Origin of the sequence: Kitasatospora cinereorecta, from assembly GCF_024172095.1 — a bacterium.
GTDB lineage: Bacteria > Actinomycetota > Actinomycetes > Streptomycetales > Streptomycetaceae > Kitasatospora > Kitasatospora cinereorecta.
In genome coordinates, this window is record NZ_JAMZDX010000005.1 from 171,102 (window position 1) to 286,048 (window position 114,947).

Annotated in this window: 96 protein-coding genes, 3 rRNA genes, 1 pseudogene and 2 riboswitches (2 of these 102 cut by a window edge); of the genes and pseudogenes, 39 read left to right on the plus strand and 61 right to left on the minus strand. The window is 73.1% G+C overall.

Going from position 1 to position 114,947, the window contains the following annotated elements; translation table 11 throughout:
• The 3 genes from FHR36_RS26440 to FHR36_RS26450 all read left to right on the plus strand — a co-directional run.
• Window positions 1-450: the 3' portion of an MFS transporter gene (locus FHR36_RS26440; protein WP_253801016.1), read on the plus strand. It extends 819 nt beyond the left edge of the window; the window shows 450 of its 1,269 coding nt (coding positions 820-1,269); its start codon lies off the left edge, out of view; the stop codon is at window positions 448-450.
• 81 nt (window positions 451-531) lie between these two features.
• Window positions 532-1,101 (plus strand): HAD domain-containing protein, encoded by a 570-nt coding sequence (locus tag FHR36_RS26445; RefSeq protein ID WP_253801017.1) that lies wholly within the window; start codon window positions 532-534, stop codon window positions 1,099-1,101.
• 87 nt (window positions 1,102-1,188) lie between these two features.
• A complete protein-coding gene (locus FHR36_RS26450) occupies window positions 1,189-2,001 on the plus strand; it encodes a PhzF family phenazine biosynthesis protein (protein ID WP_253801018.1) in 813 nt (270 codons plus the stop codon).
• Between the two features lie 20 nt (window positions 2,002-2,021).
• On the opposite strand, the gene FHR36_RS26455 is transcribed toward FHR36_RS26450, so the two are convergent.
• The 3 genes from FHR36_RS26455 to FHR36_RS26465 form a co-directional block, all read right to left on the minus strand.
• The gene (locus FHR36_RS26455; RefSeq protein WP_253801019.1) at window positions 2,022-3,428 is read right to left on the minus strand and encodes a S28 family serine protease; all 1,407 of its coding nucleotides are present in this window, start codon (window positions 3,426-3,428) and stop codon (window positions 2,022-2,024) included.
• Window positions 3,429-3,571: 143 nt separating this feature from the next.
• A complete protein-coding gene (locus tag FHR36_RS26460; protein WP_253801021.1) occupies window positions 3,572-4,360 on the minus strand; it encodes a CPBP family intramembrane glutamic endopeptidase in 789 nt (262 codons plus the stop codon).
• A gap of 118 nt (window positions 4,361-4,478) precedes the next feature.
• A complete protein-coding gene (locus FHR36_RS26465; RefSeq protein ID WP_253801023.1) occupies window positions 4,479-5,981 on the minus strand; it encodes a glutamate-cysteine ligase family protein in 1,503 nt (500 codons plus the stop codon).
• Window positions 5,982-6,334: 353 nt separating this feature from the next.
• On the opposite strand from FHR36_RS26465, the gene FHR36_RS26470 reads away from it, so the two are divergent.
• Window positions 6,335-6,952, plus strand: a complete 618-nt coding sequence (locus FHR36_RS26470) for a hypothetical protein (protein ID WP_253801025.1) — start codon at window positions 6,335-6,337, stop codon at window positions 6,950-6,952.
• Window positions 6,953-7,227: 275 nt separating this feature from the next.
• Entirely contained in the window at window positions 7,228-7,419 is a 192-nt protein-coding gene (locus tag FHR36_RS26475) for a DUF5999 family protein (protein WP_253801027.1), read from the plus strand.
• Window positions 7,420-7,516: 97 nt separating this feature from the next.
• Here FHR36_RS26475 and gcvP read toward each other — a convergent pair whose 3' ends face one another.
• The gene (gcvP, locus tag FHR36_RS26480; protein WP_253801029.1) at window positions 7,517-10,387 is read right to left on the minus strand and encodes an aminomethyl-transferring glycine dehydrogenase; all 2,871 of its coding nucleotides are present in this window, start codon (window positions 10,385-10,387) and stop codon (window positions 7,517-7,519) included.
• A 94-nt stretch (window positions 10,388-10,481) separates the two neighbouring features.
• Window positions 10,482-10,614: riboswitch (glycine riboswitch) on the minus strand.
• 2 nt (window positions 10,615-10,616) lie between these two features.
• Window positions 10,617-10,721, minus strand: a riboswitch (glycine riboswitch).
• Between the two features lie 190 nt (window positions 10,722-10,911).
• On the opposite strand from gcvP, the gene FHR36_RS26485 reads away from it, so the two are divergent.
• Window positions 10,912-12,120 carry a DUF2382 domain-containing protein gene (locus FHR36_RS26485; protein WP_253801031.1) on the plus strand — a complete coding sequence of 403 codons (1,209 nt, stop codon included), beginning with the start codon at window positions 10,912-10,914 and terminating at the stop codon, window positions 12,118-12,120.
• Window positions 12,121-12,280: 160 nt separating this feature from the next.
• A complete protein-coding gene (locus FHR36_RS26490; RefSeq protein ID WP_253801033.1) occupies window positions 12,281-13,753 on the plus strand; it encodes an MFS transporter in 1,473 nt (490 codons plus the stop codon).
• Between the two features lie 162 nt (window positions 13,754-13,915).
• On the opposite strand, the gene FHR36_RS26495 is transcribed toward FHR36_RS26490, so the two are convergent.
• Complete coding sequence (locus FHR36_RS26495) at window positions 13,916-15,307, minus strand: DNA polymerase IV (RefSeq protein ID WP_253801034.1); 1,392 nt, start codon at window positions 15,305-15,307, stop codon at window positions 13,916-13,918.
• A 109-nt stretch (window positions 15,308-15,416) separates the two neighbouring features.
• Entirely contained in the window at window positions 15,417-16,835 is a 1,419-nt protein-coding gene (locus FHR36_RS26500; RefSeq protein WP_253801035.1) for an MFS transporter, read from the minus strand.
• Window positions 16,836-16,951: 116 nt separating this feature from the next.
• Between FHR36_RS26500 and FHR36_RS26505 the strand changes: the two genes are divergently transcribed.
• On the plus strand, window positions 16,952-17,953 hold the full coding sequence (locus FHR36_RS26505; RefSeq protein ID WP_253801036.1) for an Lrp/AsnC family transcriptional regulator: 1,002 nt from the start codon (window positions 16,952-16,954) through the stop codon (window positions 17,951-17,953).
• A gap of 16 nt (window positions 17,954-17,969) precedes the next feature.
• Here the strand turns inward: FHR36_RS26505 and FHR36_RS26510 are convergent, their stop codons facing one another.
• The 5 genes from FHR36_RS26510 to FHR36_RS26530 form a co-directional block, all read right to left on the minus strand.
• On the minus strand, window positions 17,970-18,653 hold the full coding sequence (locus tag FHR36_RS26510; RefSeq protein ID WP_253801915.1) for a SanA/YdcF family protein: 684 nt from the start codon (window positions 18,651-18,653) through the stop codon (window positions 17,970-17,972).
• Between the two features lie 182 nt (window positions 18,654-18,835).
• Entirely contained in the window at window positions 18,836-19,516 is a 681-nt protein-coding gene (locus tag FHR36_RS26515; protein ID WP_253801037.1) for a MerR family transcriptional regulator, read from the minus strand.
• 216 nt (window positions 19,517-19,732) lie between these two features.
• Window positions 19,733-20,206 (minus strand): bifunctional nuclease family protein, encoded by a 474-nt coding sequence (locus FHR36_RS26520; RefSeq protein WP_253801038.1) that lies wholly within the window; start codon window positions 20,204-20,206, stop codon window positions 19,733-19,735.
• A 68-nt stretch (window positions 20,207-20,274) separates the two neighbouring features.
• On the minus strand, window positions 20,275-21,018 hold the full coding sequence (ftsR, locus tag FHR36_RS26525) for a transcriptional regulator FtsR (protein ID WP_253801917.1): 744 nt from the start codon (window positions 21,016-21,018) through the stop codon (window positions 20,275-20,277).
• Window positions 21,019-21,081: 63 nt separating this feature from the next.
• Window positions 21,082-21,621, minus strand: a complete 540-nt coding sequence (locus FHR36_RS26530; RefSeq protein ID WP_380232406.1) for a zinc-ribbon and FHA domain-containing protein — start codon at window positions 21,619-21,621, stop codon at window positions 21,082-21,084.
• A 100-nt stretch (window positions 21,622-21,721) separates the two neighbouring features.
• Here FHR36_RS26530 and FHR36_RS40385 point away from each other — a divergent pair, with 100 nt between their 5' ends.
• Entirely contained in the window at window positions 21,722-21,985 is a 264-nt protein-coding gene (locus FHR36_RS40385) for a hypothetical protein (protein WP_407660861.1), read from the plus strand.
• A gap of 159 nt (window positions 21,986-22,144) precedes the next feature.
• Here FHR36_RS40385 and FHR36_RS26535 read toward each other — a convergent pair whose 3' ends face one another.
• The 8 genes from FHR36_RS26535 to FHR36_RS26570 all read right to left on the minus strand — a co-directional run bounded on the left by FHR36_RS26535 (window position 22,145) and on the right by FHR36_RS26570 (window position 33,034).
• Window positions 22,145-23,074, minus strand: a complete 930-nt coding sequence (locus FHR36_RS26535; protein WP_301330784.1) for a DUF881 domain-containing protein — start codon at window positions 23,072-23,074, stop codon at window positions 22,145-22,147.
• Window positions 23,075-23,112: 38 nt separating this feature from the next.
• Window positions 23,113-23,445: a small basic family protein gene (locus tag FHR36_RS26540; protein WP_253801040.1), complete on the minus strand. Its 333-nt coding sequence runs from the start codon at window positions 23,443-23,445 to the stop codon at window positions 23,113-23,115.
• On the minus strand, window positions 23,442-24,452 hold the full coding sequence (locus tag FHR36_RS26545; protein WP_253801041.1) for a DUF881 domain-containing protein: 1,011 nt from the start codon (window positions 24,450-24,452) through the stop codon (window positions 23,442-23,444). The genes FHR36_RS26540 and FHR36_RS26545 overlap by 4 nt, the downstream gene beginning before the upstream one ends.
• A 188-nt stretch (window positions 24,453-24,640) precedes the next feature.
• Window positions 24,641-27,136: a mannose-1-phosphate guanyltransferase gene (locus FHR36_RS26550; RefSeq protein ID WP_253801043.1), complete on the minus strand. Its 2,496-nt coding sequence runs from the start codon at window positions 27,134-27,136 to the stop codon at window positions 24,641-24,643.
• A gap of 124 nt (window positions 27,137-27,260) precedes the next feature.
• A complete protein-coding gene (locus FHR36_RS26555; RefSeq protein ID WP_253801045.1) occupies window positions 27,261-27,872 on the minus strand; it encodes a cardiolipin synthase ClsA in 612 nt (203 codons plus the stop codon).
• A gap of 97 nt (window positions 27,873-27,969) precedes the next feature.
• Window positions 27,970-28,086 (minus strand): 5S ribosomal RNA (gene rrf / locus FHR36_RS26560).
• A 71-nt stretch (window positions 28,087-28,157) separates the two neighbouring features.
• A 23S ribosomal RNA gene (locus FHR36_RS26565) occupies window positions 28,158-31,264 on the minus strand.
• A gap of 253 nt (window positions 31,265-31,517) precedes the next feature.
• Window positions 31,518-33,034: ribosomal RNA gene (locus FHR36_RS26570) — 16S ribosomal RNA — on the minus strand.
• Together the 16S, 23S and 5S rRNA genes form the textbook arrangement of a ribosomal RNA operon.
• Before the next feature lie 689 nt (window positions 33,035-33,723).
• On the opposite strand from FHR36_RS26570, the gene FHR36_RS26575 reads away from it, so the two are divergent.
• Together FHR36_RS26575 and ptsP are read left to right on the plus strand one after the other, a co-directional pair.
• Entirely contained in the window at window positions 33,724-34,173 is a 450-nt protein-coding gene (locus FHR36_RS26575; RefSeq protein ID WP_253801047.1) for a PTS sugar transporter subunit IIA, read from the plus strand.
• Between the two features lie 65 nt (window positions 34,174-34,238).
• Entirely contained in the window at window positions 34,239-35,909 is a 1,671-nt protein-coding gene (gene ptsP / locus FHR36_RS26580; protein ID WP_253801050.1) for a phosphoenolpyruvate--protein phosphotransferase, read from the plus strand.
• Between the two features lie 108 nt (window positions 35,910-36,017).
• Here ptsP and FHR36_RS26585 read toward each other — a convergent pair whose 3' ends face one another.
• Window positions 36,018-38,069 (minus strand): acetoacetate--CoA ligase, encoded by a 2,052-nt coding sequence (locus FHR36_RS26585; protein ID WP_253801052.1) that lies wholly within the window; start codon window positions 38,067-38,069, stop codon window positions 36,018-36,020.
• 242 nt (window positions 38,070-38,311) lie between these two features.
• Here FHR36_RS26585 and FHR36_RS26590 point away from each other — a divergent pair, with 242 nt between their 5' ends.
• A complete protein-coding gene (locus FHR36_RS26590; protein ID WP_253801054.1) occupies window positions 38,312-39,868 on the plus strand; it encodes a phytoene desaturase family protein in 1,557 nt (518 codons plus the stop codon).
• Window positions 39,869-39,909: 41 nt separating this feature from the next.
• Here FHR36_RS26590 and FHR36_RS26595 read toward each other — a convergent pair whose 3' ends face one another.
• The 3 genes from FHR36_RS26595 to FHR36_RS26605 form a co-directional block, all read right to left on the minus strand.
• Window positions 39,910-40,320, minus strand: coding sequence for a RidA family protein (locus FHR36_RS26595; RefSeq protein WP_253801057.1), 411 nt, complete (start codon window positions 40,318-40,320; stop codon window positions 39,910-39,912).
• A gap of 41 nt (window positions 40,321-40,361) precedes the next feature.
• Window positions 40,362-40,910: an NUDIX domain-containing protein gene (locus FHR36_RS26600; protein WP_253801059.1), complete on the minus strand. Its 549-nt coding sequence runs from the start codon at window positions 40,908-40,910 to the stop codon at window positions 40,362-40,364.
• Window positions 40,911-40,995: 85 nt separating this feature from the next.
• Window positions 40,996-41,757 (minus strand): NUDIX hydrolase, encoded by a 762-nt coding sequence (locus FHR36_RS26605; RefSeq protein WP_253801061.1) that lies wholly within the window; start codon window positions 41,755-41,757, stop codon window positions 40,996-40,998.
• 185 nt (window positions 41,758-41,942) lie between these two features.
• Between FHR36_RS26605 and mmuM the strand changes: the two genes are divergently transcribed.
• The 5 genes from mmuM (at window position 41,943) to FHR36_RS26630 (ending at window position 48,193) form a co-directional block, all read left to right on the plus strand.
• A complete protein-coding gene (gene mmuM / locus FHR36_RS26610; protein ID WP_253801063.1) occupies window positions 41,943-42,878 on the plus strand; it encodes a homocysteine S-methyltransferase in 936 nt (311 codons plus the stop codon).
• A 112-nt stretch (window positions 42,879-42,990) separates the two neighbouring features.
• The gene (locus FHR36_RS26615) at window positions 42,991-43,755 is read left to right on the plus strand and encodes an IclR family transcriptional regulator (protein ID WP_253801065.1); all 765 of its coding nucleotides are present in this window, start codon (window positions 42,991-42,993) and stop codon (window positions 43,753-43,755) included.
• A gap of 316 nt (window positions 43,756-44,071) precedes the next feature.
• Window positions 44,072-44,791, plus strand: coding sequence for an MIP/aquaporin family protein (locus FHR36_RS26620; protein WP_253801067.1), 720 nt, complete (start codon window positions 44,072-44,074; stop codon window positions 44,789-44,791).
• 163 nt (window positions 44,792-44,954) lie between these two features.
• Window positions 44,955-46,469 (plus strand): glycerol kinase GlpK, encoded by a 1,515-nt coding sequence (gene glpK, locus FHR36_RS26625; protein ID WP_253801069.1) that lies wholly within the window; start codon window positions 44,955-44,957, stop codon window positions 46,467-46,469.
• A 131-nt stretch (window positions 46,470-46,600) separates the two neighbouring features.
• Window positions 46,601-48,193: a glycerol-3-phosphate dehydrogenase/oxidase gene (locus tag FHR36_RS26630; RefSeq protein WP_253801071.1), complete on the plus strand. Its 1,593-nt coding sequence runs from the start codon at window positions 46,601-46,603 to the stop codon at window positions 48,191-48,193.
• A 118-nt stretch (window positions 48,194-48,311) separates the two neighbouring features.
• On the opposite strand, the gene FHR36_RS26635 is transcribed toward FHR36_RS26630, so the two are convergent.
• A complete protein-coding gene (locus tag FHR36_RS26635) occupies window positions 48,312-48,617 on the minus strand; it encodes a hypothetical protein (protein ID WP_253802016.1) in 306 nt (101 codons plus the stop codon).
• 68 nt (window positions 48,618-48,685) lie between these two features.
• Window positions 48,686-49,663: a helix-turn-helix transcriptional regulator gene (locus tag FHR36_RS26640; RefSeq protein ID WP_301330740.1), complete on the minus strand. Its 978-nt coding sequence runs from the start codon at window positions 49,661-49,663 to the stop codon at window positions 48,686-48,688.
• Between the two features lie 71 nt (window positions 49,664-49,734).
• Between FHR36_RS26640 and FHR36_RS26650 the strand changes: the two genes are divergently transcribed.
• Window positions 49,735-50,304 (plus strand): DinB family protein, encoded by a 570-nt coding sequence (locus tag FHR36_RS26650; RefSeq protein ID WP_253801073.1) that lies wholly within the window; start codon window positions 49,735-49,737, stop codon window positions 50,302-50,304.
• 13 nt (window positions 50,305-50,317) lie between these two features.
• On the opposite strand, the gene FHR36_RS26655 is transcribed toward FHR36_RS26650, so the two are convergent.
• The 7 genes from FHR36_RS26655 to FHR36_RS26685 all read right to left on the minus strand — a co-directional run bounded on the left by FHR36_RS26655 (window position 50,318) and on the right by FHR36_RS26685 (window position 58,978).
• Window positions 50,318-51,739, minus strand: coding sequence for an RtcB family protein (locus FHR36_RS26655; protein ID WP_253801075.1), 1,422 nt, complete (start codon window positions 51,737-51,739; stop codon window positions 50,318-50,320).
• Between the two features lie 7 nt (window positions 51,740-51,746).
• On the minus strand, window positions 51,747-52,196 hold the full coding sequence (locus tag FHR36_RS26660; protein WP_253801079.1) for an archease: 450 nt from the start codon (window positions 52,194-52,196) through the stop codon (window positions 51,747-51,749).
• 83 nt (window positions 52,197-52,279) lie between these two features.
• A complete protein-coding gene (locus FHR36_RS26665) occupies window positions 52,280-52,759 on the minus strand; it encodes a gluconokinase (RefSeq protein WP_253801923.1) in 480 nt (159 codons plus the stop codon).
• 161 nt (window positions 52,760-52,920) lie between these two features.
• Entirely contained in the window at window positions 52,921-53,532 is a 612-nt protein-coding gene (locus FHR36_RS26670; RefSeq protein WP_253801082.1) for a LysE family translocator, read from the minus strand.
• The gene (locus FHR36_RS26675) at window positions 53,526-54,266 is read right to left on the minus strand and encodes a thioesterase II family protein (protein WP_253801084.1); all 741 of its coding nucleotides are present in this window, start codon (window positions 54,264-54,266) and stop codon (window positions 53,526-53,528) included. The genes FHR36_RS26670 and FHR36_RS26675 overlap by 7 nt, the downstream gene beginning before the upstream one ends.
• A 3-nt stretch (window positions 54,267-54,269) precedes the next feature.
• A complete protein-coding gene (locus FHR36_RS26680; protein ID WP_253801086.1) occupies window positions 54,270-54,521 on the minus strand; it encodes an acyl carrier protein in 252 nt (83 codons plus the stop codon).
• Window positions 54,518-58,978: a non-ribosomal peptide synthetase gene (locus tag FHR36_RS26685; RefSeq protein ID WP_253801088.1), complete on the minus strand. Its 4,461-nt coding sequence runs from the start codon at window positions 58,976-58,978 to the stop codon at window positions 54,518-54,520. The genes FHR36_RS26680 and FHR36_RS26685 overlap by 4 nt, the downstream gene beginning before the upstream one ends.
• A 270-nt stretch (window positions 58,979-59,248) precedes the next feature.
• Between FHR36_RS26685 and FHR36_RS26690 the strand changes: the two genes are divergently transcribed.
• Both FHR36_RS26690 and FHR36_RS26695 read left to right on the plus strand, forming a co-directional pair.
• Window positions 59,249-60,184, plus strand: coding sequence for a phospholipase D-like domain-containing protein (locus tag FHR36_RS26690; RefSeq protein WP_253801090.1), 936 nt, complete (start codon window positions 59,249-59,251; stop codon window positions 60,182-60,184).
• A 107-nt stretch (window positions 60,185-60,291) separates the two neighbouring features.
• Window positions 60,292-60,603, plus strand: a complete 312-nt coding sequence (locus FHR36_RS26695) for a hypothetical protein (protein WP_253801091.1) — start codon at window positions 60,292-60,294, stop codon at window positions 60,601-60,603.
• Window positions 60,604-60,715: 112 nt separating this feature from the next.
• On the opposite strand, the gene FHR36_RS26700 is transcribed toward FHR36_RS26695, so the two are convergent.
• On the minus strand, window positions 60,716-61,810 hold the full coding sequence (locus FHR36_RS26700; RefSeq protein WP_253801092.1) for an NADH:flavin oxidoreductase/NADH oxidase: 1,095 nt from the start codon (window positions 61,808-61,810) through the stop codon (window positions 60,716-60,718).
• A 102-nt stretch (window positions 61,811-61,912) separates the two neighbouring features.
• Between FHR36_RS26700 and FHR36_RS26705 the strand changes: the two genes are divergently transcribed.
• A complete protein-coding gene (locus FHR36_RS26705; protein ID WP_253801093.1) occupies window positions 61,913-62,248 on the plus strand; it encodes an ArsR/SmtB family transcription factor in 336 nt (111 codons plus the stop codon).
• Between the two features lie 27 nt (window positions 62,249-62,275).
• On the opposite strand, the gene FHR36_RS26710 is transcribed toward FHR36_RS26705, so the two are convergent.
• A complete protein-coding gene (locus FHR36_RS26710) occupies window positions 62,276-62,467 on the minus strand; it encodes a hypothetical protein (RefSeq protein ID WP_253801094.1) in 192 nt (63 codons plus the stop codon).
• A 202-nt stretch (window positions 62,468-62,669) separates the two neighbouring features.
• Between FHR36_RS26710 and FHR36_RS26715 the strand changes: the two genes are divergently transcribed.
• Together FHR36_RS26715 and FHR36_RS26720 are read left to right on the plus strand one after the other, a co-directional pair.
• Window positions 62,670-64,388: a glycosyltransferase family 2 protein gene (locus tag FHR36_RS26715; RefSeq protein WP_253801095.1), complete on the plus strand. Its 1,719-nt coding sequence runs from the start codon at window positions 62,670-62,672 to the stop codon at window positions 64,386-64,388.
• Window positions 64,389-64,403: 15 nt separating this feature from the next.
• On the plus strand, window positions 64,404-67,307 hold the full coding sequence (locus tag FHR36_RS26720) for an SGNH hydrolase domain-containing protein (protein WP_253801096.1): 2,904 nt from the start codon (window positions 64,404-64,406) through the stop codon (window positions 67,305-67,307).
• A gap of 26 nt (window positions 67,308-67,333) precedes the next feature.
• On the opposite strand, the gene FHR36_RS26725 is transcribed toward FHR36_RS26720, so the two are convergent.
• The 3 genes from FHR36_RS26725 to FHR36_RS26735 form a co-directional block, all read right to left on the minus strand.
• Window positions 67,334-71,893 carry a hypothetical protein gene (locus tag FHR36_RS26725; RefSeq protein ID WP_253801098.1) on the minus strand — a complete coding sequence of 1,520 codons (4,560 nt, stop codon included), beginning with the start codon at window positions 71,891-71,893 and terminating at the stop codon, window positions 67,334-67,336.
• 43 nt (window positions 71,894-71,936) lie between these two features.
• Complete coding sequence (locus FHR36_RS26730) at window positions 71,937-72,815, minus strand: hypothetical protein (protein ID WP_407660862.1); 879 nt, start codon at window positions 72,813-72,815, stop codon at window positions 71,937-71,939.
• A gap of 170 nt (window positions 72,816-72,985) precedes the next feature.
• Window positions 72,986-74,485: a hypothetical protein gene (locus FHR36_RS26735; RefSeq protein WP_253801100.1), complete on the minus strand. Its 1,500-nt coding sequence runs from the start codon at window positions 74,483-74,485 to the stop codon at window positions 72,986-72,988.
• A gap of 161 nt (window positions 74,486-74,646) precedes the next feature.
• Between FHR36_RS26735 and FHR36_RS26740 the strand changes: the two genes are divergently transcribed.
• Together FHR36_RS26740 and FHR36_RS26745 are read left to right on the plus strand one after the other, a co-directional pair.
• Entirely contained in the window at window positions 74,647-75,222 is a 576-nt protein-coding gene (locus FHR36_RS26740; protein ID WP_253801102.1) for a hypothetical protein, read from the plus strand.
• Between the two features lie 126 nt (window positions 75,223-75,348).
• Window positions 75,349-76,077, plus strand: a complete 729-nt coding sequence (locus FHR36_RS26745) for a ferritin-like domain-containing protein (protein WP_253801104.1) — start codon at window positions 75,349-75,351, stop codon at window positions 76,075-76,077.
• A gap of 11 nt (window positions 76,078-76,088) precedes the next feature.
• Here the strand turns inward: FHR36_RS26745 and FHR36_RS26750 are convergent.
• A pseudogene (locus FHR36_RS26750) lies at window positions 76,089-76,328 on the minus strand (SAM-dependent methyltransferase); the annotation flags it as partial.
• Window positions 76,329-76,564: 236 nt separating this feature from the next.
• On the opposite strand from FHR36_RS26750, the gene FHR36_RS26755 reads away from it, so the two are divergent.
• From FHR36_RS26755 to FHR36_RS26765, 3 genes are read left to right on the plus strand one after another with little or no spacing between them, the layout of a single operon-like run.
• Window positions 76,565-77,359, plus strand: a complete 795-nt coding sequence (locus FHR36_RS26755) for a LamB/YcsF family protein (RefSeq protein ID WP_253801107.1) — start codon at window positions 76,565-76,567, stop codon at window positions 77,357-77,359.
• A complete protein-coding gene (pxpB, locus tag FHR36_RS26760; RefSeq protein ID WP_253801109.1) occupies window positions 77,359-78,021 on the plus strand; it encodes a 5-oxoprolinase subunit PxpB in 663 nt (220 codons plus the stop codon). Before FHR36_RS26755 ends, pxpB begins: the two co-directional genes overlap by 1 nt.
• Entirely contained in the window at window positions 78,014-78,919 is a 906-nt protein-coding gene (locus tag FHR36_RS26765; protein ID WP_253801111.1) for a 5-oxoprolinase subunit C family protein, read from the plus strand. Before pxpB ends, FHR36_RS26765 begins: the two co-directional genes overlap by 8 nt.
• A 23-nt stretch (window positions 78,920-78,942) precedes the next feature.
• Here the strand turns inward: FHR36_RS26765 and FHR36_RS26770 are convergent, their stop codons facing one another.
• The 3 genes from FHR36_RS26770 to FHR36_RS26780 all read right to left on the minus strand — a co-directional run bounded on the left by FHR36_RS26770 (window position 78,943) and on the right by FHR36_RS26780 (window position 84,993).
• Window positions 78,943-79,299 (minus strand): VOC family protein, encoded by a 357-nt coding sequence (locus tag FHR36_RS26770; protein ID WP_253801113.1) that lies wholly within the window; start codon window positions 79,297-79,299, stop codon window positions 78,943-78,945.
• A 163-nt stretch (window positions 79,300-79,462) separates the two neighbouring features.
• Window positions 79,463-83,077, minus strand: coding sequence for an NACHT domain-containing protein (locus FHR36_RS26775; protein ID WP_253801115.1), 3,615 nt, complete (start codon window positions 83,075-83,077; stop codon window positions 79,463-79,465).
• Window positions 83,078-83,277: 200 nt separating this feature from the next.
• Window positions 83,278-84,993 carry a glycerol-3-phosphate dehydrogenase/oxidase gene (locus tag FHR36_RS26780; RefSeq protein ID WP_380231302.1) on the minus strand — a complete coding sequence of 572 codons (1,716 nt, stop codon included), beginning with the start codon at window positions 84,991-84,993 and terminating at the stop codon, window positions 83,278-83,280.
• 255 nt (window positions 84,994-85,248) lie between these two features.
• On the opposite strand from FHR36_RS26780, the gene FHR36_RS26785 reads away from it, so the two are divergent.
• Complete coding sequence (locus FHR36_RS26785; RefSeq protein ID WP_253801117.1) at window positions 85,249-85,821, plus strand: GNAT family N-acetyltransferase; 573 nt, start codon at window positions 85,249-85,251, stop codon at window positions 85,819-85,821.
• A gap of 64 nt (window positions 85,822-85,885) precedes the next feature.
• Window positions 85,886-86,224 carry a hypothetical protein gene (locus FHR36_RS26790; protein WP_253801119.1) on the plus strand — a complete coding sequence of 113 codons (339 nt, stop codon included), beginning with the start codon at window positions 85,886-85,888 and terminating at the stop codon, window positions 86,222-86,224.
• A 14-nt stretch (window positions 86,225-86,238) separates the two neighbouring features.
• Here the strand turns inward: FHR36_RS26790 and FHR36_RS26795 are convergent, their stop codons facing one another.
• Window positions 86,239-86,997, minus strand: a complete 759-nt coding sequence (locus FHR36_RS26795) for an SDR family NAD(P)-dependent oxidoreductase (RefSeq protein ID WP_253801121.1) — start codon at window positions 86,995-86,997, stop codon at window positions 86,239-86,241.
• Between the two features lie 206 nt (window positions 86,998-87,203).
• On the opposite strand from FHR36_RS26795, the gene FHR36_RS26800 reads away from it, so the two are divergent.
• The 3 genes from FHR36_RS26800 to FHR36_RS26810 all read left to right on the plus strand — a co-directional run bounded on the left by FHR36_RS26800 (window position 87,204) and on the right by FHR36_RS26810 (window position 90,425).
• Window positions 87,204-88,010, plus strand: a complete 807-nt coding sequence (locus FHR36_RS26800) for a thioesterase family protein (RefSeq protein WP_253801123.1) — start codon at window positions 87,204-87,206, stop codon at window positions 88,008-88,010.
• A gap of 137 nt (window positions 88,011-88,147) precedes the next feature.
• On the plus strand, window positions 88,148-89,371 hold the full coding sequence (locus tag FHR36_RS26805) for a serine hydrolase domain-containing protein (RefSeq protein ID WP_253801125.1): 1,224 nt from the start codon (window positions 88,148-88,150) through the stop codon (window positions 89,369-89,371).
• Window positions 89,372-89,582: 211 nt separating this feature from the next.
• The gene (locus tag FHR36_RS26810; RefSeq protein WP_253801928.1) at window positions 89,583-90,425 is read left to right on the plus strand and encodes an undecaprenyl-diphosphate phosphatase; all 843 of its coding nucleotides are present in this window, start codon (window positions 89,583-89,585) and stop codon (window positions 90,423-90,425) included.
• A 70-nt stretch (window positions 90,426-90,495) separates the two neighbouring features.
• On the opposite strand, the gene FHR36_RS26815 is transcribed toward FHR36_RS26810, so the two are convergent.
• From FHR36_RS26815 to FHR36_RS26825, 3 genes are all read right to left on the minus strand, one after another.
• Complete coding sequence (locus FHR36_RS26815; RefSeq protein WP_253801127.1) at window positions 90,496-91,197, minus strand: DUF1775 domain-containing protein; 702 nt, start codon at window positions 91,195-91,197, stop codon at window positions 90,496-90,498.
• A 32-nt stretch (window positions 91,198-91,229) separates the two neighbouring features.
• A complete protein-coding gene (locus FHR36_RS26820) occupies window positions 91,230-92,669 on the minus strand; it encodes a HEAT repeat domain-containing protein (RefSeq protein WP_253801129.1) in 1,440 nt (479 codons plus the stop codon).
• 265 nt (window positions 92,670-92,934) lie between these two features.
• Window positions 92,935-94,410, minus strand: a complete 1,476-nt coding sequence (locus tag FHR36_RS26825) for a DNA-binding protein NsdB (protein ID WP_253801132.1) — start codon at window positions 94,408-94,410, stop codon at window positions 92,935-92,937.
• Between the two features lie 615 nt (window positions 94,411-95,025).
• Between FHR36_RS26825 and FHR36_RS26830 the strand changes: the two genes are divergently transcribed.
• Window positions 95,026-96,012: an aminoglycoside phosphotransferase family protein gene (locus FHR36_RS26830; protein WP_380231305.1), complete on the plus strand. Its 987-nt coding sequence runs from the start codon at window positions 95,026-95,028 to the stop codon at window positions 96,010-96,012.
• Window positions 96,013-96,057: 45 nt separating this feature from the next.
• Here the strand turns inward: FHR36_RS26830 and FHR36_RS26835 are convergent, their stop codons facing one another.
• The 3 genes from FHR36_RS26835 to FHR36_RS26845 form a co-directional block, all read right to left on the minus strand.
• The gene (locus FHR36_RS26835) at window positions 96,058-97,167 is read right to left on the minus strand and encodes an acyl-CoA dehydrogenase family protein (RefSeq protein WP_253801136.1); all 1,110 of its coding nucleotides are present in this window, start codon (window positions 97,165-97,167) and stop codon (window positions 96,058-96,060) included.
• A 174-nt stretch (window positions 97,168-97,341) separates the two neighbouring features.
• Window positions 97,342-97,836, minus strand: a complete 495-nt coding sequence (locus FHR36_RS26840) for a hypothetical protein (protein WP_253801138.1) — start codon at window positions 97,834-97,836, stop codon at window positions 97,342-97,344.
• A 594-nt stretch (window positions 97,837-98,430) separates the two neighbouring features.
• Entirely contained in the window at window positions 98,431-98,655 is a 225-nt protein-coding gene (locus FHR36_RS26845) for a DUF397 domain-containing protein (RefSeq protein ID WP_253801139.1), read from the minus strand.
• A 221-nt stretch (window positions 98,656-98,876) separates the two neighbouring features.
• Here FHR36_RS26845 and FHR36_RS26850 point away from each other — a divergent pair, with 221 nt between their 5' ends.
• On the plus strand, window positions 98,877-99,386 hold the full coding sequence (locus FHR36_RS26850; protein ID WP_253801140.1) for a PTS-dependent dihydroxyacetone kinase phosphotransferase subunit DhaM: 510 nt from the start codon (window positions 98,877-98,879) through the stop codon (window positions 99,384-99,386).
• A 131-nt stretch (window positions 99,387-99,517) separates the two neighbouring features.
• On the plus strand, window positions 99,518-100,459 hold the full coding sequence (locus FHR36_RS26855; RefSeq protein ID WP_253801142.1) for an NAD-dependent epimerase/dehydratase family protein: 942 nt from the start codon (window positions 99,518-99,520) through the stop codon (window positions 100,457-100,459).
• Here FHR36_RS26855 and FHR36_RS26860 read toward each other — a convergent pair.
• The 6 genes from FHR36_RS26860 to FHR36_RS26885 form a co-directional block, all read right to left on the minus strand.
• The gene (locus FHR36_RS26860) at window positions 100,456-100,947 is read right to left on the minus strand and encodes an NUDIX hydrolase (protein WP_253801144.1); all 492 of its coding nucleotides are present in this window, start codon (window positions 100,945-100,947) and stop codon (window positions 100,456-100,458) included. The genes FHR36_RS26855 and FHR36_RS26860 overlap by 4 nt on opposite strands.
• 77 nt (window positions 100,948-101,024) lie before the next feature.
• On the minus strand, window positions 101,025-101,630 hold the full coding sequence (locus tag FHR36_RS26865; RefSeq protein WP_253801146.1) for an acetyltransferase: 606 nt from the start codon (window positions 101,628-101,630) through the stop codon (window positions 101,025-101,027).
• Window positions 101,631-101,787: 157 nt separating this feature from the next.
• Complete coding sequence (locus tag FHR36_RS26870) at window positions 101,788-102,462, minus strand: sugar transferase (RefSeq protein ID WP_253801148.1); 675 nt, start codon at window positions 102,460-102,462, stop codon at window positions 101,788-101,790.
• Window positions 102,463-102,502: 40 nt separating this feature from the next.
• The gene (locus tag FHR36_RS26875) at window positions 102,503-103,666 is read right to left on the minus strand and encodes a glycosyltransferase family 4 protein (protein WP_253801151.1); all 1,164 of its coding nucleotides are present in this window, start codon (window positions 103,664-103,666) and stop codon (window positions 102,503-102,505) included.
• The gene (locus FHR36_RS26880) at window positions 103,659-104,483 is read right to left on the minus strand and encodes a polysaccharide deacetylase family protein (RefSeq protein WP_253801153.1); all 825 of its coding nucleotides are present in this window, start codon (window positions 104,481-104,483) and stop codon (window positions 103,659-103,661) included. Before FHR36_RS26880 ends, FHR36_RS26875 begins: the two co-directional genes overlap by 8 nt.
• Before the next feature lie 203 nt (window positions 104,484-104,686).
• A complete protein-coding gene (locus FHR36_RS26885) occupies window positions 104,687-104,947 on the minus strand; it encodes a hypothetical protein (protein ID WP_253801155.1) in 261 nt (86 codons plus the stop codon).
• Window positions 104,948-105,254: 307 nt separating this feature from the next.
• Here FHR36_RS26885 and FHR36_RS26890 point away from each other — a divergent pair, with 307 nt between their 5' ends.
• On the plus strand, window positions 105,255-106,235 hold the full coding sequence (locus FHR36_RS26890; RefSeq protein WP_253801157.1) for a polysaccharide deacetylase family protein: 981 nt from the start codon (window positions 105,255-105,257) through the stop codon (window positions 106,233-106,235).
• An 8-nt stretch (window positions 106,236-106,243) separates the two neighbouring features.
• Here FHR36_RS26890 and FHR36_RS26895 read toward each other — a convergent pair whose 3' ends face one another.
• Together FHR36_RS26895 and FHR36_RS26900 are read right to left on the minus strand one after the other, a co-directional pair.
• Entirely contained in the window at window positions 106,244-106,972 is a 729-nt protein-coding gene (locus tag FHR36_RS26895; RefSeq protein WP_253801930.1) for a tyrosine-protein phosphatase, read from the minus strand.
• Window positions 106,973-107,284: 312 nt separating this feature from the next.
• A complete protein-coding gene (locus FHR36_RS26900; protein WP_253801159.1) occupies window positions 107,285-108,067 on the minus strand; it encodes a glutamate racemase in 783 nt (260 codons plus the stop codon).
• Between the two features lie 65 nt (window positions 108,068-108,132).
• Here FHR36_RS26900 and FHR36_RS26905 point away from each other — a divergent pair, with 65 nt between their 5' ends.
• Together FHR36_RS26905 and FHR36_RS26910 are read left to right on the plus strand one after the other, a co-directional pair.
• On the plus strand, window positions 108,133-109,317 hold the full coding sequence (locus FHR36_RS26905) for a glycosyltransferase (RefSeq protein ID WP_253801161.1): 1,185 nt from the start codon (window positions 108,133-108,135) through the stop codon (window positions 109,315-109,317).
• 28 nt (window positions 109,318-109,345) lie between these two features.
• Window positions 109,346-110,086, plus strand: coding sequence for an SAM-dependent methyltransferase (locus FHR36_RS26910; RefSeq protein WP_253801163.1), 741 nt, complete (start codon window positions 109,346-109,348; stop codon window positions 110,084-110,086).
• 55 nt (window positions 110,087-110,141) lie between these two features.
• Here the strand turns inward: FHR36_RS26910 and FHR36_RS26915 are convergent, their stop codons facing one another.
• The 5 genes from FHR36_RS26915 to FHR36_RS26935 all read right to left on the minus strand — a co-directional run.
• Window positions 110,142-111,341 (minus strand): glycosyltransferase, encoded by a 1,200-nt coding sequence (locus tag FHR36_RS26915; protein ID WP_253801165.1) that lies wholly within the window; start codon window positions 111,339-111,341, stop codon window positions 110,142-110,144.
• Window positions 111,342-111,345: 4 nt separating this feature from the next.
• A complete protein-coding gene (locus tag FHR36_RS26920; protein ID WP_253801167.1) occupies window positions 111,346-112,539 on the minus strand; it encodes an ABC transporter ATP-binding protein in 1,194 nt (397 codons plus the stop codon).
• Window positions 112,529-113,335 carry an ABC transporter permease gene (locus tag FHR36_RS26925; protein ID WP_253801169.1) on the minus strand — a complete coding sequence of 269 codons (807 nt, stop codon included), beginning with the start codon at window positions 113,333-113,335 and terminating at the stop codon, window positions 112,529-112,531. The genes FHR36_RS26920 and FHR36_RS26925 overlap by 11 nt, the downstream gene beginning before the upstream one ends.
• Window positions 113,336-113,608: 273 nt before the next feature.
• On the minus strand, window positions 113,609-114,256 hold the full coding sequence (locus FHR36_RS26930; protein WP_253801171.1) for a thiol:disulfide interchange protein DsbA/DsbL: 648 nt from the start codon (window positions 114,254-114,256) through the stop codon (window positions 113,609-113,611).
• Window positions 114,257-114,427: 171 nt separating this feature from the next.
• A protein-coding gene (locus FHR36_RS26935; protein ID WP_253801173.1) for a glycosyltransferase crosses the window boundary here: on the minus strand, window positions 114,428-114,947 show its final stretch. Its footprint extends 566 nt past the window's final position; only the last 520 of its 1,086 coding nucleotides appear in the window; its start codon lies off the right edge, out of view; the stop codon is at window positions 114,428-114,430.

Sequence of the window (114,947 nt, forward strand, 5' to 3'; positions counted from 1 at the left end):
CTGATGGCCCGCTGGCAGCCGCGCCGGGTGCTGCTGGTCGGCAACGGCGGCGTGTTCCTCTTCGGCCTGCCCGCGCTCGTCCTGGCACTGGCCGCGCCCACCCCGCTGGTGGTCGCGGCGATGTTCCTCTCCGGCGTCGGGGTGACCGTCTTCTCGGTGGGCTGGATGGTGACGCTGCACCAGGAGATCCCCACCGAACTGCTCTCCCGGATCTCCGCTTACGACTCGCTGGGCTCCTTCGCCCTGCTGCCGGTGGGGACGGCGCTCGCCGGCCCGGCCGCAGGCGCCTTCGGGCTCGGCGGCGCGCTGTGGGGCTGTGCGGCGATCACCTTCGCACTGGCCGCGGCCGTTCTGGTCGTCCCCGAGGTCCGCCGGCTCACCCGCACCGCCGGGCAGCCGCACCACGACCCGGCCCCCGTACCGGAACCGGAGTTCCTCACGTCCGGTTGAGTTCCCGGTCACCTCGGGCAACCGACCCGGCCGATCGATCGTCAGACCGGATGACAAGGCCGCCGCCCGGGGGGAGACCCGATGCCCGCACCGCTGCTCTTCCTGGACGTCGACGGAGTGCTCAACCCGGTGTGCCCGCACCCCGACGCCGGCTTCGACAGTCACACCCTGCTCGGCTACACCGTGCTGCTCTCCGCCGAGCACGGCGCCTGGCTGCGCGAACTCGCCGGCACCTACGAGCTGGTGTGGGCCACCACCTGGGAGGACGAGGCCAACGTCCACATCGCCCCGCGGCTCGGCCTGCCGGAGCTGCCGGTGGTCCGCTTCAACGGGTACGTCCCGCAGCCGGGCGACCCCCGGGTGCCGCTGATGGAACTGTTCTCGGCCCGCAAGTGGGCGCCGCTGCTGCGCTACGCGGCCGGGCGGCCGTTCGCCTGGCTCGACGACTGCATCCCGCCCCGGCTGGTGCGCAACACGCTGCTGCGCAGCGCCCTGCTGCGCCGCGACCGGCTGCTGCTGCGGGTGGACCCCGGGCAGGGTCTGGACCGCGGCCACGTCGACCGGCTGCTGCACCGGCCGCCGACCACCGGCTTCCTCCGCCGCACCGGTGACCCGCACCCACCGGCCCGCATCGGTGACCCGCACCGGTGACCCGCGCCGGTGATCCACACCGGTGTGGATCACCGGTGGTCCCACCCGCGCGAAGGGACGAACCGGACGCCGGGATAGATTCGAGTCATGCGCATCCGGATCATCGACGCCTTCACCGACCGGCCGTTCGCGGGCAACCCCGCCGCCGTCTGCCTGCTGGACGGGCCCGAGTGGCCCGAGGAGCGCTGGCTGCGCCGGGTCGCGGCCGAGATGAACCTCCCCGAGACGGCCTTCGCCCTGCCGGCCGGCGAACAGCGCTGGGGCCTGCGCTGGTTCACCCCCACCGAGGAGGTGAACCTCTGCGGCCACGCCACCCTGGCCACCGTGCACGCGCTGCGCTCGGACGACCTGCTCGGCGAGGGCTGGGTGCGATTCGAGACCCGCGGCGGCGAGCTGAGCGCCCGCCCGGAGCCGGACGGCTCGATCACCCTGGACTTCCCCGCCAACCCGACCGAGCCCACCGAGCCGCCGGCCGGCCTGGCGGAGGCGCTCGGCCGGCCGGTGCCGGCCGCGTACACCACCGGCGCGCTGGGCGAGCTGATGGTCACCCTGCCCAGCGAGCACGCGGTCCGCGCCCTGGCGCCGGACCTCGGCGCCCTGACCCTGCTGCCCCTTCCCGCGGTGATCGTCACCGCCCCGGCCGACGACCCGACCGCGCCGTACGACTTCGTGTCGCGCAACTTCGCACCGGCGCTGGGCATCCCGGAGGACCCGGTGACCGGCAGCGCGCACACCGCGCTGGCCCCGTTCTGGGCCGCCAGGCTCGGCCGGACCACGGTGACCGGCTACCAGGCCTCGGTCCGCGGCGGCCTGGTGGTGTGCGAGGTGACGGGCGACCGGGTCCTGCTCTCCGGCCGCGCCGTCACCGTGCTGGACGGCACCCTGCACAGCACGCCCTGACCCTCAGGGCTCGGGTCGGCTCAGAGCCGGTGGCGCTCCAGCCGGAGCCCTTCCTCGTCCAGCGGCCCGAACGGCGGGACGGCGGCCGCCAGGGTTCCCGCGGCCGGCACGCCCGCCCAGCGCTGGAGGGTGGCGGTGGCCTCGGCGGCCTCGTCCGGACTCAGCGAGCCGATCTTGGCGCCGTGGTTGGCCCCCGGAGCGGTGTAGACGTGGCTGTCCCGGCTGCCGCGGCCGAGGCCGAAGCGTTCGGCGCCCCACGGGTCGTTCTGGCCGTAGACGAAGATGATCCGCTCGCCGGAGTGCCGCACCCAGCGGTCGATGTCGCGCATCGCCCCGGGGTCGAAGCGCATCGGGATCGAGCGGGGCACGAAACTGCGCGGCGCGTACAGCTGCCGGTAGTCGTAGTGCAGCAGCCCGGCCAGGTGCGAGACGTCGAACGAGGGCGAGCCGAGTTCGGTGCCGGCCTGGTAGTAGTACGCGGTGTAGCCGGCGAGGTCGGCGTCGCTGTTGGCGGTGACGCCGGAGTGCGCGTCCAGCCAGCCGTAGAGCTGGTCGTCGGTGGCGGTGGCGGCGGGGACGACGGCGCAGTCGGCGGCGGTGCTGTACTGCCAGAAGGCCCAGACCACGTCCAGGACGGAGACCTCGTAGCCGCGGTCGGCGCCGCCGATGGTCTCGAAGGTGTTGCCGAGCGCGGCGTTGGCGGCGGCGTAGCGCGGCTCCAGCCGGTCGCGGCGCACCAGGAGTTCGCGCTGGGCGCTCTTCAGGGCGTCCCGGCACTCGGGGGTGCCGACCCGGTCGAAGAAGGCGGTGTAGGCGGAGTCCTCGCGGTCGTCGGCGTCGTCGGGGGCGACGTAGGCGACGGTGCCGTCCACGTCGTGCGGGTAGAAGCGGCGGTGGTAGACCGAGGACATGCCGCCCTTGCTGGCGCCGGTGGAGATCCAGCTGCCGGGGTAGATCCGCTTGAGCGCGGTGATCACCCGGTGGGCGTCGGCGGCGGCCTGCCGGATGCCGGCCTTGGTCCAGTCCGCCGGTTCGGGCCGCGAGGGCGTGAAGTAGCGGTACTCGATGGACACCTGGTTGCCGTCGAGCAGCCGGGTGGGCTCGGTCCGCGAGGGGGTGGTGCCCAGGGTGTAGCCGTTGGTGTAGAAGACGGTCGGGCGGTCCTCGGCCCGGTGCAGCACGCTGATCCGCTGCTGGAAGGTGCCCCGCCAGGGCCGGTCGTGGTCGACGGGCTGGGTGTAGGTCAGCAGGAAGTAGCGGTGCCCGGTGGTGGTGGGTTTCTCCTCGGTGACGGTCATGCCGGGGATCGCGGCCAGCCGCTCCCGGATGTCGGGTCGCTCGGCGGCGGCGGCCGACGGGGCCGGGCCGAGGGCGAGGGCGGGGATCAGCAGGACGGCCGCGAGCAGCGCGCGCAGCAGTGGACGCATCGGCTCTCCCAGTGGACGGGTCGGACAGTGCGACCACCTTGTCGTGGACATGACGCACCGTCAAGCGGCCGTCCGGGTCCACCGTCCGAATCAGCCGGAGCGACCGGATCCGCCGGACGGTGCGTCACCCGGGAGGGCGGACCTCAGGGCGTGGGCAGCCAGCTGACGTGCCCGGCCAGCAGCGCGTACCCGACGAACGCCACCGTGTCGATCAGCCCGTGCGCCGCGACCAGCGGCATCACCCGCCCCCAGCGGCGGTAGAGCAGGCAGAACACCACGCCCATCACCATGTTGCCGACCAGCCCGCCGACCCCCTGGTAGAGGTGGTACGAGCCGCGCAGCACCGAGCTGGCGGCGATCGCCGCCGGCCAGCCCCAGCCGAGCTGGCGCACCCGGCGCAGCAGGTAGCCGAGGACGACGACCTCCTCCAGCACCGCGTTCTGCCAGGCGGAGAGGATCAGGACCGGGATCCGCCACCAGACGTCCGGCAGCCCGGAGGGCGCCACGGTCAGGTTGGCTCCGCCGGCCTGCGCCGCCAGGTAGAGGACGAGGCCGGAGCCGCCGATCGCGGCCGCGACCAGGGCGCCGCGGCCGAGGTCGGAGAGCTTGCGGGTGAGGTCGAAGCCGAGCACCCGCAGCGACGTTCCCTCGCGCACCAGCAGGTAGCCGACCAGCGCCACCGGCATCAGCCCGCGGGCGATGTAGTACAGCTGCCAGGCGAGGTCCAGCCAGGGCCGGCCGGGCGCGGCCGAGGCGTTGAGGCTGGCGACCTGCTTGCCGAGCGCGACCGGCGCGGTGAGCGAGCCGGCGAAGCTGATCAGCGCGGCGACGCCGCTGGCGCCGAGCGACAGCCCGAGCACGACGAGCAGTTCGACGCCGAGCAGCCGGCGGGACAGGGTCGGGGCGGAGGGCTCGGTCGAAGCGGTCGTCACCTGGTCTCCAGCGCGCTGATCGGCCCGGCGACCGTCAGGGCCGCCGGGCCGATCATCCTTTCACAGCACGCCCCGGGCGGCGATCACCCCGCCCGCCGCACCGCCGCCCTGCCGGGAGTCACCCCACCGGCCAGGTGTGCACCGGCTCCCCGGTGCGCATGTACTCCGCGTACCGGCGGGTCATCGCGGCGATGGCCGCCTGCGGGTCCATGCCGAAGTTCTCCCGCAGCCGGTGCACGGTGGCGGCCTGCCAGGCGGCGCCGTTGGTGCGGCGCAGGCAGCGCTGCTCGATGATGCCGAGGTAGCGGTCGCGGTCGGCCGGCTCGACGCCCCATTCGTCCAGGCCCTGGTGCGCCATCGGCAGCAGCTCGTTCAGGACCAGGTCGGTGGCGGCGACCGGGCCGAGTCCGCCGCGCCCGGCCCGCCCGGAGCGCGGCCACTGCAGGACCGCCTCGATCCCGTACCGGGCGCCGGCCTGGAAGTTCTCGTCGGCCCGCTCGAACGGCATCCTGGTCCAGATCGGCCGGGACTGCTCGGCGAGCACCCGGACCAGCCCGTAGTAGAAGGCGGCGTTGGCCAGGGTGTCGGCGACCGTCGGGCCGGCCGGCAGGCAGCGGTTCTCCACCCGCAGGTGGGCCACGCCGTCGGCGACGTCGTACACCGGGCGGTTCCAGCGGTAGATGGTGCCGTTGTGCAGCCGCATCTCGCCCAGCTTGGGGACGCCGCCGGACGCCAGCACCTTGGCCGGGTCCTCGTCGTCGCAGATCGGCAGCAGCGCCGGGAAGTACCGCAGGTTCTCCGCGAACAGGTCGTACGCGGAGTCCACCCAGCGCTCCCCGAACCAGGTGATGGGGCGCACCCCCTGCGCCTTGAGCTCCGCCGAACGGGTGTCACAGGCTTGCTGGAAGAGTACGGGGCGCGTCTCGCGCCACAGCTCGCGCCCGAACAGGAAGGGCGAGTTGGCACCCAGCGCCAGTTGCACGCCGGAGATCGCCTGGGCGGCGTTCCACACCGAGGCGAAGCGCTCCGGGGTGACCTGGAGGTGCAGCTGGAGCGAGGTGGCGGCGGCCTCGGCGACCATCGAGACCGACTCCACCGCCAGGTGCTCCACGCCCTGGATGTCGATCGCGATGTCCTCCCCGCGGGCGGCCATGATCTGGTCGCTGAGCAGGGTGTACCGGTCGTTGTGGCTCATCGCGTCCAGACCGGTGTGGTCCAGGTCGAGGGTCGGCAGGATGCCCACCATCACGATCCGCGCGCCGACCTCGGCGGCCTTGCGGTCGGCGTACTTCAGGCAGATGTCGATCTCCTCGCGCAGCTCCTCCAGCACATGGCCGCCGAGCCGCCGCGGGGCGACGTTGACCTCGATGTTGAACTGCCCCAGTTCGGTCTGGAAGTCGGCCGACGCGATCGACCCCAGGACCTGCGCGTTGCCGAGGACCGGCATACCCTGCTCGTCCGCGAGGTTGAGCTCGATCTCCAGGCCCATCATCGCCTTGGGCCGGTCGAAGCGTTCCTCGCGCAGCATTCTCTCCAGCACGTCCAGACAGAGCTGCAGCTTGCGGCGGTAGAGCTGCCGGTCGGACAGTTCCGCCCGGGTCGCCACGACCTTCTCGCCCACGGGTGTGCTCCTCCCCCTCGGTCGACGGTGCCAGTCATCATGCCCATCCGGAAGATCGATAGCCCGCCCGTTCGAACGCAGTGGCGGCACAGGGTTTCTGACGGTCTTTCAGTTCCGTCCCAACTTGCGCCATGAAACCCAACGTGATAAGAAGGTCACCCTGCGCACCTGTTCGAGTAGAATTCGCACTGCGCCCCGGCCCGGCTCGAGCCGTCCGAAGACCTCGTCGACGACCCGCTCCGCGCCCGCCCAGCGATCATGCCCAACCGGACACGGCCCAGGTCCTCATCAACCCGACGCCATGCCGGTATGCCGCACTCGCACGCCGATCTCGCACGGAGAGGCGACTCCACATGACCCTGCACACGCTCCAGCCACCCCCCGGCGCACTGCGCGCAGTCCTCGCCGCGCTCGGCTCCGAGACGGCGCTGCGCCAGCCGGCCGCCGCCGTCCTGCGCCATAGCCCCGGCCCGCTGCTGCCCGCGCACCCGCTGGCGGTGTACGTGCTGGACGGCCCGGCCGACCGGCTGACGGCCGCCCGGCGCACCGGCTGGCGCTTCCTGGTGCGGCACACCACGGCCAAGTCCGCCGACGCGCCGCTGGCGGACGCGCTGGGGCCGGACGGGCCGGGCGAGGTCATGGCCGCCGCCGAGGTGGTGGAGAGCGTGGAGGGCCACGTCTTCTCGCATTTCACCGCCGGGCCGTACCTGGACTCCACCGTCCGCGCGCTGCGCCAGGCCTGGCAGCTCTCGCAGGCCGCGTACGCCCGCCTCCAGCCCCGCCTGCTGTCGCTGCCCGGCCACTACGCCACCGCGCTGTGGCTGCACGGCGCCGCCCCGGGCGAGGACCTGCTGATCCCGCTCGCCCCGGCGCCGCTCGGCGTCACCGCCCACCAGGTCTACCCGGCGGCCGAGCTGCTCGCCCGCCTCGTGCCCGCGCCGGTCGCCGCGCCGACCGCGCTGATCGGCTGAGCCGGCCGGCATCACGTCGGACGACATCACCCTGACGGGCCATCGCCCACTGATCCATCCGGGTCAGTGGGCGATGGCCCGTTGGTGCGTCATTCCCGCGGTGCGCCATCCGGCCGGGTGATCTCTGGTCTCGATCTGTGGCGTGTGTCACCAAATGGCTGCGCGGAGGCAACGGGACGCCGACACTGGGAACCAGCGGCGAGGGACGGTCAGTCCTACCCACCGTGGAGCCGGTTCACACCCGAACCGGTCGGCGAACCTAGCGAGGTACGACGATGTGCCAGCACCGACCCGAGTGCCCTTCGGCGGAATCCCCCGACCGTGAGGCGGCCGCCGTGGCCGCCTCCCACCCCGACCAGGGGTGGAGCCTCCTCTGCAACGGCGTCCTGATCTTCGAGGACACCGGCGAGCTCCTGCCCGACGGCCGCGTCGTGGCCCCCCGCCGGCCCGTCACCGTCGCCGCCTGACTCAAGAAACAGAAGGGGCGCGGGAGCTGCGCGCCCGACCAGGCACCTCCTGGGTGCCCGGCCGGTCGCGCAGCTCCCGCGCCCCTGTCATTCCGGGTTACGCGTCGTACTCGTCCAGCGGCGGGCACGAGCAGACCAGGTTGCGGTCACCGTACGCACCGTCGATGCGGCGCACCGGCGGCCAGTACTTGTCCGCCGGGTTGACGCCGGCCGGGAAGACGGCCTCGTGGCGGGAGTAGGCGTGCTCCCACTCGCCGGCCAGGGCCGACGCGGTGTGCGGGGCCTGGGCCAGCGGGTTGTCGTCCTTCGGCCACTCGCCCGAGCCGACCTTGTCGATCTCGTTGCGGATCGCGATCATCGCCTCGCAGAAGCGGTCGATCTCGTGCAGGTCCTCGGACTCGGTGGGCTCGATCATCAGCGTGCCGGCCACCGGGAAGGACATGGTCGGGGCGTGGAAGCCGTAGTCGATCAGGCGCTTGGCGATGTCGTCCACGCTCACCCCCGTCTCCTTGGTGAGCGGGCGGATGTCGATGATGCACTCGTGCGCGACCAGGCCGCCGGGGCCGGTGTAGAGCACCGGGAAGTGCGGGGCCAGGCGCTTGGCGATGTAGTTGGCGTTCAGCACGGCCACCTGGGTGGCGCGCTTGAGGCCCTCGCCGCCCATCAGGCGCACGTACGCCCAGGAGATCGGCAGGATCGCGGCCGAGCCCCACGGGGCGGCCGAGATCGGGCCGACGCCGGTGGCCGGTCCGGCCTCCGCCTGCAGCGGGTGGTTGGGCAGGTACGGCGCGAGGTGCGCGCGGACCGCGACCGGGCCGACGCCGGGGCCGCCACCGCCGTGCGGGATGCAGAAGGTCTTGTGCAGGTTCAGGTGCGAGACGTCCGCGCCGAACTTGCCCGGCTTGGCGAGGCCGACCAGGGCGTTGAGGTTGGCGCCGTCGACGTACACCTGGCCGCCGGCCTCGTGCACCATGGCGCAGATCTGGGTGATCTCGGTCTCGTACACGCCGTGGGTGGACGGGTAGGTGACCATCAGCACCGAGAGCTGGTCGCGGTGGAGTTCGATCTTGGCCTTGAGGTCCTCGACGTCCACGTCGCCGTCGACCAGGGTCTTGACCACGACGACGCGCATGCCGGCCATCGCGGCGGAGGCGGCGTTGGTGCCGTGCGCCGAGGAGGGGATCAGGCAGACGTCGCGCTGGGTGTCGCCGTTGGCCAGGTGGTAGGCGCGGACGGCCAGCAGGCCGGCCAGCTCGCCCTGGGAGCCGGCGTTCGGCTGGATGGAGACCGCGTCGTAGCCGGTCACCTCGACCAGCTGCTGCTCCAGCTCGCGGATCAGGGTGAGGAAGCCCGCCGCCTGGTCGACCGGGGCGAACGGGTGCAGCTGGCCGAACTCGGGCCAGGTCACCGGCTCCATCTCGGTGGTCGCGTTGAGCTTCATGGTGCAGGAGCCCAGCGGGATCATGCCGCGGTCCAGCGCGTAGTCGCGGTCCGACAGACGGCGCAGGTAGCGCAGCATGGCGGTCTCGGAGCGGTGGCTGTGGAAGACCGGGTGGGTCAGGTACTCGTCGCTGCGCAGCAGCGCGGCCGGCAGCGCGTCGGCGGCCTCGGCCACCTCGGCGCCCACGCCGAAGGCGGCGAAGACGGCGGCCAGGTGCGAGCGGGTGGTGGTCTCGTCGCAGGAGATCGAGACGGTGTCCTCGTCGACCTGGAAGAGGTTGACGCCCTCGGCGAGCGCGGCGTTGACCACGGCGGAGGCGCGGCCCGGCACCTTGGCGGTGACGGTGTCGAAGAACGCGTCGTGGGCGAGCTCCACACCGCCGGCGCGCAGGCCCTCGGCGAGGGCGGCGGCGTAGCGGTGGGTGCGGCGGGCGATGTCGGCGAGGCCGTCCGGGCCGTGGTAGACGGCGTACATGGACGCCATCACGGCCAGCAGCACCTGGGCGGTGCAGATGTTGGAGGTGGCCTTCTCGCGGCGGATGTGCTGCTCGCGGGTCTGCAGCGCCAGGCGGTAGGCGCGGTTGCCGTCGGCGTCGACGGAGACGCCGACCAGGCGGCCGGGCAGGTTGCGGGCGTACGCGGCACGGACGGCCAGGTAGCCGGCGTGCGGGCCGCCGAAGCCCATCGGGACGCCGAAGCGCTGGGAGGTGCCGCAGGCGATGTCGGCGCCGAGCTCGCCCGGGGACTTCAGCAGGGTCAGGGCCAGCAGGTCGGCGGCGACCGCGACGATCGCGCCGAGGCCGTGGGCCTGCTCGATCAGCGGGGTGAGGTCGCGGACCGCGCCGGAGGCGCCCGGGTACTGGACCAGCAGGCCGAAGACGCCGCGCTCGGCGATCTCGGCCGGGATGCCGTCCGACAGGTCGGCGACGACCACCTCGACGCCGGTCGGCTCGGCGCGGGTCTCGATCACCGCGACGGTCTGCGGCAGGGTGTCGGCATCGACCAGGAAGACACCGCCCTTGACCTTGGTGACGCGGCGGGCCAGCGCCATCGCCTCGGCGGCCGCAGTGGACTCGTCGAGCAGCGAGGAGCCGGAGGTGTCCAGGCCGGTCAGGTCGGAGACCAGGGTCTGGAAGTTGAGCAGCGCCTCCAGGCGGCCCTGGGAGATCTCCGGCTGGTACGGGGTGTACGCGGTGTACCAGGAGGGGTTCTCCAGCACGTTGCGCAGGATCACCGGCGGGGTGAAGGTGCCGTAGTAGCCCAGGCCGATCATCGACTGCACGACGGTGTTGCGGCCGGCCAGCTCGCGCAGCTCGGCCAGCACCTCGGCCTCGCTGCGGCCGGCCGGCAGGCCCAGTGCGGTGAGGCTGCGGATCGCCTCGGGGACGGCGGCGTCGGAGAGCTCGTCGAGCGAGCCGTACCCGACGTGGGCCAGCATCTTGTCCTGCGCGGAGGCGTCGGGACCGATGTGGCGGTTCTGGAACGGGCTCGCCTGCTCGAGGTCGCTGAGTGTCGGCTGGGCGTTCATGGGGGTCGAGGCCTCCTGGTCACGGACCGGCGGGGGAACGCACGCCGGCCGGCCGCCGCGAGGGAGCCGGAATACCGTACGAACCCGTCAGGCCTCCCCCTCTGTCATCGGTACCTGAGAGCTTCGCCGTGCCGGCGCCCGGAGGCGTCCCGTCGACTTGCACCGTCGGTGAGGGTGGTGTCCGCCGGCTCCTGTTGCCGACAGCCCTGCCCTGCTTTCCAGAGTGACCTGATCTCGCTCGGTACGGATGCCTGAGAGATTCCGGGGAGGAGTTGCTCCTTCGGCGCCCCACAGCCCGAAAGCCTCGGGGCGGGGACTCTCCCGAGCGGGCTCGGCGGTCGCCGCCCAGGGTACCAGCGGATACGCCCCCGACCACGGGTGCCAGGGGTGTGATCTGCCCCGGACGGCCGCGCTCGGCTCGCCACTGTCCGATACATGCCGTTTCGTGTGAAGAGGTGGGCGGTCAGCTCCTCCGTCCACCCCCTCTGACGGCCCCTCAAGGAGCAGCAGGACTGGAGGACAGCGTGCAGACCGATATCGATCCGCGCGACCTGATCGGGCACAAGGCGGTCGACCGGAACGGTGACAAGATCGGCACGGTCGACGAGGTGTATCTGGACGACGCCACCGGAGAGCCGGAGTGGGCCGCGGTGCGTACCGGCATCTTCGGCCGGGACGCCTTCGTCCCGCTGACCACCAGCGAGTTCTCGGGGGACGAGCTGCGCGTCCCGTACGACAAGTCGCTGATCAAGGAGTCCCCCGATTTTGGGGTCGGCCAGCACCTCTCCCCCGCGCAGGAGCTGCAGCTCTACCGCTACTACGGCCTGGACGCGAGCGGCGGACAGCCTCCGCCGAGCGCGACCAATGGCTCGGTGCCGGCCGACCGGGCCGACCACGACTTCGGGACGGTGGCCGCCGCGGCGGCCACCGCCCACCCGCATCCGACCGCGGCCCACCAGGCTCCGGACACCGCGAGGGCCGACGGCAAGCCCGCCGGCCACCAGCCCGCCCCCCACCACCCCTCTCCGGAGAGCAACGTCCGAATGAGCGCCCCCACCATGCAGCGGCCCACCGCCGTCCAGATGCCGGCCGTCGACCCGACCGCCCCGTCCACCCCGTCCGTCGCCGCCGCCGCACCCACCCCCGAGCCCACCCCGGTCCCCGAGGCGCCCAGCGGGCCGGTGGAGATCACCTGCCGCGAGGAGCGGCTGGACATCACCACCGAGTGGCACGTGCTCGGCACGGCCAAGCTCCGCAAGTACGTGACCACCGAGCCGGTCGAGCGCCGGGTGCCGGTGGTCCGCGAGCGGGTGCGGGTCGAGCGGGTGCCGGTCACCGAGCAGGAGCGGGCGGCGCTCAGCGAGCTGGAGATCGCCGAGGCGACGGAGGAGGTGACCCTGCGCGAGGAGCGGCCGGTGGTGCACAAGTACCTGGCGCCGATCGAACGGGTGCGCCTGGTGGTGGAGCGGTACACCGAGGAGGAGGTGGTCCGCGAGGAGCTGCGCCGCGAGCAGGTGGAGGTGCAGGACGGCACCGTGGAGGCCTCCCAGGACCACGCCGGTCCGCACGAGGGCGAGGGCCGCGCCGCGGCGCCGCACCCGACGGCCGGGCACCAGCCGCCGGCGCACCCGCAGGCGCCGTCCGGGCCGAACGGCGGGCACATGCAGACCCTCCACCCGGCGGACCTGGCGACCGCCGCGTACCTGCGCCCGGAGCCGCTGCGCCCCTCCTGAACTGCACGGCAGGACACCGGCCCCGGTCCGCCCTCCCGGCGGGCCGGGGCTACGCCCTGCCGAAGCTTCACTCGCGGCGATATTTGACAGACTGAAGTATCTACGGGCATGGTTCTTTCAGTTGATTCACTATCGCCTGTCTGAAGAATGAGGACGTACCGTGAGTGAGGCCTCCCAGCCCATCGCCACGGCCGACAAGCCGACCAGCGCCCGGGTGCTGCCCGCCCTGATCGTGGCCATGCTGGCCTTCACCGTGGTGCAGACGGCGGTCGTGCCGATCCTGCCGTCGCTGGCCAAGGAACTGGACGTCAACGGCTCCAGCATCACCTGGCTGATGACCGCCAACCTGCTGTCCGCCGCCGTGCTGACCCCGCTGCTCGGCCGCTTCGGCGACCTGCGCGGCCGCAAGCCCATGCTGCTGGTCTCGCTGGCCGGCCTGGTCGCCGGATCCGCGCTCGCGGTCTCCACCCACTCCTTCACCTGGCTGATCGTCGCCCGCGTCCTCCAGGGCGCCGGCGGTGGCGTCCTGCCGCTGGCCATCAGCATCGTCCGCGACGAGCTGCCCCGCGAGAAGGTCACCGGCGGCGTCGCCGCGATCAGCGCCTCGATGGGCGTCGGCAGCGGCCTCGGCCTGGTCGCCACCGGCCTGCTGCTGGAGCACTGGAACTACAAGTCCATCTTCTGGATGGGCCTGGCCTTCGGCCTGATCGCGGTCGCCCTGGTCGCCCTGCGCGTCCCGAAGGACCCGGTGGTCGACAAGGCCGGCGGCGCCGACCCGCTCGGCGCGCTCACCCTGGCCGGCTGGCTCTCCGCCCTGCTGATCGCCGTCAGCCAGGGCAACCACTGGGGCTGGACCTCCACCAAGACCCTTGGCCTGTTCGCCGTCGCCGCCGTGGTCGCCCTGATCTGGATCGCCATCGAGGTCAAGGTCGCCCACCCGCTGGTCGACATGAAGATGCTCTCCCGCCCCGCGGTCGCCTTCACCAACATCTCCGGCCTGCTGATCGGCTTCGGGATGTACGGCTCCTTCCTGCTCATCAGCAACTTCGCCCAGACCCCGGAGAAGCTGACCCACTACGGCTTCACCGCCACCGTGCTGCACGCCGGCATCATGCTGCTGCCCTCCGCCGTCGGCTCGATGGTCGCCGCCCCGGTCGGCGCGCTGCTGATCGCCCGCCGCGGCCCGCGCCTGCCGCTGGTCCTCGGCGGCCTGCTCGGCTCCGCCGCGATGGCCTACCTGGCCCTGCGCCACGGCCACGAGATGGACATCTACCTCTCCTCGGCGATCTTCGGCCTCGGCGTCGGCCTCGCCTACGCCGCGATGCCGGCCTACATCAACGGCGCCGTCCCGGCCGAGCAGAGCGGCATCGCCAACGGCATGAACGCCGTGCTGCGCACCGTCGGTGGCGCGATCGGCACCGCCGTGATGGGCGCGATCCTCACCGGCGACACCATGAAGCTGCCGATCCCGGTCCAGCTGCCCACCCTGGACGCGTACAAGCACTCGTTCTGGGTCGCCGCGGTGATGTGCCTGGTCGCCGCCGTGGTTCCGTTCGCCATCCGGCGGATCAAGCCGGCCACCGCCGCCGCCACCGAGCAGGCCGCCCCGGAGCTCGCCAAGACCGACGCCTGACGGCGTCCACCCTCGCCGCCCGGGACAGGCGGCGAGGGGCCCGGGCCCGTACGGAGCAGAGGGCATCGAGACCGTACGACGAAGCGCCCGGCCGACAACCGGCCCCGCACCCCTGGACAAGGTGCGGGGCCGTTGCCATTCCCCCGCCCGCGCCGCCGCCCTTCAGCCGCCGTCCGGATCCGGCTCGCGCAGCGGCAGCGGCCCCGACGGCTCCAGGTCCTCGTCGTCGATCGGAAAGGTCCGCACCCGGCCGGGCCCGCTGTACGGCGTCTCGAAACGGACCGTCACCCGGCCGACCCCGCTGCCCTGCACCCAGCCCGGCCCGAACTCCGCGTGCGTGACGTCCTGCCCCGGCCACCAGCGCCGCACCGCGGGCACGTCCGCCACCGCCGGGGCCGGCTCCTCGCCGCCCTCCGCCTGCTCGGCGCGCTCCGCCTGCTCGGCCCGCTCGGCCCGCTCCAGCTGGGCGAACAGGTCCTCCTGGGTGAAGTCGGCGAGCTGGGAGACGCCGACACCGAGCAACCGCACCCCGCCGGTGACGTCGACCTGCAGGGCCAGGCGCCGCGCGGTCGCGGCGATCACCTCCTGGTCGTCCGTCGGACCGCGCAGCGTCTCCGAACGGGTCAGCGTCGAGAAGTCGAACCGCCGCACCTTCAGCACCACGGTCCGGCCCGAACGGCCGGTGGCGTGCAGGCGGCGCACGCACCGGGCGGACAGCACGTCGATCTCGCGCAGGATCCGGTCCCGGTCGGCGAGGTCCACCTCGAAGGTGTCCTCCACCGACACCGACTTGGCATCCCGCTCGGGCACCACCGGCCGGTCGTCCAACCCCAGCGACATCGCGTACACCCCGGCGCCGTGCGCCCGGCCGAGCAGCTGCACCAGCTCCTCCGGCCCGGCGGCGGCCAGGTCGGCGACCGTGGTCAGCCCGGCGCGGCGCAGCGCCTGCTCGGTGGCCGGCCCGATGCCGGGCAGCGCCCGCACCGGCATCGGGGCGAGCACGGTGCGCTCCATCCCGACCTCGACCAGCACCAGCCCGTCCGGCTTGGCCCGCTCGGAGGCGATCTTCGCCATCAGCTTGGAGCCCGCCGCCCCGACCGACGCGGTCAGCCCGGTCCGCTCCCGGATGTCGGCCCGCAGGTCCTCGGCGACGGCCAGCACCAGCTGGGCGCCCTCGGCCGGACCGACCGCGGTGAGCGCCGGCCCGTACGGGCCCGCCTCCAGGTCGACGAAGGCCTCGTCCAGGCTGAGCGGCTCGACCAGCGGGGAGCGCTCGCGCAGCAGCTCCATCACGATCTCGCTGTTCTGCCGGTACGCCTCGAAACGGCCGGTCAGGAAGGCCGCGTTGGGGCACAGCCGGCGGGCCTGCGCGGTGGGCATCGCCGAGTGCACGCCGAACTTCCGCGCCTCGTACGAAGCGGTGGCCACCACCCCGCGCCCGCCGACGCCGCCCACCACCACCGGTTTGCCGCGCAGGCTCGGCTTGGCCGCCTGCTCCACCGCGGCGAAGAAGGCGTCCATGTCGAGGTGGATGATGCTCGGCACAGTCCGCACCAGCCGATCATCCCCCAGGGGTACGACAACCCGGCCCCGGCGCGTCGTCCACCGGGCCGGGCGGTCGGGACGAGGCCGTCGGCACGGCGTTGTCCGGACCGGCCGCCGACTACCCGCCGACGCGGGCGTCCTCCCGCGGCGCCGGAGCGGCCGGGGCCGGGGCCGCGGGACGGACCAGGGCCAGCACCAGCAGCCCCGCCGCCAGGCCGGTGCAGCCCGCCGCCAGGTAGACGTCGTCCAGGCCCGCGGCGAAGGCCGCGGGCAGGTCGGCCGGTCCGGCCGCGTCCTTCACCCGGTCCTGGAACACCGTGCCGAGCAGCGCGATGCCGAGCGCGTAACCCAACTGCCGGGCGGTGTTGACGGTGCCGCTCGCCATACCGGCCCGCCGAGGCTCCACCGCGGCCAGGGCGGTGGACATCAGGACGGGCGTCGACAGGCCCACGCCGACGCCGGTGACCAGCAGACCGGGCAGCAGCGCCGTCCAGGTCGAACCCGCCGACACCAGGCGCAGCAGCAGCGTGCCGCCGCCGATCAGCAGCAGCCCGATGCCGATCGGCAGCCGCGGCTGCACCCGGTGCAGCACCCGGCCGCCCACCAGCGCCACCACGAACGCCGACACCGCCAGCGGGCACACCGCCAGCCCGGCGGCCAGCGGGCCGAGGTGCAGCACCTGCTGCAGCCACAGCGAGGTGTAGGTGAGCTGGGCGAACGCCCCGGCGGTGAGCAGCAGTCCGGCCAGGGTCAGCCCGAGGAAGGCCCGGTTGCGCAGCAGCGCGAGGTCCAGCAGCGGATGCTCCGCCCGCAGCTCGGCCGGGACGAAGGCGGCCCCGGCCAGCACGGCGACGGCCAGCGCGCCGAGCACCACCGGGCTGTCCCAGCCGCGGTCGCCGCTCTCGATCAGACCGTACGTCAGGGCAGTGGCGAAGACGGTGAAGGCGAGCGCGCCGGGCACGTCCGGGCGGCCGCGCACCGCCCCCGCGCCCGGGCGGACTGCGGCCAGGGTGAGGACCAGCGCCAGCGCGGCGACCGGCAGGTTGACCACGAAGATCGCCCGCCAGCCGGACCAGTCGGTCAGCAGCCCGCCGAGCACCGGACCGACCGCCGCCGCGGCGCCGTTGACCGCGCCCCACACGCCGAACGCCACCGCGCGCTCCCGGCCCCGGTAGGCGCCGGCCAGCAGCGCGGTAGTGGAGGTCATCATCGCGGCGCCGCCGACACCCTGCACCGCCCGGGCGGCGATCAGCGTTCCGGCGTCCGGGGCGAGGGCGCAGCCCGCCGAGGCGGCGGCGAACACGGCCAGGCCCCACAGGTAGAGCCGCCGGTGGCCGACCCGGTCGCCCAGCGACCCGAAGGCCATCAGCAGGGCGGCCAGCATCAGCGCGTAACTGTCCACCACCCACTGCAGGGAGGTGAACGAGGAGTGCAGGTCGGCGGCCATCGGCGGCAGCGCCACGTTCACGATGCTGACGTCGACGAGCAGCATGAACGCGCCGAGGCAGATCGCCGCCAGCGGTATCCACTTGCGCACGGTCGGGCTCCGTTCGAGGAGAGGGATGAACGCTCCACACCATGGCCGCGCCCCGGCGGATTCTCCGCGCCAGCACCGCGATCCCGCCGATTTTCGACATCTCCTAGGCTGGGGTGATGGGATCCCACAGCTTCGACCTGCTGGACCGGCAACTGGTCACCGCCCTGCAGCTGAACGCCCGCGCCCCGTTCAGCCGGATCGCCGCCGTCCTGGGCGTCTCCGACCAGACGGTGGCCCGCCGGTACGCCCGGCTGCGCGGCGAGGGCTCCGCCCGGGTCCTCGGCCTGTCCGAACCGTTGGCGCTGGGCGAGGTCCGCTGGCACATCCGGGTGCAGTGCGTCCCGGACGCCGCGGGCGCCCTCGCCGAGGCCCTGGCCCGGCGCGAGGACACCACCTGGGTGGGCCTGGACTCCGGCGGCACCGGCCTCAGCTGCGTCGCCCGCTCCCACCCCGAGCAGCCCGAGGACTCGCTGCTGCTGCAGCGGCTGCCGCGCACCCCCAGCGTGGTCACGGTCAACGCCCACTGTGTGATCCATACCTTCTTCGGCGGCGCCCGGAGCATGGCCGTCAAGTCCGGCTCGCTGACCGCCGAACAGGTCCGCCTGCTGCGCGAGGAGCGGCCCGTGCGCGAACCCGCGGCGCCGCCCGTGCTGGACGCCGGCGACCGGCGGCTGCTGGAGGCGCTCGCCGCCGACGGCCGCGCCGGCCTGGCCGAACTGGCCGCCGCCACCGGCTGGTCGGCGAGCACCGTCCGCCGCCGGATGGACGAGCTGCAGGACCTCGGCGTGCTCTACTTCGACCTGGACCTGGACTGGCGGATCTTCGGGGTGACCGCCCCCACCCTGCTCTGGCTCTCCGTCGCCCCGGCCGAACTCGCCGCCACCGGGCAGGCGCTGGCCGAACACCCCGAGATCGGGTACGCCGCCGCGACCACCGGCCCGACCAACCTGCACGCCGTCCTGCTCGCCACCGACGTCCAGGCCGTCTACACCTACCTGACCACCCGGATCGCCGCCCTGCCCGCCGTCCGCCAGGTGGAGACCGCGCCCATCATGCGCACCGTCAAGGGCCCGGGCCCGTACCTGCGTCCGCCCACCCGCGCCCGCCGGACCACCTGAGGCCGAACGGGCGGGCTCAGTCCCGAAGTGCCCGGCTGATGCCGTCCTCGTGCGGGCCCAGGAACTGCGGATCGCTCCGCAGGAGCGTGTTCAGCACGGCCTTGCCCGCGCCGGGTATCTCCCGCAGCCCGCCGTAGTACCAGGTCGCGTTGGGGTCCTCGGGCACGCCGACCGCGTACGAGTCGATGCCGGCCGCCCGGCACAGCGCCAGCGCCCGGCGGACGTGGAAGGTCTGGCTGACCAGCACCGCGTGGTCGACGCCGAAGATCCGGCGCGCCCGGGTGCAGGAGTCCCAGGTGTCGAAGCCCGCGTAGTCGCCGACCACCCGCACCTCCGGCACTCCGCGGCGGACCAGGTACGCGCGCATCGCGTCGGTCTCGTCGTAGTCGGTCCGGCTGTTGTCGCCGGTCACCAGGATCGCCCGGACCTTCTGGCGCTGGTAGAGCTCCAGCGCGGCGTCCAGACGGTGCGCCAGGTACGGGGACGGCTCGCCGTCGAACAGCCCGGCGCCGAAGACCACCGCGACGGGGGCGCCGGGCGCGCTGTCCACCGTGCCGACCCGGCCGTCCGCGCTGATCCACAGCCAGGCGCTCGGCGCGAGGGCCAGCGAGGAGCACACCACCACGGCCTGGAACCAGCGCCGCCGGCCCCGCCGGATCCCCCACCCGGGCAGCGGCCGGAGCCGCTCCGGCGCGCGCACCAGCGCCGCCGCCAGCCGGCGCGGCCGGGCGGCCAGCCCCCGGGACACCGCCGCACCGCGGCGCAGCCCGCTCGCGGCCTTCCAGCGCACGTCCTTGATCGTCACACCCGTCCCGACGACGCAGCGGCCCGGACGGTTCCCCGTCCGGGCCGCTGCCGACGTCTAATCCTGGAGGCCAGCCGCTACCCGGCGCGGTTGCGGCGCTGGGCCAGCTCGTCGGCGGGGTTGTGGCCGACCATGGTCTCGCCGGTGTCGGTGCGCTCGGCGTGCAGCCGGCTCAGCGCCGCCTCCAGCTCCTGCCACACCGCGCCGACCGCGATGCCGAACATGCCCTGGCCGCCGCCGAGCAGGTCGACCACCTGCTGCGGGGAGGTGCACTCGTAGACCGTGGCGCCGTCGCTCATCAGCGTCAGCCCGGTCAGGTCGGCCCGGTCGGCGGACTGCAGGTGGGTGACGGCCACCCGGATGTTCTGCAACGACACCCCGGCGTCCAGCAGCCGCTTGACGATCTTGAGCATCAGGATGTCGCGGAAGCTGTACAGCCGGTGCGTCCCGGCCGCGTAGGCCGAGCGCACGCTGGGCTCCAGCAGCCCCGTCCGCGCCCAGTAGTCCAGCTGGCGGTAGGTGATGCCGGCCGCCGCACAGGCCGTCGGGCCGCGGTAGCCGAGCAGCTCCGAGGTCGGCTCCAGGCGCTCGATCGCGGGCTGGCCCGCCTGCACGGCAGGGAAGCGGCCCTTGCGCGGCGGCTCCACCTGCTCACCGGCGCCAGGGCCCCACGGCCGCCCGATCAGGCCCCGTCCGGCGCGCGGCACGTGCACGGCGCACAGGCCCCCTGAGGCCTTCTCATCGCCGCTGCCGATCATGCCGCCCTCCGTCCACGTCCCCTGCGAGCACGAGCCCCGGGTGGCCCACGCCTGCCGGAGCCATCACCTGACGGTAGGCAGTCACCCGAGGACCGTCAACGATCGCCACGCCGAGCCAAGCCGACAATGTCACTCGGACGAGTGGTTTTTCGTGCCCCAAGTGTGGGTAGCGGAAGGAGTTTTTGCCAAATGCGACGCGCCGTCCCCCGAACCGGGCTACTGCGCGCCGCCCCCGAAGTCCTCGGGCGAGACCTGGTCGAGGAACTCGCGGAACTTCTCCACCTCGTCCTCCTGCTCGTCCGGGATCGAGATGCCGGCCTCCGCCAGCACCTCCTCAGTGCCGTAGATCGGCGTACCGGTCCGCAGCGCCAGCGCTATGGCGTCCGACGGCCGGGCACTGACCTCCACACCCCCCGCGAAGACCAGTTCGGCGTAGAAAACCCCCTCCCGCAGGTCGTTGATCCTGACCTCGGTGAGCTGGTGGCCCAGCGCATCCAGCACGTCCTTGAAGAGGTCATGCGTCAGCGGCCGCACCGGAGTCATGCCCTGCTGGGCGAAGGCGATCGCAGTCGCCTCGCCAGGACCGATCCAGATCGGCAGGTACCGATCGCCCCCGACCTCCCGCAGCAGCACGATCGGCTGGTTGGAAGGCATCTCAACCCGTACACCCACGACGTCGAGCTCATTCACAATCGCAACCCTATGGCTCCCACGGCCGATAGGAAAGCGCAGCCGGTCGTCGCCGCCGCGTTCCGGCCTCAGGACCGCACCCGCAGCCCCGCCTGGACCATCGCCGCGTGCAACCGCACCGACAGGGTGGCCAGCTCCCGGGCCGTCGCCTCGGCGTGCGCCCGGGTCTGCGGGTTGCGGTGCCGCCGCAGCGGCGCCACCACCTGCTCGACCAGCGCCACCTCGCGCTCGGCCGCCGCCTTCACCGCCCGCAGGTGCCGCGGCTCCAGGCCGAACCGGCCCAGCTCCGCCACCAGCCGCGCGATCTGCAGCGCCTCGCCGTCGTACCCGCCGTCCGGCCCCGGCGCCACCAGCCCGTACGACTCCCACTCGACGAGCTCGGCCTCCTGCGCCTCGGCCGCCGCGATCAGCTCCGCCCGGCCCAGCCGGACCCCCGACGGCGCCCCCGAGGCCGCCACCAGCTCCCGGTCCGCCTCCTCCAGCGGCCCCGGCCGATTGTCCGGCGCGGGCAGCGCCGGCGGAGCCTCGCCCCGCTCGATCGCGTCCAGGTGCTCGCGGATCACCCGCAGCGGCAGGTAGTGGTCACGCTGCATCCGCAGCACGTACGCCAGCCGCTCCACGTCGGCCGGCGCGAACTTCCGGTAGCCCGAGGGCGTGCGCTGCGGCTCGACCAGCCCCTCCGCCTCCAGGAAGCGAATCTTCGAGATGGTCACCTCCGGGAAGTCGTCCCGCAGGAAGGTCAGCACCGCGCCGATGCTCAGCAGCTCGTCACCCCGCCGCCGCGCCTCGCCCGTGCGGCGCGAGGCCGGCACGGACGAGGAGCCGAGCGGGGTGGGTGTCTGTGGGGTCACTCGGGCTCCCGCCGAAGTCGTGGACTAGTACCCCCGGTAGTGGCCGGCGAAGTACACCAGGCGGTACTTGCCGATCTGCACCTCGTCGCCGTTGTTCAGCAGCACCTCGTCGATCCGCTCCCGGTTGACGTACGTGCCGTTCAGGCTGCCCACGTCGGCGACCGAGAAGCCGCCGCCGGCCTGCCGGCGGAACTCCACGTGCCGGCGGGAGACGGTGACGTCGTCCAGGAAGATGTCACCCTGCGGGTGGCGACCCGCGGTGGTCAGGTCCGAGTCCAGCAGGAACCGGCTGCCCGAGTTCGGGCCGCGCTGCACGATCAGCAGGGCCGAGCCCGGCGGCAGCGCGTCGATCGCCGCCATGACCTCGGCCGACAGGGCCGGGGTCGCACCGGTCGCGGTCGCGTTCGGGTCGTAGGACTCGATGCCGGAGATCGAGATGGTCGAGGTGGTCTCGGCCGCGCCCTCCGGCACACCGGCCCGCAGCGCCGTACCGCAGTTGGAGCAGAATCGGGCCGTAGCCGGGTTCTGGTTCCCGCACCGCGGGCACGGACTGGTGCCAGCCATGTTCACAGCCTCCTGGCGCGGCACACCCGACTGGCTGTGCCCGGCGTAGGGATCCGGGGAAAACCCTCCACCAGAGGTTGAGGGTCCTGAGGCGAAACCTATGCGCGCGGCACCGGACGAATCAACCGACGCGCCGTACGCGCCGTCGAACGAACCGGTCGGGATTCCCGCGCCCTGGGTCGCATTGTCGTCCCGGAACATCGCCCGCTCGGCGTACTGGTCACCGGTCGGCGCCGGCCGCATCGGCGGCACGCCGGCCTCGTCCTCGCGGCGGTGCCGCGCGGTCGGCGACTCGACCGCCGTGCGATTGCCACGACCGAAAAGCTTCGAGAAAAAACTCACGGGCGAATCCCCTTGCAATTGACAGACCCGCCCGCGGGGCAGGGTGAGTGGCTCGGACAGGAAGTACAGCCGGCCTCGGACCGGAAGCGGACCGACGCTATGACCCAGTGTGACCGAAGGACCGCCGACGCCCGGCACCGGGGGCGGCGGGCAGCTGACGGACCGTATGGAAGTCGACCCGTCACTTCGCCGCCGGCCTGCCGTACTGCAGCGGCTTGGGCGTGGCGAGCGCGTCGACGACCACCTTCTGCTGCTGGGTGATCGTCGCGCGCGCCTGCTGCTTCTCCAGGCTGCGCACCACACCACCGGGAATGTTCAAGGCCGGCGTCAGATCCTGCGGGTTCCCCACCACGGTGAAACGGAACGGCTGCGCGACGTTCTTCCCGTCGATCTGCACCCCGCCCGACGCGACGTCGGTGAAGTAGGTTCCGGCCACCACTCGCACATCGTTGATCTGAATCGCCTCCGCCCCCGCTGCTCGGAGTTCCTGCAGGGTGTCCAGCAGCATATCCGCCTTCACCTGCCCTTGGGGATCGTCGATGGTCAGGACGATGCCCGGGCCGGTCGCCTTGACGGTACCTGCCAGAATGCCCAGATCCGCCGCCTTCTGGCGGGTCTGTTCCTGGGCTTCCTTGGCCTGATTGGAACTGTTCTCCAGCTGGGCCAGGGACTGGTCCAGCTGCGTCTTCTCCTGTTGGAGACGCTGCTGGCGGCTGTCCAGTTCGTCGAGGATGCGGACAAGATCCTCCTGGCGGGCGCCGCGCAGCTGGTCGTGGTCGTTGGTCGACCGCACCTGGATCGCCAGCGCCAGGCCCAGCGAGAACAGCAGGACCGCCACCACCAGCTGCCCGCGCGACAGCCGCGGCGGCCACAGCGCGGCCTTCATCCGCCGGCGCGGCTCGACCGGCGGCGCGGGCGGCGCGCCGGCTGCGGACGCGGCGATCCCGGGCGTGTCGCGCTCGCCCGAAGGCTCCTCCTCCGCCTCGGGCTCCCGCTCCGGCTCGGGCTCCTTCTCCGGCTGGGGCACCGGCTCCGGCTGGGGCACCGGCTCCGGTGCCGCCTCAGGCTCCGGCGCGCCCTCGCGCTCCTGCGGCTCCTCCGGCTCGGGCAGGTGCTTGTCGTCGTCCTTGTCGGCCACGGCTTCGCTCCCTACGCCCTGAACACATGCCGGCGGATCGCCGCCGCATTGGAGAAGATCCGGATACCCAGCACGACCACCACACCGGTCGACAGCTGCGAACCCACCCCCAGCTGGTCACCCAGGAACACGATCAGCGCCGCGACCACGACGTTCGACAGGAACGACACCACGAAGACCTTGTCGTCGAAGATCCCGTCCAGCATCGCCCGCACGCCGCCGAACACCGCGTCCAGCGCCGCCACCACCGCGATGGGCAGGTACGGCACCACGGCCTCGGGTACCTCGGGCTGCACGAACAGGCCGACGACCACGCCGATCACGAGACCCAGTACGGCAATCACGGTGTTGGAGCTCCTGTCCCAGACGGTGCGGTGGTCGGCTTTCCGGTGGCCGCGGTGGTGGAGGTGGACGGCGAGGCGGAGGACGACGGCGACGCGGACGCCCCCGCCGACGCCGACGGCAGATCCGGCTTCGCCACCCGCAGCGTGACGCCCACCGCGGCCGGCAGCGTCACGCTCTTCTGCACCGAGATCGTCGACTTGATCCCGTAGCTGTCCTGAATGATCTTGAGGTAGCGGCCGCCCTGGTTCTCCTGGAAGGCCTGCGCCAGCTTCGGGCCGTCCCCGATCGCCAGCACGGTGTACGGCGGCACCAGCGGCCGGTTGTCGACCAGGATCGCGTCACCCGCCGCCCGGATCGCCGACAGGTTGGTCAGCCGCTGGCCGTTGATCGACACGCCCTCGGCGCCCGCCTGCCACAGCCCGTTCACCGCGTACTGCAGGTCGTGGTCGCGCAGCCGCCCCGAGTTACCGAAGGTCTCCGCGTTGCGCGGATCGCTGACGTTGCCGCCCTGGCCCGTGCCGGAGGCGTCCTCGATCAGCAGCTTGATCCCGGGCCCGACCATCTCGGCCGTGCCCGTGCTCGCCGCCAGGTCCGCCACGCCCCCGTCGCCGCTGCTCCGCAACGCCTGCTGCTGCGTCTGCTCGACCTTGGAGCGGTCCTGCTCCACCTGCCGCTGCAGCGCGTCCGCGGCCTTGGTCTCGTCGTTCACCCGGTGGATCAGCGCGTCCCGCTCCTTGGCGAGCGTCGGCGCCGCCTCGTGCGAGTTCACCGCCCCCACCGTCACCACGATCGCGGCCAGCCCCAGGCCCAGCGCGAGCACCAGCCGCCCCCGGGTGTTCCCGGGCAGCCGGTACGGCCCCTCGTCCCCGCGCGCCTTGGCCGCCTCGGCATAGCCGTCGTCCAGGCTGTGCTCCATCACGGTGGTCAGCAGGGACATCGAGGCGTCCGGACGGTTGAACCGCCCGTCCCGGTCACTCGGCGTCGGCGTTGCTGGCATGCGGGACATCGTCCCACGTCGCGGGTGCCAACCACGACCTGCCCCTGCCGAAACCGCACAGATCCTCGATCGGTCGCCACCGACCGACCTGGGGAAAGGGCGGTGGGGACGGGCCCGAACCCGTCCCCACCACCCCTGTCACCTCGGCAAAGCCGCGCCCGCAGACCCCCGGCCCGGGCTCCGCGGCCGGCCCGGCCTCAGCGGCCGGCCGAGTCGACCACCGCCGCCCACTCGTCCAGCAGCCGCTCCGTGGCCTCGTCGTCCGGGCCCTCCGCCCACAGGTGGGTGACCGCCTCCGCCGGATCCGGCAGCACCAGCGTCCACCGGCCGTCGGCCTCCACCACCCGGACCCCGTCCGTGGTGTCCAGCCGCCGGTTCCCGGCCGCCTCCACCACCGAACGCATCACCATGCCCTTCGCCGCCCACGGCGTCGCGATGTCCCGCCGCTGGATGTGCGCCTGCGGGATCCGCGCGTCGATCTGGCTCAGCGTGAGCTGCGTCCGGGCCACCAGGCCCACCAGGCGCACGAACGCCGCGGCACCGTCCAGCACCCCGCTGAACTCCGGCACCACGAACCCGCCGCGCCCGTCACCGCCGAACACCGTGCCGTCCGCCGCGGCCGCCTTGGCCAGGTCGTCCGGCGAGGTCGTCGTCCAGATCACCTGCGTCCCGTGGTACGCCGCCACCTGCTCGGCGATCCGCGTCGTGGTGACCGGCAGCGCCACCTGCCCGCTGCGCCGCTCGGCCGCGACCAGGTCCAGCAGCACCAGCAGCGCCCGGTCGTCACCGATCACCCGGCCCTGCTCGTCCACGAAGGACACCCGCTCGCCGACCGGGTCGAAGCGCACCCCGAACGCCGCCCGCGAGGAGGCGACCAGCTCGCCCAGCCTGGCCAGCGCCGCCCGGCGCTCCTCCGCGTCCTCGGTCGGCCGGGACTCGTCCAGGCCGCTGTCCACCGTCAGCGCCTCGACCCCGAGCCGGCCGAGGATGCTCGGCAGGACCAGGCTGGCACTGCCGTGCGCCGCGTCCACCACGACCTTCAGACCGGCCTCGCGCACGCCGGTGGTGTCGACCGCCCCGAGCAGGTTGCCCGCGTACGAGTCGAACACGCTCGACGGGTGCAGCAGGTCGCCGATCTCACCGGGGAACGCCCGGCGGAACTCCTGCCGCGCGTACACCCGGTCCAGCTTCCGCTGGCCCGCCTGGGACAGGTCCGCGCCGCGCTCGTCGAAGAACAGGATGTCCAGCGAGTCCGGCACACCCGGCGTCGTCCGCAGGAAGATCCCGCCCGCACTGCCCCGGGCCGTCGCCTGCCGGGCCACCGGCATCGGCACGTTCTCCAGGTCCCGGACGTCGATCGCGCTGGTCTGCAGCGCCGAGATCATCGCCCGCTTCAGCGCCCGCGCACCACGCGAGTGGTCACGCGCGATGGTGACCGTGGCGCCCTTCTTCAGCGTGGTCGCGTACGCCCCGGCCAGCCGGACCGCCAGCTCGGGGGTGATCTCCACGTTCAGGATGCCGGAGACACCGCGCACCCCGAACAGGTGCTCCTGGCCGCGCGACTCCCAGATCACCGAGGTGTTGACGAACGCGCCGGCCTCGATCGTCTTGAACGGGTAGACCCGCACGTTGCCCGAGATGATCGACTCCTCGCCGATCAGGCACTCGTCACCGATCACCGCGCCGTCGTCGATCCGGGCCGCCCGCATCACGTCGGTGTTCTTGCCGACCACGCAACCGCGCAGATTGCACTGCGGGCCCACGTACACGTTGTCGTGGATCACCGTCTTGTGCAGGAACGCCCCGCGCTTGACCACCACGTTGCTGCCGAGCACGGTGTGCTCCCGCAGCTCCACACCGGCCTCCACCTTGGCGTAGTCGCCGATGTACAGCGGCCCGCGCAGCACCGCCTCCGGGTCCACCTCGGCGCCCTCGGCCACCCACACGCCGGGCGAGATCTCGAACCCGTCGATCTCGACCTGGACCTTGCCCTCCAGGACGTCCGCCTGGGCCTTCACATAGCTCTCGTGGGTGCCCACGTCCTCCCAGTAGCCCTCGGCGACATAGCCGAACACCGGCTTGCCCTCCTTGAGCAACTGCGGGAAGACATCGCTCGACCAGTCCACCGACTCGCCGGCCGCCACGTAGTCGAAGACCTCGGGCTCCATGACATAGATGCCGGTGTTCACGGTGTCCGAGAACACCTGGCCCCAGGTCGGCTTCTCCAGGAAACGCTCGACCCGGCCCTCGTCGTCCGTGATGGTGATACCGAATTCCAACGGATTGGGCACCCGGGTCAGGCAGACCGTCACCAGGGCGCCCTTCTCCCGGTGGAAGGCAATCAGTTCGGACAGGTCGAAGTCGGTGAGCGCGTCACCGGAGATCACTAGAAAGGAGTCGTCCTTGAGAGCGTCCTCGGCGTTCTTCACACTTCCGGCGGTACCGAGCGGGATTTCCTCGTTGGCATACGTGAGGTGCATACCCAGGTCTTCGCCGTCACCGAAGTAGTTCTTGACCAGTGAGGCCAGGAACTGCACCGTGACCACGGTGTCGCTGAGCCCGTGCCGCCTCAGCAGCCGCAGCACGTGCTCCATGATCGGCCTGTTGACGACCGGTAGCAGTGGCTTGGGCATACTCGAGGTCATCGGGCGGAGACGAGTGCCCTCCCCGCCCGCCATCACAACGGCTTTCATTACGGGTGCGTCCTCCTTCGCGGTGGTGGACCCTGTGGATCCATCAAACCGGTCCGAAGCATCTCTACCCGGATCAAAACGTCCGACTCACCGAGGAGGTCGTGTGGAACGTCTCAGGCCGATCTCAAACGGCGGCCGTACGCTCCGCCTTCACCAGCTGCCGCGCTTGCACCGCGTAGAGGATGCCGGCCCACCAGTAGAGCGTGGTTCCCCACCAGATGAATGCCCAGCTCACGACGCCCGCAGTCCTCTGCACCCAACCCTGCCCCTGCGCGAGCAGGAGAAGCGGAAACGCGTACATCAGATTGAACGTGGCGGCCTTCCCCAGAAAGCTCACGTTCAGCGGACCGTAACCGACCCGATTCAGTCTCAGCAGCACGAGCCCGACGAACAGCTCACGCGCCACCAGAATCCCGGTCAGCCACCACGGCAGAATCTCGCGCCAGGTCAGACCCACCAGCGTCGAGACGATGTACAGCCGGTCCGCGGCCGGGTCCAGCAGCTGGCCCAGCCGGCTGATCTGCCCCCAGCGCCGCGCCAGCTTCCCGTCCAGATAGTCGCTGACCCCGCTGAGCATCAGGATGACGACCGCCCAGCCGTCGTTGTTCGGCCCGCCGAAGACCGGCCAGAGCACCAACCACAGGAAGATCGGCACGCCCGCCAGCCGAGCCATGCTCAGCAGGTTCGGGATGGTGAGGACCCGGTCGGTCTGGACGCGCGTCTCCTGGACCTCCACCTGAGGATCCTCCTGTAGCAAGCAACGGGTGTAGCGGATAGACCTTACAGCAAAGAAGCCCCCCACCCGCGAGGGTGAGGGGCTTCTCAGAAGAATTGTTCGGCGGCGTCCTACTCTCCCACAGGGTCCCCCCTGCAGTACCATCGGCGCTGTGAGGCTTAGCTTCCGGGTTCGGAATGTAACCGGGCGTTTCCCTCACGCTATGACCACCGAAACACTATGAAACTGTCGACCCGCCGGCAGGGCGGTCGTTGTTTCAGAACAACACAGTGGACGCGAGCAACTGAGGACAAGCCCTCGGCCTATTAGTACCGGTCAACTCCACCCCTCACGAGGCTTCCATATCCGGCCTATCAACCCAGTCGTCTACTGGGAGCCTTACCCTCTCAAGGAGGTGGGAGTGCTCATCTCGAAGCAGGCTTCCCGCTTAGATGCTTTCAGCGGTTATCCCTCCCGAACGTAGCCAACCAGCCATGCCCTTGGCAGAACAACTGGCACACCAGAGGTTCGTCCGTCCCGGTCCTCTCGTACTAGGGACAGCCCTTCTCAACACTCCTACGCGCACAGCGGATAGGGACCGAACTGTCTCACGACGTTCTAAACCCAGCTCGCGTACCGCTTTAATGGGCGAACAGCCCAACCCTTGGGACCTACTCCAGCCCCAGGATGCGACGAGCCGACATCGAGGTGCCAAACCATCCCGTCGATATGGACTCTTGGGGAAGATCAGCCTGTTATCCCCGGGGTACCTTTTATCCGTTGAGCGACGGCGCTTCCACAAGCCACCGCCGGATCACTAGTCCCTACTTTCGTACCTGCTCGACCCGTCAGTCTCACAGTCAAGCTCCCTTGTGCACTTACACTCAACACCTGATTGCCAACCAGGCTGAGGGAACCTTTGGGCGCCTCCGTTACTCTTTAGGAGGCAACCGCCCCAGTTAAACTACCCACCAGACACTGTCCCTGATCCGGATCACGGACCCAGGTTAGACATCCAGCACGACCAGAGTGGTATTTCAACGTCGACTCCACGACAACTGGCGTTGCCGCTTCACAGTCTCCCACCTATCCTACACAAGCCGAACCGAACACCAATATCAAGCTATAGTAAAGGTCCCGGGGTCTTTCCGTCCTGCTGCGCGAAACGAGCATCTTTACTCGTAATGCAATTTCACCGGGCCTGTGGTTGAGACAGTCGAGAAGTCGTTACGCCATTCGTGCAGGTCGGAACTTACCCGACAAGGAATTTCGCTACCTTAGGATGGTTATAGTTACCACCGCCGTTTACTGGCGCTTAAGTTCTCAGCTTCGCCACGACGAATCGTGACTAACCGGTCCCCTTAACGTTCCAGCACCGGGCAGGCGTCAGTCCGTATACATCGCCTTACGGCTTCGCACGGACCTGTGTTTTTAGTAAACAGTCGCTTCTCGCTGGTCTCTGCGGCCACCACCAGCTCGGGGAGCAAGTCCCGTCACCAGCAATGGCCCCCCTTCTCCCGAAGTTACGGGGGCATTTTGCCGAGTTCCTTAACCACAGTTCACCCGAACGCCTCGGTATTCTCTACCTGACCACCTGAGTCGGTTTGGGGTACGGGCCGCCATGAAACTCGCTAGAGGCTTTTCTCGACAGCATAGGATCATCCACTTCACCACAATCGGCTCGGCATCAGGTCTCAGCCTTCATGTGAGGCGGATTTGCCTACCTCACGGCCTACACCCTTACCCCGGGACTACCACCGCCCGGGCTGGACTACCTTCCTGCGTCACCCCATCGCTCACCTACTACCCCGTTGGGTCACCGGCTCCACCACGTCCCTTTGTCCGAAGACTCCGGGCCGGCTTCACGGGCTTAGCATCAGAGGGTTCAGCGTTGGCGCTTCAAAGCGGGTACGGGAATATCAACCCGTTGTCCATCGACTACGCCTGTCGGCCTCGCCTTAGGTCCCGACTTACCCTGGGCAGATCAGCTTGACCCAGGAACCCTTGGTCAATCGGCGCAAGAGTTTCCCACTCTTGTATCGCTACTCATGCCTGCATTCTCACTCGTGAACCGTCCACAACTCGATTCCTCGGCTGCTTCACCCGGCACACGACGCTCCCCTACCCATCACAGCGGGCGTTGGCCCTATTGCTGCAATGACACGACTTCGGTGATGTGCTTGAGCCCCGCTACATTGTCGGCGCGGAATCACTTGACCAGTGAGCTATTACGCACTCTTTCAAGGGTGGCTGCTTCTAAGCCAACCTCCTGGTTGTCTCTGCGACTCCACATCCTTTCCCACTTAGCACACGCTTGGGGACCTTAGTCGGTGTTCTGGGCTGTTTCCCTCTCGACCATGGAGCTTATCCCCCACAGTCTCACTGCCGCGCTCTCACTTACCGGCATTCGGAGTTTGGCTAAGGTCAGTAACCCGGTGAGGCCCATCGCCTATCCAGTGCTCTACCTCCGGCAAGAAACACGCGACGCTGCACCTAAATGCATTTCGGGGAGAACCAGCTATCACGGAGTTTGATTGGCCTTTCACCCCTAACCACAGGTCATCCCCCAGGTTTTCAACCCTGGTGGGTTCGGTCCTCCACGCGGTCTTACCCGCGCTTCAACCTGCCCATGGCTAGATCACTCCGCTTCGGGTCTTGGGCATGCAACTCAAACGCCCTATTCGGACTCGCTTTCGCTACGGCTACCCCACACGGGTTAACCTCGCTACACACCGCAAACTCGCAGGCTCATTCTTCAAAAGGCACGCAGTCACAGTCCGAAGGACTGCCCCCACGGCTTGTAGGCACACGGTTTCAGGTACTATTTCACTCCGCTCCCGCGGTACTTTTCACCATTCCCTCACGGTACTATCCGCTATCGGTCACCAGGGAATATTTAGGCTTAGCGGGTGGTCCCGCCAGATTCACACGGGATTTCTCGGGCCCCGTGCTACTTGGGAAATGAGCAAGCAAGCCGTACAGATTTCGTCTACGGGGGTCTTACCCTCTACGCCGGACCTTTCGCATGTCCTTCGACTATCCATACGGTTTCTGACTCGCCGACCGGCCGGCAGACCGATCAAGCTCACTCCCACGACCCCCAAGTGGCAACCCCTGCCGGGTCTCACACCACTCGGGTTTAGCCTCATCCGGTTTCGCTCGCCACTACTCCCGGAATCACGGTTGTTTTCTCTTCCTGCGGGTACTGAGATGTTTCACTTCCCCGCGTTCCCTCCACATACCCTATGTGTTCAGGTATGGGTGACAGCCCATGACGACTGCCGGGTTTCCCCATTCGGACACCCCCGGATCAAAGCTCGGTTGACAGCTCCCCGGGGCCTATCGCGGCCTCCCACGTCCTTCATCGGTTCCTGGTGCCAAGGCATCCACCGTGCGCCCTTAAAAACTTGGCCACAGATGCTCGCGTCCACTGTGCAGTTCTCAAACAACGACCAGACACCCACCCGAACAGGCATGGGACCGGCACTCCATGAGGCAACTTCCGTTCCCTCAGGACCCAACAACGTGCCCGACACACCAAGCGGTGACCCACGTTCCACGCCGAAGCAGTACTAGTGATCCCTACCGAGTGTGCCGAATAGTCAACGTTCCACCCATGAGCAAGCACTCCGGGACATTCGCCCGAAGCTGCCGTGTGCTCCTTAGAAAGGAGGTGATCCAGCCGCACCTTCCGGTACGGCTACCTTGTTACGACTTCGTCCCAATCGCTGGTCCCACCTTCGACGGCTCCTCCCCTTACGGGTTAGGCCACCGGCTTCGGGTGTTACCGACTTTCGTGACGTGACGGGCGGTGTGTACAAGGCCCGGGAACGTATTCACCGCAGCATGCTGATCTGCGATTACTAGCAACTCCAACTTCATGGGGTCGAGTTGCAGACCCCAATCCGAACTGAGGCCGGCTTTTTGGGATTCGCTCCGCCTCGCGGCATCGCAGCCCTTTGTACCGACCATTGTAGCACGTGTGCAGCCCAAGACATAAGGGGCATGATGATTTGACGTCGTCCCCACCTTCCTCCGAGTTGACCCCGGCAGTCTCCTGTGAGTCCCCGACATTACTCGCTGGCAACACAGAACAAGGGTTGCGCTCGTTGCGGGACTTAACCCAACATCTCACGACACGAGCTGACGACAACCATGCACCACCTGTACACCGACCACAAGGGGGCTGATATCTCTACCAGTTTCCGGCGTATGTCAAGCCTTGGTAAGGTTCTTCGCGTTGCGTCGAATTAAGCCACATGCTCCGCTGCTTGTGCGGGCCCCCGTCAATTCCTTTGAGTTTTAGCCTTGCGGCCGTACTCCCCAGGCGGGGAACTTAATGCGTTAGCTGCGGCACCGACGACGTGGAATGTCGCCAACACCTAGTTCCCAACGTTTACGGCGTGGACTACCAGGGTATCTAATCCTGTTCGCTCCCCACGCTTTCGCTCCTCAGCGTCAGTAATGGCCCAGAGATCCGCCTTCGCCACCGGTGTTCCTCCTGATATCTGCGCATTTCACCGCTACACCAGGAATTCCGATCTCCCCTACCACACTCTAGCCTGCCCGTATCGAATGCAGACCCGGGGTTAAGCCCCGGGCTTTCACATCCGACGCGACAGGCCGCCTACGAGCTCTTTACGCCCAATAATTCCGGACAACGCTCGCACCCTACGTATTACCGCGGCTGCTGGCACGTAGTTAGCCGGTGCTTCTTCTGCAGGTACCGTCACTTGCGCTTCTTCCCTGCTGAAAGAGGTTTACAACCCGAAGGCCGTCATCCCTCACGCGGCGTCGCTGCATCAGGCTTTCGCCCATTGTGCAATATTCCCCACTGCTGCCTCCCGTAGGAGTCTGGGCCGTGTCTCAGTCCCAGTGTGGCCGGTCGCCCTCTCAGGCCGGCTACCCGTCGTCGCCTTGGTAGGCCATTACCCCACCAACAAGCTGATAGGCCGCGGGATCATCCTGCACCGCCGGAGCTTTCCACCAACCCCCATGCAGAGGAAGGTCATATCCGGTATTAGACCTCGTTTCCAAGGCTTGTCCCAGAGTGCAGGGCAGATTTCCCACGTGTTACTCACCCGTTCGCCACTGATCCACCCCGAAGGGCTTCACCGTTCGACTTGCATGTGTTAAGCACGCCGCCAGCGTTCGTCCTGAGCCAGGATCAAACTCTCCGTGAATGTCAACCCGTAATCGGGTCCACACCCGCGAAAGAGCGGCACGGCAACCACCGGAATAGGGCGGCCCCGCGCACTGCGTCCTCGCTAGTGTTATTTCAAAAGGAATCTCCAACCCCAGAAAATCCGAGGCCGGGGATGTCAACATATCTGGCGTTGACTTTTGGCACGCTGTTGAGTTCTCAAGGAACGGACACTTCCTTCGGACCGCCTTCCAGCGGGCCCTCTGGGCGCTTCGTTCGTGATTCGAGCTTATCAGACCATTTACCCGGCGTTGACCGGTGCTTTACGTGTCCGACTTGCTCTGTTAACCGCCGACTCGCGGCGACCTGAGCAACGATAGCGGGTTCGCGGCCGAGCACCTAATCGGGGCACGCCGGGGTTCACCCGGGTGGGCGTACGCAGGGCGTCCCACCTGCGGGGCGGGGCGTCGCCGCCACTCGGCCGGATGCCGTAGAGTGCGGCGCGTCGACCAAGAGGACTAGACCACTTGCGGGACCGTGACCCTGTCGCCGACGTGCGGACGGGTCGGTGCGTACACGTGCGTGTGCGCGGAGCGCCGGCGCGCTCGGTCGAGGGCTGCGGGCGGCATGTCCGGGTATGTCCGAAGTTGACATGATTTAGGCTCAGTCGATGCACGGGCCGCCTACCGCGGCCGCACGCGCTGTACTCCGTACCTGGGAGGCTCCACCATGACCACTGTGACGTCGCCGCTCGCCGGTCGGGCCATCGGACTCGCCGCTGTGCCGGACCCCGTCTTCTCCGGCGCCATGGTGGGCCCCGGGACCGCGATCGACCCGGTGCGCGAGCCCACCGAGGCAGTGGCCCCGGTGGACGGTCTGGTGGTGTCGATGCACCCGCACGCCTTCGTCGTCATGGACGAGAGCGGCCACGGCGTCCTCACCCACCTGGGGATCGACACCGTCCAGCTGAACGGCGAGGGCTTCGAGCTGCTGGTCGCCAAGGGCGACCAGGTCAAGCGGGGCCAGCCGGTGATCAAGTGGAACCCGGCCGCGGTCGAGGCGGCGGGCAAGTCGCCGATCTCGCCGATCGTCGCCCTGGAGGCGTCCGCCGACCAGCTCGGCGCGGTCGCCGAGTCGGGCGAGGTCGCCACCGGCGGCGAGCTGTTCATCTGGAACTGACGGAACCGACCGGACGCCACCGCCGAGGACCGGCACCGCACCGAGGACATAAGGAATTTCGGACGATGGAACGCACGCTGCGAGGCGTAGGTGTCAGCCACGGGGTCGCGATCGGCCAGGTTCGGCACATGGGTACGGCGGTGCTGGAGCCGCCGGCGACGCAGATCCCGAGCGAGGACGCGCCGCGCGAGCAGGCCCGGGCCCAGGCGGCGGTCGACGCGGTCGCGGCGGACCTGATCGCGCGCGGCAACCTGGCCGGCGGTGAGGCGCAGGCGGTGCTCGAGGCGCAGGCGCTGATGGCGCAGGACCCGGAGCTGATCGCCGACGTCAACCGGCGGATCGCGGTCGGCAGCAGTGCCGAGCGCGGGGTGTACGACGCCTTCGCGGCGTACCGGGCGCTGCTGGCGTCGGCGGGCGAGTACCTGGCCGGGCGGGTGGCCGACCTGGACGACGTACGGAACCGGATCGTGGCGCGGCTGCTGGGCGTGCCGATGCCGGGCGTGCCGGACAGCGACGAGCCGTACGTGCTGTTCGCGCGGGACCTGGCGCCGGCCGACACCGCGCTGCTGGACCCGACCCTGGTGCTGGGCTTCGTGACCGAGGAGGGCGGGCCGACCAGCCACAGCGCGATCCTGGCGCGGGCGATGGGCGTGCCGGCCGTGGTGGCGCTGCCGGGGGCGACCGAGGTCGGCGAGGGTGTCGTGGTGGCGGTCGACGGGTCGACCGGTGACGTCCTGCTGGAGCCTTCGCCGGAGCGGCAGGAGGAGCTGCGCGCCGTGGCGGCGGAGCGGAAGGCGGCGCTGGCCGCGTCGTCCGGTCCGGGCCGGACCTCGGACGGCTTCAGGATTCCGCTGCTGGCCAACATCGGCGGTCCGGCGGACCTGCCGGCGGCGCTGGAGCACGGTGCGGAGGGCGTGGGCCTGTTCCGGACCGAGTTCCTGTTCCTGGACGACTCGGCGAAGGCGCCGAGCGAGGACAAGCAGGTCGAGGCGTACCGGAAGGTGCTGGAGGCGTTCCCGGAGAGCCGGGTGGTGGTGCGCGTGCTGGACGCGGGCGCCGACAAGCCGCTGGACTTCCTCACACCGGCGGACGAACCGAACCCGGCGCTGGGTGTGCGCGGTCTGCGGACGCTGCTGAACCACCCGGAGGTGCTGCGGACGCAGCTGCGGGCGCTGGCGCGGGCGGCCGAGGGGCTGCCGGTGCACCTCGAGGTGATGGCGCCGATGGTGGCCGACCGGGTCGACGCGCGGGCGTTCGCCGCGGCGTGCCGGGAGGCCGGGCTGCGGGCCAAGTACGGCGCGATGGTGGAGATCCCGTCCGCCGCGCTGCGGGCGCGGTCGATCCTGCAGGAGGTGGAGTTCCTGTCGCTGGGCACCAACGACCTGGCGCAGTACACCTTCGCGGCGGACCGGCAGGTGGGTGCGCTGGCGCGGCTGCAGGACCCGTGGCAGCCGGCGCTGCTGGATCTGGTCGCCTCGGCGGCGGATGCCGCGAAGGCGGCGGGGAGCAGCTGCGGGGTCTGCGGTGAGGCGGCGTCGGATCCGCTGCTGGCGTGCGTGCTGGCGGGTCTCGGGGTGACCAGCCTGTCGATGGGCTCGGCGTCGATCCCGTACGTGCGGGCGACGCTGGCGAAGTACACGCTGGCGCAGTGCCGGCGGGCGGCGGAGGCGGCCCGGGCGGCGGACACCGCGGACGAGGCGCGGGCCGCGGCGCAGCAGGTGCTGTCGGGCGAGTAGGGCGAGTGGAGCGAGTGGGCCGTACGGGCCGGCTCGGTCCGAGCAAGGGACTCCCGAGGGGTCCGGTTCCACCGTGGGGGGTGGAACCGGACCCCTCGGGTCGTTCGCTCAGGCGCGGCGCTCGCGGCCGAGTTCGGCGAAGAAGCGCAGGTGGTCGAGGTTGTCGACGGATCCGGGGTTGACCGCCTGCTCCAGCGGAGTGCCGGAGAGCAGGCGCTTGACCGGGACCTCGATGCGCTTGCCGGTGAGGGTGTGCGGGAGGCCCTTGACCGCGATCACCTCGTCGGGGACGTGGCGCGGGGAGAGTTCGGTGCGCAGCGAGGTGCGGATGCGGCCGATCAGGTCCTCGTCGAGGGCGGCGCCGGGGGTGAGGACGACGAACAGCGGCATCCAGTAGCCGCCGTTGTCCTCCTCCAGGCCGATGACCAGGGACTCGGCGATCTCCGGGAGGCGTTCGACGACCTCGTAGATGTCGCTGGAGCCCATCCGGACGCCCTGGCGGTTGAGGGTGGAGTCGGAGCGGCCGTGGATGATCACGGTGCCGCGGTGGGTGACGGTGATCCAGTCGCCGTGGCGCCAGGTGCCCGGGAACATCTCGAAGTAGCTGTCCCGGTAGCGGCTGCCGTCGCTGTCGTTCCAGAAGCCGGTGGGCATGGAGGGCAGCGGCTTGGTGACGACCAGTTCGCCGACGGCGTCGGTGAGCGGGGCGCCGTGAACGTCCCAGGACTCGACGGCGGCGCCGAGGCAGGGTGCCTGGATCTCGCCGAGGTGGACCGGGAGGGTGGGGACGCCGCCGACGAAGCAGGAGCAGACGTCGGTGCCGCCGCTGACCGAGGCGAGCCAGACGTCGTGCTTGACCTCGTCGTAGATCCACTGGAAGCCGTCGGGCGGGAGCGGGGAGCCGGTGGTGCCGATGCAGCGGACGGCGGAGAGGTCGAGGTCGCGTCCGGGGTGCAGGTCCGCCTTGCGGCTGGCGATCACGTAGGCGGCGGAGGTGCCGAGGATCGTGGCGCGGGTGCGGGCGGCGACCGACCAGAGGGCGCCGGTGTCGGGGTGGCCGGGGCTGCCGTCGTAGGTGACGATCGTGGCCCCGACCAGCAGGCCGGCGATGAGGAAGTTCCACATCATCCAGCCGGTGGAGGTGTACCAGAGGAAGCGGTCCTCGGGGCCGAGGTCGAGGTGGAGGCCGGCCTGCTTGAGGTGCTCGACCAGGATGCCGCCCTGGCTCTGCACGATGGCCTTGGGCAGGCCGGTGGTGCCGGAGGAGTAGAGCACCCAGAGCGGGTGGTCGAACGGGACGGGTTCGAAGACCGGCTCGGTGTCGCCGGCGACCAGGTCGTCCCAGTGCAGGGCGCCGTCGGGGGCGGGGGCGCCGAGCAGCGGGACGTGGACGACCGTGCGCAGGGTGGGGAGTTCGCGGCGCAGCTCGGCGACGACCTCGGTGCGGTCGTGGTCCTTGCCGCCGTAGTGGTAGCCGTCGACCGCGAACAGGACGGCGGGCTCGATCTGCTGGAGGCGGTCCAGGACGCTGCGGGCGCCGAAGTCGGGGGCGCAGCTGGTCCAGATCGCGCCGACGGCGGCGGTGGCGAGGAGGGCGACGGCGGCCTGCGGGATGTTCGGCAGGTAGGCGCCGACGCGGTCGCCGGGGCCGATGCCCTGGGCGCGCAGGGCGGCGGCGAGCGAGCCGACCTGGCGGCGCAGCTCGGCCCAGGTGGTGGCGACCGGGGTCTCGGTGGTCTCGTCGAGGTGGAGGATGGCCGGCTTGTCGGCGTGGGCCGGGTCCTCGGCGTACCGGAGGGCGTGCTCGGCGTAGTTGAGGCGGACGCCGGGGTACCAGACGGCGCCGGGCATGGCGGCGTCGGCCAGGACGGTGGTGGGCCGCTGGACTCGGTCCGCGGTGCCGTCCTCGCCGGTGAAGCGGACGTCGAACCACTCGGTGACGGCGGTCCAGAAGCGGGAGAGGTCCTCGGTGGACCAGCGGTGGAGGTCGGCGTAGCGGGCGGCGGCCTCGGTGTCGTCGGCGGTGGGCGCGAGCGGAGCGGCGGGGGCGCCGTGGTGCTCGGCGGCCCAGGCCTGGAAGGCGACGAGCTGGGTGGCGGCGGCGCGGGCCGGATCGGGCCGCCAGAGCGGCTGGTCCTGGGGGGACGAAGGGGTGCTCACGGTGGTGGGTCTCCCGGGCCGGTGGTGAAGGGGACGGTGGGCTTGTGGCGTGCCGTCCGAGGGCTCTGACGCTGGCACGATGCCATGTGATCGTCCGGCGCGCCAGGGGGCTCCGGTCCGGCGGTGGGGTGCCGGCGGCCCGGCGGTGGGATGTCGCGGGCCCGGCAGCGGGGTGTCGCCGGTCTGGCGGTGGGATGTCGCAGGCCTGGCGGTGGGGTGCCGGCGGTGATAGGACGTCTGGCATGCACTCGACGTACGACGTGGTGATCGTGGGCGGCGGGCACAACGGACTGGTGTCCGCCGCGTATCTGGCCGGGGCCGGGCTGAGCGTCCTGGTCCTGGAACGGCTCGGGCACACCGGCGGGGCGGCGGTCTCCGCCCGGGCCTTCCCGGGCGTGGAGGCGCGGCTGTCCCGGTATTCCTATCTGGTGAGCCTGCTGCCGCGGCGGATCGTGGACGAGCTGGGCCTGAAGATCGAGCTGCGCCGGCGGCGGATCTCCTCGTACACCCCGGTGGTGCGCGAGGGGCGGCCGGGCGGGCTGCTGGTGGACCGGGTCGACCCGGCTCGGACCGCCGCGTCCTTCCGTGAACTGACCGGCGGCGACGCGGAGTTCGCCGCCTGGAACGAGTTCTACGGGATGACCGGGCGGCTCGCCGAACGGATCTTCCCCGCACTGACCGAACCGCTGCCCACCCGGGAGGAGCTGCGGCGGCGGGTGGATGACCCGGTGGCCTGGGAGGAGCTGTTCGAACGGCCGCTCGGCGAGGCGGTGGAACGACGCTTCGCCGACGACGTGGTCCGCGGCGTGGTCCTCACCGACGCGCTGATCGGCACCTTCACGCACGCGCACGACCCCTCGCTGGCACAGAACCGGTGCTTCCTCTACCACGTGATCGGGGGCGGCACCGGCGACTGGGACGTACCGGTCGGCGGCATGGGCGCCGTCACCGACGCGCTGGCCGGGGCGGCCCTGGCCAGCGGTGCGGAATTGCTCACCGGCTGCGAGGTGACCGCGCTCGACCCGGGACGGGAGGTGTCGGAGGTCGCGTACCGGACCGCGGACGGGACCGAGCGGCGCGTCGGGGCGCGCTGGGTGCTGTGCAACGCGGCCCCCACCGAGCTGGACCGGCTGCTCGGGCGGCCCGCACCGGCCGAGCCGGTGATCGGCGCGCAGCTGAAGGTCAACATGCTGCTGCGCCGGCTGCCCCGGCTGCGCGACCGCTCGGTCGCGGCGCACGAGGCGTTCGCCGGGACCTTCCACATCGCCGAGTCGTACCGCGAGCTCGAACACGCCTACCGCGAGGCGGCGGCCGGGCGGGTGCCGGTGCCCGGACCGTCCGAGATCTACTGCCACTCGCTGGCCGACCCGTCGATCCTCGGCCCGTCGCTGGTCGAGCAGGGGTTCCACACCCTGACCCTGTTCGGGCTGCACCAGCCGGCCGGACTGTTCGCCACCGATCCCGAACGGGTCCGCGCCGAGGCACTGGAAGCCGTCCTCGCCCCGCTGCGCGCCTGCCTCGACGAGCCGCTGGAGGACTGCCTCGCCCTCGACGGCGACGGGCGGCCCTGCCTGGAGGCCAAGACCCCGCTCGACCTGGAGGCCGACCTGCGGTTGCCCGGCGGCAACATCTTCCACCGGGAGCTGGCCTTCCCCTGGACCGCCGACCCGGCCGCCGACCGCTGGGGGGTGGCGACCTCGCACCCGCGCGTCCTGCTGTGCGGCGCGGGCGCGATCCGCGGCGGCGGGGTCAGCGGCATCCCGGGGCACAACGCGGCGATGGCGGTACTGGGACGGTAGCCGGGACGGGACGGGACGGGATCGGCCGGACCGGTCGGCGGTCATCCCCGCTCGTCGGGGACGACCGCGTACGCCTCGATCTCCAGCAGCAGGCCGGGCAGGAACAGGCCCGCCACCTGGACGGCGGAGCTGGCCGGGGCGTGCTTCGGGTCGAGCGCCTCGTCCCAGGCGGTGCGGACGCCCGGCAGGTGGGCGATGTCGGTGACGAAGATGGTCAGCTTGGTCAGGTGCTCGAAGCCCGCGCCGGCGGCCGCCAGGCAGCGGCCGATGTTGGCGAACACCTGGCGGGCCTGCGCCACGGCGTCGCCCTCGCCGACCAGGGCGCCGCTCTCGTCGAGGGCGACCTGTCCCGCGACAAAGACCTGGCGGCCGGTGGCGGACACCACGTGGCTGTAGCGGGTGCTGGGCGCGACGCCGGCGGGATCGGCGATGCGGGTGGTCTGGTCGGACAAGGCACTCCCCCAAGTGGTGACACGAAGGTCTGTTGATCGGGTCAGGGCTGCCGGAACTCGCCGTTGAACCAGGACCGGGCCACCCGGGTGTGGAACGGGAACGCGAGCGGGGTGTCGACGGTGGCGAGCTGCCAGCCGTCCGTCTCCTCGGTGGGGGTGGACGGCGGCAGGTCGGCCAGCTCGCGGGCCGGGAGCAGAGCGAACAGGCAGAGGAAACCGCCCCGGGTGTCGGAGTCGGTGGCGACCAGCGAGACCTCCGCCGGGTCGGCCAGGATGCCGGTCTCCTCGCGCAGCTCGCGGACGGCCGCCTGCTGCCAGCTCTCGCCGTAGTCGACGTACCCGCCGGGCAGGGCGAGCTCGCCGTAGCCGGGCTCGATGGTGCGGCGGATGACCGTGAGACGGGTCTCGCCCTCGGGCAGGTTGACCGGCAGCAGGGCGACGGTGACCGGCAGCGGGTTGCGGTAGCTGATCTCGGCGCAGCCCGGGCAGGTCCGCGGCCAGCCGACGGTGCCGGGCGGGTACGCCGTCCCGCACCAGTGGCAGTGGGAGTTGGGTCCGAGGCCGCGCCGGGTCGCCTGCTGGGTGGTCATGGGGTGGATGGTAGTCCGCGCGGCGCGGCGGCGGGCGGGATCGGGACCGACTCCGGGCCGCTCATCGACAACGACTCCTGGTGGATCAGCCTCCGTCGGGTGCGGGGCGGAGCAGGGGCGGGTGGAGGCGGGTGGCGTCGCCGAGGCGGTAGCGGCGGGCGCGGGGGCCGCCGCGGGGGCTGCCGTGGGGGGTGGTGTCGCCGGTGGGCCGGAGGAAGCCGGGGACGGAGAGCACCTTGCGGTGGAAGTTGCCGGGGTGGAGGGGGTCGCCCCAGACGCTCTCGTAGACGGCGCGCAGCTCGGGGATGGTGAAGTCGGGGCCGAGGAAGGCGGCGGCGAGCGGGGTGTACTCGAGTTTGGCGCGGGCCCGGTCGAGGGCGTCGGCGAGGATCCGGGCGTGGTCGAAGGCGAGCGCGGCGGGGTCGAGGGTGTCGACGGGGTGCCAGGCGGCGGCCGCGGCGTCACTGCCGGCCTGCGGGTCGGGCAGGTCGGGGGCGAAGGCGAGGTGGGCGACGGAGACGACGTGCATCCGCGGGTCGCGGTCGGGGGCGCCGTAGCTGCCGAGTTGTTCGAGGTGGACGCGGGGCAGTTCGGTGAGGCCGGTCTCCTCGGCGAGTTCGCGGGCGGCGGCCGTGGCGAGGTCCTCGCGGCCGGCGCGGAGGAAGCCGCCGGGCAGCGCGAGGCGGCCCAGGTGGGGCGGGGTGCCGCGTTCGACCAGCAGGACGTGGAGCGTGCCGTGACGGAGGGTCAGGGCGACCACGTCGACGGTGACGGCGACGGGCGGGTACTCGCGGGGGTCGTACGCGGCGAGCCAGTCCTGCTCGTCGCCGGGCGCGGAGAGTGACATCGCGGGGCTCCTGGGTGAGGCTCGGGGTGGCAGCAACGTAGCGCACCGTGCCGCGGATGCCGGTACCTCCGGTTAACCCGACAAGGAGGAAGGCACCGCTGCGGCGGGCGCTGCCGGGCCTGGTGACCAGGGGCTCGGCGGATGCGGCGGGCCCGTTTGGTGTCAGCGGCCTAGAGTGCAAGGCAGTGCCGTCGTACCGCTGGGAGGCAGCCGTGGCCGCCGTCGACTTCGCCGCCGCGCTGGCGGGTGGGCCGCTGGTGCTGGACGGGGGGCTGTCGAACCAGTTGGAGGCGGAGGGGCATGACCTGTCGGATGCGCTGTGGTCGGCGCGGCTGCTGATGGAGGGGCCGGAGGCGCTCGTCGAGGCGCACCGGACGTACTACGAGGCGGGCGCCCGGGTGGCGATCACGGCGAGCTACCAGGCGAGCTTCGAGGGGTTCGCGCTGCGCGGGGCGGGGCGGGCGACGGCGGAGCGGCTGCTGGGGCTGAGCGTGGAGCTGGCCCGGCAGGCGGCGGAGGAGGCGGAGGCGGCCGGGCCGCTGTGGGTGGCGGCGTCGGTCGGGCCGTACGGGGCGGTGCTGGCGGACGGGTCGGAGTACCGGGGGCGGTATGGCCTGAGCATGGCGGAGCTGGAAGCGTTCCACCGGCCGCGGCTGGAGGCGCTGGTCGCGGCCGGGCCGGACGTGCTGGCGATCGAGACGATCCCGGACGTGGACGAGGCCCTGGCGGTGCTGCGGGCGGTGCGCGGGCTGGGGGTACCGGCGTGGCTGTCGTTCAGTGCGGCGGGCGGGCGGACCCGGGCGGGGCAGCCGTTGGACGAGGCGTTCGCGCTGGCCGCGGACGCGGACGAGGTGGTGGCGGTCGGGGTGAACTGCTGCGTGCCCGGGGACGCGGACGCCGCGGTGCGGTCGGCCGCGGCGGCGGGCGGCAAGCCGGTGGTGGTGTACCCGAACAGCGGGGAGCGGTGGGACGCGGTGGCCCGGCGCTGGGTGGGCGAGCCGACGTTCCGGGCCGACCGAGTGGCGGGGTGGCTGGCGGACGGGGCGCGGCTGGTCGGCGGGTGCTGCCGGGTCGGGCCGGCGGCGATCGCCGAGCTGGCGCGGGTGGTGCGGGGCAGCTGAGCGCGCAAGCGCGGCGCCCCGGTTTGGTTTCCGGAACGGCCTCGGGCCTGGCAGACTCATGACGATACCCTTGCGGTCGACAATGTCGACCATCAGTCTGCGGAGGTAGCCGATGCCCGGCCCGATCCAGTCGCTCTCCCGGGCGGCGGCGATCCTGCGGCTCCTGGCCGGCGGTGAACGCCGGCTCGGCCTGTCCGAGGTGGCGGCGTCGCTGGATCTGGCCAAGGGTACGGCCCATGGCATCCTGCGCACCCTCCAGCAGGAGGGCTTCGTCGAGCAGGACGCGGAGAGCGGCAAGTACCAGCTGGGCGCGGAGCTGCTGCGCCTCGGCCAGAGCTACCTGGACGTCCACGAGCTGCGGGCCCGCGCCCTGGTGTGGGCGGACGACCTGGCCCGGGCGTCCGGCGAGACGGTGTACCTCGGCGTGCTGCACCAGCGCGGCGTGCTGATCGTCCACCATGTGTTCCGGCCGGACGACACCCGCCAGGTGCTGGAGGTCGGCTCGATGCAGCCGCTGCACAGCACCGCGCTGGGCAAGGTGCTGCTGGCCTACGACCCGGTGGCGCGCGGCGAGTTGGGTGACGGGCCGCTGGAGTCGTACACCACCCGGACGTTGACCGAGCTGTCCGACGTGGACGCCGAGTGCGCGCTGATCCGGGAGCGGGGCTGGGCGGACGCGGTGGAGGAGACCTGGGAGGGCGTGGCGTCGATCGGCGCGCTGATCCAGGACCGCCGGCGCAATCCGGTCGGCGCGGTGTGCATCAGCGGCGCGGTGGAGACGGTCTGCGAGGACGGCTTCGTGAAGCCGTCGCTGGTGGCGTCGGTGCGCAGCGCGGCGCGGGCGATCTCCCGCGACCTGGGCGCCGGGCGGTTCTGACCGGGCGGTTCACATCGGCTGAGCAGGTGACTCAGCGCGTTCACAGGGGCGCGGACGGGTGGCGACATCCGTCCGCGCCCTTGGCGTTTTGTCCGGTTTCGACCGCGTCCCGTTGTTAGCTTCGAGCGATGAGTCACAGCTGCGTAACCCCGCCTTGACGTGGGGGCGACCTCAGGGGGAAGCTTCCGCATGTCGGTCGACATTGTCGAACGGCGGACGGTCGAGGATCTCCCACCCGGCGCTCACCCGCACAGCGATCGGCCGTCCACCTGCCCCCACCCCCGCTCCTCCGGGCCAACAGGACAAGGGAGTCTTCGTGTCCGCGTTCTCCAATGGCGACATCTTCGTCGGCGAAACCCTCGGCACCGCCGCCCTGATACTCCTCGGCGGTGGCGTCTGCGCCGCCGTCACACTCAAGAAGTCCAAGGCGATCAACGCCGGCTGGCTCGCGATCACCTTCGGTTGGGGATTCGCGGTGATGATCGCCGCGTACATGTCCGCGCCCAAGTCCGGCGCCCACCTCAACCCGGCCGTCACCCTGGCCCTCGCCGTCGACAGCGGCGACTGGAGCAAGGTCCCGCTCTACCTCGGCTCCCAGCTGCTCGGCGCGATGATCGGCGCCGTGCTGGTCTGGGTGACCTACCTCGGCCAGTTCCAGGCCAACGAGGAGCCGACCCTGGGCATCTTCTCGACCGGTCCCGAGATCCGGAACCCGATCCAGAACCTGCTCACCGAGATCATCGGCACCATGGTGCTCTGCCTGGGCATCCTCACCCAGGGCCTGAACAAGGGCCTCGGCCTCAGCGGCATGGGCATCCTGATCGTCGCCTTCACCGTGGTCGGCATCGGCCTCTCGCTCGGCGGCCCGACCGGCTACGCGATCAACCCGGTCCGCGACCTGGGCCCGCGCATCGTCCACTCGCTGCTGCCGATCCCCCACAAGGGCGGCTCCGACTGGTCGTACGCCTGGATCCCGGTGGTCGGCCCGCTCGTCGGCGGCCTGCTGGCCGGCGGCCTGTACCACATCGCCTTCTGACCGCGTCCTGACCGCCGCGTCCTGACCGCCGCGCTCGGACCCCTGCGCCCGGAGCTGCGCACTCCGATACCGTCCGAACGCGTTTGCCCCACGCCTGAGCACGGGGACTGACCCCGGGTCAGACCCATCACTCCCCCGAACCCTCAAGAGCCGAGGATCCCGTATGACTGCCAACTACATCGCCGCGATCGACCAGGGCACCACCTCCAGCCGCTGCATCATCTTCGGCGAGGACGGCCGGATCGTCTCCGTCGACCAGCAGGAGCACTCGCAGATCTTCCCGCAGCCCGGCTGGGTCGAGCACGACGCCGCCGAGATCTGGACCCGGGTCCAGTCCGTCGTCCGCGGCGCGCTGGAGAAGGCCGGCCTCACCAAGGACGACATCCGCGCGATCGGCATCACCAACCAGCGCGAGACCACCGTCCTGTGGGACAAGAACACCGGCGAGCCGGTGCACAACGCGCTGGTCTGGCAGGACACCCGCACCGAGGGGCTGTGCCGCGAGCTCGGCCGCAACGTCGGCCAGGACCGCTTCCGCCGCGAGACCGGCCTCCCGCTGGCCAGCTACTTCGCCGGCCCGAAGATCCGCTGGCTGCTGGACAACGTCGAGGGCCTGCGCGAGCGGGCCGAGGCCGGCGACATCCTCTTCGGCACCATGGACACCTGGGTGATCTGGAACCTCACCGGCGGTGTCGACGGCGGCAAGCACGTCACCGACGTGACCAACGCCAGCCGCACCATGCTGATGAACCTGCACACCCTGGAGTGGGACGAGAGCATCGCCCAGTCCATGGGCGTCCCGATGGCCGTCCTGCCGGAGATCCGCTCCTCCGCCGAGGTCTACGGCAACGCCACCGGCGACCTGGAGGGCGTGCCCGTCGCCTCCGCGCTCGGCGACCAGCAGGCCGCCCTGTTCGGCCAGACCTGCTTCGACGAGGGCGAGGCCAAGTCCACCTACGGCACCGGCACCTTCCTGCTGCTCAACACCGGCGAGAAGATCGTCAACTCGTACCACGGCCTGCTGACCACCGTCGGCTACCGGATCGGCAACGAGAAGCCGGTCTACGCCCTGGAAGGCTCCATCGCCGTCACCGGCTCGCTGGTGCAGTGGCTGCGCGACCAGCTCGGCATCATCTCCACCGCCGCCGAGATCGAGACCCTGGCCTCCACCGTCGAGGACAACGGCGGCGCCTACTTCGTCCCCGCGTTCTCCGGCCTGTTCGCCCCGTACTGGCGCTCCGACGCCCGCGGCGTCATCGCCGGCCTCACCCGGTACGTCACCAAGGGCCACCTCGCCCGCGCCGTCCTGGAGGCCACCGCCTGGCAGACCCGCGAGGTCGTCGACGCGATGGAGAAGGACTCCGGCGTCACCCTGACCGCGCTCAAGGTCGACGGCGGCATGACCTCCAACAACCTGCTGATGCAGAACATCGCCGACGTCCTCGACGCCCCCGTCGAGCGCCCGTACGTCGCCGAGACCACCGCCCTCGGCGCCGCCTACGCCGCCGGCCTCGCCGTCGGCTTCTGGAACGACCTCGACTCGCTGCGCGCCAACTGGCACCGCGCCGCCGAGTGGACCCCGCGCATGGACGAGGCCACCCGCGACGCCGAGTACAAGAAGTGGCTCAAGGCCGTCGAGCGGACCATGGGCTGGGTCGAGGAGGACGAGAAGAACTGACGCACCAGCCCGGCCGGGGACACCACCCCGGCCGGGCCGTCGTACTTTGCGCGATCCGCCGCACCCCGGGTCGCACCGCACACCGTGAGAGGAGACACGGCGCCGCCCGACCCGCGCGCCGTACACACACCATGGCTACCATCCCGACCCTGGGCGCCGAGCGCACCCCCGGACGCACCGCCTCCCGCGCCGAGGCCCGCGAACTGCTGGGCAAGGCAACGTACGACCTGCTGGTGATCGGAGGCGGCATCCTCGGCACCGCGACCGCGTGGACCGCCGCCCAGGCCGGCCTCAAGGTCGCCATGGTCGACGCCGGCGACTTCGCCGGCGCCACCTCCAGCGCCTCCTCCAAGCTCGTCCACGGCGGCCTGCGCTACCTGCAGACCGGCGCGGTCAAGCTCGTCGCCGAGAACCACAAGGAGCGCCGCGCCCTCGCCACCGACGTCGCCCCGCACCTGGTCAACCCGCTGACCTTCTTCGTGCCCGTCTACAAGGGCGGCCCGCACAGCGCCCCCAAGCTCGGCGCCGGCGTCTTCCTCTACTCCGCGCTCTCCGCCTTCCGCGACGGCATGGGCCGGGTCTCCACCGCCGCCCACGCCGCCCAGCAGGTCCCGGCGCTGCGCACCGAGGGCCTGCGCTCCGTCGCCGTCTACGGCGACCACCAGATGAACGACTCCCGGGTCGCCGTGATGACCGTCCGCGCCGCCGTCGAGGCCGGCGCCGTGGTGCTCAACCACGCCGAGGTGACCGGCCTGCGCTTCACCGGCGGCCGGGTCAGCGGCGCCGAGCTCCGCGACCGCCTCGACGGCACCGAGTTCGGCGTCAGCGCGCGGCTGGTGCTCAACGCCACCGGCCCCTGGGTCGACCACCTGCGCCGCATGGAGGACGCGGGCGCCGCCCCGTCCATCCGCCTCTCCAAGGGCGCGCACGTCGTCGTCAAGCGCCGCACCCCGTGGCGGGCCGCCCTCACCATCCCGATCGACAAGTACCGGGTCTCCTTCGCCATCCCGTGGGAGGACCACGTCCTGCTCGGCACCACCGACGAGGAGTACACCGGCGACCCGATGGACGTCCGCGCCACCGAGGCCGACGTCGACCAGATCCTCGACGAGGCCGGCCACGCCATCCGCGACGAGCACCTCGACCGCGACCTGATCACCTACACCTTCGCCGGCCTGCGGGTGCTGCCCGGCGGGCCCGGCGACACCGCCGCCGCCAAGCGGGAGACCGTGGTCACCGAGGGCCGCGGCGGCATGCTCTCCGTCGCCGGCGGCAAGTGGACCACCTACCGCCACATCGGCCGCACCGTCCTGGAGAAGCTCAAGGGCGTCCCCGGCACCGGCCTCGCCGAGGACATGTCGCCGTTCCCCGCCACCGTCCCGCTGCCCGGCGTCGGCGCGCCCAACGCCGTCGCCCACCGCCTGCTCGTCGACCGCGAGCCCGGCTCCCGGATGGAACCCCTGGTCGCCAAGCACCTGGCCGGCCACTACGGCACCCTGTCCTTCGACATCGCCCGCCTGATAGCCGACGACCCGGCCCTCGGCGACCCGATCCACGAGGACGGCCCCGACGTCTGGGCCCAGGTCGCCTACGCCGCCGACAACGAGTGGGCGTACACCGTCGACGACGTCCTGCGGCGCCGCACCACCATGACCGTCCGCGGCCTCGACACCCCCGAGGTCCGCCAGCAGGTCGAGAGCTTCCTCGCCAAGCGGCAGAAGTAGCCGCACCCAGCACGTGCGAACACCAGGCGGGCGCCCCGGTCGGAGGCGCCCGCCTTCGCCGTTCCCGCAGCCGGCTACCCGTTCAGCCAGTCACCCGGGATCGCGTCGTGGCGCGGGATCAGCAGGCGGTGATGAGGACGCGGTCGCCGAGGTGGTCGCTCTGGTGGCCGGCGTGGGCGAGGACGGCGGCGAGGTGGAGGGTGGCCTGGAACTCGGGGGACATCACCGAGGTGCTGCCGGAGACGCGGCCGGTGTCGGGGCGGCGGGGTTCCGTGCCGGTTCGCCAGAACACGCAGACGCCGTGGGGCACCGTGCGGACGACCGCGCCGGGGTGGTTGCCGGTGCCGTCGTCGGCCAGCGGAACGCCCGCCCGGGCGAGGGCGGAGCGCACGCGATCGAGGAGTTCCCGGCGTCCGTCGCTCATGGGACGAGCGTACGGGACAAAGTGAACAAAAGGTGAATATGACGCCAATGTCCGTTTTCCTGGCGGCGTCAGGCGGGTTCGTCGACGGGCTCGGACGCGCGGAGCAGCTGCTCGGCGAGATCGCGGGTCGCGGCGGCGAGTTCGGGCGGCGAGACGATGCGGTACGGCGCCCGCAGGGCGGTGAGCCGGCGGGCGTACCAGTCGGGGGTGTCGGTGGTGGCGAGCAGGCGGGTGCGGTGCGGGTCGAGGGGTTCGCAGCGGGCGAGGCTGCGCGGGATCCAGCGGGCGACCTGCTCGGCGGGGGCGTCGACGTGGACCTCGACCGGCAGGCCCCAGCCGTGGGCGAGGTGTTCGTCGAGGGCGGCGGCCGGGTCGAGTCCGTCCGGCGGGGTGGCGGCGGTGTCGAGGAGGTGGACGGCGGCGACCCGGTCGACGCGCAGCAGCCGCCGGGCGTCCTTCGCGTGGGACCGGCAGAGCAGGTACCAGCGCCCGTCGCGGACGACCACGGCCCACGGGTCGACCTCCGTCGTCCGCTGCTCCCCCGGCCTGCGCCGGTAGTCGAGCCGTACCGCTCGCCGCAGCGCGCAGGCCTGGACCAGCGCCGCGGCGGTGTGCGGGTCGGGCCGTGGGACGTCGTCGACACCGTCGGCGCTGCCGGTGCCGATGGCGCGGACCGCCGCGGCCGGGCCGGCCACCGAGGCGGGCAGCACCCGCATGATCTTCCCGAGGGCGCTGCCGACCGGGTCGGCCGGGTCGGCGGCCGCGTACCGGCCCTCCAGGACGGCCATCACCAGGCCGAGCGCCTCGGCGGTGGTGAACATCAGCGGCGGGATCCGGTAGCCGCGGCCGACCCGGTAGCCGCCGTACGGGCCGCGGGTGGCGGTGATCGGGACGCCCGCCTCGCGGAGGGTGGCGACGGAGCGGCGGGCGGCGCGCTCGGAGACGCCGAGCCGGTCGGCGAGGCGCTCGGCGGTGATGCCGGGGCTGTTCTGGACCAGTTCGAGCAGGAGCAGCGCGCGGGCGGTGGGGCTCTCGTCGTGTGCCATGCATCGATTCTCCCGTCGGACGGGCACATTCCGGACGGAGATCGACCGGAACCGCTCGTAGGGTGCCGTTCATGACGGAGACAACGGAGACAACGGAGACGGACGCACCGGTGCTCACCGAGCCGCCGGTGGCGGGCACCGAGGTGGACACCCTGCTGGGCGCGCTGGAGCGCCAGCGCCGGACGCTGGTGTGGAAATGCTCGGGCCTGGACGCGGCGGGCATGCGGGCGACCGTCGGCAGGTCGTCGATGACGCTCGGCGGGCTGCTGAAGCACCTGGCGCTGGTCGAGGACGACATGCTGTCGCAGAAGCTGCTGGGCCGGCCACCGGCGGAGCCGTGGTCGGCGGTGGACTGGGACGCCAGTCCCGACTGGGAGTGGCGCACGGCGGCCGACGACACCCCGGAGGAGCTGCTCGCCCTGTGGCGGGACGCGGTGGCCCGCTCCCGCGCCAACGTCCGGCAGGCGCTCGCCGGGGACGGACCCGGGCAGTTGGTCGCTTACGTCGGCAAGCGGGGCGCGCGGCCGAGCCTGCGCCGCCTGCTGGTGGACCTGGTCGAGGAGTACGCGCGGCACGTCGGGCACGCGGACCTGCTCCGGGAGGCCGTGGACGGCCTGGTCGGGGAGGACCCGCCGCAGTAGTCCTTTGGGGTGGTCAGCCCTTGAGGACGCCGAGCGGGACCAGGCGGGCGACCGGCCGGCCGAGCCGGTTCTCGGTGCTCGCGGTCACCACGGCGTCGACGTCCTTGTACGCCTGCGGCACCTCCTCGGTGGCGCTGCGCCAGGAGGTGGGCCGCAGCGCCACCCCGGCGCGGGTCATCTCGGTGCGCAGGCGCGGTACGTCGCACTCGCGCTGGGCCCGGTGCCGGCTCCAGACCCGGCCGGCGCCGTGGCAGCAGGAGTCGAACGCGAGGTTGCCGTCGGTGCCGGTGAGCACGTACGAGGCGGTGCCCATGGTGCCGGGCACCAGGACCGGCTGGCCGACCGGCGCGAGGTCGGCCGGCAGGTCGGGGTGGCCGGGCGGCAGCGCGCGGGTGGCGCCCTTGCGGTGGACGCACAGCAGCCGCTCCTCGCCGTCGACCGTGCGGCGTTCGAGCTTGGCGAGGTTGTGCGAGACGTCGTAGACCAGGTCGAGGCCGGTGCCGGTCAGCTCCTCGAACACGTGCCGGGTCTCGTCGGCGAGCAGCTGGCGGTTGGCGCGGGCGTAGTTGGCGGCCGCCGCCATCGCGCCGAGGTACGCCCGGCCCTCGGCGGACTCGACCGGGGCGCAGGCGAGTTGGCGGTCGGGGACGGTGATCCGGTGGCGGTGCATCACCGCGTCCATCAGCCGCACGTGGTCGGTGCAGATCTGGTGGCCGAGACCGCGCGAGCCGCAGTGGATCATCACGCAGACCTGGCCCGGGCGCAGGCCGAACGCCTCGGCGCAGCGCTCGTCGTAGACCCGGTCGACGGTCTGGATCTCCAGGAAGTGGTTGGCCGAGCCCAGGCTCCCCACCTGCGCCGCGCCGCGCTCCAGCGCCCGGTCGCCGACCTGGCGGTCGTCGGCGTCGGTGACGGCGCCACCGTCCTCGCAGCGTTCCAGGTCCCGCGCGACCCCGTGGCCGCGCTCGACCGCGTACCGGGCGCCGCCGCGCAGCACCTCGTGCAGTTGGCTGCGGCCCATCCGCCAGAGCGCGCCGCGGCCGAGACCGCGCGGGATCAGCGGGTCGAGACGGTCCATCAGGGCGGGCAGGTGCGGCAGCAGGCCGCGGCGGTCCAGCGGCGAGGCGAGCAGCCGCACCCCGCAGCAGATGTCGAAGCCGACCCCGCCCGGGGAGACCACCCCGCCCGCCGCCACGTCGGTGGCGGCCACCCCGCCGATCGGGAAGCCGTAGCCCCAGTGGATGTCCGGCATCGCGTACGAGGCGCGGACGATGCCGGGCAGCGCGGCGACGTTGGCGACCTGCTCCAGCGCCTTGTCGCCGGGGTCGAGCGGGAGCAATTCGTGCGGGGCGAAGACCACGCCGGGGACGCGCATCGGGTCGACCGGATCGATCCGGTGGCGCCAGGGGGTCTCCTCGACCAGGTGGACGTTCATCGCGCGCTCACACGTCCAGGGTGACCCGGCAGGTCCAGCCGGTCGGGCCCCGGCCGAGGTGGAGGGCGTGCCAGGACACCGCCTTGGGGACGGGGCCGACCTGGGCGACCTCGCCGGTGTCGACCATCGCGAGATCGAGCCGGACGGCCTCCCCGGGGCCCGGACCGGATGCGGTCGGGCTGACCCGGACGTCGGCGGGGATCTCGCCGGTGGTGTCCATCCGGTAGATCACCTCCTCCAGCGCGGCGACCAGGAGGTGCGCGTCGTCGCCGGCGGTGAGTTCGGTCCGGCGGGCGGTCCGCGGCAGCCCGGGCGGGATCTCCGCGAACGCGGCCACCGCACCGCGCAGCGCCTGGGCGAGGCACTCCTCGCGGTCGGGCGCCCACGCCTCGATGGCGAGGTCGCCGGTGTGCGGGATGGTACGGCTGCCGGCGTCCGCCGGCGTGTCGGTGCCCATGACGGCCTCCGGGGTTCTCCCTCCAGGCTGACCAGCCCACCGGCCCGCGGCAAGCCGCGGCGGATCCGTGCGGGTGGGGTGGGTCAGGGGCGGATGGCCCGGACGGCCGTGTCGACGAGCTGGTGGGCATCGGGGCCGACGTCCAGGACGAGGCCGCGTTCGTCCGGCTGGAGCGGTTCGAGGGTGGCGTACTGGGAGTCGAGCAGCGAGGGGGGCATGAAGTGGCCCGTGCGGTGGGCGAGGCGGTCCTCGATGACGGCGCGGTCACCACTGAGGTGCAGGAAGAACGCGTCCGGGCAGGCAGCCCGGAGGATGTCGCGGTAGCGCCGTTTCAGGGCCGAGCAGGTGACCACTCCCCCGGTGCCGGCCGCCGCCCGTGCGCCGAGCCAGGCGCCGAGGGTGCGCAGCCAGGGCTCCCGGTCGTGGTCGTCCAGCGGGATGCCCTCGCTCATCTTGGCGATGTTGGCGGCCGGGTGGAAGTCGTCGGCCTCGGCGTAGGGAAGGTCGAGCCGGTCGGCGAGGAGGCGGGCGACGGTGGTCTTCCCGACTCCGGACACGCCCATCACCACGACGACGGGCGGCTGGTTCTCGTCGCTGGGGGCCACCGCGGTGCTCCTGTTCTGCCGGAACCGGGACTCCGCCAATCTAATCGGGGAGCTCGCCGGAGGCGATGGACGCGGCCCTCGGCCGACCGGGCCGCGTCCATCGCCCCCGTACCGGAGCGTCAGTGCATCAGCGCGAGCCGCAGCCCGAAGCCGATCAGCAGCGCCCCGGTGACGTACTCGATCCGGCTGCGCACCCGCGGGCGGCGCAGCACGGCCCCGAACCGGTCGACGGTGACCGTGTAGAGGCCGAACCACAGCAGGTACAGCACCACGAACTCGGCCGAGAGCAGCAGCGCCCGGCCGAGGGTGTGCCCGGTGGTCGGGAGGAACTGGGGCAGGAAGGTGACGAAGAACAGTGCCACCTTGGGGTTGAGTGCGTTCGACAGGAAGCCCTGGCGGACGCAGGTCGGGCCGGTCTTGGCGGCGCCGATCCCGTCCACGGCGCCGTCCTGCCCGGCGCTGCGGGCGGAGCGGAAGGTGGCGATCCCCATCCAGATCAGGTACACCGTGCCGACCGCCTTGAGCACGGTGAACGCGGTGGCCGAGGCCAGCAGCAGGGAGGAGACGCCGAGCGAGGCGGCCGAGACGTGCACGCTGAGGCCCAGCATGCCGCCGAGCGTGGTCCAGAGGCCGGCGGCCCGGCCGCCGACCAGGGCGTTGCGGGTGATCAACGCCTGGTCGGGGCCGGGGATCATGATGAGCACCAGGGCGGCGAGCGCGAAGGTCAGCATGCGGCCGCCTGGACGGTCCGCAGTACGGCCGCGTGCTGGCGTTCCCGGAAGTAGAAGTGCCCTCCGGGGAACAGCCGGACGGTGACCGGCCTCTGGTCGGTGTACGCGGACCAGGCCGCCAGCTGCTCGCGGGTGACCAGGTCCGCGTCGCCGCCGAGCACCGTGAACGGCACCGGCAGCGGCGGGCGCGGGCGCGGCCGGTGGGTCTCCACCAGCCGGTAGTCGGCGCGCAGTCCGCCGACGGTGAGCCGGACGAGTTCGGGGTCGGCGAGCACCTCGGCGGGGATGCCGCCGTGCCGGCGCTCCACTTCGGCGAGCAGTTCCGTGTCGGGGAGCAGGTGCAGCCCGTCCCGGAACTCGGCCAGGTGGGGCGCCGGGAAGGCGGAGAGCACCAGCCGCTCGGGCAGCGGGCGTCCCAGTTCGATGAGCCGGTGGGTGAGTTCGAAGCAGAGCAGGGCGCCGAAGCTGTGCCCGAAGAACGTGTACGGCGGGCTGAGCGGCAGTTCCTTGGCGAGCTGGTCGACGAGGTCGTCCAGCGAGGCGGCCGACTCCTCCGCCAACCTGGCTCCCCGGCCGGGGAGTTGGATGGCGCAGACGTTCAGCCCGGCCATCTTCCGGGACCAGCGGACGTACTCGGCGGCGGAACCGCCGCCGTGCGGGAAGCAGTACAGGGTCCGCGGCCCCGAGCTGCCGGGTGCCCTGATCGTCCAGCGCGCAGCGAGCGGTTCCGCCATGGCTCAGCCCACCTCGGCCGGGGTCTGGGCCGCGAGGTGCCCGGCCAGTTCGGCGATGGTCGGGTGCTCCAGGATCTCGCTCGGGCGCACCTTGCGGCGCAGCTTGGCGCCGAGGTCGGCGGCCAGCACCAGGGTGGTGGCGGAGTCGACGCCGAGCGCGGCGAGCGGGATGTCGGAGTCGACCTCCTCGACGGCGATGTCGAGCAGTTCCGAGATGTACTCGGAAAGCCAGGCGACCAAGTGGTCCCGGGTCACTTCTCCTCCTCGGTTCGGTTCGGCCGGGCACCCTGCACCGGGACGTCCAGCGGGTTGGCCGGTCCGAGCAGCGGCTCCAGCCAGGCGTCCACGTCGGCCACGGTGGGATTCTGCAGGACGACGGCGACCGGCACCTCCACCGCGAAGGTGCGCTGGAGGGAGGTGGCGATCCGGGCGGCGAGCAGCGAGTCGCCTCCGGACTCCAGGAAGTCGTCGGCCAGGTCGACCTGGTTGACGCCCAGGGTGGCCCGGTAGATCTCGACCAGCTTGGCCTGCCGGTCGGTGACCGGCGGCTTCACCGGTCGGCCGCGCTGCACGCCGCGGGTGCCGGCCTTGGCGAGGACGCCGCGGTCGACCTTGCCGGTGCCGCTGAGCGGCATCCGGTCCAGCGGGCTGATCCGGGCCGGGACCATGTGCCGGGGCAGGTGGGCGGCGGCGTGGGCGAGCAGGGCCTCGCGGTCGAAGCGGCGGCGGGTGTCGGGCGCCTGGACGGCCAGGACGTCGAAGCCGACCGCGGCCGGCCCGTCCTCGTCGCGGGTGAGCACCCGGGTGGTGCCGTAGCCGGTCCGGGTGAGCAGGTCGCTCCACTGCTCGCGGTCGAGCAGCGGGTGGCCCCAGGTGCGGAACGCGGTGTCGGTCCAGCCGTCGAAGCCCTGCTGAAGGCCCATGGTGAGGTCGAACCACGGGTGGAAGGCGGTCTGTTCGACCATCAGCAGGGTGCCGCCGGGGGCGAGCACCGAGCGCAGGGTGGACAGGCTGGTGGTGATGTCGCGGGTGTCGTGCAGGACGCTGGCGGCGATCACCAGGTCGACGGCGAGCCCGTCGTGGCCCTGGAGTTCGCCGTCCTGGTCGAGGTTGAACAGGCCGTAGCGGACGAAGTCGTGCTCGGCGAACGCCTCTTCGGCCCGGTCGGTGAAGTAGGTGGAGATGTCGGTGAACAGGTAGTCGGTCCGGTCGGCCGGGAGCAGCGGCAGCAGGTGGCGGGTCAGGGTGCCGTAGCCGCCGCCGACCTCCAGCACGCGCAGCGGACGGTCCGCGGGCCAGTCGGCCACCAGCTTGGCGACCGCGTCGGTGGCCACCGCGTACGCGGGGCCGAACAGCCGGGCGTACACCTCGGGGGTGCGGTCGGAGGCGTAGAGCTCGGCGGAGTGCAGTGACTGGGTGAGGATGTCGGCGATGCTGCCGGAGAGCGAGAGCATCCAGTCGATCAGGTCGGCGGGCACCTCCAGGGTGTCCCGCAGGGCGGCCCGGGCGGCGTCGGCGACGGCGGCCGGGACGGTCTCGGGGAAGCGCCTGGCGGCCTCCGGGCCGGCCGGGCCGGGGCGCAGTTCGCCGCGGCGCAGCAGCACCTCGGTGGCCCGGGCCAGCCAGCGCTCGTACCGGGGGGCGACGCCGGCGGCCGAGGCGGCGCCGGGGGCGATCGGGTCGCCCGGCTCCGCGGCCAGGCCGAGGGTGCGGAAGGCGACCGCGGCGGCGGCCGCGTACAGGTCGTCCAGCGCCGCCCAGGCGGTGAGCAGGGTCTTGGCGTCCGGTCCGGGCGCGGCGACGGTGGCGGCGGCGTCCAGGGCGGCGGTGCGGCGGCCGGTCTCGGCGGGGTCGGCGGTCTCGGTGACCAGCAGCGAGCCGTCGGCGCGGTCGGGCACCACGTAGCCGAGCAGCCGGGCGTTGGACGGGTCGTCGGCGGACTTCACCACCACCGCCTGCTCGACGCCGGGGTGGCGCTGGAGCACGGCCTCCACCTCGCCGCACTCGATGCGGTGCCCGCCGATCTTCACCTGGCCGTCGCGGCGGCCCAGGAACTGCAGCACGCCGTCGGGCAGGTAGCGGCCGAAGTCGCCGGTGCGGTAGAGCCGTTCACCGGTGCGCGGGTGGGTGACGAAGCTCTGCGCGGTGCGCTCGGGGTCGCGGAAGTAGCCGCGGGCGAGGCCGGCGCCGGAGATGTACAGCTCGCCCGGCACCCAGACCGGGCAGGGCTCCATCCGCTCGTCGAGGACATGGAAGGCCTGGTTGCGCAGCGGCTTGCCGTACGGGACGCTCGGGCTGCCCTCGGGCACGTCCTCGGCGGGGTGCCAGTTGGACCAGATGGACGCCTCGGTGGCGCCGCCCATCGAGATCACCCGGGCGTCGGGCCACAGGGCGAGGATCCGCTCCGGCAGGTCGAGCGGGATCCAGTCGCCGCTGAGCATCACCAGGCGCAGGCCCTCGGGGACCTCGCCGGTCATCTCCACGTGGTCGACCAGCATCTGCATCTGGGCCGGCACCGAGTTCCACACGGTGACGCCGTGCCGGGCCATCAGCGCGGCCCAGTGGGCGGGTTCGCGGCGCTTGTCCTCGTCCGGGAGGACCAGGGTCGCACCGGCCAGGTAGGTGCCGAACAGGTCGTAGACCGAGAGGTCGAAGCCGAGGTCGGCGAGGCCGAAGACGCGGTCCTCGGGGCCGACGCCGAAGCGCTCGTTGATGTCGACGACGGTGTTGAGCGCGGCCCGGTGCTCGATCATCACGCCCTTGGGGCGGCCGGTCGAGCCGGAGGTGTAGAGCACGTAGGCGAGGTCCTCGGGGGCGGCGGTGCCGGCCGGGAGGGCGGCGCCGGGCTCGGTGGCGGCGAGCAGCGCGGGCAGGCCCTCGGGCCACTCCAGCCGCTCCCGGTGCTCGGCGTCGGTGACCACGGCCAGTGCCTCGCCGTCGCGCAGCAGGTCGGCGCGGCGGGCGTTCGGCAGGGCGGGGCCCAGCGGCAGGTAGGCGGCGGAGGCGAGCAGGACGCCGTACGCGGCGGCGACCTGGTCCGGGCCCTTGGGCAGGGTGATGCCGACCAGGCGGTCGCGCAGCGGTGCGCCGTCGGCGAGGGCGGCGACCCGGTCGGCGATCGAGACGGCCTGCTCGGCAAGGTGCCGGTAGGAGACCGTGCCGGTGCTGTGGATCACCGCGTGGCGGTCGGGGTGGGCCTCGGCGCCGCGCAGCAGACCCTGGTGCAGGAGGCCCTGCGGCTGCGGGCCCGTGGTGGCGTTGGCCGCCTCGCGCTCGGCCGCCTGACCGGCCGGCAGGGCGAGCGACGGGCCCGCTTGCCAGGCGTCCTCGTCCTCGGCGAGCCGGCGCACGGCCTGGCAGTAGGTGGCGAACATGTCGTCGAGCAGGCCGTCGGGGAAGAGTTCCTCGACCGCGTCCCAGGTCAGGTCGAGCGAGCCGGTGAAGTCGACCACCTGGTGGTCCAGCCACACCTGCGGGGTCTGGCTGAGCCGGTAGGTGATGTCGCCGAAGTAGTCCATCGGCGCGGAGACGTCGGCGACCGTGCCGAGGCCGCTGGTGAACACCACCGGCATGGTCTCGAAGTTGGTCTGCAGGCCGCGGCGGCGGCGCTCGCGCAGCGCGTGCAGGGCGCTGACGTAGCGGTGCCGCAGGTCCTGCTGGAGCTGCGTCTGGGTGCGCTCCACCCGCTCCTCGAAGGGGAGTTCGCCGGTGGTGTCCATCTCCAGCAGGCAGATGGAGGTGAAGTCGCCCACCAGGTTGGGCAGCTGGGGGTGGACGGTGCGGTGGCCGCGCTCGTTCTCGGCGAGCAGCACCGGCAGCCGGTTGAACAGGGTGAGGTTCAGCGCGAACCGCGGGGTGCCGCTCCACATCCGCAGCGTCTCGGCGAAGACCGTGGCCAGCACGGCGGTCGGCGTCAGGCCGGCCTCGGTGCAGCGGTCCTGCAGGCGCTGCCAGTCGGCGGGCGGCAGGTGGTACTCACGGTGGGTGAAGCGCGGCTTGTGCACCCGGGCCGGCGGCCTGGCCAGTGGCAGCTCGGGCGGCGGGGCCAACTGCTCGGCGCGCGACAGCCAGTACTGCATCGAGTTCTTGTGCCGCGGCGACTCGGTGCCGGCCTCCAGCGCGGTCACGTAGTCGCGGAAGGTCACCTCCACCGGCGGCAGCTGCACCGACTCGTCCTGGCACAGCGCGCTCCACTCGCTGAACAGCAGCGCGATGCTGGCCAGGTCGACCATCAGCAGGTCGAGGCTGACGTGCAGCCGGTCGTGGGCGGGCAGCCGGCTGATCCTGATGTCGAACAGCGGCCACACCGACGGATCGTAGACCCGCTCCGACATGTCGGCCCGGACCTCCGCGAGCCGCGCCCCGGCCTCGTCCGCGGGCAGCTGCGAGAGGTCTTCGAACGGGATCTCGAACGGCGGCGCCTCGGGCAGGATCTGCTGCCGGCCGTCCTCGTGGACCATCGCCCGCAGCATTCCGTGGCGCTCCAGCAGGCGGCGCCACGTCCGGTCCAGCAGCGCCGGGTCGAGCCGGCGCCCCTCCAACTCGAAGTACGCGTGCGGCGCGACGTTGCCGAGCACGAAGTTCGGTCCGCGCCCGACCCAGTACGCGTACTGGATCTCCGTCAGCGGAAACGGCCGGTCGGTTTCCTTTTCGATCTCGACCTCGGCCTCGACGGGGCAACAGTCGTTGTCGGTCGTCTCACTGGTCTCCACGTGCCTCTCCATTCACATCAGCAACACGCAACGGAAAACCGGGGTTGAGCAGGGCTGAGCGCTGGTTCGATCTTTGGAGCCGGGTACGTCTGGATCCTTTAGGCGGCAGTCAATAAGCTCAAGACCGGCAGGGGGTCGTGATCCCGCAGTGCGCGAACACGATGGGGGACACAGGTGTCGTCAGCCGGAAAAGAACCGTGGTGCACCGGCCTTCCACCGCTGGACACCGCCGATCTGGCGCTGTATCGGGCCGTGGTGTTACGCGGGAGCATGACGCTGGAGGAGGCCGCCTTCGCACTCGGCGACCGGGAACCGGGATCCACCCGGACCCGCTCCAGTCTCGGCCGGCTCACCGAGCTCCACCTCGTCGAGGTCGTGGCCGCCGCCGGCGGGGTGCGGCGCTACCACCCGCTCAGCCCGGCCGCCGCCGAGGCCGCCGGCGTGGAACGCGTCCTCCAGGCCGCCAACGAGGTGGTCCAGCAGATCGGCCAGGCCCGCGCCCTCACCCGACTGGTCAGCCGCGCCTACGAGGAACACCGCCGCACCGGCGACGGCGCCCTCACCACCCACCACGGCCACGCCGCCGTCACCGGCGCGATCCACCGGGCCGCCCGCGAGTGCCGCGACGAACTCCTCACCTTCCAGCCCGGCGGCAGCCGCGCCCGCCAGCCACTCGGTGCGCCGCTCCCGCCGACCCTCGCGCTGCTCGACCGCGGCGTCCAGGTCCGCAGCATCTACCAGCACTCGGCCCGCGCCTCCGCCGCCACCCAGGACTTCGTCAAGGCCGTCCACGACCGCGGCGGCGACGTCCGCACCCTCAACGAGTCCTTCGAACGCCTCATCGTCTTCGACCGGAAGACCGTCTTCATCCCCGGCCGCCGCGACCGCCGCACCGCCGTCGAGATCCGCCAGCCCGGCGTCGCCGACTTCCTCAGCGGCGTCTTCGACAAAGCCTGGATGCGGGCCAAACCGTTCACCCTGCCCAACCGCAACCGGGCCACCACCCAGATCTCCGACGAGCTCTGCATCGCCATCATGCGACACGTCGTCGCCGGCGACACCGACGCCGTGACCGCCCAGCAGCTCGGCATCAGCGTACGGCGCTGCCAGGAGTACATCGCCCGGGTCGCCAGCAGCCTCGGCAGCCGCAGCCGCGCCCAACTCGGCTTCCTGGTCGCCCAGTCCGGCCTGCTCGAGGACGGCTGAGCCGCCCGCGCGGGTGGTGACGGGTGGTGATGCGACGGTTTCGCGGATGATCCGTGCCCGAATCGGGCAGTCTGGTGGACAGTCAGGACCTATCAGGGGGTGCACCGATGGCCACCGTACGCCGCCGTCTTCCGGACGAGGTGCGGGCCGCCGCCGTACGGGCCGGGCTGGCGTTCGCGTTCGCCCTGGTCGCGATGATCGTGGCCACGCTCGCCTCGTACGCCGGCAGCCCGATGCTGACCCCGGCCCTGGGGGCACTCGCGCTCGGGGTCTTCTCCACCGCGTGGTGCCTGCTGGACGTGGTGATCTCGCGCCAGATCGCCGCCCAGCGCCGACGCGGGCCGAACTCGGCGTCGCCACTGGAGGGAAGTCGGGAGAAGCTCCGGCGCACCGGCAGGCAGGAACCGCTCAGGGGATAGTTCTTCAGGGGCTCGGGGAACTGCGAGGCCGACCCCGTGGTTGGCGATACCAGCGAGGTGCGCCAACCCCGGGGCGGGCGTCGCAGTTCCCCGAGCCCCTGAAGGAGAGGTCTCAGCCCCGCGAGCCCACCGCGAACCCGTACTGCCGCGGCCAGTGCCGCTCCGCGCCGAGCTCGCGGGCGGCGTGCAGCGGCCAGTACGGGTCGCGCAGCAGCTCGCGGCCGAGCATCACCGCGTCGGCGCGGCCGTCGGCAACGATCGCCTCGGCCTGGGCGGGTTCGGTGATCAGGCCGACGCTGCTGACGGGCAGGCCGGCGCCGGTGCGGATCCGCTCGGCGAAGGGCACCTGGTAGCCGGGGCCGATCTCGATGCGGGCGTTCGGGGACATGCCGCCGCTGGAGACGTCGATCAGGTCGATGCCGACGGCCTGGAGTTCCTTGGCGAGCAGCACGCTCTCCTCGACCGTCCAACTGGGCTCCTCGGGCAGCCAGTCGGTGGCGGAGAGCCGGAAGAACACCGGCAGGTCGGCGGGCCACACCGTCCGTACCGCGGCGGCCACTTCGAGGGCGAGCCGGGCGCGTCCGGCAAAGGAGCCGCCGTAGCCGTCGGTGCGCCGGTTGGCGACCGGGGAGAGGAACTGGTGGATCAGGTAGCCGTGGGCGCCGTGCACCTCGACGACCTCGATCCCGGCGGCCAGCGCGCGGCGGGCGGCGTCGGCGAAACCGGTGACGACGTCCCGGATCTCCTCGACGGACAGCTCGTGCGGCACCGGATAGCCGTCGCCGAAGGCCACCGGCGCGGCGCCGGCCACCGCCCAGCCGCCGTCGGCGACCGGCAGCGGGCCGCCACCGACCCACGGCTGCCGGGTGGAGGCCTTGCGGCCGGCGTGGGCGAGCTGGACGGCGGGTACCGCGCCGTGCGAGGCGATCAGGGCGGCGATCCGGGCCAGCTGCTCCTGCTGGCGGTCGTTCCACAGGCCGAGGTCCCAGGGCGAGATCCGGCCCTGCGGGACGACGCCGGTCGCCTCGACCATGACCAGTCCGGCCCCGCCGGCGGCGCGGGCGCCGAGATGGGCGAGGTGGAAGTCGGTGGCGACGCCCTCGTCCGGCCCTTCGGGAGCGGCCGAGTACATGCACATCGGGCTCATCCACACCCGGTTGGGGATGGTCAGCGAGCGGAGGGTGATCGGCTCGAACAGGGCACTCACGGCTGCTCCTCGCAGGTCGGCCGGCGCGTTCCGGAAGGCCGCCACCATAACCACCTTGGTACGAGAGATGTCAAACTACGATGCATCTCGTACCATGGTGGGGTGACCGCGACCGACGAGGCCCCCGCCGCCCTGCCCGAGCCCGCGCCGGACGAGATCCGGCTGGCGGCGGTGCTGCACGCGCTCGCCGATCCGGTACGGCTGCGCATCGTCACCACGCTGGCCGCGGCCCGCGGCACCGAGCAGAACTGCCTGGCGTTCGACCTGCCGGTCACCAAGGCGACCCAGACCCACCACTTCCGGGTCCTGCGCGAGGCGGGCGTGATCCGCCAGCACCGGCGCGGCACCTCCAAGATGAACCAGCTGCGCACCGACGACCTCGACGCGCTCTTCCCGGGCCTCCTCGACGCCGTCCTGCGCGCCGCCGCCCGCGACTGAACCCCGAGCACCCACTGGGGGTGCGACTCAGTCGTCGATCTCCTCGTCGGGGGTGTGCGGGAGGTCGATGCCGTGGCGGCGGGCGATCCGCAGCAGGCTGATGATCCGGCCGCGGTACGCCTCGGCGCCCTCGTCGTCGCCGACCGCGCGGGCCGCCGCCAACTCCTTGCGCGCCCGGTCGAGCTGCTCGCGGAGCTCCTGGTCGAACACCTCTGCCATGGCTGCCCTCCGCTCCCGGGGCGGGCGATGCCCCGCCGTGTCGGGAGTTCCGCCCGAGGCGTCCAGGATGGACGAACGGGCACGAATCATCAACCATCGGGCGCGGCGGTTCGCACGCTGTTCACCCGCCCGCGACAAATGGTCTATACCAATCGGCTAGCCTGTCGGTGACACTGTCCATGAACGGCCGTGGGGGGCCTCTGTGACTGTCCATCACCTTCCCGATCCGCCCGACGACCAGGAGCTGTACTGGTACTTCGGGCCGCAGCGGCGCTGGGTACCGCTCTGCTCGGCGCTGGCGTTCCTGCTCAGCGCCGCGACCATGGCGGGCTTCGCGCTGCGCTCACCGTGGCTGTGGCCGTTCCTGGCCGTGCTCTCGGTCAACCTGCTCGCGCTCGCCCTGACCGCGGTCAACGGGCTGCGCCGGCGCCGATTCACCCGCGAGGGCCACGAGTTGCTGGTGGCCGGGTGGCGTCCGGCCGAGCCGCCGTCGGTCGACCTCTACCTGCCGACCTGCGGCGAGCCGCTCGCCGTCCTGGCCAACGCCTACCGGGCGGTCGCCGCGCTGGAGCGGCCCGGACCGCTCACCGTCCTGGTCCTCGACGACGCCGACCGGCCCGCGGTCGCGGCCCTCGCCGAGCACCACGGCTTCCGCTACGTCGTGCGGCCCGACCGCGGCCGGTTCAAGAAGGCCGGCAACCTCAACCACGCGCTGACCCTGAGCAGCGCCGAGTACGTGGCCATCCTGGACGCCGACTTCGCGCCGCGCCCCGACTTCCTGCGCCACCTGCTGCCGTACTTCACCGATCCCCGGGTCGGCATCGTGCAGAGCCCGCAGTGCTTCGACACCGACGCCTCGATGGGCTGGATCCAGCGCGCCGCCGGGGCGGCGCAGGAGTGGTTCTTCCGCTGGATCCAGCCCGCCCGGGACGCCAGCGACGCCGCCATCTGCTGCGGCAGCAACGCGGTCTACCGCCGCTCGGCGCTGGACGCGGCCGGCGGCTTCGCCCGCCTCGACCACAGCGAGGACATGTACACCGGCCTCGCCCTCTACCGGCACGGGTACCTCACCCGCTACGTCCCGGTGCTGGTCGCCACAGGGACCTCGCCCGAGGACGCCACCGCCTTCGTCAACCAGCAGTACCGCTGGACCATGGGCAACCTGCACCTGGTCGGCGACCCGGAGGCGGCCCGGCTGCGCCGGCGGCTCCCGTGGCGGATGCGGCTCTGCTTCCACGAGGGCGTGATCGGCTATCTGACCGCCGTGGTCAACCTGTTCACCGCGCCGCTGCCGCCGCTGGTGATGCTCTTCCTGCGGCCCGGCGAGGTCCGCGCCTGGTACGTGCTGCCGATGCTCTCGCTGCTGTGGCTCTGGCACGTACTGCTCCCCCGGGTCAGCCGGACCCGCTGGCGCGCCGAGGTGCTGCGCGCGCACGTGCTGATGAGCCTGGCCGCCGCGGCCGCGTTCGTGCACACGGTCCGCGGGCGGAGCGCCGCCTGGGTGCCGACCGGCGCCGGGGGCGGCCACCGGCCGGGCGGACTGGCCCGCCGGGTGCTGCTGGTCGCGCTGGTGTGGGTCGGCGGCAGCCTGGCCGCCACCGCGGCCGGCCTGGCGTACGCCTCGGCGCGGTACGGGGTCGGCGCGACCTGGGGGCTGGCCCTCTACCTGGCCGTCCAGGCGCAGCTGGGGCTGCCGCTGGTCCGCGACCTGGCCACCGAGCTGTGGCCGGGCCTGCGGAGGGCCGCCGACCGGACCGCCCCGGCCGTCCGCGGCGGCCTGGGCCCCGCCCGGCCTGCCGGTCCGAAGGAACGACCGGCGCCGCGGCGGTGGCCGGAGGCGGCAGCCGTGACCAGCGCCCTCGCCCTCACCGCCCTGCTCGCCTCCGGCTGGGCCGGCCCGATGCTGCCCTGGCTGGGCTGAAAGGTCACCGCTCCCGTGGACCAGCGCACCGCCTCCGCGGCCCTGCCGCCGCCTTCCTTCCGCCCCGATGTCGAGGGCCTGCGGGCCGTCGCCGTCCTCGCCGTCCTCGGCTTCCATGCCGCCGTCCCGGGCTTCGCGGGCGGCTTCGTGGGCGTCGACGTCTTCTTCGTCGTCTCCGGCTACCTGATCACCGGCCTGCTGCTGCACGAGGCCCGCACCACCGGCCGGGTCCGGCTCGGCGAGTTCTTCTCCCGCCGGGCGCGCCGCCTGCTGCCCTCGGCCGGACTGGTGCTGGCTGCGGTCGCGGTGGCCGGTGCCTGGCTGACCGTACCGCTGCGCCGCGCCGACCTCGAGCGCGATGTACTCGCCTCGGCCCTCTCCGCCGCCAACTGGCGCTTCGTCGCCGAGCGGACCGACTACCTGGCGGCCGGACGCGACCCGAGTCCGCTGCTGCACTTCTGGTCACTGGCGGTGGAGGAGCAGTTCTACCTGGTGTGGGCGCCGCTGGTGCTCCTGCTCGCGCTCGCCGCCCGCCGGCTCGGCGCCACCGTCCGCGCCGCGGTCGCCGGGGCGGCGGTCGCCCTGGCCGTCGGCTCGTTCGCGGTGGCGCTGCACTCCCCCGCGACCGCGTACCTCGCCACCACCGGCCGCGCCTGGCAGTTCGCGGCCGGGGCCCTGGTGGCGGTGGCACTGTCCGAAGCGAGAGCATCGGCGCCCACCGCCGGGCTGCCCCGGCTCGTCCGGGAGGTGCTCGGCTGGGCCGGTCTCGCCGCGATCGCCTGGGCGGTGCTGCGGTACGACGCCCGGACGCCGTACCCGGGGTGGGCCGCGCTGGTGCCGACACTGGGCACCGCCGCCGTACTCGCCGCGGGCAGCCGGAACGCGGACGGCCGGTACGCAGGCGGCCGGTACGCAGGCGGCCGGCACTCGGCCGCCCGGCTGCTGGCCCGGCCGCTCGCGCGGGCGCTCGGCCGGCTGTCGTACAACCTCTACCTGTGGCACTGGCCCGTGCTGGTGCTGGTGGAGGCCCGGTTCGGGACGCTCGGCTGGCCGGCGAAGGCCGCGCTGACGGCGGCGGCGGTGCTGCCCGCGGCGGCGGCGCTGCGCTGGGTGGAGCGGCCGCTGCGGCGCAGCCCGGTGGTGGCCGAACTCCCCCGGCGCGGGCTGTCCTTGGGGCTGACCGCGGTGGTGGTGCCGGTGCTGCTGGCGCTGCTGGTGGGCTCGGGGACGCTGCGGGTGCTCGGGCCGGCCGGGCCGCCGGATCCGGCCGGACTGCCGCCGGGCGCCCGCGACGGGACCGCGCTGCTGGCCGGACCGCCGCCCGCGGGGGCGCCGGTCGTGCCGCGGCCGGCGCAGGCCCGGCAGGACTTCCCGCCGGACGGCGGCTGCGAGGTGCCGCCGGAGGCGGTCGCCAGTCCGCCCTGCCGGTTCGGTGCCGGCGACGACCGGATCGTGCTGCTCGGCGACTCGCACGCCGGCCAGCGGTTCTCTGCGCTGCTCGGCATCGCGGGCCAACACCACTGGGCGCTGGAGGAGTTGGTGAAGCAGGGCTGCCCGCTGCCGCGGCTGGCGGTGGTCAACCCGCAGCTGGGCCGCGCGTACCGGGAGTGCGACACCTGGCGGGCCGGCGTGCTGGACCGGCTGGGTCAGGAGCCCCGGCCGCGGCTGATCGTGGTCGCCTCGCTCAACCGCTACACCGCCGACCGGGAGCAACTCCTGCGCGGGTGGCAGGAGGTGCTGGCCCCGCTGCGCGAACTCGGCGCGCCGGTCGTCTACCTCCAGGACACCCCGGTGCCCGGCCGGGACGTCCCGGCCTGCCTCTCCGGGAACCTCGCCTCCCCCGCCGCCTGTGCGTTCCCGCGCGCCGAGGCGCTGTGGCCGGACCCGCTGGCGGAGGCGGTGGCCGCCGGGCAGGTCCCGGGGGTGCGCACGGTCGACGTGAACGCCGTCCTGTGCCCCGGCGCGGGCCGCAGCTGCCCGGCGGTCCGGGACGGCATCCTGCTGTACCGGGACGACGCACACCTCACCAACACGGCCGCCGTCGTCCTCACCCCGCGCCTGGACCGGCTGCTGACCGAGGCCGGCCTGCTCGCCGGCGGGCCGGGCGACGGCTGGACCACCCTGCTGGACGAGGAGTTCGACGGCCCGGCGGGCAGCCGGCCCTCGGCCGAGCGTTGGCAGTACGACCTCGGCACCTGCTACCCGGGCTGCCCGGCCGACCACTGGGGCACCGGGGAGCTGGAGACGATGACCGACGCGAGCGCCAACGTCCGCCTGGACGGCCGGGGTTCGCTGGAGATCGGGCCGACCCTGGTGGACGGGCGGTGGTCCTCCGGCCGGATCGAGTCGCGCCGCGCCGACCTGGTCGCACCGCCGGGCGGGGTGCTGCGGATCGAGGCGTCGATCGCGCTGCCGGACGTCTCCGGCCCGGCCGCGGCCGGGTACTGGCCCGCGTTCTGGGCACTCGGCGGCGAGTTGCGCGACAACGGCCACACCGGCTGGCCGGGCGCCGGCGAGGTCGACGTGCTGGAGTCGGTCGGCGGGCGCGGGGTGCTCGGCACGCTGCACTGCGGCACCGACCCGGGCGGCCCCTGCCGGGAGCCGGCCGGCCTCGGCTCCGCCGAACAGCCGTGCGCCGACTGCTGGGGCGCCTTCCACACCTACACGGTGGAGGTCGACCGTTCGGTCTCCCCCGAGCAGGTCCGGTGGAAGCTGGACGGCCGCGAGTACCACCGGGTGAGCGCCGACGCGGTCGACCCGGCAGCCTGGGACCGCGCCCTGCACCACGGCGTCTTCCTGCTGCTGGACGTCGCGGTCGGCGGCGGCCTCCCGGCGGCCGCCGGTGTCCCGGCCGGTGCGGCCACCGAGCCGGGCCACCCGATGCGGGTCGCCTCCGTCTCGGCCGCCACCCGGCCCTGATCGTCCGTCCGACGAGCCCGACGGGCCTACTCGGCGGGGCGCTTGAACATCCGGGTCGCGGTGATCTCGCCGTGGATGGTCGGCCCGTCCGGGTCCTGCGGGGCGGGCAGGCCGGGACGCAGGTGCTCCTCCACCGAGATGTACTTGAGCCCGGCCCGCAGGTCGGCGTCGTTGCGCAGCCGGATCACCAGCGGGAACTCGGCGAGCGCCGTGGTGTCGAACAGGCCGGTGGTGTAGATCAGCTGGACGCCGAGCGCGTCCGCGACCGCCCGCTGGAGTTCCAGCAGGTAGGTGGCGTTGGCGCGGCCGATCGGATTGTCCAGGAACAGCGTGCCGGCGTGCCGCAGCTGCGACTGGCCGCGGTCGTTGGCGCGCAGCGCGGCCATGGTGCAGTAGAGCGCGATCGCCGCGGTGAGCAGCTGGCCGCCGGAGAACACGTCCGACATCTGGCCGACGCTGACCCGCTCGGCGCGCAGCACCGCGTCCGGCTTGAGGATCTCCACCGAGACGCCCTTGGGCCCGATCGCGGCCGCGACGCCGCGCAGCAGCAGCGACATGCCGTCCCGGCGCAGGTCGGAGTTCTTCCGGACGGCGGCCCGGGTGGCCTCGTCGATCACCTCGCCGAGGCGTTCGACCAGCAGCGCGTGGTCCGGGTCCTCGAAGCGGATCCGCAGGAACTCCTGGCCGGACCACTCGCCGAGGCCCTCGGGGAGCCGGGAGAGCCGCTGGGCCGCGCGCAGGGTGGCCAGCGCCGACTCGACCAGGCCGCGCAGCCGGTCGACGATCGAGCTGCGGTTGCGCTCCAGCTGGGCCAGTTCGTCGGTGAGCACCCGCAGCCGGGGCGCGAAGGCGGCGGCCCAGGCGGCGGCGTGGTCGGGCAGGGCGGCGGCGGGCAGTTCGCGGATCTGCTGCCGGGCCGGGGTGCGGACGGCCTCGTAGCGGGCCGCGTTGGCGTGCCGGACCAGGGCGTCCGAGGCGTCCCGGACGGCCAGCTCGGCGCCGGTCAGCTCGGTGGCGGCGCTGCGCATCGCCCGCCGGGTCTCGGCGGCCGCGGCGCGGGCCTCGGCCAGGCCGCCCAGGTACGGCTCGGCGGGCTGCTCGGGCTCCTCGGCGTGTTCGCGCAGGCTGTCGCGCAGCTGCCCGGCCAGTTCCTCGAAGTCGGCGGCGGCGGACTGCGCCTGCTCCAGGGTGCGCTGCAGATCGGCGTGGTCGCCGCGGGTGACGTCGACCCGCTCGCGGTGCTCGGCGAGCAGCGCGGTGGCGGCCCGCAGCAGGGTCTGGGCGTGCTCGGGGTCGCTGGGGACCAGCTCCTCGGGCAGCTCGGTGTGCCACTCGCCGCCGGCGGGGGCGGAGCGCTCGGCCTCACCGCGGAGCCGGCCGAGCTGCTCACTGGCGGTGGCGGAGCGGGCTTCGATGGTGGCGACCAGTTCCTCGGCGCGGGTGGCGGCGGCCTGGCGGGCCGGGCCGTCGGCGCCGTCCGGACTGGCCAGCAGCTCCTCGGCCCGGTTGCGGACCTTGTTGCTGAGCCGCTCCAGGTCGGTCGCGGCGGCGGCCTCCTCGCCCTCGGCGCGGGCCTGCTCGGCGCGCAGGTCGGCGCCGACGCCGACCTTCTCGTACAGCTGGGCGGCGGCCCGGTACGCCTCGCGCAGCGCGGGCAGCGAGGAGGTCGGGGCGCCGGCCTCGGCCTCGGCCGGCTCGGCGGTGTCCGCTCCGGAGAGTTCGGCCCGCTCGGCGCGCAGCGCGCGGCCGGTGCGGCGGGCGTCGTCGGCGGCCCGCTGGGCGGCGCGGCGGTCCTCGTCGCAGGTGCGGGCGCGCTCGGCGCAGACGGCCTGGCGGCGGTCGCACTCGGCGGCGTCCTCGGCCAGTTCGCGCTGGCGGCGGGTCCAGGTGGCGCGCTCGCGCAGGCGGAACGCCAGTCCGGCCAGCGCGTCGGCGCGTCGGCGGGCCCGCTGGGCGCCCTCCCGGCACTCCTCGTGGCGGGCGGCGGCGGTGGCGTGGTCCGCCTCGGCCTCGGCGTGGTCGGCCCGCAGGGTGGCCAGCTGCGCGGCGGCGGCCTCGGCCTGCTCCCCGGCGGCGTACGCGGCCTCGGCCAGGTCGCCCAGGGTGCCGGGCGGGCAGCTGGCGTGCCAGGAGGCGAGCCGGGCGGCCAGCGCCCGGTCGCCGCCGAGCCGGGCGGCCAGCTCGCGGATGTGCTCCTCGCGGGCGGTGGCGCGGGCCCGCAGTTCGCGGCGCTCGTCGTCGGCGGCGGTCTCGTTGTGCATGGCCGGGTTCGGCGGCACCAGGAAGAAGGCCGGGGTGCCCTCGATCGGGGCGATCAGCGCGGCGGCCGTCCCGACCGCGACGGTCGACCGGGGCAGCAGGGCGGCGCTGTCCAGCGCCTCGCGGGCGCGGTCGAGGCTGTCCGGGTCGGTGACCACGACGCCGTCGACCAGTTCGGGCCGGGCGGCGAGGATCGCGTCGTGGTCGGCCGGGTCGACGGACTGGGCGAGGTAGCGCCAGCCGGGCAGCGCCGGGATGCCGTGCTCGCCGAGGAACTCCACGGTCGCCAGCACGTCCGGGCCGGGCGGCAGCAGGCCGCCGTCGCCGAGCGCGGCGAGGATCCGGGAGTCGTCGGCGGCGGCCGTGCGCAGGTCGAACAGGGTGCGCTCGGCGGTGGCGATGGTGTGGTCGAGCTGCTCGCGCAGGTCCTCGGCGACCGAGTCGAGCAGCCGCGGCGTCAGGAAGCCCTCCTGCTCCTCGGCGCCCTCCTGGTGCGGGGTCAGCGAGAGCAGCCCGGCGAGGCGCGGCTCGGCGGCCAGCGTGGCGGCGGTGCGCTGCTCGGCGGCCAGGGCGCGCTCGGCGGCGGCCCGGGAGTCGGTGGCGCGGGCGGCGGCCAGCTCGGCCTTGGTCTCCAGCGCGGACGTCTCGCGGACCCGGGCGGCGGCCTGCTCGGCGGCGGCGCGGGCGGTCTCCAGGGCGGCGGTGGCGGCCTTCTCGGCGTCGGCGGCGTACAGCGCGGCCCGGGCCGGGTCGGGCTCCTCCGCGGACCCGTCGATCCAGCCGGCCTCGACGGCGGCGGCGGTCTCCTGCTCGACCTCGGCCAGGCGCTGGCGCAGGTGCTCGGCCTCGCTGCGGGCCTTCTGCGCGGCGGTGGCGGCGGCGGTCGCCTCGGACTGCGCGGCGGAGCCGTCCTCCTGCAGCTCGGCGGCGCGCAGCTCCTCCTGGTCGGCCCGGGTCTCGGCGGCGAGGGCGGCCGCCTCCAGGGCGCGGGCCAGCGCGCCGGCGGCCTGGGCGCGGGCGGCCAGCGCGGGGGCGGCGTCCAGCTCGGCCTCGCGGATCGCCGCGGCGACCCGGGCCGCCCGGTCGGCGGCGGCGCGGTGGCGCAGCACCGCCTCGGCGGCCTGCCACGCGGAGTGCAGGGTGCGCGCCTCGGTGAGTTCGCGACGCAGCGCGGCGGCCTCGCTGGTGGCCGCGGCCAGGCCCAGGGTGGCGTGCCGGTAGGTCAGTTCGGAGACGATCAGCGAGTGCCGGGTGCGGTCGGACTCGGCGGCGGTGACCGCGCCCGCCGCGGCCGCCACCTCGATCGCCAGGTCGTGCACCCGGTCCCGTTCGGCACCGGCCCGGGCGGTGAGCGTGTGGGCGAGCCGTCGGGTGCGGCGCTCGGCGGAGCGGTGGGTCTCCCGGACGGTCTCCCGGGCCGCGGTGGCGTCCACGATCCGCTGCAGCAGGTCGACCGAGCCGGCGGTGAACTCGCGCTCGGCGGTCAGCTCGGAGCGGCGGCCCAGCTTGGCGGCGAAGCCGTGCACCAGGTCGGCCAGGCCGTCGGTGTCCCGGGTGTCGGTGACGGCGCGCAGCAGCAGGTCGGTGAAGTCCGAGTCGTTCTTCACCGCGAACAGGCCCGCCGCCTCGCCCTCGTCCGCGTTCATCTCGCGCTGGTAGCGGAAGAGTTCCGGGTCGAGCCCGAGCTCGCCCAGGTGCTCGTTCCAGCGGTCGTGGATCTCCTCGAACGTCACGTCGAGGTACGGGTACGCCTTGGCCGCCTCGGTCAGCGAGTCGCGGAAGCCCTTCATGGTGCGGCGCCGGCCGCGGGCCTTCTGCTCGCCGCCCAGGCTCACCCGCTCGGCGACCGGCAGCGAGTCCAGGGTCAGCCCCGGTCCCGGCCGGAACGAGTACCACAGCTCGGCGAACTTCCGCGGGTCCGAACTCACCTGGCGCCCGCGCCACTCGCTGACCTTGCCCACCACGATCAGCTCGCCGGTGACGGTGTGCTGCCACTCCAGCGCCACGTGCCCGCAGTCGTCCGCCAGCAGGAACTTGCGCAGCACACCGGAGGACGCCCCGCCGAGGGTGTTGCGGTGGCCGGGCAGCATCACCGAGAAGATCAGCTTCAGCAGCACCGACTTGCCGCCGCCGTTCTCCAGGAACAGCACACCGGCCGGCGCGGGACGGCGCTGCGGCCCCTCCGGCTCCTCGCCGAACAGGCCGATCTGCTGCGGCTGCGGCTCGGCCACCGGCTCGCCGACACCGCGCAGATCGAGCACCGTGTCGGCGTAGCGCGCGCCGGCCGGACCGATCGAGTAGAGGCGGACCCGGTTGAGCTCGTACATGTGCGGCGGTTCTCCGTTGGGACGTGGTGAGGGACAGGGGTGATCAGAGCGCGTGGAACGGCAGACCGGCGTCCGCCACCAGCTCCTCGCTGTGGTCGGCCGGCAGCAGCGTCGCCGTGCCGTCGGTGACCGGGACGACGCCCAAGTCCAGCAGCTCGCCCATCGCCGCGCTGCCGGCCAGGTCGCGCACCTGCAGCTGGTACCGGGCCGTGGTGCGGTACGTGCCGCCGGCGTCGTCCGACGTCTTCTGCAGGAACCCGGAGTCGACCAGGAAGCTCACCGCCTTCGACACGATGCCGATGGTCGACCCGGACAGCCGGCGGGCGTCCTTGGTCGCACCCGTGGCGCTGCGCCGCGCCCACACCCGCCACGCCGCCTCCAGGCCGGGCGCGTCGCTGGCCGGGTCGGTGTTGGCACCCTCCGCCTCGGCCCGCTCCTCCAGCCGCCGGCACGCCTGGCGGACGAACGCGTCCACCCCGTTGACGGTGACCCGGCCCAGGTAGCCGTCGTCGGCCAGGTCCTCCGGGCGCGGGAAGGCCAGGGCCGCCACCGCCAGGTGCGCCAGCCCGTGCAGGAACCGGTCGGTCGACTCGGACGCCGCCCGACGCGAGTAGTCGCCCATCCGCACCGCGAACACCGAGTCCTCCGCCGCCGCCACCGCCATCCCGGCCCGCGGCGACACCTCCAGCACCACCAGGCCCATGCCGGTGGCCACCGCGTCGGCGAGCCGCGCGAACGGCGGGTCGTCCCGGTAGCGGCGGATCAGCTCGCCGTACTCGGCGTCCCGGGCCGGCAGCAGCTTCGCCTGCAGCCCGAACGACACCAGCCGGGCGGCATCCGCCACGTCCGCCGGTGTCAGCGTCGTCGCCGCCGGCACCGGCTCCGGCTCGGGGGCCCACGCCGTATCGGTGGTGACAGTCACGGGTGGAGCTCCTTGTCCATTGCGGAATCAGTCGTCATCAGCGGCGTGGGCCTCTGCACCGTGGGGCGAACCACCAGGGGCGCGGGGAACTGCGCGAAGGGGAACACCACAGCCGCAAGGTCCGCCCGCCGAGGGACGCCGCACCGCGGGCGGCCACCAGGCACGCGCATCTAACTCGCCTCCTTCCGGTCCGCCGCCATCCCGACCGCGTCCAGCAGCGCGCTGCCCACGATCAGGTCGGCCCCGCCGAACTCCGGGTCGTCCAGCCGGGCGCCGTCGTCGACGGCGAACAGCAGCCGCTCCTCGCCCTGCCGGTACGCCGTCCCGACCGGCGGGCTCGCCGCGTGGACGGCGAGCAGCGCGACCAGGTACGGCAGGTCCGGGTCCTGCCGGCGCGCGTCGGCGAGCAGGCCGGAGAGCCGTCGCGGTGCGTCGGAGGGCAGGTCGAGCAGGTCCAGTGCGGCTTCGAGCTGGGCCTCGGAGAACCGGCTGTCGTCCGGGGTGGCCACCAGGTCGGGTTCGGGCAGCTCGGCACCGAGGTGCTCGCGCTCGACCGGCGGGGTGAGCAGCAGCTCGACCAGGTCGGCGACCCGGACGGAGACGGGGGTGCGCAGTCCGGTGCCGCGGGCGAAGAACGCGTCGGTGGGCCGGGTGGCGTCGGCGACCGGCAGGGCGAGCAGCGGCGCCAGCAGCTGCCCGTACAGGTCGATGCCGCTGCCGGCGGTGGGGGTGGCGAAGGCCTGCCGGTCCTGCTCGGCGCGGAACAGCGGGCCGGCCTCGAGGAGGCGGGTCTGCAGCTGGGTGTGGCGGCGGATGCAGTCCTTGACGATGTCGACGAGTTCGGCGGCGCGCCGCTTGTGCTCGGGGTCGAGGCTCTCGTCGCGGGCCTTGCGGATGTTGGTGAGGATGGCGTTCTCGTGCCGGTACCGGTCGGCGATGTGGTCGAGCGCCTCGTCGATCAGGTCGGGCACGGTCTCCATCCAGTCGACCGCGCGGACGTTGCGCCGGGTTGCCTCCAGGGCGCGGCGCAGGGTCTCGGCGTACTGGACGGTGCGGTAGCGGGCCTGCTCGGCGGCGAGCTGGGCGTCGGCGAGCCGGCCGCGGCGGATCAGCACCTCCAGCTTCACCTCGGCGGCGATCTGGGCGGAGGTGACGTCGGTGTCGAGCGCACCGACCAGGACGTTGACCGCCTCGTCGGTGGTGCGCAGGTAGACGCCGCCGTCGGGGCCCGGCACCTCCTCGATGAGCTTGAAGTCGTAGTCGCGCCGGGTGTACGCGCCGTCCGGCCCGAAGGTGCCGTAGACGGCGCGGAAGCCGCGGTCGACGCTGCCGACGTTGATCAGCGACTCGAGCACCCAGCGGGCGACCCGGACGTGCTCGGCGGTGGCCCGCTCGGGGTTCTGCGCGGCGATCCGGGGCTGCAGGCGGCCGAGCACTATGTCCCGGTCGGCCCCGGTGTCGAAGTCCATGTTGAGGGTGACCAGGTCGATCGCGGCCAGGCCGATCTCGGCCATGGTGTACGAGCTGTACTCGCCGGCCAGGTTGACCTTGCGGCTGTCCAGGTCGTGCAGCGGCGCGGTGCAGGCCAGCGCCTTGAGCCGGCGGGCGAGGCCCTCGTCCGCGGCCGGGCCGGGCGCGGGCCGGGTGGGCTGATCTGCGATGGCGGTCACCGGACAAGATTAGGGCTTCGCACTGACAGGTCCGAAAAGTCCGATACATCCCTTCACTCCCCGGCACACCCTGACGTTGAACGCGTTCAAAATTGCGTCTAGAGTCGGGGCATCGCAGGTCGGGGGCGGTCCCGGACCGTACGGCGACAGGGGGATCTGCCATGTCTCGAACCGACCGGACCCACCGGACCGACCGGACCCACCGGACCGACCGGACCCACCGGCTCATCAGACGCTGGCTCTGGCTCTTCATCGTCTGCCTGGTGCTCAGCGGCCTCACCGCCTTCCCGCTCCAGGCCGAGACCCGCTGGCTCGCGGACGCCGTCCAGGGCAGCGCCCTCGGCGAACACTTCCCCGCCCTCGCCGCCCAGGCGGCCCGGGTCAGGGACGGCATCGCCGACGCCGGCGTCCGCTACCCCTTCCTGGCGTACGGCACCGACTGGCTCGCCTTCGCCCACCTCGCCATCGCCGCCGCCTTCTGGGGACCGCTCAAGGACCCCGTCCGCAACATCTGGGTGATCCGCTGGGCGATGATCGCCTGCGCCGGGATCATCCCGATGGCCCTGATCTGCGGGCCGCTGCGCGGCATCCCGCTCTACTGGCGATTCGTCGACATGTCGTTCGGCGTGATCGGTGTCGTGCCCCTGCTGATCGTCCACCGGCTGGTCCGCTCCCTCGAGTGGTCACAGGCCGTCGACGCACCCAACGGCTTCACCACCCCGCGCCCCGCGCACTGAGCCCGGCCGCGCTCCCTGCCCGCACCGCGCGCCCCGCCCGTACCTCGCGCCGCTCGCGTCCCACGCCCCGCTCACGCCCCACGCCCCGCTCACGTCCCACGCCCCGCCATCGACCGGGAGACCACCATGCCCTTCACCGCCTGGGTGGACCATTTCACCGACGAAGCCACCCGCCGCGGACGCCGCGGCGACCCCGACTGGGACACCGGCGTCACCCTCCCCGACACCGTCTGGCGCAGCCTGCAGAAGTTCCAGGTCGGCGAGAACGGCGACGGCGCCAACCTGATCGGCAAGGCCGAGCTGGCCGGCGACCCCTCCTACACGGCCGCCGTCCGGCTGTTCGTGGCCGAGGAGCAGAACCACGCCCGCCTGCTCGCCCGACTCCTCGCCGCCGACGGCCGGCCGACCCTCGACTCGCACTGGAGCGACCGGATCTTCGTCCGGGTGCGCCGCCTGTTCGGCCTGCGGCTCGAACTGATGGTGCTGATGATCGCCGAACTGGTCGCCGTCCCCTACTACCGGACGGTCCGCGACGGCGCCGGCAGCCCGCTGGCCCGCGAGGTCGCCGGACGGATCCTGGCCGACGAGCGGCGGCACATCCCCTTCCACTGCGACCGGCTCCGCGCCTCCGTCGCCGAACTCCCGGCCGCCGCCCGGCCCGCCGTGATGTTCGCGTGGCGCCTGCTGCTGCTCGCCGCCGCCGTCTTCGTCGCCGTCGACCACGGACCGGCGCTGCACGCCCTGCGGATGCCGCGCACCCGCTTCGCGCTGGAGGTGGTGCGTTCGGCGGGCCCGGTCGTCACCGCCATCCTCGCCCCGCACGGCACCGCGGCCCTCGCCCCCGGAACGGCCTGACTCACTCCGCCTCACGCCGGCTTGCGGGCCTCGATCAGGAACCGGGTGGTGTGCGCGAGGAACGGGCCGTCCCGCTCGATCCGCTCGTGCAGCTCCCGCAGCCGGTCCCGGTACTGCTCGACGGTGAATCCCGGCACCATCCGGATCACCTTCCGCAGGAAGTGGACCACCGCGCCGATGTCCCGGAACTCGGTGCGCAGCGACTCCGCGCGCAGGTCCACCACCTCCAACCCGGCGGCCTCCGCCTCCGCCACCCGTTCCTCGAACGTCCGCTCCATCCCGTGATCGTCCATCGTGGTAGCCCGTGTGCCCACGGGGCCGACCGTGGCTGACGGCCCGCCGGCATGCCCCCGGTAGCGGCGCCGACGGGGTGCTCGGGTGGGCCGACCGCGTGATCTCGGCGGGCCCCGGGGTCCCTGGACCGGTCCCGCCCGGTGGACAGCTGCGGCGCCGTAACACTCAGGCCCTACGATCACCCCAGGAACACGTGGAAGGCGGAGCAGGCGTGGCCGGCGCGGTGATCGATCTCAATGCGGACCTCGGCGAGGGGTTCGGACGCTGGACGTTGACCGACGACGAGGCACTGCTCTCGGTCGTCACCAGCGCCAACGTCGCCTGCGGCTTCCATGCCGGCGACCCGTCGACGATGCGCCGGGTCTGCGCGCTGGCCGCCGAACGCGGGGTGCGGATCGGCGCCCAGGTGTCGTACCGCGACCTGGCGGGCTTCGGCCGCCGGGCGATGGACGTGCCGCCGGAGGAGCTGGCCGACGAGATCGCGTACCAGATCGGCGCGCTGCAGGTGTTCGCCCGGGCGGCCGGTTCGCGGGTGTCGTACGTCAAACCGCACGGCGCGCTGTACAACCGGGTGGTGCAGGACAACGAGCAGGCCGAGGCCGTGGTCTCCGGCGTACTGCGGGCGGGTGCGGTGTGCGACGGTCCGCTGCCGCTGCTCGGCCTGCCGGGGTCGCGGCTGCTGGCCGTCGCGGAGGGCGTCGGGCTGCCCGTGGTGGCCGAGGCGTTCGCCGACCGCGCGTACACCCGGGCGGGCACGCTGGTGCCGCGCCGTGAACCGGACGCGGTGGTGCACGACCCCGAACAGGTGATCGCCCGCGCGGTCGGCATCGCCCGGGACGGCACCGTCACCGCGGCGAGCGGCGAACAGATCGGAATCGAGGCCCGCTCCCTGTGCGTGCACGGCGACACCCCCGGCGCCGCCCAACTCGCCTGGCGGGTGCGCGGCGCGCTGGCCTCGGCCGGCGTCCGGGTGGAGGCGTTCACCTGATGGCCGCCGCGGCGGACGCGGGACGGCGGCCCGGCCGTGGGGCCGGCCCGACCCTTCGCGCGGTCGGTGAGGACGCCGTCCTCGTCGAACTCGGGACGGTGGAGGAGGTGGCGGCGCTGTACGCGACCCTGCTGGCGCGGCGCGACGAGCTGCCCGCGATCACGGAGATCGTCCCCGCTGCCCGGACCGTCCTGCTCGACGGCGTCGCCGACCGGACGGCACTCGCCCGCACCCTGCGCGGCTGGACGATCCCCGAACTCCCGCCGGCCGAAGGACCGTCGGTCGAGATCCCGACCGTCTACGACGGCGCCGACCTCGCCGACGTGGCCGCCCGCTGGGACGTGTCGCCCGAGGCGGCGGTACGCATCCACACCGCGCCCGAATACCGGGTCGCCTTCTGCGGGTTCGCCCCCGGCTTCGGCTACCTGACCGGGCTCCCCGAGCGCTACCACCTCCCCCGCCACGCCACCCCGCGCACCGCCGTACCCACCGGATCGGTCGCCCTCGCCGGACCGTTCACCGGCGTCTACCCCCGCTCCTCCCCCGGCGGCTGGCACCTACTCGGCCGGACCTCCGCCGTGCTCTGGGACACCGCCCGCGACCCTGCGGCCCTGCTCGCGCCGGGCGTCCGGGTCCGCTTCACGGCGGTGACCAATGGCTGAACCGCCCGCCGAACCGGCCCGGCCCGACCTGCTCGGCCTACTCGTCCTGCGGCCCGGCCCGCTCACCACCGTCCAGGATCTCGGCCGGCGCGGCGTCGCCCACCTCGGCGTCCCGCGCGCCGGCGCCCTCGACGAACCCGCCCTGCGCGCCGCCAACCGCCTGGTCGGCAACCCCGACGGCGCCGCCGCCCTGGAGACCACGCTCGGCGGCGTCACCGTACGCGCCGAGGGCGGCGCTGTGACGGTCGCGGTCACCGGCGCCCCGTGCGCCGTCCGCGTCGACGGGCGGGCCGCCGCCTGGGGCGCGGCCGTCCGCCTCCCGGCTGGCGCGGTCGTCGAGGTCGGCCCCGCCGTGCACGGCGTCCGCAGCTACCTGGCGGTCGCGGGCGGCGTGGCCGTCCCCGCCGTCCTCGGCAGCCGCTCCGCCGACCTGCTCTCCGGGCTCGGGCCCGCCGTCCTCGCCGAGGGCGATCTGCTGCCCGTCGGCCCGCCCCCGACCGGACCGCGCGCCGAACTCGTCCCGCTGCCCGCCGTCCCCGCCGAACTCGTCCTCCGGCTGCGCCCCGGACCGCACGCGCACTGGTTCGCCGACGCCCCGCTCCTCGGCCGCGCGACCTTCCGGGTCGCCGCCGCGAGCAACCGCATCGCCGTACGCACCGAGGGCCCCGCCCTCACCCGCTCCAGCGCCGGCTCCCGCGAACTCCCCAGCGAGGGCATGGTCCTGGGCTCCGTCCAGGTCCCCCCGGACGGCCTGCCCGTCATCTTCCTCGCCGACCACCCGACCACCGGCGGCTACCCCGTCATCGGCACCGTCCCACCCGCCGACCTCCCCGCCGCCGCCCAGGCCCGCCCCGGCACCCCGGTCCGCTTCGTGCCCCTCCGCCCGGCCGCTCTCTGACCTGCGGTCGGGCCGTCAGACCGTCACTCCGCCGGTTGCCACAGCTCGATCCGATTGCCCTCCGGGTCGGTGACCCAGCCGAACCGTCCGACGCCCTCCATCTCCTGCGTCTCCTCGGCCACGACGGCGCCCTTGGCCCGCAGTTGGGCGAGCATCGCGTCGACGTCGCGCACCCGGAAGTTGAGCATCGTCTGCTGTCCGCGCGACCCGAAGTAGTCGGTGCCCGACTCGAACGTCGCGAACACCGTCGGCCCCGGCTCCTGCCGCCACACCCCGACCCCGTCCGCGTCCAGCCCCAGGCAGTCGCGGTACCAGGCACTCAGCCCCTCCGGATCCGCCGCCCGCAGGAAGTACCCACCGATCCCCAGCACACGTTCCATCCCCCCATCCTGCCAGCCCGCCGCCCACCAGCCCCCGGACGCGCTCACCGCCGCCGACTCTTCACCCCCACCCGCTCACGCAGCAGCCCCCGGTAGTGGCCCGACCTCCGACCGCCGAGGCCGAACCAATCGCAGATGTCCGCCACCGTCTCGGCAATGGGGGTCAGCTGCCGTCCACCGACGGCGTGCGGGTGCGTTCCGCCATGTCGCCCCAGAAATCGGCGAGTTCACGGGCGGTCATGCCGTGCCAGCCGGCCCGCCTGCGCCTGAGCCGGTGGCCGGCGAGCAACGCCTGCTGCTGGCGGCAGAACGGTTCGCGCAGTTCGGTGCCGGGCCGGACGCCCTTGGCGGGGTAGGGGCAGAGCTCGAACGGGCAGTTGCGCAGGCAGGCGGACCCGGGTTCGGCCAGGCCCGGCATGCCGACGGTCCGCTCGGGGTGGAGGACGCTGCGGTCGGTGGTGAGGCAGGGCGGCAGGACGGTGCGATTGCTGCGCTGCAGCCGGTCGTCGACGCGCATCCCGTCGCGCTCGGTGAGGTTGAGCAGCAGCAACACGTCGGCGAGCAGTTGCTGGGCCCGCGGGTGGAGGGTGCTCCACCCCACCGAGGGCGGGATCCACAGGTTGTGCTTGCGGTGGATGGTGGGATCGGCGGGGCTGGAGCCGATGTTGACGGTGGCGCCCTTCTCGTCGATCCAGATGTACCGCTCGGGGTGGCGGGTCTCCAGGGCGAGTGCCGCGAGGTCGCCGCCCTCGGCCACGAAGGGGTGCAGGCGCCGCCCGCCGGCGGTGTGCTGCTCGTCGGCGCGCAGCTCCTCCGGGGGGCGGTCGCCGGGCGCCTGGGCGCTGCCGGCCATGGTCAGCCACCGCTCGACCACCCGGAGGGGGTCGATGTCCGGATGGTGGCCGTCGTTACCGTCCAACGGCTCGTCCTCGGTGCGGTCGGGGAGCTCCCACAGGCACAGCGCATGGATCAGGGTGAGCTGGGAGTACCAGTAGCGGGCGTGGGTGAGCATGTGCTCGGCGCGCTCGATCAGGTACTCGCGGGCCTCGTCGGAGGTGGCCGGGTGTCGCCGGCGGCGGTTGGCGGCGCTCTTGAAGCCCTGGGCGAGGGCGATCTCCAGCGAGATCGGCAGGTCGGCCCGGCCGGTGCCGGGGTTGGGCAGCAGGTGTCGGAGCCAGAGCTCCATGCGTTCGCGGGCCTGGCCGCGCCGTTCCTCGCCGACCGAGCCGACCACCATCGGGACCAGCCAGGCGCGGGTGACGAACTCGCGCCAGATCTCGACACGGGTCCCGCCGTGGCGCTCCCCGTCCGGGGCGGAGCCCACGGGGTCCACCGGTTCGAGCGGCGTGCCCAGGCGGCGCTCGCGGCGGCAGTTCTCCTCGTACTGCCGGTCCGCCATCGCCTCCTTGTACTGCTCCCACGGGTCGTACCGTTCGGCCTCCGGACCGTCCCTCCGCTGCGGCCAGGGGAAGAGCGCGCGCAGCGCGTCGAAGGCGTTGTCGCCGCCGGCGCCGATCTCCTGGGCGATGGCCAGCCGGACCGGGTAGCCCGGCTCGATCCAGGTGATCCGCATGAGTTCCCCGTACCCGGGCGCGGCCCGCCGCTCGGCTTCCGCGTTGCGGCACGCCTCGTCGAGCCGCCTCGCCGCCTCCCCGAAGCGGTGGACCAGCCGCAGCTTGGCGTCCTCGAGGGTGCGCTGGTCGCCATCCCGGATCTCCGGCCAGTGCCGCAGGATCGCGGCGGCGATGCGGGGGTGGGCCGAGTCCTCGGCCCGGCCGGAGTCGATCTCCAGCGCGGCGGCGAACAGGTCGAGCGCCTTGTCGTCGCGCCGCAGCTCGGCGGCGTCGACCAGCATCCCGACGGTCTCGGCCCGGAGATCACTGAGCCCGAGACCCTCGGACCGGACGGCCACGAACCCGGCACCCCTGAACCCGACGTCGACCGACCCAACGCCGACCGACCCGGCACCGACCGACCCGACATCGGCCGCCCCGACATCGGCCGCCCCGGCACCGTCCGACCCGACGCTGTCCGCCGCGGCGCCGTCCGAGCGGCGGTCGCCGGCCCGGGAGCCGCCGGTCCGCCGCCGCGAGCGCATGATCAGCGCGATCAGCAGCTCCCGCCCCGGGTCGGCCAGCGCCGCGCGCAGTACTCCGTCGGAGCGGCGCTGCACGGCGTCGAGGTAGTCGGAGCCCAGGAACGCCTGCAGGATGCTGTGCGGGAAGCGGACCTTGTGGCTGTGCGCCTCGACCAGGCCCAGCTGCTCCCCGTACGCGGCGTAGCGCGAGAGCGCGGTGCGCCAGCAGGCCTCCTCGCCGTCCGCCGGGAGCCCGTCGACGCGCTGCCGCAGGGCGTCGAGGACGGCGGGCCGGCCCACCTGCGGGGCCGGGTCGCCGCCCGGTGTGCCGTCCTTCCAGTCGATCAGTTCGGTGAAGCGGACCTCCAGGCTGTCCCGGAGCAGGCCGATGCAGGCCAGCGCGGAGATCACCGCGACGGTGCGCCGCCGCTGGTCGGAGTCGATGTCGAAGCGGGCCTGGAGGTGGCCGCCGATCAGGGCGCGGCGCCAGGAGTCCAGCAGGCTGACCCGGATCCGGGAGCGGTCGCCGCCGCGGGTGTCCAGCTGGTCCCAGGTGCGGGAACCGTCGAGGTGTTCGAGCAGCTGGTGGTGGCGCAGCTGGCGGGCGATCTGCAGGTAGAGCGGGGACTCGGCGACGGCGGCGGTCTCCACGATCCAGTCGAGCCTGCGGTTGTCGGCGTCGGGGTCGCTGCGGGCGAGGTAGCCGAGGGCGGCCTCCTCGCTGAGCGGTTCGAGGTCGATGACGGCGGCCGGGGTGCCCTCCAGTGCGGTGTGCGGCCGGGAGGCGATCACCAGCGGGAGCCGCTGCTTGTCGGCGCGCTGGATGGCCCGGCGGATGACACCGTCCCGGTCGGCCTGCTGCTCGTCGTCGCTGAACGCCTCCTCGAGGCCGTCGGCGATGACCACGGCCTTGTCGTCCATGCAGATCTGCCGCCAGACCCGCTCGGCCTGGGCGCGGGAGATCACGGCGGGGTCGACCTCGTCGCAGAAGCGCCGCTTCGCCAGCTCGCTGAAGTTCAGCTCCTCGTCGTCCAGGTCGACGCGGCGCAGGTGGACGGCGACCGGCATGGCGCCCTTCTCGGCCAGCATCTGGGTCAGCTGCACCAGGACGGAGGTCTTCCCGCTGCCCACCCCGCCGACGATCAGGTACGGGCGGCGGTGCCGCCGGTCGCGCAGTGCCTGGGCCAGCACCGCGCACAGCTCCTGGCGGCCGACCACCTCGTCGACGATCGTCCCGGCGGTGGGCACCAGGTCCCGGGGGTTGCTCCGGGCGATCCGGCGGATCGGCCGGATCGTCTTCCAGTGCTGCACGGCGAGGAAGACCACCGTGCTCATCGCCAGCGCCAGGAAGGGCGTGGCGAAGCTGATCACCACACCGCAGGACGATCCCTTGTTCTCGCAGGCGCCGTCGACCACGCCCCCGCCGCTGCCGAGGACCACCGCGACCGCCAGTCCGATCCAGCCGAGGAACAGCAGCGCACCGATGGCCGAGAAGGTCCACAGGTAGGTGGCGGGGGTCCAGCGCAGGCGCCAGCGCTGTGCGGGCGGGACCCGGCGGCCTGCCTCCCGCCGGACCCGCCACATCCGCGAGGTGCGGAGCCGGTAGGCCCGCAACCGGGACCGGAAGCGCTTTCCGCGGACCAGGCGAGACTCGCTCGGGGGCCGGTACCGTCCTTCAGGATGCCGGATGACCTGACTCATCGTGGTCTTCCCTCACGGGCATCGGTGGATTCCAACCGCCCACACCAGCCAGGCTACGCGCGGGCGACACCACCGTCACCCGCTGCCCGGCGCGCGTCCGGCCGCACCGGGCGCGGTCGGTCACGGTGAGTCAGCTCGACCAGGGGCTCGTCACAGGGGGTCAGCTCCGCGGCGACAGGGCTGCGGCGACGGGGCTGCGATCAGTGCAGGGGGACGATGTCGGGGGCGCCGAGGCGGGCGGCATCGGCGGTGGCGTCGTCGGGCTGGCGCTGCGCCTCCAACTCGGCCTCGACGCGCTTGCGGTAGTGCTCGATCTCGTTGCGGACCTGCTGGTCGTCCCAGCCGAGCGGGCCGGCCATCAGGCCGGCGACGGTTTCGGCGGCGGCCACGCCGCGGTCCCAGGATTCGATGGAGGAGCGGGTGCGGCGGGTGAGCACGTCGTCGAGGTGCCGGGCGCCTTCGTGGGTGACGGCGTAGACGGCCTCGGCGAGCAGGTAGTCGTCGGAGCCGGGCAGCGGCTCGCCGAGGGCGGGGTCGGACCTGACCAGGTCGAGCACCTCGCCGATGAGGGACCCGTACCGGTGCAGGAAGTGTTCGATCCGGGCGACGTGCAGGCCGGACTCGGCGGCGAGGCTCTGCCGCCGGTTCCACAGGGCCCGGTAGCCCTCGGCGCCGAGCAGGGGGATGTCGTGGGTGACGGAGGGGCCGGGCCGGGCGCCGTCGAGCGTGCGGACCGCCTCGTCGACCGCGTCCTTGGCCATCACCCGGTAGGTGGTGTACTTGCCGCCGGCGATCACCACCAGACCGGGGACGGGGTGGCCGACCAGGTGTTCGCGGGAGAGCTTGCTGGTCTCGGCGGCGTCGCCGGCGAGCAGCGGGCGCAGGCCGGCGTAGACGCCCTCGACGTCGTCCCGGGAGAGCGGCGTGGAGAGCACGCTGTTGACGTGGTCGAGCAGGTAGTCGATGTCGCTGGAGCTGACGGCGGGGTGGTTCTTGTCGAGGTCCCAGTCGGTGTCGGTGGTGCCGATGAGCCAGTGGCGGCCCCACGGGATGACGAACAGGACGCTCTTCTCGGTGCGCAGGATCAGCCCGGACTGCGAGTTGACCCGGTCGCGCGGGACCAGGATGTGCACGCCCTTGGAGGCCCGGACGTGGAACTGCCCGCGGGTGACGGCGAGTGCCTGGGTGTCGTCGGTCCACACGCCGGTCGCGTTGATCACCTGCTTGGCGTGGACCGCGAACTCGCGTCCGGTCTCCAGGTCGACCACCACCGCGCCGGTGACCCGTTCGCCCTGGCGGAGGAAGCGGGCCACCTTCGCCCGGTTCGCGACCAGGGCACCGTACGCGGCCGCGGTGCGCACGATCGTCATGGTGTGCCGGGCGTCGTCGACCTGGGCGTCGTAGTACTGGACGGCGCCGACCAGCGAGTCCGCGCGCAGGGCGGGGACCTCGCGCAGGGCGCGGCGGCGGGTCAGGTGGCGGTGGTGCGGCAGGCCGCGCGAGGTGCCCGAGGCGGCGCCCATGGTGTCGTAGAGCAGGACGCCGGCGCCGACGTACGGGCGTTCCCAGACGCGGTGTTTGAGCGGGTAGAGGAACTTGACCGGGCGGACCAGGTGCGGCGCCAGGCGCTGGATGAGCAGGGCGCGCTCCTGCAGGGCCTCCTTGACCAGGCGGAAGTCGAGCATCTCGAGGTAGCGCAGGCCGCCGTGGATCAGCTTGCTGGAGCGCGAGGAGGTGCCGCTGGCCCAGTCCCGGCTCTCCACGAGTCCGGTGCTCAGGCCGCGGGTGACCGCGTCCAGCGCACAGCCGGCGCCGACCACGCCGCCGCCGACGACCAGGACGTCCAGTTCCCGCCCGGAGCCGAGCGCGGCCAGGGCGTCCTCGCGGGCCTGGGGTGAGAGGGGGACTGGCTTCACGGGACCACTCCTTGGCTCGGCGGGCGCGGGATTCCTCGGTACGGGGGCGGCCAGGGCTATGCGGGGCCGGGCACCTCGGCCTCGGCACGGGACAGCTTCAGTCGACTGCCCGGCGGGGGTGCTCGGCAACCGCTGGACCGCTGTCGACCGCCGCACGGGTGGCTCCTCCCGGCCGGCGCCCGGCGGCCCGCAGCCCGCGCCGCCACCGGCGGAAACGGTTTGCCGCCGGGCCGCGGCCCGTGGTGGGCTCGCCGGATGGACGTACGCCTGAGGACCGAGCGGCTGACCCTGCGCCGTTTCACACCGGCCGACCTGGACGCGCTCGCGCTGCTGCACGGCGACCCGGCGGTGATGCGGTACATCGACGACGGGCGGCCGGTGGCACGCGAGGTGGTGGCGGAGCGGACGCTGCCCGCCCTGCTGGCGGAGTACCGCGAGCTGCCGGCCGGGCTGGGCTGCTGGGCGGCCGTGGAGCGGGCGGGCGGGGAGTTCGCCGGCTGGTTCGCGCTGCGGCCGGCCCACAGCGTCGGGCTGGCCGGCGGGATCGAGCTCGGCTACCGGCTGCGCCCGGCCCGCTGGGGTCTCGGCTACGGCGGCGAGGGGGCACGGGCGCTGGTGGACTCGGCCTTCGCCGAGCTCGGGGCGGAGCGGGTGGTGGCGACCACCATGGCGGTCAACGCGGCGTCCCGGCGGGTGATGGAGAAGGCCGGGCTGCGGTACGTGCGCACCTTCTTCGAGGAGTGGCCGGAGTACCTCGAGGGGGCCGAGCACGGCGACGTGGAGTACGCGGTCAGCCGCGCCGAGTGGACCGCCACCCGAAAGAGTTAGCATACGGTCGACCCTGGCGGGAAGGGAACTGTCGACCAGTCAGCCACCTGCTCCAGGAGGACCGTTGAAGCTCTCCCTGCCCGCCCTGGCCCTCGCCACCGCTCTGTGCGCTCTCGCGCCGGCCGCCCCGGCCGGTGCCGTACCCGGGCCGGCCGCCGCCACCCGCGCGGGCGGCCTGGACTGCCGGACGTGGATCCACAACAACGACCCGCTCTACGGCGGGGTGGACTGCACCAACAACACCGGCGCGGCAGTGACCTTCCACGCAAACATCGTCTGCGGCTGGGCGCCGGACGTCACCGGCAACTCGGTGACCGTCCCGCCGGGCCAGGTCGGCGAGTCGTCGGGGCACTGCGCCTTCTACAGCACCGGGATCGGCGGTATCGGCTGGACGGTCGAGTAGCGGGGCGGCCGACGTCAGCGGGCCAGGTAGCCGCCGTCGACCGGCAGCACCGCGCCGGTGATGAACGACGCCTCGTCGGAGGCCAGGAAGAGGATGGCCCTGGCCACCTCCTCCGGCTCGCCGAGCCGGGCCATCGGGTGCTGGGCGACGATCGCCTCCAGGTACTCCGGTCCGCCCGGCTCGTCGGCCAGCGCGCGCACCCGGTCGGTGCGGATGGTGCCCGGCGCCACCGCGTTGACCCGGATGCCGCGGGCCGCCCACTCCACGGCCAGGTGCTTGGTCAGCCCGGTGGCCACGAACTTGGCGGGCCCGTACACCGCCTGGTCCGCCTGCCCGGCCAGGCCCGAGATCGACGACAGGCACACGATCGAGCCGCCGCCCGACCCGATCATCCACTCGATCGCGTACTTGCAGGTCAGGAACATGCCGCGGCCGTCCACCGCCATCACGCGGTCCCAGTCCTCGGGCGTCGCCTCCAGGACGTTCTGCAGCGGGATCACCCCCGCGTTGGCCACCAGGACGTCGATCCGCCCGTACGCGTCGACCGCGGCGGAGATCATCGTCTCGGCATCCTCGGCCACCGAGACGTCGCCGACCACGGTGCGGACCTCGGCCCCGGGCAGCGCGCGGTGGGCAGCGTCCAGCGCCGCGCCGTCCACGTCGGTCAGCACCAGCCGCGCGCCCTCGGCCGCGAACAGCTCCGCCGTCGCCCGCCCGATCCCGCGGGCCGCGCCGGTGATGACCGCCGCCTTGCCCGCCAATCGTCCGCCCATGCCGCCGCTCCCGGTTCCGCAGGTCAGGTGCCCGGCCCAGGATGCCCCACCCCGCCCGCCGGTCCGGGTCCACCGCGCCCGGCCGTCACCGCATCGGGCGATCCCCGCGGCGGCGGGGTGTGGGGAGGATCACCGTTCCGGCCGACCGTTCGGGCGCCTACGATCATGATCGCAGCCCCGCACCCCGGCATCGGAAGAGGCGTTCCTTGACCACCCCCACCGCTTCGCCCGACAGCTACTACCAGCGGGTCGGCGAGCACCGGTACAAGCCGACGGCGCTGGCCGGGGGCGCCTGGAACGTCGACGAGCAGCACTTCAGCCCGCTGGCCGGACTGACCGTCCACGCGATCGACCACCACCTCGCCGACCGCCCCGACCACGGCCTGACCCTGGCCCGGATCAGCTACGACATCCTTGGGCGGATCGCCCTCGACGAGTGCGAGATCACGGTCGAGACGCTGCGGCCCGGCCGCACCGTCGAGCTGCTGGAGGCCGTCGTCACGATCGCCGACCGGCCGGTGGTGCGGGCCCGGGCCTGGCTGCTGGCGACGCTCGACACCGCCGCGGTCGCCGACACCCCCGACGGGCGGCTGCCCGCGCCCGAGGACGTCGAGCCGTGGGCGATGAACGAGCTGTGGGACGGCGGCTACATCTCCTCGATCGAGGTGCGGCAGCCCGCCTCCGCCCGGCCCGGTCGCGCCAGTGCCTGGATCCGCAGCCGCGCCGAGCTGGTCGCCGGCGAGCCGAGCAGCCCGCTGGCGTCCTTCCTCGCCCTGGTGGACACCGCCAACGGCATCGCCGTGCAGCAGCCGCCCACCGCGTGGATGTACCCGAACGTCGACCTGACCGTCCATCTGCACCGCCGCCCGCAGGGGCCGTGGACCGGCCTGGACACCACCGTCAGCTTCGGCCCGGACGGCCTCGGCGTCACCAGCACCGTGCTCCACGACCTCACCGGCCCGGTCGGCCGCGCCGAACAGATCCTCACCGTCCGGCCCCAGCCTTCTCGCTAGCGCAGGGACGTCGCCGGGTGCAGCCACCCGAGTGGACTCGCCGCCGCACGGGACCGGCGGGCGGGCCCGGGAGCGGGAGCGGGTGTTGACGTGGACGGGCAACCGTCCGTCCCTCCCGTTCGGAGAACTCCCCCGCGATGCGACGCACCTCCTCCCTGCGGCTCGGCGCCGCGCTGCTGGCCGTCTCGGCCCTCGTCCCGCTCACCATCTCCCCCGCCGCCGCGGCCGTCACCGGACCGGCCCGTTCGGCGACCGCGCCGGCCGGCGCCGCCTCCCACCGGCCCGACGACGACTGCCCGCCGGGCGGCTTCAGCCCCGAGGTGACCGCCAAGCTGGATGCGGCGATCGACCAGGTCCGGCAGGAGACCGGAACGCCCGGTGTGATCGTCGGCCTGTGGATGCCCGGCCAGGGCACCTATGTGCGCGCCACCGGCGTCGCCGACAAGGCCACCGACCAGCCGATGAGCACCGACCTGTTCATGCGGATCGGCAGCGTGACCAAGACCTTCACCGCCACCACCGTGCTCGAACTGGTCGACCGGGGCCTGGTCGGGCTGGACGACCCCATCGCCGACTACGTCGACGGCGTTCCCGACGGTCAGCACATCACGATCCGCCAGCTGCTGGAGATGCGCAGCGGTCTGTTCTCGTACAGCGCGGACGAGGAGTTCGTCCACACCCTGGAGAGCGACCCGACCCGGTACTTCAGTCCGCAGGAGCTGCTCGCCTACGGCTACAAGCACGACAACATCTTCCCGCCCGGGGCGCAGTTCAACTACAGCAACAGCAACTACATCCTGCTGGGCCTGGTGGCCGAGAAGCTGGGCCGCGCGCCCATCGCGGACCTCGTCCGCGAGCGGGTGACCGAACCCTCCCACATGTACCGCACGCTCTTCCCCGTGGGCGCCGAGTTCCCCGACCCGCACGCCCACGGCTACACCAATCAGACCCTGGACGGGCAGACCGTCGACGCCACCGGCTGGAACACCAGTTGGGGCTGGTCCGCCGGCGCGATGATCTCCAACCTGCGCGACATGCACCGGTGGGCGAAGGTGATGGCGACCGGCACCCTGCTCAGCCCGGCCACCCAGGCGGAGCGCCTGAAGTTCCTGCCCACCGGCTTTCCCGGCACCGGGTACGGGCTGGGCATCTTCGAGACCCACGGCTGGATCGGCCACAACGGCTCGATCCCGGGCTACGAGGCGGTCAGCGTCTACCTGCCGGAGCAGAAGGCCACCCTGGTGGTCCTGATCAACACCGACATCCTGCACGACGGCAACGAGCCCAGCACCCTCTTCGCCCAGGCGATCACCCGGATCGTCACCCCGGACCACGTCTACGACCTCCCCGCGCAGGGGTAGTCCACGCGGCGCTGCTGCCCGGCGATACCGCGTCTTGACCCGCCGGACAGCAGCGCTTCACCTTGGGCGCTTATCATCAAGCCGCGCCGGACGGTGCTCAGCGCCGTCCAGCGCGTCGTGGCCCGGGTGTCGGCGCCGCACGCCACCACCACGACGGACAGGAACGCCTGATGCGCTGCGACCGACCGATACCCCTGGCGGGTGTCCGGTGATCAACTGGTTCCACGCGGCCGTGCTCGGCCTGATCCAGGGGCTGACCGAGTTCCTGCCGGTGTCCTCCAGTGCCCACCTGCGGGTCTCCTCCGCCCTGCTGGGCTGGGACGACCCGGGTGCCGCGTTCACCGCGGTGACCCAGCTGGGCACCGAGACCGCGGTACTGATCTACTTCCGCAAGGACATCGCCCGGATCATCTCGACCTGGGCGGCCTCGCTGGTCAAGCCGGAGCTGCGCTCCGACCCGAACGCCCGGATGGGCTGGTTCGTGATCGTCGGCACGCTGCCGATCGGCATCCTGGGCAAGCTGTTCCAGGACACCATCGAGACCCAGCTGCGCGACCTGCGGATCATCGGCACCACGCTGATCCTCTTCGGCGTGATCCTGGCATTCGCCGACCGGACCCGGGCGGTGCGCAGTGCCCGCCCGATCACCGCGCTGACCTTCCCGCACGCGCTCGGGTACGGCTTCGCCCAGTCGCTGGCGCTGATACCGGGCGTCTCCCGCTCGGGCGGCACGATCAGTGCGGGCCTGCTGCTCAGCTACAGCCGGGAGGCGGCGGCGCGGTACTCGTTCCTGCTGGCGATCCCGGCGGTGCTGGCGTCCGGGGTGCTGGAGCTGTTCAAGATCGGCGAGGGGCCGGCGCCCGCCTGGGGGCCGACCGTCCTGGCGACGCTGATCGCCTTCGTGGTCGGCTACGCGGCGATCGCCTGGTTCCTGAAGTACATCTCGAACAACAGCTTCACGCCGTTCGTGGTGTACCGGATCCTGCTCGGTGTGCTGATCATCGGCCTGGTGACCACGGGCTTCCTGGCCCCGGACGCCGGCGCGGTCCACTGACGGCTTGGCGCACACGAACGGGCCCGCCGCTCCCCTCCGGGGGAACGGCGGGCCCGTATCCGTGGGTGGGTCAGCGGGCGGAGCGGCGGCGCCACACCAGAGCGGCGAGGAGCGCCACCACGACGGCCACCACCACGCCGACCACCACGCCGGAGCCGCCGGAGGACGTCTTGGCGGCCGGTGCCGCCGCCGGGGTGGCGGCGGTCGGAGCCGCCGGCGCGCCGGAGGACGCGGAGACGGACGGAGCGGGAAGCGAGGCCGCCGGTGCGGCCTGCGGGGTGGACCCGGGCGCGGCCGGGCTCAGCGTGAGCACGGGCGCCGGGTGCTCGGGCTTGACCCCGGCCTGCGGCAGCTCGATCCACCGGTCGACGTGGCCGTCGGAGTAGCCGACCAGCGACTTGAAGGCCAGCTCCTTGGCGTCCGGCAACTGCATCACCTTGATCGCGTACTTCGCGTCCGCGCCGGGGGCGAGGGCCGGCCCGGACACCGTGTAGCCGCCCTCGGAGGGGGTCAGCTTCCACCCGGACGGGGCCGACGTCAGCACGATGTCGCCGGAGGCGATGCCGGTCGGCAGGGCGACCTTGATCTCGGTGATCCCGGCCGTGTCCGACTCGCCCTCGGCGTTGAAATCGATCATCACGATCTTGGCGAGCGCCTGCGGGTGGTCTGCCTCGACCTCGACGTGGGCGAAGGCGGGCACGGCGAGGGCCAGCGTGCCGCCCAGGGCGGCGACCGGCGTCAGGACGCGGGCGAGGAGACGGGTTCGCTGCATGGAAGTCGACAGTACACGCCGGGTGGCGGCGCCTATCGCGTTTCCCGGGAGGTCAGCCGGCCGCGTACGGCGGCGTGCACCTCGGCCTCCTCGGCCGGGTCGGCGGCCAGCCGGCGCAGGCGTTCCAGGACGCGGGCGTCGCCGGTGGTGGTGACGTGGTGGGCGGCCAGCTCGCGGGTGGCCTCCTCGCAGTCCCACAGGCACTCGACCGCGGGGCCCTCGGCGAAGTGCGGGTCGGTCTCGGCCAGGGCGCGGGCGGCCCGGCCGCGGAGCTCGGAGGAGACGGCTTCGCCGTACACGTGGCGCAGCGCGGGGACGGCTGCGGCGGCGGCCAGCCGCCCCGCACCGTCGACCAGGGTGCCGAGTCCGGCTCCGGTGACGCCGCGGACCGAGATCCACCGGCGCAGTCCGGCGACCACCAGGGCGGCGTCGCAGGGTTCGCCGGCGTCGGCGAGGAGCTGCACGGCGGCGTCGGCGAGGGCGCTGTCGGCGCCGCCGGGGCCCTGGTCGGCCCAGCGGCGGGCGTGGGCGAGGGCTTCCGGGCCGCGCATCCGGCCGAGCAGTTGCAGGGCGGCCTCGACGATCCGGCAGTCGACGTCGGACGCGGCGCCCTCGATCAGGGCGGCGGCGGCCGGGTCGCGTTGCTCGACGAGGTGGCGCAGGGCGGCGATCCGGGCCCCGGGCTCACCGCGCTCGGCGGCGGTGAGCAGCAGCGGACGGTCCTCGGGGCGGACCACGGCGGTCAGGCAGCGGGCGGCCGCGGCGGCGCGGCGGGCGACGGCGGACAGGTCGGCCTTCGACCCGGACTCCGCCTGGTCGGCCCAGGCCAGCACGTCGGAGGTGGACCAGCCGGGGGTGACCCCGGGCCGGTTCAGCTGGCGCTGCCACAGGTCGAAGGGCGACTGCTCGCTCGCGGTGGCGACTCTGGGGTGGTGGGCGGCCCACAGCCGCCAGGGCCGGGGCTCGTACGCGGAACGGATGGCGGCGCGCAGCTCGGCGTCGCCCTCCGGGTCGGCCGGAAAGCGGCCGAGCACGTCGGGGGCGAGGGCGAGCAGGGAACGGTCGTCGTCGCGCAGCGCCAGCTCGTCCAGCGCCCAGGCCCAGTTGCTGCCCGTGGCGACGTAGCGGCGCAGCAGGTCGAGGGCGTCCCGGCGGCCGTACGCGGCGAGGTGGCCGAGGACGGACAGGGCGAGGCCGGTGCGGGCCTCGTCGTCGTCCCGGGCGTCCTCGGGTGAGGTGAGGTGGAGCTCGAGGCCCGTCAGCGGGGCCTCCAGCTCCATGTAGAGGCGCGCGTAGTACAAGGAGCGGTTCTCGACCTGCCAGTCGGCGCGGGGATCGTCGGTCACGCAGGCCTCGAGCGCGGCGATCGCCTCGCCCCGGTCGGCTGCCAACGCATGCAGCTGCCCGTCACCGCGGCCCCGCTGCAGGAGGCCGAGGAGGCTGGCGCTGGGCGCTATCACTGGCTCGAACATGAGGTCAGCATCCGTTGCGGCGGTCGTCGAGGCAACGGGATTTTCCGTCGCCGGGGTCGGTTGGTCCAGCTCAGGCGCCCGGGCGCCGGAATCACCGAAGGTTACCGCCTGGGGGGCCGATCCGCACACAGGGCGACCGGATCCGGCTCGGGAACCGGACCCTCCGTACCGGATCGGCATATTCCCCTGGATTCTCCCGCCCGCGATCCGCAGCCGCGGACGGACCGCGAAAAGCGGACGGATCACGAAGGAAAGGCGGTCCGGATCAGACCGTCCGCCGCCGGACCGGCATCACCGCGTCGATCTCGTCCCGTAGCTCGGCGACGGCCGGCAGGCCCTGGTAGCGGGCCGAGAGCCGGTACATCTCGCGCAGCCGGTCCCAGGTGCGCAGCGAGGAGGTGTCGTTGATGGAGGCCAGCGCCAGTTTGGCCTGGACCTGCGCCTCGTCCGGTTCGCCGGAGATCCAGTAGACCGAGGCCAGGGTGATCCGGTCGAGCAGCGCCGAGCGCTCGCGGCCGGTCTCCTGCCGCAGGTCGATGGCCTGCCGGGCGTGCCGCTCGGCGAGCCGGGCGGCGCCCGGGTCGTGCTCGGCGAGGGTGCGGTAGACCAGTGCCTGCATGCCGTGCAGCTCGGCCTCGTTGAACAGCTGCATCCAGCTGGGCGCGGAGTCCTGCGGCTCCTGGACGAACAGCTCCTCGGCCTCGCCGAGCACCCGGTGGGTGGCGTCGGAGCGGCCGAGCGAGGCCTGCGCCCAGGCCTCGACGGTGTGCAGCATGGCGCGGGTGCGGGGCAGCGCCCGGTCGCCGGCGCTGGCCTGGGCGAGGCGCATCAGCTCCAGCGCGTCGTCGGCCCGGCCGAGGTGGAGCATCTGGCGGGCGGCGCGGGAGATCGCCTCGCCGGCCCTGGGCCGGTCGTCGGCCTCCCGGGCGGCCTGGGCGGCGATCACGAAGTAGCGCTGGGCGGTGGGCTCCAGGCCGACGTCGTGGGACATCCAGCCGGCCAGGACGGCGAGGTTGGCGGCGACCGTCCACAGCCGGCGCTCGACCGCGGGCGTGTGGGTGTGCGTGAGCAGGCCGCCGACCTCGTTCAACTGGCCGACCACGGCCTTGCGCTGGAGGCCGCCGCCGCGCGAGGCGTCCCAGGCGCGGAACACCTCGACCGAGCGTTCGAGGGCGGCCACCTCGTCGTTGCCGACGGGTCCGGGTTCGTAGACGTCGATGACGGGCAGCGCGCCGCCCTGGGTGATCACCTGGCGGGGACCGGGACGCCCGGCCGCGTACGCCACGTCCTCACCCGTGAGCCAGTCGTGGAGGTTGTCGGCGATGACGGTGCCGGCAGCGAGCGCGGCGCCCGCGCCGACCAGACCGCGTCGGTTGAGCATGAGGTCCATTCCCGTGAACTCGGTGAGGACCGCGGCCGTCCGATCCGGCGCCCAGGGCACTGCCGGCGGTGTCGCTGAGCTGCCGGACCTGGTGGGCCGGTGTCGTTCCAGACCGAGATCCTCAGTGGTGACGACACGGCCGAGCCGCTCCGTGAACACGGCGGCCAGCACCCTCGGCACGGGATCGCGGGGAACCTCCCCCTGCTCGATCCAGCGCCGCACCCGCGAGGTGTCGGTGGACAGCTGCTGCTGGCCCATCGCCGCGCCCCGCCGGTTGACCAGCCTGGCCAGTTCGCCCTTGGACCAACCGGTCAGGGCGAAGAGGTCGGCGAGTCGGGTGTTCGGCTGCTTCGATGCCACGTGAAGCCCCCAGGTTCCTCGGCTGGCATCGACATTAAGGTCTCTGGCCTATGCCACGCGACCATTCGCCAGGCTTCGCCAGGGTGCGCTACGTGGTGTGCCAGTGGCGATCGGGTGTCAGGTAGGAATGCGCCACCCCGACCCCGCGTCGGGAAGGCCCGAGATCACGGCGGGAGTTCACCCGACGTACCGTCAACGGCCGTCCGTGCGAAACGACACGGGGGGTGGCGCGCCCGGGTGGCGCGGGGGCGCCGGGCATGGCACGGCAGTCGGACCGGTCCGCATTCCCCAGGGTGCGAGCCGGCCCGGGCGGCCGCCTCCGTGCCCGGCGCCCGCGCCCCACCCGACGGACCCGGCACCCTCACCACCGCAGCACCGCCGGAACCGCAGCCACGCCGTCGGCCAGGAAGGGACCCTCACCACCCCATGTACTCCGCAGCCAGCACCGGCGCCCTCCCGTCGACCACTGTCGGCCCCGACGGAGGCAGCGCGCGCCACACCGCCAGCCAGGCCAGGACCGGACTGCGGCCGCCCACCGCGGCCGGCGGCCGTCCCGCCCCGCGCTCCGCCGAACTGCGCGACCCGCGAGCCCGGACCACCCTGGTCACCCGCCCGATGGAGGCCGGCGTCCGGCCCGGCGGCGCCCGGGTGCTCGCCGGCCGCACCGCCGAGGCCTTCGTGGACCGGGTCGACCCGGCGGCACTGCAGACTCCCGCGGTACGGGCGGTGCTCGCCAACATCGCGCGGATATGTCCCGCCTTCCTCCCCCGCCAGGTGCTCCGGGAGGGCAGCCGCCACATCCTCATCGCCGGCACCATCGGGCGCGCCCCGGTGGTCGCCAAGTGCCTGGCCCCGGGCGCGCTGCGCAGCCCGCAGGCCGAGCAGCTGGTGGAGCGCTTCCACCACGAGGTCGCGGTCTACCGGGCGTTCGTCCGGCACCGCCCGCCGGTGCGGCTGCCCCGGCTGGTGGCGGCCGACCACGACCGCTGCGTGCTGGTGCTGGAGCGGGTGCCGGGCCGGCCGGCGTCCCGGGAGCGGCACCCGGTGAACGCGCCGACCCCGGGCGAGGTGCGCGCGGTGCTGGGCGCGGTCCGCACGCTCAACCTGTGGCGCCCGCCGGCGGACGTCTTCGGCCGGCCGCTGGACTACCAGCTGGAGATCGCCCGCTTCCACTCGGTCGGCCAGCTGACCGACCGGGACGCCGGCGACCTGCGCGGACTGCTGCACGGCCTGGCCGCCACCCCCTGGCAGCTGTGCCACGGCGACGCGCTGCTCGGCAACATGCTGCTCGCACCCTCCGGCCCGGTGCTGCTCGACTGGGAGCAGGCCGGCTGGTACCTGCCCGGCTACGACCTGGCGGTGCTGTGGAGCGTGCTCTCCGGGGACACCGCGGCGCGCCGGCAGATCAGCCAACTCGCCCAGTCGGGCGGCACCCTGGCCCGGGACGCCTTCCTGGTCAACCTGGTCCTGGTGCTGATGCGGGAAATCCGCCTGCACGACGTCCCGGGCGCGGGCGAGGAGCAGCGGATCATGATCCGCCGGCTGTACGACGACGCGGCGCTGGCCCGGCGCGCGGTGCGGGCGGCCGTCGGCACCCGCTGACCGCGCGCCCCCGGCCGGATCAGCGCGCCGGATCAGATCATCGGATCAGCCCAGGAGCGAGCGGCCCACCGCGTCCAGGACCCGGTCCTCGGCGGTGAAGTGGGCCCGTCCGCTCAGCGCGTCGCGCAGGTGACGCTCCAACGGGTGACGCCGGCTCAGACCGTCCTGGCCGGCCAGCACGACGGCCTCCCGGGCCACCGCGGTGACCGTGCGGTTGACCAGGAGCCCGGCCGCACCGGTCCGCTCCAGGGCGGCCGGATCACCGCGGTCGACCCGGGCGGCCAGGCCGTGCACCAGTTCCTCCGCGCCGATCAGCGAGCACTCCAGCTCGCCCAGCGCGGCCCGGTGGCACGGCGCTCCGGCCGGGGCGCCCCGGCCGAGCCGGCGGACCAGCCAGTCCTGCGCGGCCCGGCCCACCCCGAGCAGCACCGCGGCGAGCGCCAGTTCGCGCCAGGCCTCGGCGGTCCGGTCCGGACCGCTCGGGGGCGCGAGGCGCACCGCGGCCTCCGGGTTCACCCGTACCCGGTCCAGGACCACGTCGTGCAGGGCGCAGGCACGCAGTCCGATCAGTTCGCTGCCGGGATCGATCTCCACTCCGGCGCTGTCCCCGCGTACCAGGAACAGGCCGACCCGCGGCTGCGGCTCGTCGGTCCGGGCCCGGACGGCCATCCAGGCGAGCGCCTCGGCGCCGGGGCAGTCGGCCTGACGGCCGCTCAGCAGCCAGCCCTCGCCGTCCCGGTGGGCGGTGACGGCGGGCGGATCGGCGCGCAGGGTGTCGACCAGGGCGGGGCCGCGCCGCGACTCGGTGAGGAGTCGGCGGTAGAGCCCGGCCGGCCAGGCGCCGGTCCGGGCCTGCTCGGCGTGGAGCAGCAGGGTGGGCGCGGTGAGCAGCGCCACCGACGCGTCGCCCCGGCCGAGCCGGGCGAGCACCTGGACGGTGTCGGCGAGGGTGGCGCCGGGTCCGCCGTGGCGCGGGCCGACGGTCAGGGTGAGCAGGCCGGCCTCGTGCACGGCCTCGATGCCCTGGTACGGGAAGGTGCCGTCGCGGTCGTGCTCCTCGGCGCGGGCGGCGAGCAGGTCGACCACCCGCGGCAGGCGGGCGAGGGCGTCGGCTATCGCGGCGCGGGCGTCCGGGCTGGGGACGGTCCTGGTCATGACGGGTGTGCCTCCGGGCGGGCGACTGAAGTCGGCGTACGGCGCCGGCGGGCGCGTACGGGAATGGCCGAAACTCTCAGTGCGCCGGACAGCTCGCGCCCGGGGTGCGCTTCAGGTCGACATGGATGCGCCGGGTGAGCACCCGTGGGCGTGGTCGCATCTGGAGACAGGCCCCTAACCCTGCTGGAACATCTCCGCGGGCAGCGGCTTGAGCAGCTGGTAGAGGTCGTCCGAAATCGGTCGGTCCCAGGAGGCGATGGTGACCTGGACGCCGTCGCTGCGGCCGAACTGGGAGCAGTACAGGCGCTCCTCGGTGACCTTGACCTTCTTCACGATCAGCAGGTCGTCCCCGAGCATGACCGGAAAGTCCTCGGCCGAGAGGAAGTCGACCTGCTCCTCGTTCTCGAGGGCCGCGAGCAGCTGCCGGACCTCGAAGGGCACCCCGTCCTCGGACTCGCGCGCGGGCGAGCCCTCCGGCAGGTTGCCGATCAGCATCGCGGGGCCGCGGCCGCCGAGCAGGTCGTAGCGCAGGAAGATGCCCTGGCAGGAGCCGTCCGAGCCGGTCATCATCATGGCCCCGAAGTAGCCGGGCCAGTCGCCCGGATCCATCGCGAGCACGTCGAAGTCCGGGCCGGCGGGGGCGCCGGAGCGACGGCGGAGAAATGACATGACACCATCGTACGTGGCCGGTGCAGCCTGCCCAGTGGGCGGGTCCGCCATCAGGCCGAGATCTACGCTCAGGGACCAATGTTGACTCTGAGCAACCGTCCGGGCTACGTTCGGTTCAGCACGACGGCCACTGTGGGCTCGCCCCACCGGGGGGTGGCATGTCGCATGCGTGCAGTGGCACGCGTTTCCTCACTGCACAGACGTCGTGCGAAAGACCTGCTCCAATGTTCCACACCACAGGCCAGGTTCGCGTGGGGCCCTCAGCCCGTCGCACACGCGAGCCTCGGCCCGGGAATACCGCCGCGTGGGGGCGTGCGGATCCCGGGCCACTGGCCCCGCTGCCGGGTAGCACCCGGACGCGGGACCGACTCCCATTGCGGCGGGCGTCGCACCCTGGTGCGGCCGGCTTGGGGAGGCCCGTCCTCGGCGCCGGTGACGGGCAGCACAGCGGGCGCCGTGCACGACCGCGTGGGGGCGGTCGGCACGGCGTCTGCCTGCTCTTACTGTGATCCCAGGCTTGTCGAACAGTCAACAAGTTCCGGTCCATCAGAATTCAACTGTGACCTCGGTGTCCACACTGTGGACACCTCGGGTTCAGGTCAGGTCGAATTCGCCGTCGCGCGCCCCCAGGACGAACGCCCGCCACTCCGCCGGGGTGAAGATCAGCGCCGGCCCGTCCGGGTCCGTGCCGTCCCGCATCGCGATGTAGCCCTCGACGAACGCGATCTGCACCTCGCCCCGGCCCTGGCTGCCGGACAGCCACTCGGCGCCGGTCAGATCCAGCTCCACCTTGCCGCGAGCCGCCGTGTCGGTGGTCATGTCGTGCTCCTCCCAGTCGTCCGAATGCCAGCGTAACCACGCGGTGCCACCCGAACGGCGGATCGCGCGCAGACCCGCCACGCGACGGTCGAACTGGGGCAACAGCCCGCCCGGGGGCAGCCCGGTGTGCTAGGGCGTGTCCCGCCCGTCGGGCCGGGCGGACTTGTCAGAGTGGTCCCCGTACCCGACTCTCGCCGACCGCAGGCCCCAGGGAGCAGCCGATGGACCGCCGGGACGCCACCCGCGCCGACGTCATCCCCATCACCACGGCCCCCTCGGCCCCGCACCCGGCGCCCGTCCCGCGGCCGACCCGGCCGGCCGGGCACGGGCGGGTCGGGGTGGTGCTGGTCTCCCACAGCCAGGACCTGGCGGCGGCCGCCCGGGACCTGGCGCTGGCGGTCGCGAACACCGACGACCCGGCGCCGGTCGCCGCCACCGGCGGCTCGATCGCCGACGGCCTGGGCATCAGCGCCGTGCTCATCGCCGCCGCGGCCCGCCGGGTGGACCAGGGGCACGGCGTCGCCGTCCTGTGCGACCTGGGCGAGGCGGTCTCCACCGTGCTGGCCCTGCTCTCCGAGGCGGACGAGCACGGGCTGCCCTTCCCGGTCCGGTTCGCCGACGCGCCGTTCGTCGAGGGCGCGGTGGCCGCGGTGGTCACCGCCACCGCCGGCGGCGACCTCTCGGCGGTGCTGGACGCGGCCGAGGAGACCTACCGCGAGCACAAGCGCTGACCGTTTTCTCCTCTCAGCTGAACGGTTTCTCCCCTTCCGGAGTCGACAGTCGCGTTTTCGCCCGGCGGCCCGAACCGCTCGCTACGATCGATGACAAGGCCAAACTCGGCCGTGGCTGGGGGGAGTTGTACATGCGCGTGGTCATCACCGGCGGCGCCGGATTCATCGGGGCCAACCTGGCCCGAGCACTCGTGGCCCACCCGGAGGTGGGCCAGGTCCGCGTGGTGGACGATCTGTCCACCGGCCGCAAAGCCAACCTGGACGGGCTGCCCGTCACCTTCCTCGAGGGGTCCGTGCTCGACCCCGACCTGCTGGACGAGGCGTTCACCGGCGCCGACGCGGTGGTCCACCTGGCCGCGCTGCCCTCGGTGCCCCGCTCGATCGCCGACCCGGTGCCCAGCCACCACGCCAACGCCACCGGCACCCTTCAGGTCCTCCAGGCGGCCCGCCGGGCGGGCGGCCTGTACACGGTGGCCGCCTCCTCGTCCTCGGTGTACGGCGCCAACCGGGAGCTGCCCAAGCGCGAGACCATGCGCACCGCGCCGATGAGCCCGTACGCGGTCTCCAAGCTGGCCGCCGAGTCCTACCTCGCCGCCTACCACCACTGCTACGGCCTGGGCGTGCTGCCGCTGCGCTTCTTCAACGTCTTCGGGCCGCTGCAGCCGGCCGGCCACGCCTACGCCGCCGTGGTGCCGTCCTTCCTGGACGCCGCCCTGGCCGGCCGGCCGCTGACCGTCCACGGCGACGGCGGGCAGAGCCGCGACTTCACCTACGTCGGGACGGTCACCCAGGTGCTGACCGAGGCCGTGCTGCGGCAGGTGGTGCACCCGGATCCGGTCAATCTCGCGTTCGGCACCCGCACCAGCCTGCTGGAGCTGATCGGCCGGCTCGGCGACGTCCTCGGGCAACCGCTGGAGACCGTCCACACCGAGCCGCGGCCGGGCGACGTCCGCGACTCCCAGGCCGACAACACCCGCCTGCGCGAGCTGTTCCCGGACGTGGTGCCGGTCCCGCTGGTGGAGGGCCTGGAGCGGACCACGGAGTGGTTCCGCACCGGCTCGGCCGTGGTCTAGCGCGCCCGGGCCGGGGTGGCGAGGTCGAAGGAGGCCGGGCCGGTGCAGGTCAGGGCGCGCTCGACCCGGGTGCGGGCGCTGTCGTCCAGCTCCGGCAGCGCGCCCGGGGCGAACCAGCCGACCTCCAGCGACTCGTCGTCGTTGACCCTCGCCTCCCCGGACACCCGGCGGCAGCGGAAGGTCAGCTCCAGGTACTGGGCCCGGTCGCCGTTCGGGTAGTCCAGCATCGGCGAGACCGTGACCGAGGTGAGCAGCTCCGGCTCGACGACCACCCCGGTCTCCTCCAGGCACTCGCGCACCGCGGCGTCGGCGGGCTGCTCGCCGGGGTCGATGATGCCGCTGATCACCGACCAGCGGCCGGTGTCGGTCCGGCGGCCGAGCAGCACCCGCCCCTGCTCGTCGAGGACGACGGCGGAGACGCCGGAGAGCCAGAGCGGGCGGGTGCCGACGATCGCGCGGAGGTCGGCGAGGAACTCGGGAATGGCCATGGGCCGAGCCTATGGCCTGCGCCGGGCGTCCCGCCCCCGATGCCTGCTGCCTGCTGTCTGCTGTCTGCTGTCTGCTGTCAGGCGTCGCGGACCAGCGGCCGGGCCGGGGAGCCGATCACGGTGGTCCCGGCGGGCACGTCGCGGGTGACCACGGCGGCGGCGCCGACGAAGGCGCCCCGGCCGATCTTGCGGCCCTGCAGCACCACGGCGTTGGAGCCGACCGTGGTGTCGTCCTCCAGCAGCACCGACCCGGACACATTGCCGCCCGGATAGACCGTCACCCGGTCACCGAGCACGGTGTCGTGGCCGACCGTGGCGTTGTAGTGCACCTGGCTGTGCGCGCCGAGCCGGACCGAGGACGAGACGTACGCGCCGCCCATGACCAGGCAGCCCGGGCCGAGTTCGGTCTCCGGGGCGATCAGGGCGCGCGGGTGGACCAGGGTGGCCGGCCGGCCGCCGCGGCCGTCCAGCAGGGCGGCCAGCCGCTCCCGTACGGCGGGGTCGGCGATGCCGATCAGGTACGGGCTGCCGGGCGGCAGTTCGGCGGGGGCGAGGACCGGCAGCCCGCGGACGGTGAGGCCGACGGCCCGGTCGTCCAGGAACCCGGCGACGGGGACGCCCGCGGCGAATGCGGTGTCCAGGGCCTCGCGGCCGACACCGCCGGCTCCCGCGATCCAGAGCATGCTGTGGTGGTCCTTCCGGGCGGGGGCGGGTCACAGGCCGCGGCCCGGTGCGGTCCTCGTGGAGCCAAGGGGGCTCTCGGGGGCTCTCGGCGCGGTGGCAGGAGCCTACCGGGGTGCCGCCGGCGCCGTCCGGTGTTCGGCGCCGGCGGTCCGGCGGTCAGTGCGGCGCCTGCTCCGGGGCGAGCCGCTGGCGGGGCAGGACGATCCGCTGCGGGACCGGCGCCTCGGCGGCGGAGGCCTGGGCGACAGGCACCTGGGCGGGGATCGGGAAGCCCGGGTTGACCCCGCCCTCGGCGGTGATCCCGGTGGGACGCAGCAGCATCCTGGCGGTCAGGACCAGGATCCGCAGGTCGAGCAGGAGCGTGCGGTTGGCGATGTACCAGAGGTCGAGTTCGATCCGCTCCGGCCAGGTGATGGAGTTGCGACCGCGGACCTGGGCCCAGCCGGTGAGTCCCGGCCGGACCGCGAGCCGGCCGCGCTGGCGGGTGGAGTAGTGGACGACCTGCTCGGGCAGGGTGGGCCGGGGCCCGATGACGCCCATGTCACCGCGGGCGACGTTCCACAGCTGCGGCAGTTCGTCGAGGCTGGTCTTGCGGAGCAGGGCGCCGAGCCGGGTGATCCGGGGTGCGTCCGGCTCGTCGTCGAAGCGCTTGTCGCGCATGGTACGGAACTTGAGGATCCGGAATTCCCTGCCCTCCCGGCCGGTGCGGGTCTGCCGGAAGATCACCGGTCCGCCCATGGTGCAGCGGATCAGCAGGGCGATCACCAGGCCGAGCGGGATCGCGATGATCCCGGCCAGCGCGGCGACCGCGAGGTCCCCCCCTCGCTTCATTTGTCCCCCCAACTGGTGTGGTGCGGTGGGTGGTGGCGGATCATCCGACCGTCCAGGGCAGGCCGCGCGCCCTGGCGACGGCGGCGTAGGTCTGCAACGAGACCCGGGCCACCGCCCGCTGGTCGAACCGATCCAGGGCGCGGCGACGGGCGGCCGTACCCAGCTCTGCGCGCAGGCCCGGCTCGGTGAGGAGCCGGTCGAGCGCGGCGGTCAGGGCCCGGGCGTCGCCGGGCGGGGTGAGCAGCAGGTGTTCGCCGTGGGTGCCGATCTCGCGGCAGCCGCGGATGTCGCTCAGCACCATGGGGAGACCGCAGGCGGCGGCCTCCATGGCGGAGCGGGAGAACCCCTCCCGGTAGGAGGGGAGCACGAAGAGGTCGAGGGCGGCGTAGACGGCGGGCATGTCGTCGCGGCTGCCGAGGAACGCGACACCCTGCTCGGCCTCGCGCAGGGCGTCGGACTTGTCGGGGTCGTCCGGGCCGATCCAGACGAACCTGGCCTTGCCGGCCAGGGCCCGGGCAGCCTCGGCGTACTCGCGGATGCCCTTCTCGGCGACCCGCCGGCCGACGCCGCCGACCAGCAGTTCGTCGTCGGCGACGCCGAGTTCGGCGCGCAGCCGGGCGCGGACGGCGGGGCCGGTCTCGAACCGGGTGAGGTCGACGCCGTTGCCGACCACCCGGGAGCGGAAGGCGGGGACGGCGCGGGCCAGGGCGGCCCGGTCCTCGGCGTTCTGGTACAGCTCGGCGTGCGAGAAGCGGCCCGCGAAGGCCTCGGCGCCGAGCACGAACGCCCGTCTCGCCAGCGGGTCGTGGGCCTGGGCCCAGAGCCCGTGGCAGGTGTTGACCACCACCGGGACGCCGGCCAGGCGGCCCAGCACCCGGCCGAGGACGCCGGTCTTCGGATTGTGGGTGTGCAGCACGTCGGGCCGGATCCGGCGCAGCGCCGCGAGCAGTTCGCGGCCGGCGGCCAGGTCGGCGCGCGGGTGCCAGGACCGGGTGAGCGAGGGCAGCGGCTCGTGCCGCACCCCGATCGCCTGCAGCCGGTCCACGTACGGGCCGGGCGCGCTGATGCCGTACGTCTCGAAGCCGGCCTCCAGGTCGACCTTGAGTTCGGTGGCCAGCAGCAGGTGCAGGCTCATGTCGACGGTGGTGAGGTGGGCGACCCGCAGGGGGCGGCCGCCGGGGCCGCGCAGCCGGGGCTCAGGCACGGGCGCCCACCGCCTTGGCGGTGGCGACGATCCCGGCGTACGTGCGCTCGGGGACCAGCCGGCCGTAGAGCTTGGCGCGGAAGAAGTCGATCGGGTCGGTGCGGCGGACCGGGACTCGGAGGAACCGGGCCGGGTCCTGGCCGGGGAGGTTGCGGCCGACCTGGCCGGTGGCGGAGGTGCGGAAGCGGGCGCGCAGGGCGTGCTCCATGTGCGGTACGGGCACTCCCCAGGTGTAGGCGAAGTGCCGGGGGCGGGTGCCGAGGTGCTGTTCGACGTCGTCGCCGCAGCCGTCCAGCTCTGCGGCGCTGAGCAGCTCGGGCCGGGCGTGGCTGCGGGTGTGGTTGGCGACCGTGCACAGGCCGGAGGCGGCCATCTCCTTCAGCTGCTCCCAGCCGAGACCGGGGGCTCCGGCGCCCTTGGCGGTCGAGCCCTCCCAGCGCATCTCGCCGCCGACGTGGCCGCTGGCCAGGTAGACGGTGAAGGGGAGGTTGCGTTCGCGCAGCAGCGGCCAGGCGTTCTGGTACACGTCGGCGAAGCCGTCGTCGAAGGTGAGCACGGTGCTGGGGGTCCGGCGGTCGGCCCGCAGGCGGTCGGTGGCCTCGTCGATGGAGACGACGCGGCCGGGTGGGAGTTCGGCGAGCAGGTCGACCTGGGCGGTGAAGTCGGCGGTGGCGACATCGAGCTCGTCGCCGGTGCCGCCGCCGACGCGGTGGTAGATGAGCAGCGTCGCACCCTCGCCGGGGACGGAGCCGGCGGCGCGGGCGAGCTGCTGCTTGATCCGGGTCCTGAGGCCGGCGGGTGCCGGGGTGGTGCCCATGGTTCCCCCCTCTGAGGTGCGCCCTCCCCGGCGCCGAGGTTCACAGTAGGGGGATGTGTGGGGCTGATGCCCCGGAAATGTGAAAGAAGTGAGCAGGGAGGCCGAAAAACAGCCGGTCCGACCGGACCTGTCCGAATGGGGGCCGATTCTGGCGTCCGCGTGCCGTCTTTATCGGAACGGCTACAGGGGCGCGACAGGCACGATTACGGGGTCGCGCCGTCGTTCGGGCGGATCAGCGCGACCGCGACCCGGGCCAGCAGGAGCACGCCCGCACCGAGGCAGCCGGCCACCGCCATCGCCCACGCCGGGCCGTCGGTGTCCGGCACCGCCACGGCCACCACGATGCCGAGCGCCACGCACCCGGCTCCGACCAGGGTGAGCAGCAGCCGGTGGCGCCGCAACGCACAGTCGCTCCACAGCCACGACCAGCGAGTAGCCGTTCGATGACGTCCCGTGCCTGCCATGCCTTCAACGGTAACGCGGAAACCCCTCCCGGGCCCGCCGCCGACGCACCCACTGTGGTGGATTCGGGGGCTGTCGGGGCGGTCCGGCGGACGCCCACGAAATCTCGCCGTCCGGCGTACAACCATCTCGGCCCGTCGGCGGTCTCCACTACATTGAGCGATCCAGGAGCCGTCCGTCGCGTGGGTTGGGAGTCCCCACGGCGGACCGGATCATCCGGGGGCGGAGCCGCCGCGCCCGGAGTCGGAGGCCGGGCTCCGCCTGCCGACGGTACCGCCACGCCGCGCGCCGGCGACCGAGGGGGGAACCGTGCCGTACTCCGCTTCCACGACCGTCAGCACCCCACTGCAACCCTCCGCCACCTCCAGCACCGTCCGCGCCCGGCGCGACCGCGCCGGCTGGCTGCGCTTCTCCCCCGCCCAGCCCCTGTTCCGCGCCCGCGCCGCCCAGCGGCTCGCGGTACTGGCCTTCCACGGGGTGACCGACCCGCGCTCGTTCGCCGCCCAGCTCGACCGGCTCCGCCGCTTCGCCACCCCCGTCTCGCTCCAGGCGGTCGAGCAGTCCGTCGCCGAGGGGCGGCCGCTGCCGCCCCGCTCGGTCCTGATCACCTTCGACGACACCGACCGCACCGTCCTCACCCACGCGCTGCCCGCCCTGGTCGCCCGCCGGATCCCGGCCGCCGCCTTCGTGATCGCCGAGCTGATCGGCACCGACCAGCCGTTCTGGTGGCACGAGGCGGCGTTCCTCGCCCGGCACGGCGGCCGGGCCCGCCTGCTGCCCACCGGCGACCCCGCCCGGGTGCTCGCCCTGCTCAAGGCCCTGCCCGACCCGGACCGCCGGCGCAGCCTCCACGAACTGCGGGTCTCCGCCACCCGGCGCTCCCCGCACCAGGAACAGCTCGACCCGGACGACCTGCGGACCCTGCGCGACGCCGACGTGGCGATCGGCAACCACACCCTCGGCCACCCCTCGCTCAGCCGCTGCGACGACGCCACCGTGCACGCCGAGATCACCGGCGCCCACCTGGCACTCGAGCGCTGGCTCGGCGAGGCGCCGAGCGCCTTCGCCTACCCCGACGGCGGGTACGACCCGCGGGCCGACTCGGTCCTGCGACAGCTCGGCTACCGGGTCGGCTTCCTCTCCGACCACCGGCTCGGCCCCCGCCTGCCCGCCCACCCGCTGCGGATCAGCCGGCTGCAGGTCGAGGCCACCACCAGCACCCGCCGCTTCGACACCATCCTCTCCGGCCTCGAACCCGCCCTGCAGCGCTGGCGGGGCGCCACCGCCTGACGACCGGCCTACTCCAGCAGGTGCGCGCGCAGGGCCTGGACGGTGCTCCCGTCCAGGCCCAGCGTGGCCGTGGCATAGGCGTACGGGGAGCCGTGCGCGGCGGTGAGGTCCGCGAGGAAGCGCTCCATCAGCTCCGCCGGGGCGCGACCGTAGCCCGGCCAGCCGAGTTCCCGGCCGGGGTGACGCTCGCGCCAGTCGGCGACCAGCCGGTCGGTGGCCAGGCCGGTGAGGGCGAAGTCGGCGACGATCTGCTCCTCGTCCACCCCGAGCAGGGTCAGGACCAGGGCGGCGATGATGCCGGTGCGATCCTTGCCGGAGGCGCAGTGGAACACCAGCGGCGCGCTGTCCGCGGCGGCGATCACCCGCAGCGCCTCCGCTATCTCGGTGACGCCGTCCTCGGTGACCTCGGCGAACTTCCCGGCGAGGAAGACCGCCGGATCGATGTCCGGGCCGAGGGCCGCCTGGTCGTACGGGCGGTGCTCGATGCTCAGGTTGTGCCAGTCCACGCCGGGCAGTTCCGGGGCGCGGCCCGCCTGTTCGATCTCCCAGGGGTAGCGCAGGTCGATCACCGTCCGGATGCCGAGTTGCGTGAAGCGCTCCGTGTCGTCGCCGGCGAGCTTGCCGAGCGAGTCGGAGCGGTAGAGGCGCTGCGGGCGGACGGTCCGGCCGTCTGCGGTGCGGTAGCCGCCGAGGTCGCGGAAGTTGTGCAGTCGGTCGAACTCCAGGTGCCTGATCATCATCCCGGCAGCCTAGGACCTCGGCTGACGAGCAGTCAGACCCGGTCCCGGCGTCGCTCGGCGGCGGCTTCCTGACCTGGTCGGCTGGGATGGGTGCTTCGGCGGGGGGTGGCCGGCCGCGGGGGGGGTGGTGCGGGTAGTGGGCGGGTGCGGCGCGGTGTCTTCCGTTTCGCGCAGGTCCTCGCGCCCCTGGGGGTGACCTGGACGGCTGGGGTCGGTGCTTCGACGGGACCGGGGGCGGGTGCGGCGCGGTGCCTTTCGGTTCGCGCAGGTCCTCGTGCCCCTGGGGGTGACCTGGGCGGTCGGTGGGGGTCAGACCGGGAGGTCGGCGGTGCGGGCGATCAGGCGGCCCTCGGGGTAGTGGGTGGCGGCCGGGGGGAGGGTGCCGGGGCGGCCGCTGTGCAGGACGGTGAGGCGGCCGGTGCCCGGGGCGTGGGCGGTGTCGCCGACCCGGCGCAGGGCCTGGGCGGCGACGGCGTCCGCGGAGCCGTAGAACCGCAGCGGGTCGGTGGCCCGGCCGACGAGTGCGGCGCGGATGCGGTCGGCGACCAGCTCGTAGTGGGTGCAGCCGAGGACCAGGACGTCGGTGTGCTCGGGGGTGCGGGCGGCGGCGTCGGCGACGGCCGCGTCGACGGCGTCGTCGTCGCCGCGTTCCACGGCGTCCGCGAGGCCCGGGCAGGCGACCTCGGTGACGTCGGCGGTGCCGCCGAACTCGGCGATCAGGTTGCGCTGGTAGGCGCTGCCGGTGGTGGCGGGGGTGGCCCAGATGGCGACCCGGCCGCCGGCCGCGGCGGCGGGCTTGATCGCGGGGACGGTGCCGATCACCGGGATGCCGGGCTCGAGCTCGAGCCGGATCCGGTCCAGCGCGTGCACGGAGGCGGTGTTGCAGGCGACGATCAGGGCGTCGGGCTGCAGCTCGGCGGCGGCGCGGGCGCAGGCGAGGGCGCGCTCGGTCAGGTCCTCGGGGGTGCGCGGGCCCCAGGGCATGCCGTCGGGGTCGGAGGAGATCACCAGGTCGGCGTCGGGCCGCAGGGTGCGCAGCGCCGCGGCGGCGGCGATCAGGCCGATTCCGGAGTCCACCAGTGCGATCTTCACGAGGCACGACTCTACTCGACCGCGTCGTCCGGGCCGGGCGACGCGGGATGGGGCAGACTGCGGGAATGGCGGTCCTGCTGTGGGTGTCGGCGCTGTCCCTGCTGGTGTGGCTGTGGTTGGCGGTCGGCCACGGGTTCTTCTGGCGGACGGATCAGCGGCTGCCCACGCGGCGCGACCCCGGGCGGTGGCCGCGGGTGGCGGTGGTGGTGCCGGCCCGGGACGAGGCCGGGGTGCTGCCGGACAGCCTGCCGACCCTGCTGGCCCAGGACTATCCGGGCGAGGCACGGGTGATCCTGGTGGACGACCACAGTTCGGACGGCACCGGTGAGCTGGCCGCCGCGCTGGCCGACGGGCCGGACGGCGGGGGTCTGCCGCTGACCGTGACCACTCCTCCCCCACTGCCGGAGGGCTGGACCGGCAAGCTGTGGGCGCTGCGCCACGGCGTGGAGCTGGCGGGCGACGCGCAGTGGCTGCTGCTGACCGACGCGGACATCGCGCACGGCCCGACCTCGCTGCGCGAGCTGGTCGCGGCCGCCGAGGGGAACGGCCTGGACCTGGTGTCGCAGATGGCCCGGCTGCGGGTGCGCACCGGGTGGGAGCGGCTGATCGTGCCGGCGTTCGTGTACTTCTTCGCGCAGCTGTACCCGTTCCGGTGGAGCAACCGTCCCGGTGGCCGGACGGCCGCCGCCGCGGGCGGCTGCTCGCTGGTGCGGCGGACGGCGCTGGAGCGGATCGGCGGGGTGGCGGCGATCCGCGGGGCGGTGATCGACGACGTGTCGCTGGCCCGGGAGGTCAAGCGGTCCGGCGGCCGGACCTGGCTGGGGCTGGCCGAGCAGGTGGACAGCGTCCGCCCGTACCCGGGGCTGGGGCCGCTGTGGCGGATGGTGTCGCGCAGCGCGTATGCGCAGCTGCGGCACTCGGTGGTGCTGCTGGCCGGGACGGTGCTGGGGCTGTCGCTGGTGTACCTGGTGCCGCCGGCGGCCCTCGCGGTCGGCCTGGCCGCCGGGTGGTGGGGGCCGGCCGTGCTCGGTGGCGCGGCGTGGGCGGTGATGGCGGGGACGTACCTGCCGATGCTGCGCTACTACCGGCAGCCGGCGTGGGCGGCGGTGCTGCTGCCGTTCACTGCGCTGCTGTACCTGCTGATGACGGTGGACTCGGCGGTACAGCACTGGCGCGGCCGGGGCGCCGCCTGGAAGGGCCGGACCTACCCCCGCCCGGCGGAGCCGGCGCGCCACGAGGGACGCGCGTGAACCCCCGCGCAGTGGGGAGACTGGTCGGATGGACCGTCATCTGATCTCGCGCATCGCTCACCGCGACCACCCGATCGCCGCGCCGCTGTCCGACGAGTCGGTGCGCCGGCTGCTGGACCGCGCGCTGCGCGGCGGTACGGCCGAACGGGTGCTGGACCTCGGCTGCGGCGAGGGCGCCTGGCTGCTGCGGGCGCTCGCCGCGCACCCGCAGCTGCGGGCGGTGGGCGTCGACCTGGACGCGCACGCGCTGAACCTGGCCCGGCAGGGCGCGGAGCGGCTCGGGGTGGCCCGCCGGATCGGGCTGCACCACGTGGACGCCAAGGAGTTCGCGGCGAAGGAGGAGTTCGACGCGGTGCTGTGCGTCGGCGCGACGCACGCCTTCGGCGGGCTGCTGCCCACCCTCGCGGCGGTCCGTCCGCATCTGGCGCCCGGCGGGCTGGCCCTGGTCGGCGAGGGGTACTGGCAGGCCGAACCGGACCGGGCGGCGCTGGACATCTTCGGCGACGGCCTGGCCGACCTGCACGCCACCGTCGACCACGCGCTCGCCGACGGGTGGACGCCGGTCTACGGGCACACCTCCACCCAGGAGGAGCTGGACGACTACGAGTGGAGCTGGACCGGGTCGCTCGCCGACTGGGCGCTCGACCACGCAGCCGAACCGTCCGGCGGGGAGGCGCTGCGGATCGCCGCCGAACACCGCGCCGAGTGGCTGGGCGGGTACCGACCGTTCTTCGGCTTCGTGACCCTGGTGCTCCGCCGCACAGCATGAACCGCGCCCCGGGTACTGCGCCGCACGACGTGAACCGCACCACGGGAGACCGGTCTCAGCGGCCGATCAGGCGCAGCGCGGCGGGCTTGGCGAACTCGTAGCGGGCCATCTGCTCCAGGTCACGCAGCCAGCGGCGGGTGCCGGGCGGGGTGCGGAGCTGTTCGAGGTAGATGGTCTCGAAGGCGGTGGCCACGCTCTCCAGGGAGAACCGGCCGACCACCCACTCCCGGCCCCAGCCGCCGAGCCGGGCCCGGCGCTGCGGGTCGTCGAGCAGGGCGCGGATCTGCCGGGCGAGCGGGCGCGGGTCGCGGCTGCCGTCGCCGAAGCCGTACATGCAGCGGGAGGCGTGCGGTTCGACCAGTGGTCCGGGCTCGTGTATCGCGGTGTAGCCGTCGGCGCCGTGGACGATCACCGGTTTGCCGAAGGCCAGGCCGCGCAGGGCGGAGCCGCCCATCCCGAGCACCAGGTCGGCGGCCTGGTAGGCGGGCCTGGGGTCGGCCAACTGGCCCGGGACCAGGACGGCTTCGCGGCCGAGCTCGCGGTTGGCGGCGGCCGCGAGGCTGCGCAGCCGGGGCCGGCTGGGGCCGTCGCCGACCACGGCGAGCCGGATCCGCGGGTCGGCGAGCTGCCGGACCGCCTCCACGGTCAGCTCGGCACCGGCGTCCTTCTCCAGGTCGGGCACCAGCCGGGTGACGATGCACAGCAGCAACTCACCCTCGCCGACGCCGAGTTCCTTGCGGAAGGCGCAGCCGTCGACCACGTCGGGGGCGTCGGTGCCGGTGTTGACCGGCGGCTCGATCAGCCGGACGTCCCGGTGGCCGAAGGCGCGGCCCTCGCCCATCAGCGCGCCCAGGCCGAGCACCAGCGGCTGGTGCCGGGGCAGTCCGCGCAGCATCCGGATGCCGTAGAAGGTGGTCACCACGGGGATCCGGCCGAGTCGGCCGGGGCCGAAGTAGGCGTTGCGTGCGGCCCTGACCTCCCAGGCGTGCAGCACCTCGCTGCCGTGGGCGGCGGCGAGCCGCTCCAGTCGGCGGCGGACCTCGCGGCGCGGGGTGTCGGGGCCGCCGGCGACGGTGATGTCCAGGCCGTGGCCGGCCGCCACGTCGACCAGCGGGGCGGGGCCGGCCACCCCCTGGGCGAAGAGCACCGGGTCGTGGCCGCGGTCCCGCAGGGTGCGGGCGATGTCCACGGCGTTGAGCTGTGCGCCGCCGAGAGCGAGGTTGTTCAGGTGCACCAGCACGCGCACGGATCTCACCGGGTCACTCCTCCCACTGGTGCGGGACGAACACCGGCGCGGCCAGCACCACGGCGCGCGGCGGGGTGTCCAGCACGGGGCCGAACACGTCGAACTGCCCGACCGAGTGCCAGCTCATCAGGGTGCCGCCGTCGGTCCGGCCGATCGAGTAGACACCCGCCCACAGCGTGTACCGGCCTCGCGGCAGCGGCAACCGCGGTATGACGCACGCCAGTTGGTGGTCGCCGCCGCCGAGCCGGATCTCGTGGGACAGCTGGAAGATCGGGCTGGAGGTGCCCTCGCTGACCCCCAGGTGCAGGGTCGCGTCGCCGCGGTAGTCGCCGCCGACGGTCAGCTCGACCGTCATCGGCTCGTCGGTGGTCAGGTTCTCCCGGCCCTCGCCGCGGATCTCGTACTTCAGCAGTTCCAGCGGCTCACCGGCCCGCGCCCCGGCCTCCGACTGGGCCTCGATGGAGTCCCGGTAGCCGGCCAGCGCGTCCCTGATCCCCGCGTCCACCCGGACGGTGCCCTGCTCCAGCCAGATCCCGCGCCGGCAGATCGACTGCACGGCGGGCAGGTCGTGGGAGACGAAGACGATCGTGGTGCCCTGCTCGGCGACCTCACGCATCCGGTCCAGGCAGCGCTGCTGGAACACCGCGTCGCCGACCGCCAACACCTCGTCCACCAGCAGGACATGGGGTTCCAGATAGGCGGCGACCGCGAAGCCCAGCCGCATCTGCATGCCGGAGGAGTAGAACTTCACCTGCCGGTCGATCGCCCCGCCGAGCCGGGCGAACTCCACGATGTCGTCGAACCGGGCCGCCACCTCCCGCCGCTTGAGGCCGAGCAGCGCGCCGAACAGGTAGATGTTCTCCCGCCCGGTCAGGTCCGGGTGGATACCGGCCCGGATCTCGATCAGCGCGCCGATCCGGCCCCGTACGTCGATCACGCCCGCGTACGGGTACATCACCCGGGTCAGCATCTTCAACAGGGTCGACTTGCCCGACCCGTTGGAGCCGATCAGGCCGACCGCCTCGCCCGGCTCGATGTGCAGGTTGACGTCGCGCAGCGCCCAGCGCCAGTCCTCGCCGCGACCGCCGCGCAGCCGCCGCACCGCCTGCTCGACCTTGTCGCGCAGCAGCATCCGCTGCTGGTCGGCCTTGAACCGCTTCCAGACCTGCTCGGTACGGATGGTGCCCAGCGGATACTCACGCGACATCGGCGATCCCCGTCTCCAGCTTCTTGAACAACAGGTACCCGCCGACCAGGAACACCACCGAGCTCACCGCGGCGATCGACGTCAGCGCGGCGTCCGGCGCCTCGCCGAACAGCAGCGCCTTGCGGTAGCCCTCGATCACCGCACCGAGCGGGTTGAGGCCGACGTAGACCTCCTGCATTCGCTGCGGGATCTTCGCCAGCGGGTACGCGACCGGGGTCGCGAACACGCCCATCTGGGTGATGATCGGGAGCAGGTGCCGGACGTCGCGCAGGTACACCACCGCCACCGACAGGACCAGCGCCACCCCGTACGTGAACGCGAACTGGATCGCCAGCAGCGGCAGCGCCCACAGGAAGGTCGCCGCCGGTGCCGTCCAGAACACCAGGAACATCAGGCCGAGAACGCCGATGCCGATCACCATGTCCACCGTCGCCACCAGCATGGTGGCCAGCGGGAACACCTCGCGCGGGCAGTACACCTTGTTCAGCAGGCTCAGGTTGTTGGCCAGGCTCAGCGCGCCCTGGTTCATCGTGTTGCTGAAGAACTGCCAGACGATCAGGCCCACATACGCGAACAGCGTGTACGGCGCGTTGCCGGTGTCGATCTTCACCGCGCGGTGGAACACCAGGGTGAAGATCGCGCACAGGGCCAGCGGCGTCAGCACCGCCCACGCGAATCCCAGCACCGCCTGCTTGTACCGGGCCCGCAGGTCACGCTCGGCCAGCGCGCGGACCAACTCCCGTGCACCCCACAGCTCGTGGGCCACCTGCACCGGGCGCAGCCGTCGTCTGAACACCAGGTCCGGCGGTGGACCGTCCGGGACCGGGCGATCCGCCCCCACCCGGCTCTCGCGCTCCTCGACGACCCCTGCGCGTTGTCCCCCCACGGACTCCCGCCCTCTCCGGTGCTGTCGGCCGACGCCTCACGGCAGCCGGACCGTTGCCGACGGAGCCGCCGCCGCAACGGCCGGCGCGGCCCCGGCGACCACAATGGCACAGAGTGTGTGCGCGGGGGGCTGGTTCGGTGAAGATACTCCTGGTCAGACGGGTCGGTTCGAGCCGCCCGCGGCTCAGCCCTCCTCGACCGCCCGGTCGAGTACGGACGGCATGGCGTCCACACCGCCGGCCCGGCTCGGCATGGTCCGGAAGCCCTCGTCCAGCACCACCGTCGGCAGCTCGGTGATCCGGTAGCGGGTGAACAGGTCCGCCGCCCCGGCGGTCGCCCGCTGGACCTCCTGGGAGCGGTACGCCGTCCGGAACCGCACCTCGTCCACCCCCTGCCGGACGGCCCACGCGGCGGCCCGGTCCTCGGTCGTCAGATCCGCCCGCTGCTCGTGCACCGCCCGGAACACCGCCTGCTGCAGGCGGTCCACCTCGCCGAGCCGCTCCAGCGTGTAGTACAGCCGCGCGTGCGCGCGTTGCACCTGCTCGTCACCGCTGCCCGGCCACACTGCCGGGATCCGGCGCAGCGTCACATCCGCGCTGTGGCGCAGGGCCCAGCGTTCCAGCGGCTGCTCCAACTGGGCCGAGTGCGTGCAGTCGTACCAGAAGAACTCCACCGCCCGGTGCGACGCCGTCCGCAACGGCATCGGGTGGTCCGGGCCGAGGGAGGAGGTGCCCTCGTGCGGTTCCGCCGGCGCGGCCACCGCGCCGGTCGGGCTGCCGAGCAGGCCGGCGAAGGCGGCCAACAGGACGGTGGAACGGAGCAACGGGTTCACCCGGGGAAGGGTGGCAGCCGAGCCGGTGGAACGGCCAGCCAGGGCGGCAAAGTTCACCGGAACAGCCGTATGAGGTAAGGCGAACCCAGGGGCGCGGGGAACTGCGCGAGGCGGAAGGGCACACGCCGCAGCCTCCCGCTTCGCGCAGTTCCTCGCGCCCCTGGGTTCACGTCAGCGACCGGTGGCGATCTCCGCAAGGAGGTCCTGCCAGCGGTCGGTGACGGTGGGGAGGTCGAAGTGGGTGAGGGCGTGGGTGCGGGCGGCGGTGGCGAGGGGGGTGGGGTCGGTGGTGAGGAGGTGGTCGAGGGCAGCGGCGAGGCGGTCGGGGTCGCCGGGTGGGACGAGGGTGCCGGTGAGGCCGTCGCGGACGACGTCGGAGACCCAGCCGACGTCGGTGGCGACGGTGGGCAGGGCGGCGAGGGCGGCTTCGATCAGGACGCCGGGTACGCCTTCGCTGTCGCTGGTCAGCAGGAGCGCGTCGGCCGCCCGGTAGAGCGGTGCGGGGTCGGCGAGCCGGCCGAGGAAGTGGGCACGGCCGGTGGTGTCGGCGGCTTCCAGGGTGCTTCGCAGCGGACCCTCGCCGGCGAGCGCGAGGCGGACGGCGGGGAGCCGGTCGAGGACGGCGAGCGCCAGGTCGGGCCGCTTCTCGGGTGCGAGGGCGCCGACCCAGGCGACCATGGGTCCGTCGGCG

Coding starts and splice junctions, on each gene's coding strand:
- FHR36_RS26630 (WP_253801071.1), top strand. CDS start 46,601: ATGGCTACCATCCCGACCCTGGGCGCCGAGCGCACCCCCGGACGCACC.
- FHR36_RS26450 (WP_253801018.1), top strand. CDS start 1,189: ATGCGCATCCGGATCATCGACGCCTTCACCGACCGGCCGTTCGCGGGC.
- FHR36_RS26575 (WP_253801047.1), top strand. CDS start 33,724: ATGACCACTGTGACGTCGCCGCTCGCCGGTCGGGCCATCGGACTCGCC.
- FHR36_RS26840 (WP_253801138.1), bottom strand. CDS start 97,836: ATGTCATTTCTCCGCCGTCGCTCCGGCGCCCCCGCCGGCCCGGACTTC.
- FHR36_RS40385 (WP_407660861.1), top strand. CDS start 21,722: ATGCGCGCGGCACCGGACGAATCAACCGACGCGCCGTACGCGCCGTCG.
- FHR36_RS26860 (WP_253801144.1), bottom strand. CDS start 100,947: ATGGCCATTCCCGAGTTCCTCGCCGACCTCCGCGCGATCGTCGGCACC.
- FHR36_RS26605 (WP_253801061.1), bottom strand. CDS start 41,757: ATGTCACTCTCCGCGCCCGGCGACGAGCAGGACTGGCTCGCCGCGTAC.
- FHR36_RS26670 (WP_253801082.1), bottom strand. CDS start 53,532: ATGCTGACCTTCGCGCTCGCCGCCCTGGTGCTCATCATGATCCCCGGC.
- FHR36_RS26920 (WP_253801167.1), bottom strand. CDS start 112,539: ATGTCGCGTGAGTATCCGCTGGGCACCATCCGTACCGAGCAGGTCTGG.
- FHR36_RS26775 (WP_253801115.1), bottom strand. CDS start 83,077: ATGAGTCAGGTCATCCGGCATCCTGAAGGACGGTACCGGCCCCCGAGC.
- FHR36_RS26635 (WP_253802016.1), bottom strand. CDS start 48,617: ATGAGCGACGGACGCCGGGAACTCCTCGATCGCGTGCGCTCCGCCCTC.
- FHR36_RS26740 (WP_253801102.1), top strand. CDS start 74,647: ATGTCTCGAACCGACCGGACCCACCGGACCGACCGGACCCACCGGACC.
- FHR36_RS26745 (WP_253801104.1), top strand. CDS start 75,349: ATGCCCTTCACCGCCTGGGTGGACCATTTCACCGACGAAGCCACCCGC.
- FHR36_RS26870 (WP_253801148.1), bottom strand. CDS start 102,462: ATGAAGCGAGGGGGGGACCTCGCGGTCGCCGCGCTGGCCGGGATCATC.
- FHR36_RS26865 (WP_253801146.1), bottom strand. CDS start 101,630: ATGCTCTGGATCGCGGGAGCCGGCGGTGTCGGCCGCGAGGCCCTGGAC.
- FHR36_RS26820 (WP_253801129.1), bottom strand. CDS start 92,669: ATGTTCGAGCCAGTGATAGCGCCCAGCGCCAGCCTCCTCGGCCTCCTG.
- FHR36_RS26655 (WP_253801075.1), bottom strand. CDS start 51,739: ATGAACGTCCACCTGGTCGAGGAGACCCCCTGGCGCCACCGGATCGAT.
- ptsP (WP_253801050.1), top strand. CDS start 34,239: ATGGAACGCACGCTGCGAGGCGTAGGTGTCAGCCACGGGGTCGCGATC.
- FHR36_RS26785 (WP_253801117.1), top strand. CDS start 85,249: ATGGACGTACGCCTGAGGACCGAGCGGCTGACCCTGCGCCGTTTCACA.
- glpK (WP_253801069.1), top strand. CDS start 44,955: ATGACTGCCAACTACATCGCCGCGATCGACCAGGGCACCACCTCCAGC.
- FHR36_RS26650 (WP_253801073.1), top strand. CDS start 49,735: ATGACGGAGACAACGGAGACAACGGAGACGGACGCACCGGTGCTCACC.
- FHR36_RS26615 (WP_253801065.1), top strand. CDS start 42,991: ATGCCCGGCCCGATCCAGTCGCTCTCCCGGGCGGCGGCGATCCTGCGG.
- FHR36_RS26835 (WP_253801136.1), bottom strand. CDS start 97,167: ATGACCAGGACCGTCCCCAGCCCGGACGCCCGCGCCGCGATAGCCGAC.
- FHR36_RS26530 (WP_380232406.1), bottom strand. CDS start 21,621: ATGGCTGGCACCAGTCCGTGCCCGCGGTGCGGGAACCAGAACCCGGCT.
- FHR36_RS26770 (WP_253801113.1), bottom strand. CDS start 79,299: ATGGAACGTGTGCTGGGGATCGGTGGGTACTTCCTGCGGGCGGCGGAT.
- FHR36_RS26815 (WP_253801127.1), bottom strand. CDS start 91,197: ATGCAGCGAACCCGTCTCCTCGCCCGCGTCCTGACGCCGGTCGCCGCC.
- FHR36_RS26470 (WP_253801025.1), top strand. CDS start 6,335: ATGACCCTGCACACGCTCCAGCCACCCCCCGGCGCACTGCGCGCAGTC.
- FHR36_RS26660 (WP_253801079.1), bottom strand. CDS start 52,196: ATGGGCACCGACACGCCGGCGGACGCCGGCAGCCGTACCATCCCGCAC.
- FHR36_RS26545 (WP_253801041.1), bottom strand. CDS start 24,452: ATGTCCCGCATGCCAGCAACGCCGACGCCGAGTGACCGGGACGGGCGG.
- FHR36_RS26690 (WP_253801090.1), top strand. CDS start 59,249: ATGACGCTGGAGGAGGCCGCCTTCGCACTCGGCGACCGGGAACCGGGA.
- FHR36_RS26885 (WP_253801155.1), bottom strand. CDS start 104,947: ATGGCAGGCACGGGACGTCATCGAACGGCTACTCGCTGGTCGTGGCTG.
- FHR36_RS26505 (WP_253801036.1), top strand. CDS start 16,952: ATGGGATCCCACAGCTTCGACCTGCTGGACCGGCAACTGGTCACCGCC.
- FHR36_RS26695 (WP_253801091.1), top strand. CDS start 60,292: ATGGCCACCGTACGCCGCCGTCTTCCGGACGAGGTGCGGGCCGCCGCC.
- FHR36_RS26845 (WP_253801139.1), bottom strand. CDS start 98,655: ATGACCACCGACACGGCGGCTCGCGGCAAGGTGGAGCTGGATCTGACC.
- FHR36_RS26830 (WP_380231305.1), top strand. CDS start 95,026: ATGGAGGCCGGCGTCCGGCCCGGCGGCGCCCGGGTGCTCGCCGGCCGC.
- FHR36_RS26805 (WP_253801125.1), top strand. CDS start 88,148: ATGCGACGCACCTCCTCCCTGCGGCTCGGCGCCGCGCTGCTGGCCGTC.
- FHR36_RS26910 (WP_253801163.1), top strand. CDS start 109,346: ATGGACCGTCATCTGATCTCGCGCATCGCTCACCGCGACCACCCGATC.
- FHR36_RS26850 (WP_253801140.1), top strand. CDS start 98,877: ATGGACCGCCGGGACGCCACCCGCGCCGACGTCATCCCCATCACCACG.
- FHR36_RS26515 (WP_253801037.1), bottom strand. CDS start 19,516: ATGATCGGCAGCGGCGATGAGAAGGCCTCAGGGGGCCTGTGCGCCGTG.
- FHR36_RS26895 (WP_253801930.1), bottom strand. CDS start 106,972: ATGATCAGGCACCTGGAGTTCGACCGACTGCACAACTTCCGCGACCTC.
- FHR36_RS26675 (WP_253801084.1), bottom strand. CDS start 54,266: ATGGCGGAACCGCTCGCTGCGCGCTGGACGATCAGGGCACCCGGCAGC.
- pxpB (WP_253801109.1), top strand. CDS start 77,359: ATGGCCGCCGCGGCGGACGCGGGACGGCGGCCCGGCCGTGGGGCCGGC.
- FHR36_RS26550 (WP_253801043.1), bottom strand. CDS start 27,136: ATGAAAGCCGTTGTGATGGCGGGCGGGGAGGGCACTCGTCTCCGCCCG.
- FHR36_RS26725 (WP_253801098.1), bottom strand. CDS start 71,893: ATGTACGAGCTCAACCGGGTCCGCCTCTACTCGATCGGTCCGGCCGGC.
- FHR36_RS26665 (WP_253801923.1), bottom strand. CDS start 52,759: ATGGGCGTGTCCGGAGTCGGGAAGACCACCGTCGCCCGCCTCCTCGCC.
- FHR36_RS26855 (WP_253801142.1), top strand. CDS start 99,518: ATGCGCGTGGTCATCACCGGCGGCGCCGGATTCATCGGGGCCAACCTG.
- FHR36_RS26640 (WP_301330740.1), bottom strand. CDS start 49,663: ATGGCACACGACGAGAGCCCCACCGCCCGCGCGCTGCTCCTGCTCGAA.
- gcvP (WP_253801029.1), bottom strand. CDS start 10,387: ATGAACGCCCAGCCGACACTCAGCGACCTCGAGCAGGCGAGCCCGTTC.
- FHR36_RS26455 (WP_253801019.1), bottom strand. CDS start 3,428: ATGCGTCCACTGCTGCGCGCGCTGCTCGCGGCCGTCCTGCTGATCCCC.
- FHR36_RS26445 (WP_253801017.1), top strand. CDS start 532: ATGCCCGCACCGCTGCTCTTCCTGGACGTCGACGGAGTGCTCAACCCG.
- FHR36_RS26475 (WP_253801027.1), top strand. CDS start 7,228: ATGTGCCAGCACCGACCCGAGTGCCCTTCGGCGGAATCCCCCGACCGT.
- FHR36_RS26880 (WP_253801153.1), bottom strand. CDS start 104,483: ATGGGCACCACCCCGGCACCCGCCGGCCTCAGGACCCGGATCAAGCAG.
- FHR36_RS26710 (WP_253801094.1), bottom strand. CDS start 62,467: ATGGCAGAGGTGTTCGACCAGGAGCTCCGCGAGCAGCTCGACCGGGCG.
- FHR36_RS26905 (WP_253801161.1), top strand. CDS start 108,133: ATGGCGGTCCTGCTGTGGGTGTCGGCGCTGTCCCTGCTGGTGTGGCTG.
- FHR36_RS26600 (WP_253801059.1), bottom strand. CDS start 40,910: ATGACCACCCAGCAGGCGACCCGGCGCGGCCTCGGACCCAACTCCCAC.
- FHR36_RS26765 (WP_253801111.1), top strand. CDS start 78,014: ATGGCTGAACCGCCCGCCGAACCGGCCCGGCCCGACCTGCTCGGCCTA.
- FHR36_RS26590 (WP_253801054.1), top strand. CDS start 38,312: ATGCACTCGACGTACGACGTGGTGATCGTGGGCGGCGGGCACAACGGA.
- FHR36_RS26795 (WP_253801121.1), bottom strand. CDS start 86,997: ATGGGCGGACGATTGGCGGGCAAGGCGGCGGTCATCACCGGCGCGGCC.